This window comes from Paenibacillus sp. Soil724D2, from assembly GCF_001427935.1.
GTDB lineage: Bacteria > Bacillota > Bacilli > Paenibacillales > NBRC-103111 > Paenibacillus_E.
On record NZ_LMRY01000056.1, the window covers coordinates 1 to 115,343 of the forward strand.

The 115,343-nt window shown below is 44.0% G+C and carries 91 protein-coding genes, 2 pseudogenes, 2 riboswitches and 1 other annotated feature (1 of these 96 running past the window's edge); of the genes and pseudogenes, 28 read left to right on the forward strand and 65 right to left on the reverse strand.

The window, feature by feature from the left end; all coding sequences use genetic code 11:
* Window positions 1-505: 505 nt before the first annotated feature.
* Window positions 506-928 (reverse strand): GNAT family N-acetyltransferase, encoded by a 423-nt coding sequence (locus tag ASG85_RS30355; RefSeq protein ID WP_321166615.1) that lies wholly within the window; start codon window positions 926-928, stop codon window positions 506-508.
* A gap of 39 nt (window positions 929-967) precedes the next feature.
* On the reverse strand, window positions 968-1,618 hold the full coding sequence (locus tag ASG85_RS30360) for an HAD family hydrolase (RefSeq protein WP_060648722.1): 651 nt from the start codon (window positions 1,616-1,618) through the stop codon (window positions 968-970).
* A gap of 205 nt (window positions 1,619-1,823) precedes the next feature.
* Window positions 1,824-1,917: riboswitch (cyclic di-GMP riboswitch) on the forward strand.
* A gap of 62 nt (window positions 1,918-1,979) precedes the next feature.
* On the opposite strand from ASG85_RS30360, the gene ASG85_RS30365 reads away from it, so the two are divergent.
* Complete coding sequence (locus ASG85_RS30365) at window positions 1,980-3,761, forward strand: putative bifunctional diguanylate cyclase/phosphodiesterase (protein ID WP_060648724.1); 1,782 nt, start codon at window positions 1,980-1,982, stop codon at window positions 3,759-3,761.
* Between the two features lie 21 nt (window positions 3,762-3,782).
* Here ASG85_RS30365 and ASG85_RS30370 read toward each other — a convergent pair whose 3' ends face one another.
* Window positions 3,783-5,114 carry an MFS transporter gene (locus ASG85_RS30370; protein ID WP_060648951.1) on the reverse strand — a complete coding sequence of 444 codons (1,332 nt, stop codon included), beginning with the start codon at window positions 5,112-5,114 and terminating at the stop codon, window positions 3,783-3,785.
* Between the two features lie 195 nt (window positions 5,115-5,309).
* On the opposite strand from ASG85_RS30370, the gene ASG85_RS30375 reads away from it, so the two are divergent.
* The 4 genes from ASG85_RS30375 (at window position 5,310) to ASG85_RS30390 (ending at window position 9,097) form a co-directional block, all read left to right on the forward strand.
* On the forward strand, window positions 5,310-6,077 hold the full coding sequence (locus tag ASG85_RS30375; RefSeq protein ID WP_057306465.1) for a sulfite exporter TauE/SafE family protein: 768 nt from the start codon (window positions 5,310-5,312) through the stop codon (window positions 6,075-6,077).
* 505 nt (window positions 6,078-6,582) lie between these two features.
* Complete coding sequence (panD, locus tag ASG85_RS30380) at window positions 6,583-6,984, forward strand: aspartate 1-decarboxylase (protein ID WP_060648725.1); 402 nt, start codon at window positions 6,583-6,585, stop codon at window positions 6,982-6,984.
* Window positions 6,977-7,735, forward strand: coding sequence for a YheC/YheD family protein (locus ASG85_RS30385; protein WP_060648728.1), 759 nt, complete (start codon window positions 6,977-6,979; stop codon window positions 7,733-7,735). Before panD ends, ASG85_RS30385 begins: the two co-directional genes overlap by 8 nt.
* A gap of 156 nt (window positions 7,736-7,891) precedes the next feature.
* Window positions 7,892-9,097 carry a threonine synthase gene (locus ASG85_RS30390; protein ID WP_060648730.1) on the forward strand — a complete coding sequence of 402 codons (1,206 nt, stop codon included), beginning with the start codon at window positions 7,892-7,894 and terminating at the stop codon, window positions 9,095-9,097.
* A gap of 446 nt (window positions 9,098-9,543) precedes the next feature.
* Here the strand turns inward: ASG85_RS30390 and ASG85_RS30395 are convergent, their stop codons facing one another.
* From ASG85_RS30395 to ASG85_RS30430, 8 genes are all read right to left on the reverse strand, one after another.
* A complete protein-coding gene (locus tag ASG85_RS30395; protein WP_057306470.1) occupies window positions 9,544-10,173 on the reverse strand; it encodes a hypothetical protein in 630 nt (209 codons plus the stop codon).
* A gap of 176 nt (window positions 10,174-10,349) precedes the next feature.
* On the reverse strand, window positions 10,350-12,236 hold the full coding sequence (locus tag ASG85_RS30400) for an arginine--tRNA ligase (protein WP_060648732.1): 1,887 nt from the start codon (window positions 12,234-12,236) through the stop codon (window positions 10,350-10,352).
* A gap of 79 nt (window positions 12,237-12,315) precedes the next feature.
* Window positions 12,316-12,536 (reverse strand) — a binding site (T-box leader).
* A gap of 48 nt (window positions 12,537-12,584) precedes the next feature.
* The gene (locus tag ASG85_RS30405) at window positions 12,585-13,451 is read right to left on the reverse strand and encodes an EamA family transporter (RefSeq protein ID WP_057306472.1); all 867 of its coding nucleotides are present in this window, start codon (window positions 13,449-13,451) and stop codon (window positions 12,585-12,587) included.
* Between the two features lie 57 nt (window positions 13,452-13,508).
* The gene (locus tag ASG85_RS30410; protein WP_060648734.1) at window positions 13,509-15,746 is read right to left on the reverse strand and encodes a GDYXXLXY domain-containing protein; all 2,238 of its coding nucleotides are present in this window, start codon (window positions 15,744-15,746) and stop codon (window positions 13,509-13,511) included.
* A 168-nt stretch (window positions 15,747-15,914) separates the two neighbouring features.
* Complete coding sequence (locus ASG85_RS30415; protein WP_060648736.1) at window positions 15,915-17,651, reverse strand: methyl-accepting chemotaxis protein; 1,737 nt, start codon at window positions 17,649-17,651, stop codon at window positions 15,915-15,917.
* 5 nt (window positions 17,652-17,656) lie between these two features.
* A complete protein-coding gene (locus ASG85_RS30420; protein ID WP_060648738.1) occupies window positions 17,657-19,327 on the reverse strand; it encodes a pyridoxal phosphate-dependent decarboxylase family protein in 1,671 nt (556 codons plus the stop codon).
* A gap of 93 nt (window positions 19,328-19,420) precedes the next feature.
* A riboswitch (cyclic di-GMP riboswitch) is annotated at window positions 19,421-19,506 on the reverse strand.
* A gap of 973 nt (window positions 19,507-20,479) precedes the next feature.
* Window positions 20,480-22,282, reverse strand: a complete 1,803-nt coding sequence (locus ASG85_RS30425) for an ABC transporter ATP-binding protein (protein ID WP_156390223.1) — start codon at window positions 22,280-22,282, stop codon at window positions 20,480-20,482.
* On the reverse strand, window positions 22,266-24,020 hold the full coding sequence (locus tag ASG85_RS30430) for an ABC transporter ATP-binding protein (protein WP_057307065.1): 1,755 nt from the start codon (window positions 24,018-24,020) through the stop codon (window positions 22,266-22,268). The genes ASG85_RS30425 and ASG85_RS30430 overlap by 17 nt, the downstream gene beginning before the upstream one ends.
* 184 nt (window positions 24,021-24,204) lie before the next feature.
* Here ASG85_RS30430 and ASG85_RS30435 point away from each other — a divergent pair, with 184 nt between their 5' ends.
* Complete coding sequence (locus tag ASG85_RS30435) at window positions 24,205-24,411, forward strand: YrzA family protein (protein ID WP_057306477.1); 207 nt, start codon at window positions 24,205-24,207, stop codon at window positions 24,409-24,411.
* Between the two features lie 814 nt (window positions 24,412-25,225).
* On the opposite strand, the gene ASG85_RS30440 is transcribed toward ASG85_RS30435, so the two are convergent.
* From ASG85_RS30440 to ASG85_RS30465, 6 genes are all read right to left on the reverse strand, one after another.
* Window positions 25,226-25,468: an HPr family phosphocarrier protein gene (locus ASG85_RS30440; RefSeq protein WP_057306478.1), complete on the reverse strand. Its 243-nt coding sequence runs from the start codon at window positions 25,466-25,468 to the stop codon at window positions 25,226-25,228.
* On the reverse strand, window positions 25,465-26,898 hold the full coding sequence (locus ASG85_RS30445; protein WP_060648740.1) for an NAD-dependent malic enzyme: 1,434 nt from the start codon (window positions 26,896-26,898) through the stop codon (window positions 25,465-25,467). The genes ASG85_RS30440 and ASG85_RS30445 overlap by 4 nt, the downstream gene beginning before the upstream one ends.
* 30 nt (window positions 26,899-26,928) lie before the next feature.
* Window positions 26,929-27,852, reverse strand: a complete 924-nt coding sequence (locus ASG85_RS30450; RefSeq protein WP_060648741.1) for an AEC family transporter — start codon at window positions 27,850-27,852, stop codon at window positions 26,929-26,931.
* Between the two features lie 95 nt (window positions 27,853-27,947).
* On the reverse strand, window positions 27,948-29,474 hold the full coding sequence (locus ASG85_RS30455) for a tripartite tricarboxylate transporter permease (RefSeq protein WP_056837769.1): 1,527 nt from the start codon (window positions 29,472-29,474) through the stop codon (window positions 27,948-27,950).
* 55 nt (window positions 29,475-29,529) lie between these two features.
* Window positions 29,530-29,988: a tripartite tricarboxylate transporter TctB family protein gene (locus ASG85_RS30460; protein ID WP_057306481.1), complete on the reverse strand. Its 459-nt coding sequence runs from the start codon at window positions 29,986-29,988 to the stop codon at window positions 29,530-29,532.
* A 75-nt stretch (window positions 29,989-30,063) separates the two neighbouring features.
* The gene (locus ASG85_RS30465) at window positions 30,064-31,131 is read right to left on the reverse strand and encodes a Bug family tripartite tricarboxylate transporter substrate binding protein (RefSeq protein WP_057306482.1); all 1,068 of its coding nucleotides are present in this window, start codon (window positions 31,129-31,131) and stop codon (window positions 30,064-30,066) included.
* 225 nt (window positions 31,132-31,356) lie between these two features.
* Here ASG85_RS30465 and ASG85_RS30470 point away from each other — a divergent pair, with 225 nt between their 5' ends.
* Window positions 31,357-32,988: a sensor histidine kinase gene (locus tag ASG85_RS30470; protein WP_057306483.1), complete on the forward strand. Its 1,632-nt coding sequence runs from the start codon at window positions 31,357-31,359 to the stop codon at window positions 32,986-32,988.
* A complete protein-coding gene (locus ASG85_RS30475) occupies window positions 32,963-33,676 on the forward strand; it encodes a DUF977 family protein (RefSeq protein ID WP_060648743.1) in 714 nt (237 codons plus the stop codon). The genes ASG85_RS30470 and ASG85_RS30475 overlap by 26 nt, the downstream gene beginning before the upstream one ends.
* 749 nt (window positions 33,677-34,425) lie before the next feature.
* On the opposite strand, the gene ASG85_RS30480 is transcribed toward ASG85_RS30475, so the two are convergent.
* Entirely contained in the window at window positions 34,426-37,401 is a 2,976-nt protein-coding gene (locus ASG85_RS30480) for a family 78 glycoside hydrolase catalytic domain (RefSeq protein ID WP_057306485.1), read from the reverse strand.
* A gap of 130 nt (window positions 37,402-37,531) precedes the next feature.
* On the opposite strand from ASG85_RS30480, the gene ASG85_RS30485 reads away from it, so the two are divergent.
* Window positions 37,532-38,410: a helix-turn-helix domain-containing protein gene (locus tag ASG85_RS30485; RefSeq protein WP_057306486.1), complete on the forward strand. Its 879-nt coding sequence runs from the start codon at window positions 37,532-37,534 to the stop codon at window positions 38,408-38,410.
* A gap of 44 nt (window positions 38,411-38,454) precedes the next feature.
* Here ASG85_RS30485 and ASG85_RS30490 read toward each other — a convergent pair whose 3' ends face one another.
* Both ASG85_RS30490 and ASG85_RS30495 read right to left on the reverse strand, forming a co-directional pair.
* Complete coding sequence (locus ASG85_RS30490) at window positions 38,455-39,414, reverse strand: acetylxylan esterase (RefSeq protein WP_057306487.1); 960 nt, start codon at window positions 39,412-39,414, stop codon at window positions 38,455-38,457.
* A gap of 24 nt (window positions 39,415-39,438) precedes the next feature.
* Window positions 39,439-41,100: a hypothetical protein gene (locus tag ASG85_RS30495; protein ID WP_057306488.1), complete on the reverse strand. Its 1,662-nt coding sequence runs from the start codon at window positions 41,098-41,100 to the stop codon at window positions 39,439-39,441.
* 241 nt (window positions 41,101-41,341) lie between these two features.
* On the opposite strand from ASG85_RS30495, the gene ASG85_RS30500 reads away from it, so the two are divergent.
* Genes ASG85_RS30500 through ASG85_RS30510 form a run of 3 tightly spaced genes read left to right on the forward strand, consistent with a single transcriptional unit; the run spans window position 41,342 to window position 43,902 of the window.
* Window positions 41,342-42,367: a methionine ABC transporter ATP-binding protein gene (locus ASG85_RS30500; protein ID WP_057306489.1), complete on the forward strand. Its 1,026-nt coding sequence runs from the start codon at window positions 41,342-41,344 to the stop codon at window positions 42,365-42,367.
* Window positions 42,364-43,026: a methionine ABC transporter permease gene (locus ASG85_RS30505; protein ID WP_414858803.1), complete on the forward strand. Its 663-nt coding sequence runs from the start codon at window positions 42,364-42,366 to the stop codon at window positions 43,024-43,026. The genes ASG85_RS30500 and ASG85_RS30505 overlap by 4 nt, the downstream gene beginning before the upstream one ends.
* 27 nt (window positions 43,027-43,053) lie before the next feature.
* Window positions 43,054-43,902 (forward strand): MetQ/NlpA family ABC transporter substrate-binding protein, encoded by an 849-nt coding sequence (locus ASG85_RS30510; RefSeq protein ID WP_057306490.1) that lies wholly within the window; start codon window positions 43,054-43,056, stop codon window positions 43,900-43,902.
* Window positions 43,903-43,986: 84 nt separating this feature from the next.
* Here the strand turns inward: ASG85_RS30510 and ASG85_RS30515 are convergent, their stop codons facing one another.
* From ASG85_RS30515 to ASG85_RS30530, 4 genes are all read right to left on the reverse strand, one after another.
* Window positions 43,987-44,817, reverse strand: a complete 831-nt coding sequence (locus ASG85_RS30515; protein ID WP_057306491.1) for a carbohydrate ABC transporter permease — start codon at window positions 44,815-44,817, stop codon at window positions 43,987-43,989.
* Window positions 44,817-45,731: a carbohydrate ABC transporter permease gene (locus tag ASG85_RS30520; RefSeq protein WP_063860437.1), complete on the reverse strand. Its 915-nt coding sequence runs from the start codon at window positions 45,729-45,731 to the stop codon at window positions 44,817-44,819. The genes ASG85_RS30515 and ASG85_RS30520 overlap by 1 nt, the downstream gene beginning before the upstream one ends.
* A gap of 119 nt (window positions 45,732-45,850) precedes the next feature.
* Window positions 45,851-47,290 carry an ABC transporter substrate-binding protein gene (locus ASG85_RS30525; protein ID WP_057306492.1) on the reverse strand — a complete coding sequence of 480 codons (1,440 nt, stop codon included), beginning with the start codon at window positions 47,288-47,290 and terminating at the stop codon, window positions 45,851-45,853.
* Window positions 47,291-47,369: 79 nt separating this feature from the next.
* The gene (locus tag ASG85_RS30530) at window positions 47,370-49,340 is read right to left on the reverse strand and encodes a glycoside hydrolase family 127 protein (protein ID WP_060648745.1); all 1,971 of its coding nucleotides are present in this window, start codon (window positions 49,338-49,340) and stop codon (window positions 47,370-47,372) included.
* 142 nt (window positions 49,341-49,482) lie between these two features.
* Here ASG85_RS30530 and ASG85_RS30535 point away from each other — a divergent pair, with 142 nt between their 5' ends.
* A complete protein-coding gene (locus tag ASG85_RS30535) occupies window positions 49,483-50,376 on the forward strand; it encodes an AraC family transcriptional regulator (RefSeq protein ID WP_235550263.1) in 894 nt (297 codons plus the stop codon).
* Here ASG85_RS30535 and ASG85_RS30540 read toward each other — a convergent pair.
* The 9 genes from ASG85_RS30540 to ASG85_RS30580 all read right to left on the reverse strand — a co-directional run bounded on the left by ASG85_RS30540 (window position 50,360) and on the right by ASG85_RS30580 (window position 61,109).
* Window positions 50,360-51,202, reverse strand: a complete 843-nt coding sequence (locus ASG85_RS30540; protein ID WP_060648747.1) for a YitT family protein — start codon at window positions 51,200-51,202, stop codon at window positions 50,360-50,362. The genes ASG85_RS30535 and ASG85_RS30540 overlap by 17 nt on opposite strands.
* Window positions 51,195-52,730 (reverse strand): FAD-dependent oxidoreductase, encoded by a 1,536-nt coding sequence (locus ASG85_RS30545; RefSeq protein ID WP_060648749.1) that lies wholly within the window; start codon window positions 52,728-52,730, stop codon window positions 51,195-51,197. The genes ASG85_RS30540 and ASG85_RS30545 overlap by 8 nt, the downstream gene beginning before the upstream one ends.
* Window positions 52,727-52,999: a hypothetical protein gene (locus tag ASG85_RS30550; protein WP_060648751.1), complete on the reverse strand. Its 273-nt coding sequence runs from the start codon at window positions 52,997-52,999 to the stop codon at window positions 52,727-52,729. Before ASG85_RS30550 ends, ASG85_RS30545 begins: the two co-directional genes overlap by 4 nt.
* Window positions 53,000-53,230: 231 nt before the next feature.
* On the reverse strand, window positions 53,231-54,346 hold the full coding sequence (gene ald / locus ASG85_RS30555; RefSeq protein WP_060648753.1) for an alanine dehydrogenase: 1,116 nt from the start codon (window positions 54,344-54,346) through the stop codon (window positions 53,231-53,233).
* Window positions 54,347-54,468: 122 nt separating this feature from the next.
* Entirely contained in the window at window positions 54,469-56,124 is a 1,656-nt protein-coding gene (locus ASG85_RS30560; RefSeq protein WP_060648754.1) for a PucR family transcriptional regulator, read from the reverse strand.
* Between the two features lie 186 nt (window positions 56,125-56,310).
* Window positions 56,311-57,462 (reverse strand): DUF2264 domain-containing protein, encoded by a 1,152-nt coding sequence (locus tag ASG85_RS30565; protein ID WP_060648756.1) that lies wholly within the window; start codon window positions 57,460-57,462, stop codon window positions 56,311-56,313.
* Entirely contained in the window at window positions 57,455-58,570 is a 1,116-nt protein-coding gene (locus tag ASG85_RS30570) for a glycoside hydrolase family 88 protein (protein WP_057306499.1), read from the reverse strand. The genes ASG85_RS30565 and ASG85_RS30570 overlap by 8 nt, the downstream gene beginning before the upstream one ends.
* Window positions 58,571-58,577: 7 nt before the next feature.
* Window positions 58,578-59,609 (reverse strand): LacI family DNA-binding transcriptional regulator, encoded by a 1,032-nt coding sequence (locus ASG85_RS30575; RefSeq protein WP_057306500.1) that lies wholly within the window; start codon window positions 59,607-59,609, stop codon window positions 58,578-58,580.
* A gap of 153 nt (window positions 59,610-59,762) precedes the next feature.
* Window positions 59,763-61,109, reverse strand: coding sequence for an ABC transporter substrate-binding protein (locus ASG85_RS30580; RefSeq protein WP_057306501.1), 1,347 nt, complete (start codon window positions 61,107-61,109; stop codon window positions 59,763-59,765).
* Window positions 61,110-61,364: 255 nt separating this feature from the next.
* On the opposite strand from ASG85_RS30580, the gene ASG85_RS38335 reads away from it, so the two are divergent.
* Window positions 61,365-61,475, forward strand: coding sequence for a sporulation protein YjcZ (locus ASG85_RS38335; protein WP_156390225.1), 111 nt, complete (start codon window positions 61,365-61,367; stop codon window positions 61,473-61,475).
* Between the two features lie 482 nt (window positions 61,476-61,957).
* On the opposite strand, the gene ASG85_RS30585 is transcribed toward ASG85_RS38335, so the two are convergent.
* From ASG85_RS30585 to ASG85_RS30605, 5 genes are all read right to left on the reverse strand, one after another.
* On the reverse strand, window positions 61,958-62,740 hold the full coding sequence (locus ASG85_RS30585; RefSeq protein WP_057306502.1) for an SDR family NAD(P)-dependent oxidoreductase: 783 nt from the start codon (window positions 62,738-62,740) through the stop codon (window positions 61,958-61,960).
* Window positions 62,741-62,877: 137 nt separating this feature from the next.
* Window positions 62,878-63,963 (reverse strand): Gfo/Idh/MocA family protein, encoded by a 1,086-nt coding sequence (locus ASG85_RS30590; protein WP_057306503.1) that lies wholly within the window; start codon window positions 63,961-63,963, stop codon window positions 62,878-62,880.
* A gap of 32 nt (window positions 63,964-63,995) precedes the next feature.
* Window positions 63,996-65,078 carry a Gfo/Idh/MocA family protein gene (locus ASG85_RS30595; protein WP_060648757.1) on the reverse strand — a complete coding sequence of 361 codons (1,083 nt, stop codon included), beginning with the start codon at window positions 65,076-65,078 and terminating at the stop codon, window positions 63,996-63,998.
* Between the two features lie 153 nt (window positions 65,079-65,231).
* Window positions 65,232-65,906 carry a hypothetical protein gene (locus tag ASG85_RS30600; RefSeq protein WP_060648759.1) on the reverse strand — a complete coding sequence of 225 codons (675 nt, stop codon included), beginning with the start codon at window positions 65,904-65,906 and terminating at the stop codon, window positions 65,232-65,234.
* 97 nt (window positions 65,907-66,003) lie between these two features.
* The gene (locus ASG85_RS30605) at window positions 66,004-66,258 is read right to left on the reverse strand and encodes a biotin/lipoyl-containing protein (protein ID WP_057306506.1); all 255 of its coding nucleotides are present in this window, start codon (window positions 66,256-66,258) and stop codon (window positions 66,004-66,006) included.
* 464 nt (window positions 66,259-66,722) lie between these two features.
* On the opposite strand from ASG85_RS30605, the pseudogene ASG85_RS30610 reads away from it, so the two are divergent.
* Window positions 66,723-66,953, forward strand: a pseudogene (locus ASG85_RS30610) (Putrescine importer PuuP); the annotation flags it as partial.
* Window positions 66,954-67,506: 553 nt separating this feature from the next.
* Here ASG85_RS30610 and ASG85_RS30615 read toward each other — a convergent pair.
* The 9 genes and pseudogenes from ASG85_RS30615 to ASG85_RS30655 all read right to left on the reverse strand — a co-directional run bounded on the left by ASG85_RS30615 (window position 67,507) and on the right by ASG85_RS30655 (window position 77,470).
* Entirely contained in the window at window positions 67,507-68,931 is a 1,425-nt protein-coding gene (locus ASG85_RS30615) for an aldehyde dehydrogenase family protein (RefSeq protein WP_060648760.1), read from the reverse strand.
* 7 nt (window positions 68,932-68,938) lie between these two features.
* Window positions 68,939-70,227: pseudogene (gene gabT, locus ASG85_RS30620) on the reverse strand (4-aminobutyrate--2-oxoglutarate transaminase); the annotation flags it as partial.
* 104 nt (window positions 70,228-70,331) lie between these two features.
* Window positions 70,332-71,642 carry an RNA polymerase factor sigma-54 gene (gene rpoN, locus ASG85_RS30625; RefSeq protein WP_057306509.1) on the reverse strand — a complete coding sequence of 437 codons (1,311 nt, stop codon included), beginning with the start codon at window positions 71,640-71,642 and terminating at the stop codon, window positions 70,332-70,334.
* Window positions 71,643-71,961: 319 nt separating this feature from the next.
* Window positions 71,962-72,927, reverse strand: coding sequence for a class II fructose-bisphosphatase (gene glpX, locus ASG85_RS30630; RefSeq protein WP_060648761.1), 966 nt, complete (start codon window positions 72,925-72,927; stop codon window positions 71,962-71,964).
* Between the two features lie 41 nt (window positions 72,928-72,968).
* The gene (locus ASG85_RS30635) at window positions 72,969-73,769 is read right to left on the reverse strand and encodes a pyruvate, water dikinase regulatory protein (RefSeq protein WP_060648763.1); all 801 of its coding nucleotides are present in this window, start codon (window positions 73,767-73,769) and stop codon (window positions 72,969-72,971) included.
* 15 nt (window positions 73,770-73,784) lie between these two features.
* Entirely contained in the window at window positions 73,785-74,396 is a 612-nt protein-coding gene (locus tag ASG85_RS30640) for a helix-turn-helix transcriptional regulator (protein ID WP_057306512.1), read from the reverse strand.
* A gap of 68 nt (window positions 74,397-74,464) precedes the next feature.
* Window positions 74,465-76,045, reverse strand: a complete 1,581-nt coding sequence (gene pckA / locus ASG85_RS30645; RefSeq protein ID WP_060648764.1) for a phosphoenolpyruvate carboxykinase (ATP) — start codon at window positions 76,043-76,045, stop codon at window positions 74,465-74,467.
* Between the two features lie 222 nt (window positions 76,046-76,267).
* Window positions 76,268-76,810: a chromate transporter gene (locus ASG85_RS30650; protein ID WP_060648766.1), complete on the reverse strand. Its 543-nt coding sequence runs from the start codon at window positions 76,808-76,810 to the stop codon at window positions 76,268-76,270.
* A 15-nt stretch (window positions 76,811-76,825) separates the two neighbouring features.
* Complete coding sequence (locus ASG85_RS30655; protein ID WP_060648768.1) at window positions 76,826-77,470, reverse strand: chromate transporter; 645 nt, start codon at window positions 77,468-77,470, stop codon at window positions 76,826-76,828.
* Between the two features lie 246 nt (window positions 77,471-77,716).
* On the opposite strand from ASG85_RS30655, the gene ASG85_RS30660 reads away from it, so the two are divergent.
* Window positions 77,717-78,088 carry a hypothetical protein gene (locus ASG85_RS30660; RefSeq protein WP_057306516.1) on the forward strand — a complete coding sequence of 124 codons (372 nt, stop codon included), beginning with the start codon at window positions 77,717-77,719 and terminating at the stop codon, window positions 78,086-78,088.
* Window positions 78,089-78,160: 72 nt separating this feature from the next.
* On the opposite strand, the gene ASG85_RS30665 is transcribed toward ASG85_RS30660, so the two are convergent.
* From ASG85_RS30665 to ASG85_RS30675, 3 genes are all read right to left on the reverse strand, one after another.
* Window positions 78,161-78,775 (reverse strand): YitT family protein, encoded by a 615-nt coding sequence (locus ASG85_RS30665; protein ID WP_321166616.1) that lies wholly within the window; start codon window positions 78,773-78,775, stop codon window positions 78,161-78,163.
* A 117-nt stretch (window positions 78,776-78,892) separates the two neighbouring features.
* Entirely contained in the window at window positions 78,893-79,375 is a 483-nt protein-coding gene (locus ASG85_RS30670; protein WP_060648771.1) for a YhcN/YlaJ family sporulation lipoprotein, read from the reverse strand.
* 125 nt (window positions 79,376-79,500) lie between these two features.
* Window positions 79,501-80,430, reverse strand: a complete 930-nt coding sequence (locus ASG85_RS30675; protein ID WP_060648772.1) for a DMT family transporter — start codon at window positions 80,428-80,430, stop codon at window positions 79,501-79,503.
* A gap of 217 nt (window positions 80,431-80,647) precedes the next feature.
* Here ASG85_RS30675 and ASG85_RS30680 point away from each other — a divergent pair, with 217 nt between their 5' ends.
* From ASG85_RS30680 to ASG85_RS30695, 4 genes are all read left to right on the forward strand, one after another.
* Window positions 80,648-82,051: a spore germination protein gene (locus tag ASG85_RS30680; RefSeq protein ID WP_060648774.1), complete on the forward strand. Its 1,404-nt coding sequence runs from the start codon at window positions 80,648-80,650 to the stop codon at window positions 82,049-82,051.
* 11 nt (window positions 82,052-82,062) lie between these two features.
* Window positions 82,063-83,151 carry a GerAB/ArcD/ProY family transporter gene (locus tag ASG85_RS30685; RefSeq protein WP_060648775.1) on the forward strand — a complete coding sequence of 363 codons (1,089 nt, stop codon included), beginning with the start codon at window positions 82,063-82,065 and terminating at the stop codon, window positions 83,149-83,151.
* Window positions 83,144-84,265 (forward strand): Ger(x)C family spore germination protein, encoded by a 1,122-nt coding sequence (locus ASG85_RS30690; protein WP_060648776.1) that lies wholly within the window; start codon window positions 83,144-83,146, stop codon window positions 84,263-84,265. Before ASG85_RS30685 ends, ASG85_RS30690 begins: the two co-directional genes overlap by 8 nt.
* Before the next feature lie 114 nt (window positions 84,266-84,379).
* Window positions 84,380-84,598, forward strand: a complete 219-nt coding sequence (locus ASG85_RS30695; protein ID WP_057306523.1) for a hypothetical protein — start codon at window positions 84,380-84,382, stop codon at window positions 84,596-84,598.
* On the opposite strand, the gene ASG85_RS30700 is transcribed toward ASG85_RS30695, so the two are convergent.
* The 4 genes from ASG85_RS30700 to ASG85_RS30710 all read right to left on the reverse strand — a co-directional run bounded on the left by ASG85_RS30700 (window position 84,595) and on the right by ASG85_RS30710 (window position 88,598).
* On the reverse strand, window positions 84,595-85,089 hold the full coding sequence (locus tag ASG85_RS30700) for a hypothetical protein (protein WP_060648777.1): 495 nt from the start codon (window positions 85,087-85,089) through the stop codon (window positions 84,595-84,597). The two genes, ASG85_RS30695 and ASG85_RS30700, sit on opposite strands and share 4 nt — an antisense overlap.
* A 102-nt stretch (window positions 85,090-85,191) precedes the next feature.
* Window positions 85,192-86,643 (reverse strand): catalase KatA, encoded by a 1,452-nt coding sequence (katA, locus tag ASG85_RS30705; RefSeq protein WP_060648779.1) that lies wholly within the window; start codon window positions 86,641-86,643, stop codon window positions 85,192-85,194.
* Between the two features lie 885 nt (window positions 86,644-87,528).
* The gene (locus ASG85_RS38345; protein ID WP_156396932.1) at window positions 87,529-87,678 is read right to left on the reverse strand and encodes a hypothetical protein; all 150 of its coding nucleotides are present in this window, start codon (window positions 87,676-87,678) and stop codon (window positions 87,529-87,531) included.
* Window positions 87,679-87,716: 38 nt separating this feature from the next.
* On the reverse strand, window positions 87,717-88,598 hold the full coding sequence (locus tag ASG85_RS30710) for an NAD(P)-dependent oxidoreductase (protein WP_060648781.1): 882 nt from the start codon (window positions 88,596-88,598) through the stop codon (window positions 87,717-87,719).
* A gap of 175 nt (window positions 88,599-88,773) precedes the next feature.
* Here ASG85_RS30710 and ASG85_RS30715 point away from each other — a divergent pair, with 175 nt between their 5' ends.
* Genes ASG85_RS30715 through ASG85_RS30725 form a run of 3 tightly spaced genes read left to right on the forward strand, consistent with a single transcriptional unit; the run spans window position 88,774 to window position 91,432 of the window.
* A complete protein-coding gene (locus ASG85_RS30715; RefSeq protein WP_060648954.1) occupies window positions 88,774-89,103 on the forward strand; it encodes a PadR family transcriptional regulator in 330 nt (109 codons plus the stop codon).
* A gap of 16 nt (window positions 89,104-89,119) precedes the next feature.
* Entirely contained in the window at window positions 89,120-89,842 is a 723-nt protein-coding gene (locus ASG85_RS30720) for a pentapeptide repeat-containing protein (protein WP_057306527.1), read from the forward strand.
* A 60-nt stretch (window positions 89,843-89,902) separates the two neighbouring features.
* Window positions 89,903-91,432, forward strand: a complete 1,530-nt coding sequence (locus ASG85_RS30725) for an MDR family MFS transporter (RefSeq protein WP_060648783.1) — start codon at window positions 89,903-89,905, stop codon at window positions 91,430-91,432.
* A gap of 67 nt (window positions 91,433-91,499) precedes the next feature.
* On the opposite strand, the gene ASG85_RS30730 is transcribed toward ASG85_RS30725, so the two are convergent.
* The gene (locus ASG85_RS30730; protein WP_060648784.1) at window positions 91,500-94,643 is read right to left on the reverse strand and encodes a glycoside hydrolase family 2 TIM barrel-domain containing protein; all 3,144 of its coding nucleotides are present in this window, start codon (window positions 94,641-94,643) and stop codon (window positions 91,500-91,502) included.
* A 136-nt stretch (window positions 94,644-94,779) separates the two neighbouring features.
* On the opposite strand from ASG85_RS30730, the gene ASG85_RS30735 reads away from it, so the two are divergent.
* Entirely contained in the window at window positions 94,780-95,640 is an 861-nt protein-coding gene (locus tag ASG85_RS30735) for an AraC family transcriptional regulator (protein ID WP_057306530.1), read from the forward strand.
* 81 nt (window positions 95,641-95,721) lie between these two features.
* Window positions 95,722-97,638, forward strand: coding sequence for a PAS domain S-box protein (locus ASG85_RS30740; protein ID WP_060648785.1), 1,917 nt, complete (start codon window positions 95,722-95,724; stop codon window positions 97,636-97,638).
* Window positions 97,639-98,785: 1,147 nt separating this feature from the next.
* On the opposite strand, the gene ASG85_RS30750 is transcribed toward ASG85_RS30740, so the two are convergent.
* The 5 genes from ASG85_RS30750 to ASG85_RS30770 all read right to left on the reverse strand — a co-directional run bounded on the left by ASG85_RS30750 (window position 98,786) and on the right by ASG85_RS30770 (window position 106,057).
* Window positions 98,786-99,958, reverse strand: coding sequence for an ATP-binding protein (locus ASG85_RS30750; protein WP_057306532.1), 1,173 nt, complete (start codon window positions 99,956-99,958; stop codon window positions 98,786-98,788).
* A 10-nt stretch (window positions 99,959-99,968) separates the two neighbouring features.
* Window positions 99,969-100,562: a chemotaxis protein CheB gene (locus ASG85_RS30755; RefSeq protein ID WP_060648787.1), complete on the reverse strand. Its 594-nt coding sequence runs from the start codon at window positions 100,560-100,562 to the stop codon at window positions 99,969-99,971.
* 27 nt (window positions 100,563-100,589) lie between these two features.
* Entirely contained in the window at window positions 100,590-101,420 is an 831-nt protein-coding gene (locus tag ASG85_RS30760; protein WP_060648788.1) for a CheR family methyltransferase, read from the reverse strand.
* Between the two features lie 2 nt (window positions 101,421-101,422).
* On the reverse strand, window positions 101,423-105,577 hold the full coding sequence (locus ASG85_RS30765; RefSeq protein WP_060648789.1) for a response regulator: 4,155 nt from the start codon (window positions 105,575-105,577) through the stop codon (window positions 101,423-101,425).
* Between the two features lie 186 nt (window positions 105,578-105,763).
* Window positions 105,764-106,057: a hypothetical protein gene (locus tag ASG85_RS30770; protein WP_057306536.1), complete on the reverse strand. Its 294-nt coding sequence runs from the start codon at window positions 106,055-106,057 to the stop codon at window positions 105,764-105,766.
* Window positions 106,058-106,221: 164 nt separating this feature from the next.
* On the opposite strand from ASG85_RS30770, the gene ASG85_RS30775 reads away from it, so the two are divergent.
* Window positions 106,222-106,818: a 50S ribosomal protein L25 gene (locus tag ASG85_RS30775; RefSeq protein ID WP_060648790.1), complete on the forward strand. Its 597-nt coding sequence runs from the start codon at window positions 106,222-106,224 to the stop codon at window positions 106,816-106,818.
* 88 nt (window positions 106,819-106,906) lie between these two features.
* On the opposite strand, the gene ASG85_RS30780 is transcribed toward ASG85_RS30775, so the two are convergent.
* Both ASG85_RS30780 and ASG85_RS30785 read right to left on the reverse strand, forming a co-directional pair.
* Window positions 106,907-108,316: a PAS domain-containing sensor histidine kinase gene (locus ASG85_RS30780; RefSeq protein ID WP_060648791.1), complete on the reverse strand. Its 1,410-nt coding sequence runs from the start codon at window positions 108,314-108,316 to the stop codon at window positions 106,907-106,909.
* A gap of 94 nt (window positions 108,317-108,410) precedes the next feature.
* Window positions 108,411-108,974: a class I SAM-dependent methyltransferase gene (locus ASG85_RS30785; protein WP_060648792.1), complete on the reverse strand. Its 564-nt coding sequence runs from the start codon at window positions 108,972-108,974 to the stop codon at window positions 108,411-108,413.
* Window positions 108,975-109,244: 270 nt separating this feature from the next.
* On the opposite strand from ASG85_RS30785, the gene ASG85_RS30790 reads away from it, so the two are divergent.
* Window positions 109,245-110,123, forward strand: a complete 879-nt coding sequence (locus ASG85_RS30790) for a pentapeptide repeat-containing protein (RefSeq protein WP_060648793.1) — start codon at window positions 109,245-109,247, stop codon at window positions 110,121-110,123.
* A gap of 263 nt (window positions 110,124-110,386) precedes the next feature.
* Window positions 110,387-110,788 (forward strand): NUDIX hydrolase, encoded by a 402-nt coding sequence (locus ASG85_RS30795; RefSeq protein ID WP_060648794.1) that lies wholly within the window; start codon window positions 110,387-110,389, stop codon window positions 110,786-110,788.
* Between the two features lie 155 nt (window positions 110,789-110,943).
* On the opposite strand, the gene ASG85_RS30800 is transcribed toward ASG85_RS30795, so the two are convergent.
* The 3 genes from ASG85_RS30800 to ASG85_RS30810 all read right to left on the reverse strand — a co-directional run.
* Window positions 110,944-111,444: a hypothetical protein gene (locus ASG85_RS30800; protein ID WP_060648795.1), complete on the reverse strand. Its 501-nt coding sequence runs from the start codon at window positions 111,442-111,444 to the stop codon at window positions 110,944-110,946.
* 168 nt (window positions 111,445-111,612) lie between these two features.
* Window positions 111,613-114,234 carry a discoidin domain-containing protein gene (locus ASG85_RS30805; RefSeq protein WP_060648796.1) on the reverse strand — a complete coding sequence of 874 codons (2,622 nt, stop codon included), beginning with the start codon at window positions 114,232-114,234 and terminating at the stop codon, window positions 111,613-111,615.
* Between the two features lie 19 nt (window positions 114,235-114,253).
* Window positions 114,254-115,343, reverse strand: partial view of a glycosyl hydrolase gene (locus ASG85_RS30810; RefSeq protein ID WP_060648797.1) — the 3' portion only. The gene runs 407 nt beyond the window's last position; the window shows 1,090 of its 1,497 coding nt (coding positions 408-1,497); the start codon falls outside the window, past its right edge — the gene reads right to left on this strand; its stop codon occupies window positions 114,254-114,256.

Below are 115,343 nucleotides of genomic sequence, written 5' to 3' on the forward strand. Positions count from 1 at the left end.
TACGGACTCTTATTACGGACTCTTATTTTTACAAAATACGCTGGAAATGAAGAAATAGCAGTCTCTAAAGGCTCTTATTCAACTGCATTTCTCCCGAATCCATACTTGGAAAAATCGGACTTTATTATGAAATTGACTCTTTTAAACAACACCATTCAACCGCGTGTTTGAATTCATTCATCCAACAACCTCAACCCAGCATAATTGACGATTGATCCCGGTTTAAGACCTCAATATTGAGCATGATTAGACGAATGAATCGAATGTCTTCTCCTACAAATTAGAAAACAAAACATCAGGATGGATTTAACTTTACCTCCCCCTAACCCAAAAACATTTAATTCCATATAGATAGAAAAAAAAGGATCTGAGTCGACGACTCAGATCCTTTTTTGAAAGAGATAAATATACTTTGAGGAACAACGCTCCGCGATTTCAATTTCTAACGTCTTTTTCCAAAAATTACGAATCGTAGTTCCGTTTCTTTAACAGTCTCTGCGATCTCTTAATCCTCTTCCGCTTCTTCTACCTCATATGTACATAGAAAACGCTCTACACCCGGATATTTCTCTCCGAGGCTGCGAATGACAAACCCAATATTCCGATAAAATTGGACTGACTCTTCATCCGTTTCTGCCACGATTCGAACGGGGTGCATATCTTCAATAATTTCTAGGATAATCCCTCGTCCAAAGCCTACCCCTCTGCTCTCCGGTTCAACGGCAAGATGAGTGATCGTCATCTCCTGATTATCACTGAGTTCAAAGCCGATAATGCCCACCATGATACCTTCGGATTCATATCCAAACAACCATAGATTAGCATCATTTTCATAACGATCAATGACAGGTTGCAACGCCTCAGGATCGGGGAAAACGCTGTAACTCAGCAGTTCTTGTATATCATTTTCATTTAGTCGGGATTTCACATTTACTAACATCTTTATTCACTACTTTCGTATTGTTATCTACACATAATCTAACAACTTAAGCAAGCTGTCAATATGAGCTACAGGGGAGATTCCCTTCTCCTTCATCAGATGTCCGCTCAGCCCGTAGCTGATAAAGGGAACTCCTGCATCTACGGACGCTCTGCCATCTATCCACGAATCTCCGATTGATATCCATTCGCTCTCAAGAATGTGTGGAAAATGCTGCTTAGCGGCTAAGTATCCAGATGGAGATGGTTTCATCGCTTCCATTTGTTCTCTTCCGATGATCAAATCAAAGTATGGATGAATTCCCGTTGTTTCCAGCGCTTGTACCGCTGCCTTGTATGAATTATTTGTCACAATAACCAGGACATATCCCGTCATTAAAGCTTTCAGGAGCTCGGAAACATGGGATTCCAGTCCTGCGCCTTCCATGCCGATTAGTTCATGTTGAACGACCATATGCATCACTTCTGTATAGGACTCTTCAGACATCCCGTTCGCTTTCACATACTCAATCATGGTTGAAGTGGTATGCTCTTGAATCGGAAAACCAACTGGCAATAAATCATGATCAATAAGGTAGTCCGCCACTTGCTTTTTCATCATTTGGAAATTAATCTTAGACCTCAGCAGTGTATTATCCATATCAAAAATAATGCCTCGAACATGGCTTGATTTATACATTGAACCTCACCTATCCATCTTTAGAACTATAAAAAATCAAGAAATTAGCATTATAAATTATTCTTAGTTGAATTCGACATCGTTCGCTAATTATATGCAAATACCGCTATAGACACGTCATTTTTAACTAATTATAATAGGGCGTATTAACTGGTATTTAAGCTTTACACATCACTGACTAGTGCCTTATGAACTACATAAATAGAATCGTAAAAAGCAAACCATTGGAAACAATGCGACGCAAAGCCATGACCTAAGGCATCCCTAATTGGGATTGCTATGGACGACAGGTTACCGAGTCAAGGAGTTCATCCTTTCATTCGGGATGGGCTTTTTTATTTATACGAAATGAGGTTGATTCATGCACCATACGCTAACAGATAATTATCCAATTTACCTCATGCTGCTAACGTTCATTATTTCAATAACTGCTCTTTACTTATCCTTTAATAACAAAAAAGCACTCCAAGCTTCGCTATTAGAGTCTGCTATCGATTGTATCATGATGTTTAATTCAAGTGGGAGGATCATTGCGTTTAATCCTGCAGCAGAAGCCATTTTGGGTTACGAACGCAAAGAAGCTCTAGGGCTAACGTTAATCGATTTTCTTTTTGAAAAAGATGGCCAGGAGACAACCTTCTTAAATCTGCTATTCACAGCCAAAGATGAATCGATTATCGGTAAGCGAACCGAATTGAAAGCATTTCGATCGGATGGCAGCGTGTTTCCAGCGGAAATAACGATTACGAGCACTCCGTATAAAGGAAGGCATGTTTATACAGCTTATCTCCGTGATCTGACTGAAAAAAAGAAGTCCGAGGAAATGATACAACAGCTAGCCTATTTTGATCTTCTGACAGGCTTGCCGAATCGCAACCAGTTCAATCAGCTTTTCCATGATGTGTTAAACAAAGCCAAACAACATAATCAAAGCTTAGCTCTACTTTTCCTTGATGTAAATCGGTTTAAACTCATTAACGATACCTTAGGCCACCACTTGGGAGATCTGGTGCTGCAAAAGTTCTCCGCACTGCTCTCGGAAAGCTTGTTTGCACAAAGCATTGTTTCCAGGCTAAGTGGCGATGAATTTGTGATTTTGTACCCATTCGGGAATCGGGAGTCAGCAGCTGTGCAAGCGGAGAAAATCATTCGACAACTGGAAGCTCCTTTCCAAATTGATGGTCGAAATGTTTTTGTTTCCACTAGTATCGGTATCTCTTTGTATCCAATCGATGGAGAAGATCCGGAGGTTCTACTGAAAAATGCTGATCAAGCGATGTATTTGGCCAAAGACCTCGGTGGAAACCATTATCATTTTTATGAACAGGAAATGAGTGTCATTTATTCGAGGAGAAGTGCATGTGAGCAATCCCTCCGGTCAGCTATAGAACATAATGAGCTCTACCTCATGTACCAACCCAAATTCCATATTCCTACTGGCAAAATAATCGGGGTAGAAGCTTTACTACGGTGGGATAGCCATGCGTTAGGAAGCGTCTCTCCGAAGGAATTTATTCCTATTGCTGAAGAGTCCGGACAAATTATTGCAATCGGAAAATGGGTTTTACAAACTGCCTGCTTACAAATGAATAAATGGCAAGCTGCGGGCATGGAGCCTGTTCCTATTGCAGTGAATATATCCTCTGTCCAGTTTCATCAAGAAGATTTGGTGACAATGATTCTCGAGATTCTGCATCAAAATAAGCTGGAAGCACAGTATTTAGAACTTGAAATGACCGAAAGCATTTCGATGAATTACGACCTTAGCTGCATGGAAAAGCTTTATGCTTTAAAGCGTGAGGGAGTTAAAATCTCTATCGATCATTTCGGAACTGGTTATTCTTCTTTAAGTTATTTACATAACTCTCCAGTGGATACGTTGAAAATTGATAAATCGATCGTTCATGAGATCTCTACCTATAATTCGGAATCTTCAATCATTGAAGCTATTATGGCTATGTCACATAGTTTAAAAATGAGTGTCATTGCCGTAGGTGTAGAAACTCATGAACAGCTCAATCTTCTAGAAAGATTTGGTTGTGAAAATATACAAGGATACTTATTCTCAGTTCCACTTACAGCTGAGCTATTTGAAAAGAGTTATGTTTTCCATGATACAAATGCTAGTCCAAATGCTTTATGAAAAAAAGCCAGAATGCGGAGGTTACTCCGTCTTCTGGCTTTTCAGATCGGACGCCGAACGAATAGCAAACGGCATGGCCAATGAAAGTAAGCTTGCCAAAAGTCCAAACACGAACATACCGTGAATACCTGTATAAAAGACGCTGGATTTCGTAAGGATTGCACCCATAATGGTTACGCTGACCGCTGTTCCAATATTCCGTGCAAAGAGCTGCAACGAGGTAGAAATCCCCTTCTGGTGCGCTGCTACAAGCTGCTGTGAACCGATTGTAGTAATAGTGAAGATTATCCCATAAGCAAGACCAAGCGTCGTTAGTGCGGTAAACGTGTACCAGAATGGAGTACCCTCATGTATGAAATAAAATAAGGCAGCTGTAATGACGAGTATTATATTACCTATGACTAGAAGCCGTTTATATCCATAGCGAATTACCCATTTCCCACCAGGAACAGCAACAGCCATCCACCCAATGGATGTGCTCAGAAGTGCAATACCGCTAACAAACAACGAGTAGCCTTGATTTTGCAGGAAGAGAGGTATGAAGCTGGAAGTCCCAAAGAGAGCCGCGCAGCTTAGAAAAGAGCTTGCAATCATAATGGCCACTGGACGATTGCGCAGCAGATTTAACGGAACGATTGGCGCAGGATGTTTTCTCTCATATAAAAAGAAAGCAATCATAAATATGCCTCCTAGCGCGCCATACATATAGCTATAACGCTCAACTGCTGTAGTAAGCAGCAATAAGGAAATGCCACAGGCAAACAAAATAGCTCCGCCATAATCGACTACGGCTTTCTTCGGTTGATACACTTCCTTATATGGCTGCAAGGCAAGAAGCGCAACGATACATACCGGTATATTAACGAAAAAAATCCACCGCCAACTCAGGTAGGTCACGAAAAACGTACCCAGTAGAGGTGCTAATATGGCAGATAACCCCCACATCCCTGTGAAATACGCTTGTACTTTACCTCGCTGCTCCACCGGATAAATATCTCCCGCAATAATGGCAGGAAAGGGCATCATCACCCCTGCACCAATTCCTTGAATCGCTCTGAACAAAATCAGCTGCAGCATACTCTGGGATAAACCGCAAAGCACAGATCCGAAAAGAAACAGAAGTATGCCTGCTGCATAGATCCGCTTCCGCCCAAATAGGTCAGATAATCTGCCAGCTAATGGAGCTAATACAGTAGACAGGACCATATAGGAGGTAAATGCCCATGCGTACAGGTCATTGCCACCAATTTCTTTCACAATAATCGGCATTGTGGTATTCGCAATCGTGGTATCGATAGACGACACTAATACCGCCAAAACGATACTCACCATAACCGTAGTTCGATTTCTAATGGATGTCACCTCCTAAATACTACTTTTTTTCACATCCACATATTGTAACTGATTCCAGAATGAATGAATAGCATGTTCAGAGCATTATGAAGTCAAATCAAAAAGAGTTAAAAGTTTTCCTTTACATAATGCTTTTCTATATAATAAAATTAATCCAATATGGTTAGTGGGTAATTGGATTGGGGACATGACAACATGACTTTAACAGTTTTATTTATGGGCGTATTTGTTGGTTTTATGGTCGGATTGACTGGTGTAGGCGGAGCTTCGCTGCTCACCCCCATTTTGATCCTGATTGGAATAAATCCTTCAATTGCCGTGGGAACAGACCTTCTTTATAATTCGATTACAAAGCTTTTTGGCACGATTCAGCATTGGCGGCAGAAAACGATTGATTTCAAGCTGGTTAAAATGTTGGCCATGGGTAGTATTCCAGGTGTAATTGCAGCTATTATTTTTTTAAAATTATTCAATTCGTTCTTTCATAATCAGGAGATCATTATTAAGCATGCTCTTGGTTATGTCTTGATTCTGGTGGCGTTTGCTACTTTGTTTAAAGTTTTCTTCGGCCACAAAATCAAAGAAAATCGCTGGCAGCTCCAATCTTTGGAGGAGAAACGAGGACTAACCATTACAATTGGGGCTGTACTGGGTTTTGTTGTCGGGCTTACGTCCATTGGATCCGGCTCCTTGTACGCTATTGCAATGCTTTACTTTTTCCGTATGAACCCGGCTCAGCTCGTCGGAACTGACATTGCTCACGCTTTCTTCCTTGCAACGGCAGCAGGCATTCTGCATGCCAGTATGGGGAATGTGAATTATACGCTCGTCCTCAACCTACTCATCGGTTCCGTTCCCGGCGTCGTTATCGGCAGCATGCTCTCTGCTAAGGCACCGACCAATGTTTTGCGCATGATTATTGCAAGTCTGGTATTGATTAGCGGCATTAAATTAATTGGCTGAATCAGAGCTGAGACTCCGTTTTTATTTCCATTGAACCGATCATTCATACGAAGAAGCGTCCGAGTAAACTTAATCGGACGCTTCTTGCTATGCTCTTAACTTGTCGTTTTGTGCGGTTCCCCGGGAAATACCTGCCTTTTATTTCAACGTCATTGCCGCTCTTATCGGGATAATGAATTGGCTCGTTGGCTTGATAATATGTAAACCCAGCATGAGTGACATTGCCAACATTTCCGTTACAGCAATTGCAGCAGCTATTCTCCAATATATCCCCTTTAACCCTTCTCCGCGTTTGCCCGATCAATAACCAGAATAGGCTGCAGAACTTTTCACTCCCATCTACCCAAGTTTTACATATATCCGTTTAATTAGTATATCATAGCCCTAATTCAGCGTGGCATTTACCCATTTTTCTTTGGAAATAGGCTATAGCCTACACCAGGAGATCGACCTTAGTCATACTTTGTGATGAATACCCAATGTGATGTTAAAGGAGCTACTGCATATGCTGCGACTAATGTGTAAAGGGAAGATCCATCGTGCGACGGTAACGGAAGCCGATTTGGATTACGTGGGAAGCATTACCATAGACAGTTTATTAATGCGTAAAGCGAATATTTTACCCTATGAACTGGTTCAAGTCACAAGTCTGCGAAACGCCACCCGGTGGAAAACTTACGCGATACCTGCGCCGGAAGGCTGCGGCAAGATCGGTTTGAATGGTCCCCCTGCCCACCTTTTTGCTCCTGGCGACCTCGTTATTATTCTAAGTATGGGACTCATGAATGAAGCCGAAATTAACAACCTCAAACCTCAAGTGGTCTTCGTTGATGAACGCAATCAACTGCTCAGGGTTGAAGAACATGATCTTGTTATTCTCAAGCAAGAAGCGAAATCTAATGACTAAACTAAACACAAGTAAATGGACCAAATATAAGCTGCTGCAGAAATCGTCTGAACTTCGTGTGAATCTTCCAGAAACAGCATGGCTGCGAAAAAGCTCTTTCTGGCGCATGATAAAAAAATACAGTCAGGTCATCATTAAACCAACTGGGAGCTATGGGGGCAATGGTGTCATTCGGATCAAAAAGATGGATTCTTCCACATATGAGGTACAGGATGGCGCTACGAAGAAAAATTTTACAAACCATACCCAATTAAACGCTTATATCAAAAAGAAAGCGAGCAAAAACAACATTATTCAGCAGCGAATTCCGCTTGCTACGGTGAATGACCGGCCCTTTGATCTCAGAGTGATGGTACAGCGACGCCTAAACTCACCTTGGGAAGTGACCGGTAAACTGGCCAAAGTGGCCGGAAAGGGCTTTATCGTAACGAATATTCGCATGAGCAGCGGCAAGGTCGTATCGGTGGAACATGCTCTCAAAAACTCGGCGCTCAAAAAGATGCGGGCTTCTGATCTCCTCTCACAGCTCGATAAAGTTGCCTTGCAAGCCGCTAAGAAATTGGGTCCTTATTATCCTTGGGTGCGGACGATGGGGATTGATATGGCATTCGATAAAGAAGGGAATGTTTGGATAATTGAGGTTAATTTCGCTCCAATGCTTGAGCTATTTTTGAAATTGAAGGATAAGTCGATGTTCTACAAGATAAAGTCATTTCACAAAAAGAAAAACAAAAACAAACCAAATATTTGAATCGCTAAAATAAGTTGGAAAAATAAAAATAAATCAAAAGACACAAGCCGTTTCCATCTTCTCCTCTTGGTAATAGTCTAAATAAGAGTTTGCAATAACAAAACTCTTATTAAAACTATAATAGTTTTCTATTGAAAACTTTGAGGAGGCCCGGAGATGAAGCGATTGGGGCTTTATTGCTCACGATGTTCTGCAAGGCTCCCTTTCCGTTATCAAGAAATGAAATGCGACTGCGGTGGCACTTTATTGGTCGATTACGACTTGGAACACTTAGCTAGAACGTTAACGAAGGAAGCTTTACAAACACGCTACCCATCGATGTGGAGATATAAAGAATTGCTTCCAGTGAGTAACCCTGATTGTATCATCACCTTAGGCGAAGGCTGGACGCCACTTCTGCGTATGCAGGAATGGGAGCAGAGACTGCCTATTAAACGGCTATGGATCAAGAGAGAAGAGCAGAACCCTACGGGGAGTTTTAAGTCGAGGGGCTTCTCCGTCGCTGTTTCCTTGCTCAAAGAAGCGGGAGCGACGAAAGCGGCCGTTCCATCCAATGGAAATGCCGCAGGGGCATTAGCCGCTTATGCAGGACGTGCCGGGATCGAGGCATCCGTCTTTATCCCCATGGATTGCCCGCCATTAATCGTGGACGAATGTCCGTTATATGGAGCAGCCACCTACCTCGTAGATGGCTTCATTCATGATGCAGCAGCAATCATTGAAGCGGGTAAACAAGATCAGGGTTGGGTAAATGTTGGCACATTGAAGGAGCCCGGACGTGTAGAAGGCAAGAAAACAATGGGACTTGAGCTAGCCGAACAGCTTGGCTGGACGTTCCCCGACGTCATCATCTATCCAACCGGCGGCGGCTCCGGTATTATTGGCATGTGGAAAGCTTACCAGGAGCTCAAAGCACTTCGCTGGATTGACGGCCCCATGCCAAGATTCGTCTGCGTGCAGGAAGAAGGATGCCAGCCAATTGTCGATGGCATCGCATGCAGACAAGCTGGAAGTGCCCAAGCTGCCGGAGTAGAAGCTAGTCCGACAGGTATGCGCGTACCGAATCCGCCAGACTTGGCACTCATCCTGTCGATTGTGAAACAAAGCGGCGGCACAGCCATCGCCCTCTCCAAGAGCCAAATTGCCGAGGCTACTCGCGCTTTGGGCTCGCAGGGCATCTCCGCGTCCCCCGAAGGCTCGGCAACTTGGGCAGGTCTGCTCGCACTCTGCGACAGCGGATGGCTGCGTCCGAGCGATACCGTTGTGCTCTTTAATACGTCGCATGCGATGAAATATGTGAAGTTTGGTTCCATCTCTCCACTTCCGATTATTAAAAGCTATGAGGAGTATCTCCGTTTGTAGGAAGTAAATCGAGAGGATGGATTAAATTAGCCATTCTCTACTCCTACCTTCACATTTCTCTCTGACACGCTGCATGACTTCCAAACTATAAAGGAAGCAATGTTGTACGTTGTATAACAAAAATCAAACAAATTAGCATACCTCTTGGAAATTGTTGCAAAAATTGCAACAATTTCTACTTTAAGTAGCCCTTTTGAGCAAAAATCGAGCAAATTGTTGTACGAATTACAACAATTCCTGCTCAGAGAGAAGAAACTAAGAAAATTGTTGTACGTAGTACAACTTCTCATGTAGCAAAACAATGAAAAGGGAAACTACTCCACTTTAAGCTCCCTCAAATCAAATCACATCAAACAAAAATCAAATTAAATCAATCAAAATATAACCAAACCTCAACCAAACCGAACAGCCAGGAGGAAACCCTCCTGGCTGTTCACTTCTCATCCTTATTGGCCTAAATTATTTTCTTCATACAACCGATACATCGCTTGAATTAAAGGCTCTGCCGGGTCACGATTCAATAAATATAACGTCATTAAATATTGCAGCGGAAGTGCACATGTATTATTGCCATCTTCAACAGCTACGAAGCCAGCCTCGAGGACTGGACCATGCTCCTCATGAAGCTCCAAGTCAACATAGATCTTTTGATCAGGGAATTCTTCACGAACTGTAGCCGCGCAATAAGGAACAATATGTTTATCCAGCAGCTCTTTGGCTTCATCTTCCGATTGTGGAGGATTCGGCAGCGGATGATTTTCTGGGCTTCTCAACAAATCTACGAAAAAGGACGATAACCACAGCCCCGCATTCGGATTTGTTTGGAAGTTTCTCATAATTTCATTCAAGAAAAATCCGCATGATGTGGACTTTTCATCATTTTTAAGTGTGAAGGCAAACATTGGACCATAAGTCGGATTATTGCCAATCTGGCCATCTACTTCATATTCGGGAAATTGTTCTTTCATTACTTCTTGAATGTGCTGAAACCAAGTCATAATGATTTGGGCCTGTTCGCGTTCTTGATCTTGTTCGTTATCTACTGGAGCTTGTGTGTCGATATCTTTTTCTGTCATTGTGGTTAAAGCCTCCTGAATCATTCAAATTGGCACGAATATCCCTATTGTACCGCATTTGATCAAGATCAGAAAGCTTATGTTGCATTTTTAAGGACGAATGCGGACAACCCCGACTTCCGAAGCGTTAATCGAAATGGCATTGCCTAATAGAATACATGCAATCGTTTTTTCGGTTACAATCGTTTTGGCGTCGGCATACCCAGCACTTCCAGTACCTGATGCAGCGTCTGTTTATACGTTTGCGTGATCCAAAGGCGATGGGCTATGCTTTCTTCACTGCCTTTTAAAACCGGACAAACACTGTAGAAATGGTTAAAAAGCGAAGCTAGCTCGAAAGCGTAATGGCAGAGTATGCTAGGCGCCAATTGTTTAGTGGCAGCTTCCAGTGTTTCGGGCCAATAGGCGACGTGCCTCAAAAGCTGATATTCCTGTTCTTCCAGAAGAGTCCCATCGAACTTTGCTTCCATCTTATGAAGTCGAGTATCTTTCTTTGCTTTGTCCAAAATACTGTTAGCTCTTGAGTATGCATAAAGCAGGTAGACGCCCGTGTTCCCGGTTATTTCCGTCGCTTGCTCCAAGTCAAAAATAACTTCTGTTTGCAGCTGATATTTCAGCAAATAATAACGAATCGCAGCCGCAGCAATCGATCTGCTGGAAATACCCGCTTTTCTTGAGCGTTTAGCGTCAATGACTCTCTCCATGTGATCGAGTAGGTCCGCGACTTTAATTCCAATCCCTTGGCGCCCAGACATCGCATAGGAGCTTTTGCCAGCCGAAATATCAATACCCAGTCCTGCTGCAGTTTCCGGGCTTAAGGAAACGACCCCATAGCTCACGTGTTTAAGCTGACTCGCCTGCTGCTCATAGCCCAATACTTCTAGAGCTAGCTTAACCATCTCCTGCGGGTATTGCTGACGATAATCAATAACATTAATGACGACATCCGCTTGCCCTATCGATTTCTTTCTGCCCTGGAAAGCTGTGGACCATAGTCCATCCTCCCATTTTTTATATACAAAATCATTCGGCAGCACACCGAATTTCCATAGATGATAGGCTATATCCTTCGCTGTATACGTTAAAATACCATTGGAACGAACAAGCACTTTATCCCCTTGATAATTTGTGCTTTCCCCAGCTGTAACGGCCCCTTCTTCTAGATTCTTCAATACCCAGCAGCCTGCTAATTTCCCATCCGTCACCTTATGAAACATATCAGTTTGGCTCAGCAGCTCAAAGGTTGTGTCCCAGAATCCCGCTCTCACAATGCTGCTTTCCCAAACCAGCACATCGTAATGTATGCCGAACTGCTTCATTTCTTCCAACTGCTCGCGAACGATCCTTTCCGCCACCAAAGCACCCATCCACGCAAGATTGGAATGCCCACTCTCTAGCGCATGAAGAACTGTAGAACGCTGCTCTACAAGCTCTGGCTGCACTTTGTAAGCCTGATTCACCTTAGCGTAGGTTTCCCAACAAAAGTCGCCAAATCGATTAAAAGACTCTTCTGTCTTTGTATGAAGAATGCCCACCACGGTATCCGCTAATTGATTCCCCAGATCATCAATATAGTTATGCACCTCCACCTGATACCCTGCTTGCGAGAGCATGCGAGACAACGAATCACCGATACAAGAATTTCTCAAATGGCCAATATGAGCAGCTTTATTCGGATTGATTGATGTATGTTCGATCAAAATTCTTGTTTTGTTTCTTTGATCAACAAGCTCTTTTGCAGCTCCATATTGACCAGAAGACCACGTGTCCCAACTTATATAAAAGTTCAGAAACCCCGGAGGCACTGCAGCCACTTTGGCAAATAAGCCTTGTACGGAACCGCTCTTTTCTATACGCTGTTGAAGCTCTTGTGCGATTTGCAAAGGAGCTTTACGTACTATTTTTGCTAAAAGCATAGCAACATTCGTGCTGTAATCCCCGTGCTCTGCGTGTGCTGGGTGTTCCGTCAAGATTTTCAGCGTCACAGGTTGTTCTATTCCGTACTCTTGAAATAAAACACCTACATGATACTCGATTTCATTCGTTAAAAGCTGTTGAATCATGGCATATTCCTCCTAATAGGATTGATGCGAAGCCTATAATCTTTTTTCAGAAAAACGCAAAAAAGCCCCCGTCTCTATAATAAGAGACGAGAGCTGTTCATTCCCGCGGTACCACTCTAAGTGTTAAACCACTGGTTTAACCACTCCAACGATAACGGCTTATGCCGGATCTCCCTACACCGTACTTTCAGAAGACCATTTCCCAGACCCGCTTCACTCTTGACATTCGTACCGGTTCCCACCTGCTCCGGCTCGCTGCGACTGTCCGACAAGAATTACTGTCCTGTTCATCAATGTTGATTATGAAATTAAGAATTTACTGAATATTACAGCAATAATAATGTGTTGTCAAGATCCAACTAATTTCATCATCATAATGCCTATGAATGCTAAAGCTAAGCCGGATTGCTCCATTTTTGAGAATTTGTCCTTCAAAACAAACCGTGTATACAATAAGACTATCAATACATTAAGTGCAACGACGGCGGAAACTAATCCCGTTTTCCCCTGATCGAATGCATGGATAATGAAGATCATGCCTATGACATTTGTAATCCCGACGACCATTCCAATCAGGAAGGTTCTACGTTCTGTCCAACTGGCTGGCGCGACTTCTTTTCCTTTATCCTTTGCCCTGTCCTTCAACCACCATAATCCGAAACAGCATGTCCCTGTTGCAAACATAAAAAATAGCGTTGGAAACAATGGCGCAGAAACGATGGTTGTCCATTTGCTAGACAAATCATTTCCGGCAAAAAGAAACAAAGCAAGCACTCCCCATCCGGCTCCTTGCAGGTTCTTAAGGGTGATATCATTCGAGTAACGAACGAATAAAATACCTACTACGATCACAAGGAAGGCAAAGAATTGCCATAAATTAAGTCGCTCATCCCAAAGTAGAAATGCGACGAAAACCACAACGACCGATGGTAAACCGGTGAGGATGGCAACTAAAGAGGCTTTGCCTACCGCAAAGCCTTTGAACATACTGGCATTGGCTCCAAAAGAGAACAATCCCATTTGAACACCAATCAGAGCTGATACCGTCCACTCTTGCTGTGAAATAAGGGCGCAGCCAATACTGACGAGCGCCCCCATAAAAAATGTGCCGCAGAGCAGCACATTCCGATTCAGCGATTGCTGGCTGGTCCAATGATATAGAATGCCTCGCAGCCCGAAACTGGCAGCCGCAAGCACTGAAAATATAAGCCACATGAGAAGAGTTACCCCTTTCTTTTAAGCAAAGATCGGGTAATTTTACCACATTAATCTTTATTGGACAACACTTGGTTGTAACAATAAACGCACAAGGATCGCATCGCCGCCAGCAGAAACTTTCACTTCAGCAAACTTGGCATCCCGTTCAAATACACGGCCTGTTCCTTCCGGAATGAAATAAGTCTCGATCCCATATTCAATACCCTCATAACCGACCTTGTTTCCATTCATGCGAACCTCTCCCGGAGCTAATGCTTCCCCTTTGGTATATAAGCGGCGATATTCATAAACACCTGTCGCCTGGTTCGGAGAGAGAACGATTGTAATTTTCCCCTTAGAACTTGCCTCATCATTTTTATCTGCAAATAGAGGCGGCTCAGATATAGTATAGCGCAAACGCACATAGTCACCTTGAATTAGTGAACGTGGATCAAGCGGTTTAAGCTCCAGCTTAATCAGCTGTCCGTGAGCGAGCAGCCACTCACTTTTACCAATTTGTAAGGACATTGCCATGACTTGAAGCAGAACTAGCAGAGCAATAATCCAGCGGTTCATAGCATAATTAGAATTAGCCTCAACGGGTTCAATCGCTTCAGAACGATGTCTTTTTTCATACCAAACCGTAAAGGCAAGAACCAAAATCCCGATAGCCGCGAAGCTAATCGATTTGTGCAGAAGCTTCCAGGCCAGATCATAATATTTATATACCAGGAAAGCAATCCAGAAGCCCATTGACCAAGCATAAATCCATTTGATTTGCAGTTGTCTACTAATGACCAAAGCGAGAACAACGACGATAAAGAATAGCACATTGGCTATATAATACCAAGATGACTCCGCCATAAAAGTTAAGGCAAATAAAGTTATCAGAAATGAAGGAAAACTGCTGTAAAGTATGGGTTGTCTGACTCCCGTATTTGCAATGACCTGACCACTGGCAAACATAATGAATAATAAGCCGGTAAGTACGGTAAGAACAATAGTACCGCTATCAATCCAATTGAAAAGTACGAAAGAAGCAATAATGACAGCAGCCAGTAAGAAGAATATACGATGTACCAACCCACCAATGTAGATAAAAGCTGCAATCGTAAGCGCCAGGAAAACCAAGAGAATAGGAACATTCTCCGTAAATACAGCCGCTCCTGCTCCAAGCAGCAATCCACTAATGAGTATCGTGTATCGCACTAATGAATTTAGTTTTTTTGCTATGATCATCGCAATGACAGTGACACACCCAAAGCCTATTAGTATATTCTCCGGTTCATTAAATCCTAGTACAACAGTGATAATCCCAATGATCGTCAAGCTTCCCAGAAGCGAGCCAATAATGATGACCGAAACGGTGAGGACACGGACGACCCATTTGGTAAAATCTCCTTCCGGCTTTGCTTGATCCGTAGCTTCTTGATCCGAGCGATTTTCCGGTTGCAACTGCTTGGAAGAGGGATTCCAAGAACGAATAAAGTTCATGAACTTCACATTCGCAAAGATGAACAAGATAATAAACAACAAGCTGGCTATGAAAAAAAACTCGTTATAATACTGGATGATAAGCTCGATATATTTGACTGTCACCGTGATCGATACCCACAGACCGGCAAACAATAGATAAGCTTTGTTCCTCGTCTTGTGTGTATAGTACACGGCTGCCGCAAGTACTAGGATGAGTGGCAAGTTCATAAAGATACCGTACTTTTCGTACGCATGTGAATTTGAAGCCACGACTAAAACCGCCATCCCAATTTGAAAAGAGATCCATTTCAGAAATGGCGAGTACAAACGCTCCTTCTCGCTCAGAACATACAAGATGCCATTTGCAATGGCGATTCCGAGCCAGATGGTGATTTGAATGATTTCCGCATCTGAATTTACTCCCCAACGCCCAAAGAAATATATTCCGTAAGCGAGATGGCCTAAAATATAGGCCAGTACATAGTAGGGCTGCCATCTGGTTAATAAGGCAAGCAAAAATGCCGGAATGAACCATACGGCGAACAAGCTGTAACTGTCCGCATGAGAATTGTAGGTTTGCCCAATGAGTCCAACACCTACACCGAAGGATATACAGCTTGCGAACAAGCTAAGTTTACTTAGAAACTGCCTGCCATTTTGGCGCGAAAGCCATACAGATAAGCCGTAAAAGCCCAATATGAGCACAAAGACAGGAATGAATTTCTCCCAGCGGTTCAATTTCTCCCAATTCGTAGCAAAAAAATATACAATGGCGGTTAGTAGAGCACTTGCTCCCAATACATAGCCTAGCCCAATCATAACAAATTTGGATTTCATGATGAATATTCCTCCTCTCGCTTACTTCTAATTGTACTAGAGATATGCAGTTTGAGAAGTACTATCTATTCCTAGTACCAGATCATTAGCCTATGGATGATTAATGGCTTTCAAATAAAAAAGCCAGCACTGGGCTGGCAAGTAATCAAATGAAGGAAGTCATTGCATTCAATCTGTGATCTTAAAATTTTGAACAGAACTTTGCAGGACAACAGCCATATCAGATAGTTGGCGAATGGCTGAAGTAATTTCCTGAATGGAAGCACTTTGCTCTTGAGCTGCCGCCGCCACTTCCTCATAGCCTGCGGATTGTTCCTCTGTAATCCCTGAGATTTTCTGCATGGCATTCGAAATGATCTCAAAGGATCTTTCTGCTCGCTCCAAAGTATGGATCAAATGGTCTGTCCGATTGGAGAAAACAGAAATACCGTTAAAAATAACTTTAAAATTTTCATACGTATCATTAATCCAGCTTTGACCTTGTTCAACGGCTTGATTTCCCTGGACAATGCTCTCCATGACAAGAAGGCTGTCATTTTGGGTACTGGAAACGAGCTCTGTGATTGAGCTTGCGGCTTTCGTGGATTGCTCCGCCAACTTCTTCACTTCACCAGCTACAACGGCAAAGCCTTTCCCCTGTTCTCCAACACGTGCCGCTTCAATGGACGCATTCAGTGCCAGTAGGTTCGTCTGCTGTGCAATTTCGGTGATAATATGGATAATTTCCCCAATTTCCTTCGAGCGGTTTCCCAACTGCTGCGCGGCTTCTTGTGAATGCTTCATCTCTTTTTGAATCACATTCATCTGATGTAATGTCTTCTCAACAAGCTGCTGACCGTCTGCAGATTGTGCACCTACCTTGTGGGCCATTTCCTGCATCTCTTTGACTTCAGATGTTACTTCTGATAATTCCGTATTGATCTCAACGATGGATGAAGTACTCTCTGTAATGGAAGAAACAACTTCAGCAACCCCTTCGTTCATGCTGTTCATGGAAACGGCAACCTGCGCGCTGCTAGAGCTGGATTCGTCCGCAGACTGATACAATTGCGCGCTGGTATTGGTAATAAGGTTGGATGAAGAAAATATTTGGCGGATCAGGGAATCTAAATTCTGACGCATCTCGTTAAAAGCATTTGCCAATTTACCGATCTCATCTACTCGCTGGATTGCGACTTGTGCAGATAAATCTCCGGCAGCAACCTTTTCTGTTACACGCATCAGCTGAATGACCGGTCTCGTCACACTTCGACTTATGAAGAAGGCTATCAGACCGCCTACGACTATAACGATTAAGGTAATCGTAAAGGTTGTCCATAACAATTCTTGCTTCGTTTTGGGAACGACTGAGGCATCTAAATCAATCCCGAGAATTCCGACGTTTTCGCCTTTAACATTTTTGAGGGGAACAAAGACAGATTTATGTATACCAAATTCGTCCTTGTAAATCTCACTGATCGTTAATTTATTTTCTTTGATCGCGCTGTTCATTTCAGGCGTAAAGGGATACTCGGTGCCGAAATCTTCATCAACTCCGGTTAAAATGACGATTTGATCTTTATTCTGAACTTTCTGCAAGACATAAACATTCTCAAGAGAGTCTTGCTTTTTAAATTGTTCAAATTGCTGTTTTATTTTGGTATAAGCCGGTTGATCTTTGCCTGTAATTTCATCTGCATGTTCGGGAATAGAAGTCATATATTTTGAAACATTTTCAATGTTTGTCGTTAATCTTAGAACAAATTGATCCTCAAGCTTCGTTGTTAAACTTTTGCTGGCCAAATAGGAAGAGACGGAGAAGGCTGCGCATACGAATAACAGCAGCAGTAAGATACTGCTCGTCATCTTCACCGCGATTTGTCCTCTGAACCAGTTTATTATTTTATTTGGAGCATGCTTTGCCACTTCAATTACCTCCTGCTTAATAGCGATGTTTCGGAATATTTCTCGTAGACTTGCGCTACAGTTTCCTTCAAATATTGAATAATTTCATGTACATGTTTGGTCTCCGTATAAGGGGAGATGACAAAAATCTTTGTCGCGTAAAGAGCAACAGAACAATCATCCTTCGTTTGAACAAGCAGATGCTTTTTGGTATCGCCAAAAAATATACGATCGCGATGATTCCCAAGCATTTCGAATAAACGCTCGTTAAATTTATTATTCCGTTCAATTTCCTTAAGCGTGCACTTGCCTGAAACTTCTTCTTGAAAATGCGGACTGCCTTCCGGATATATACGAAATAGTGTAATGATGCCAGGGTTGTCGTTATTAACGATTTCAGCATGAGGGATTTCTTGGCGAAGCGCTTCCCGGAAAGCAAGATTAACCTCAACGAACTGAGCCAGCAATTGCTGATACCCTTGAACGCCGAATGCAAGCAGAGCACTGTAAATGCTGATGGAGCTAGCCATGCGCGAGCACTCCAACGTATAACCGGTGTGATACTGTCCGTATCCCCGATGTCCGACATAGGGCGTTTCATCCGGATGCAGATCCATGAGCCTTAAATCGGCGGCATCCTTGACCAGAAATAAGCTTGTCAGGTAAGGGGTTTGCCCCAGCTTTTGAAAATCGAAGCAAAGCGAGTCGGCCAAATGCAAATGCCTCATCTTGCTTTGGATAGAAATTAAAGCCTGAGCGACATCTTTCTTTAATTCGAGTGGATTGGAGATGAAATCATAGTCATTAAAGAAAGCAAAGAACGCACCTAAAGCAGAGTCTGCATGAATATGAGGTCTAAGCAACCCATGATGAACGGCTGCCTTGTCAGACACAGCATAAATTTGCTCCAAATCGTCAATCCCCATGGCATCCGTCGTTCCTGTCGTAGCTACAATGTAAATCGGAATTCCGCCTCGTGCGATCACTTCTTCCATTTTAACTCTCAGATCATTCACATCCATGGAGCTGTCAGCATTCGTGCGAACTCTAATCAATCTATCGCTCCCTATGCCTGATGCCTCCATAGATTTAAACAAGCTGTAGTGAGCGGCTTCGGAACAAAAAGCATACAAGTTGTCGGGAACACCTTTTTGCAATGCGTCCGGAACGAATTTAGCGATCGCTATCCGGAGACCTGAGAATACAGCTCCTTGTCCGCCCCATGTCGTATACCCGCCGCTTTTCAGCGCATCATAGCCTATTAATTTGGACATCATGCTGATGACTCTTACTTCAGCTTCAGCTCCGGCTGGGCCGTATACATCCCATAAATTGTTGCCATTAACCAAAAATGCCGCGATCATGCCCATAATCCCCGGGATGCTTGCCATCGGTAAAATATTCGTTAAAAAATATTTCGTATGATAAGGATGATCATGCAGCAATTTCAATAGCTCTGTATTAACTTCCTCTAGGGGGACGCTGCCATTAGGAATGGAGCTTTCTCGAATTAGATTGTTATAGAAAGTCCCTGTTCGGTTTTTCTCGCCCTTGAGATTGACGCCATCCGGGTTTTTGAGACCATCCACTCCTGTTACTAGTTGTTCAATGAGCCGCAAAACCATTTGTCGCGTTTGTCGGTTTCCATCCTCACTGGGGAATAATTGCTGTACATTTGTTAATCTTTTCTCTCTCATTCATTTCTCTCCTATCGATAGAATTGCTTGACGAAAATGTTCACAAAAAAAAGGAGAAACATAGGCATAAATGCCCTATTCCACCAATTGCTACAATGCAACTGGCTGACATATCCTTGTCGGATGTAGTCCCTCTAGCTTTGCGTCCCTATTTTTCAATAGGTTTGCCGTTATAAAGTTGTAGGTGAAAATTCCCATCTTCGACAATAATCGACAACAAAACTTTACAATTTTATACATTAGTATAGTATAGTAATATAAATAAAACAACACAATTTTCCAGTATTGTTTGTAAAGATATTATATTGTAACTATATTGCTTTTTTAACATTTTCCCTTGGATCGTGGTAAAATAGGTTCGATTGTCTCTTTTCGAGACAGTTATTCCAGTAATAAAAGAAATCTTGTCATGACACGCAAATACGAGGATACAGGGCTTATTTATATCGATAAAGCTAATCCAACTTATGGACGGTGATAACACCGTTCTGGTTAAATGAAGTGGAGAATCTAGGAATCTAGATAAAAAAAAGGGCCTAATGGTTGACGCGCAACATATGATTGCGCCCAAGGCATATGTGTAACCATGCACACTTACTCAATCGTGAATTGTTGTAGATTATACAACAATTTGCAAGCAAATCCACGTTTTCCTCACGAATGTTGCAGAAAATACAACAATTCCTGCCAAAGCAGCCCAAATGCCTATAAATAGGCTGAATTGTTGTACAACATACAACATCTTCAGCCTTCACAGAACAAATCAAGGATAAATGTTGTACGTTATGCAACTTACCCTCCTATTTCCCCGGTTCTCCCATATATCAGCACACAAAACACCCCTTCTTATTACTGGGGTAATCAGGGCGGAAGCTTCACTTACTCCAAAACAAAACAATAATAAAAAAGGGGTAAGCTTCGCTCACCCCAAACCCAAAACATATAAAATCTTATCAGTTGAGAAAACCACTATTGAGACCATTCAAAGGTGAGCGAGTGCGTATAGATGTAGCTTTTATCGCCGATAAGAAAGGGGCCATCGTTACCCTATAACTTATTCTTACTTATGCGGTAAAATGAGCTTCGTCACGACTTCCTAACAAGGAGTCCGACAAAGCTTATTTTCACAACCTCAGTTGCGGCGCATTCATGTTATGAAATAGTTTGTGCAGCATCCATATTCCCCTGTGAATGGAGATATAATTGCTCGTAATAGCCACGAAGCGCAAGTAATTGTGCATGGTTCCCTTCTTCAACAATTTTCCCCTGACTCATCACAATGATGCGGTTAGCATGCATAATGGTCGAGATGCGATGTGCGATAACAAGTGTCGTTCTTCCCTCGGCTACGACCTGCAGCGCGGATTGAATCAACTGCTCCGTTTGGGAGTCCAAATTCGCTGTAGCTTCGTCAAGAATCAGTACTTTCGGCTTGAATACGATAATTCGCGCGAATGAGATCAGTTGTCTCTCTCCTGCGGAAAGCCCGCTTCCTCTCTCTGATATGCGTGTCTCATAACCATCTTTCATTCGTGAAATGAGATTGTCTGCCCCAACCATTCGGCATGCCTCAATAACTTCCTCACGCGTTATAGTTTCATCAAACATCCGAACATTGTCCAAAATACTGCCTGCGTATAAGTACGGTTCCTGCTGTACAAGTCCAACCATTCGGTGTAAATCAGCCTGCGGGATATCCCGCAGATCCGTGCCGTCAATGCGGATACTCCCTTCCTGCACATCATAAAAGCGGCAAAGCAAACTAATCAACGAGCTTTTCCCAGCGCCCGTCGTCCCCACAATACCGATCATTTCACCGGGCTCAATATGAAGCTCTAAATCCTCAATGACAGCTGTATCCTTCAAATAACCAAAATGCACATGGTTGAAATGAATGTCCCCCTTCACGTCGGACAACGAGGGTGACAACATGCCTTCCTTATCCTTTACTTCCGGTTGAATGGCGAATATATTCCAAATTCGATTGACAGACACCGTTGTAGATTGAAGGGTATTCCATTGCTGTGTAATGTTATTAATCGGTTGAAAAAACTGCCGTATATACGTAATGAAAGCATACAAAACTCCGAATTCAATCGTTTTATCGAACACAGCAATACCGCCAATCCAGGTGATAAAAGCTACCGATAAATTCCCTAAAATATCAAAGGAACGATTGAACAAAACATTGGTACGAATTTCTCTCAAATTTGCACGGAAATATCCTAGATTCCGATCAGTGAAGCGATTCATCTGTTCCTTTTCTTGATGAAAAGCTTGAATGAGATGCATCCCGGATAAATTCTCAGCGGCAAAAGCAACCATTTGAGACAGCTGCGTCCTGGAAAGCTGATAGGTTTTGCGCATATATCTGCGAAAGCTTATAGCTATGAGCACAATGATGGGAATCACTATCATGCTGTAAAGCGTTAGCTGCGGGTCCAGATGATACATCAGGACGATGATGAATACGAGTGTCATGCCATCGCGAACCAGACTAAGAAGAACCTGCGTAAAAAACTGATTCAACGTTTCCGTATCACTGGAAACATGCGTAATTAGGCTGCCGCTTGGCGTACGGTCATAGTAAGACATCGACTGCTTAAAGATGTGCTCGAACAAATCCTTGCGTATTTTGGCAACAATGCTTTGGCCGGCAAACTGCAATAAATTATTCTGCAGATAACTGAAGAATAAACTGCTGATCGATAGACCTGCATAAAACAAACAGATGAGCAGCAGTGAGCGATAGTCACTTTTCCCAATCATCAAATTATCATCAATCGCGATCTTAACTAGATACGGCTGAAACAAATCTGCAGCTATCCCTAGTAACGCGCAAAATAAAACAGCTGCAAAGGTGAACCTATGCGGTTTGGCATAAGCGGATAAAGAACGAAAGGAAGATCGCGTCTTCTGCCGCTCCTCATTGCTTTTGTTATTCCGTTTGGGCATCGTCGCTACCTCCCTCTTGTATCGCATGAAGCTCGGCATACAAGCCTTCCTGCGCAATTAGCTCTTCGTGCGTGCCGCGCTGCACAATCCTGCCTTCATGAAGAACGATAATTTCATCCGTATGCTTCAACGCGGAGATTCGATGAGCGATCCAAATGGTCGTTTTGTTCAATCGCTCCTTGCGGATCGTATCGATGATGTGCTTCTCCGTCACCGAGTCAACAGCGCTTACACTATCATCTAGAATCATCAAAGGAGAATCCTTAATGATCCCTCTGGCTAAGCTTGTTCGTTGACGCTGCCCACCCGATAAGGTGACACCGCGCTCGCCTAGCTTCGTCTCAAACTTTTCAGGAAATGACGTAATACTTGAGAGGATTTGTGCTTTCTTGGCAGCACGCTCAACCTGTTCTAAGGGTGATTCTCTTTTATAAAAGGCGATGTTATCCCGGATGGTCGTGCTAAACAAGAATCCCTCTTGTGGAACGTAAGCGATTTGATTTCGCAGGCTTTCTAATGTCACATCGCGAATATCCGTATCCCCGATCCATACCGTCCCCTCCGGCGGGTCGTATATCCTAAGCATTAGCTTCACCAAGGTCGATTTGCCGCTGCCTGTTTTCCCGATAATGCCAATGGATTTGCCAGGTTCAATCGTCAGTGTTATGTCATGAAGCACCTCGTCCTCATCATCAGGATAAGCGAAAGACAAATGTTCAATCCGAATCCCCTCGTGATCGAGGTCGGATATTTGCGCAAGCTCGTTTTGCACAATTTCCGATTTCAAATCGAGCAGCTCATTCATTCGTTCAAGCGAAGCTCGAGAGCGCTGCATGGCATTAATGACGCGGCCAATTTGCTGTAAAGGGTTTACCATCATCCGTATGTATAGCGTTAATTCAACAAAATTGCCAATCGTAATCCGCTGTTGAATGGTCAAATAGCCCCCAAAAGCAATCGCGATGATCAGCGATATTGCGCCCAGAAACGGAATAAGTGCTTCAAATAAGGAAGATAGCCGAACCAATCTCAATTGGTTGTCGCGAATCCGATCTACCGTTTCGCTGAACCTACGAACCATAATCGGTTCCACCGCGAATTTCTTGGCTACCCGTATGCCTCCGAATTGCTCCTCGGCCGACTCCGTCATTTTGCCTAATGCTTCTTGTACCTGTAAGGAATGCTTTTTAATAATTGGCTGAAATCGAACGGTCAGAACAGGAATAAGCAACAAGGGCAATATACAGACGAGAATTAAATAGAGAGGGATCGAACTGAATATCATCATGAGAATGGCAGCTGTGATCAAAATCGCCGAGTTTACAATGTGGTTAATCCCCATGGATATCGATTCCCGAATGACAGTTACGTCATTCATCACATAGCTTAGCAGCTTACCAACGCCGTTCTTTGAGTAAAATGTTGCGCCTAGCTGTGTGAAATGGTTAAACAAGCGGTTTCTTGAAACAAACTCGAAGCGTCTTCCGTTTCGCATGATCATATACTGACCAATGGCTGTTAAAACACCGAATGTGACGCCGATCATCAGCAGCTTTAGACTGTAATCAATTATAAGAGTTTTACTCAAAAGTCCTTGCTGCAGCTGATCAGTAAAAATGCCTAGCAGTTTGGGGTAATACGAATGAACAATGTTGCCTAAAGAAATGGACAATGCGGCTACAACATACAACGGCCATTTCTCTTTGAAGAAATCAACCAATAATCGTGTAGACTTCAAAACGACATCACTTCCTACTACAAGTTTGTCTAGCAAATGAGGTATTCCCGATCCATCAGAACATGCGATCATGTATCCCCTTACAGTATACGCCTATTCATATGTACTTCCTATATCAGATATTGACGTTATAATAAGAGAAGTTGTCTAAACTTTACAACTTAGCTTAGGGAGGAGTAAGATCATGGACTTTCTTTTGGACCGCATAGATAATAAAATCGAGTTTTTTCAAGCTTATGATATGAAGACGTTGGAACGTCAAATCAACGAGCAAATCGATAACAACAAAGCTTTATTGCTCGACGTGTTCGCAATTCAGCATCACATCGTGTTCGACCCGAATGCGGGTAAAATGCTGTACAGCGCGGTTGTGCATTTTAAGGTGAAATAAATTAGATAACCGAAGCAACGGCCTCAGGTCCATCGTGTTGAATATACTTCATGCGCAGGGCCGAATTTGATTATATTTCCTTTTCAACCAATCAGAAGCTTCATGAAAGGGAACGTCGATGCGTTATTGCGAGAGAAAGCCGCTATTAGGCTATCGAAACGGAACGTCAATCACTTATTTCCGCTTTGAATGCCGTATTTCAGTCCTAAATGGCAAAATAACGCATCCATATTCCCTTTACGCTCAAAAAGGTGGTTTTTTCGATAAATAACGCATCGTAGTTCCTTTTGAAACTTGTGAAGTTGTATTTCTTACAACATTAGGTAAGTGAATCCACTATATTCCTAGCGATTGTTGCAAAAAATACACCAATTTCTGCCCAAACTAGCTCAATAGCAGGAATGAAGGCTAAATTGTTGCACAACATACAACATCATCCGTATTTCAAGAAGAAATCAAGGAAATTGTTGTACGTTGTACAACTAGTGACCCTCTCCCCCTACTGTGTACAGTAATATTGAGATAAAAAAACCTTCAACACCACTTTAAAAGTGGTGCTGAAGGCTTTTTGGTTCAACGTTTGGGATTGCACGTTTGGGTTGCTTTTGGTGTTGCTCTTGGCGTTGTCTCTTCGCGTTGCTCTTGGCGTTGCTCTTGGTGTTGCTTCTGGTGTTGCTCTTGTTGTTGCTCCTAGTGTTGCTCCTTGTGTTATTACTTGGTGTCGTCTATTGGTATAGCAATCGGTGTTGCCCTTGGTGTTGCCTCTTCGTGTTTCACTTGGTGTTACCCTTTCGTAACAACCCTTCATTCACGATCAAACTCCGCTTAGCGGAAGTCCATGTTTGATAAATAGCTCCTCCATGGCATGCTTAGCCTCAACTTCGTCGGGACCATGAATTTCTAAGTGATACACCTCGTTGCTGAAAAGCGTAATGCTTAGACCGAGAATGCTTTTGACATCGATGAAACGTTTGCCCACTTTGATAACAATGCTCGATTTAAATTGATTAGCTACTTGGTTAATTTCTACAATCGCTCTTGTTCCCAAACCACTCATATGGATCCCCCCGACCTGAATTCGCGCGGCATTCTCCGAGCCACTCCGGTTCTTATTGCTGCTTCAATGACCCCTGTCCGAATGCGTCTAACGACCTCTTGATTGAAAACACTCGGAATAATGTACAGTTTATTCAATTCTTCCGGGGCTACGACAGAGGCGATAGCCGCGGAAGCAGTTAGCTTCATTTCCTCATTAATTGTAGTAGCCTGGCAATCTAAAGCGGCTCGAAATATCCCTGGAAAGCATAAGACATTATTAATCTGATTCGGGAAATCAGACCTTCCAGTCGCTATTACGGCTGCAATGTCTTCAATTTCGTCTGGATGAATCTCCGGTGTAGGATTCGCCATCACGAATACAATGGGATGCGGCGCCATCCGTTCAACATCGCCCCGCTTCAGTACACCACCGGAGGATAATCCGATAAATACATCCGCCCCTTCGATAACTTCGTGCAAGGAGCCTGTTAATTGATTCGGGTTGGTTCGCTCTGCATACCCGTTCCACATGGGATTACTATACGAAGTACTGCTCACCAAAGCCCCTTCTCGATCAACTCCGATCAATTCCTTAACACCTGCTGCAAGTAGTATGTTTGAGCAAGCTATGCCAGCCGCCCCAATGCCACAGATGACAACCTTTGCTTCGTTAATCGATTTCCCAACGACTTTCAGTGCATTGATAAGCCCCGCATACAGAACAACGGCCGTCCCGTGCTGATCGTCATGGAATACAGGAATATCAAGCTCCTCACGCAGCCTTTCCTCAATTTCAAAACAACGCGGCGAAGAGATATCCTCTAAATTGATCCCGCCAAAAGCAGGCGCTAGATTCTTAATCGTAGTGATGATTTCTTCCGTGTTTTGCGTGTCTAAGCAGATTGGAAAGGCATCGACATCTGCGAGCTGCTTGAACAGCATCGCCTTACCTTCCATGACCGGCATAGCCGCGTAGGGTCCGATATTACCCAAACCAAGCACCGCACTGCCATCCGAAACTACAGCAACTGTATTTCGCTTAATCGTAAGCTTGTACGCATTCTCCTGCTTCTCATGAATCGCCATACAAACGCGCGCAACATCGGGTGTATACACGCGAGACAGATCGTCCCGATTCTGAATCGGCACCTTAGGCTTCATCTCGATCTTGCCGCCTAGGTGAAGCAGGAAGGTGCGATCTGATACATGAACAAGCTTTACACCTTGAAGCAACTTGATTGCGCTGGTGACAGCTTCCAGTTGAATCTGTTCTGATGCTGTTACAGTAATATCACGAACCGTCCAATTTGGACCTGTTTGGATAACGTCGATGGCAATAACATCCCCGCCATTTTCCGTAATGACGGTAATTAATTGTCCAAAATGAACGGCTTCCGTTTGCAGCTCCACACGCAGAATAATGCTTTTGCCACCAATCGTGTCTTTCAAAATGAACTCCTCGTTTTTAGGGCATCATGCCTAAAATAATAGTTTCGATACATACACGACTACGGTAACAGTCAAGCTGCTGAATAAAGTAGAGAGCAGAACCACTTGGGCAGCGTATTCCGGGTGATTCCCGTATTCTAATGCAAATACCGCGCTGTTCCTTGACGTGGGAAACGAGCTTGCGATAAACAATGCTTGTGCGGTTGTACCTTCCAAATGGAGCAGTAAAATCAAGATTAGTGCGAGAATCGGTGAGACAACAAGTCTTCCGAAAAGGCTGAAAATAAGTACGCTGCTAATATGCTTAAACTGCAAGTAAGCACTCTGTGCACCTAGCGTAACTAGTGCAATCGCAAGGAAGGCGTTTGATACATTCTGGATCGGATGCCATATGAAAGCCGGAATTGGAATCGCCAGAATATGCATCAGCAACCCCAGTACAAATGCATGGATCATGGGATTTTTCAAAAGCTTCCGCAGCATCTTTTGCCCTTGGTTTTGTGCAGAAACCGCATTAACCAAGCCAAAGGTATTCGTTAGAAGGTTTTGATAAATGGTGACAATAACTTGAACAGCTAAACCAACCGGGTTCCCCTGAAACACAAGCTGTGACACCGGCAAACCGAAATTACCCGAATTGCTAAGTACCACACTATTTGAGAAGCTGGAAGACAAGCCTTTATCAAATTTAGCCAGCTTTGCTGTTCCTTTGCTCACCGCGATAAGAGCGATACTTTGCAGAAGCAAAAAACTAATGATTTGCAGCAGCGTACTCCATTCCAGCTTACTTTGATAAATATTCGTAAAAGAAACCGCTGGAAGTAAGAAATACGCATTGAGCTTAGACAGTGTATGCATATCGAAATGAAATACACGATGCATAAAAGCGCCTGCTCCAATTAATAAAAATACAGGTACAATAACATTGAGCACGATAAGAAAAAGTACGTCCATTTGAATTTCACTCCATGAATTGAAACCCCTATTCTACCGATAGAGGCTGATTGGTATCAGAGCTCCACACAGCTTCATAGGGGTTTTCGTCCAGCTTATGCCTCTTCGTTTACGAGAACATTTTTGCCTCTCATCTTCAGGATTAAAGGGATCGTCAACCATAAGAAGCCAATGATCAAGAAAGCGAGGGAAACAGGTTTTTGAAGGAAAATCATGAAATCTCCATTCGAAATGGTCAACGCTCTGCGCATGTTATTTTCCAGCATCGGTCCAAGAATAAGACCAAGTACCAGCGGCGCTAACGGGTAATCGTTTTTCGATAAGAAGTACCCGACAAGACCACAGCCCATAATCAAGAGCAAATCAAACGTTGAATATTGAACCGCGTAGACACCGAAAACGGAAAACACGATAATTAATGGAATCAAATATTTCGTTGGTGTTTCAATGACTTTGGCAAACACTTTAACGAGCGGCATATTCAGAATAAGCAGCATCAGATTGCCCACGAACATACTGGCAATAACGCCCCATGCGAGCTGCGGGTGATCTTGGAATAACAAAGGACCCGGCTGAACATTGTACATAATGAAAGCGCCCATCAGAATAGCGGTTGTACCGGATGAAGGAATGCCTAGTGTCAAAAGTGGAATCATGGCGCCGCCTGACGCCGCATTATTCGCAGCTTCCGGAGAAGCTACACCCTCAATGGCACCCTTCCCGAATTTCTCGGGATGTTTACTGATTTTCTTTTCTACAATGTAAGCGAAAAAGGAAGCAAGAATGGCACCGGCACCAGGCAGAAGCCCGATGAAAAATCCAAGCACTGAGCCTCGAGCGATAGGCGCCGCGCTATCTTTCAAATCCTGCTTAGTCGGTAGGATTCGATTGATTTTAGCCAATTCGCCATCGTTTCCTTCTCGCTGCAGAATGGTCTTGAACACTTCGCCGACAGCGAAAGTACCAACAGCCACGGTAAGGAATTCCAGACCCTGATAAAGCTCCGGAATATTAAATGTAAATCGTTCAACACCGGATACATTATCAATTCCAATCGTTGCGAGCAGAAGTCCGAAAGCTGTCATCATTAAAGCTTTGACCATGGATTTGCCTGCTAAACCGCTGATTGCAAGTAAGCCGAGAACCATGAGAGAGAAATATTCAGCAGGACCAAACTTGATGGCAACTGCCGACAAGGGCCTAGCAAGGAAAATAAGTCCTATTAAGGAAATAATGCCGGCCGCAAAGGAACCGATCGCCGAAATCGCAAGCGCTGCCCCGGCTCTACCTTGTTTAGCCATTTGATAACCATCTAGGGTCGTTACTACGGAAGAAGATTCTCCCGGTGTATTCAGCAGGATGGAAGTCGTCGATCCTCCGTACATCGCTCCATAATAGACGCCAGCGAGCAGAATAATGGAGCTCGTCGCGGCTTCCTCAGGACCTAATCCTGCGGTCATTGTCGCTGTTATCGGGATTAACAGAGCTACACCGCTCATGGGTCCAATCCCGGGTAGGACACCTACCACTGTACCAATTAATACGCCTAGAAAAACAAACACGACATTGTGCCACTGCATTGCAGTACCCAAGCCATGAAGCACATAATCAATCGTGCCCATTTCAATAACCTCCTTAGAGCTTGCTTTTTAGCAAACCCACTGCGTAAGCGATATCTTAGAAGCCTAACCAAGTTGGAAATCCAGGAAGTGAACCATCCAAACCATTCACATACAGCGTATACACCCCAAAGGAGAATGCAGCTGAGATCAAAAGCGAAACCCAAATTCTACCTCTTTGCATCGTTTGGAACCCAATCATTAAAAAGAGAAACGTGGAGATGACGAATCCGACATCTTCGAGAAATAACGCATATAGGACTGCTGAAACGAAAATGATACCAAATCTTTTGTAATCCAAATTTTCTTTATGTTTTTTCGTTTGCTGCTTGCGGAACGTATCATAGATGAGACGAAGGCTCATTAGTGCTAAGAAAGCCCCCAGCATCATTGGGAATATATTCGCGCCTACATTACTACCGTAAGCACTTGTTGAAATGCTTCTGCTGCCGATTACAAATGTGGTGCCAATAGCGAAAAAAACGATACCTGCATAACGGTCAAACATGGTATTCATCTGCCTACTCAACCTCCTGCCCTTCGTGCATGGGAAGAAGTCAAACTCGCTTCTCCCCAGCATCCCAAGGCTCTCTTATTTCTGCATACCCAAAGCTGTCAACATATCTTTCAATTGTGTTTCTTGCTGAGCTAAGAAAGTTTTGAAATCATCCGCTTTTTTATAGTCTGTTTCCCAATTGTTCGCAGTCATTTCTTTTTTCCATGTATCGGATTCAACCATTTTCTTGATCGTATCTTCCCAGAACTTTTTCGCACCAGCATCCATATTCTTAGGTCCGAAGAAGCCGCGCCAGATTAAGAATTCAGCGTCAACACCTTGTTCTTTCATCGTTGGAACATCTTTCATGCTGCCACCGAGTCGCCCTGGTGATGCCACCGCCAGTATTCTGATCTTGCCAGCTTTCACATACTGATCCAAGGAGGATGCATCAGTTCCGAGCACATCCGCATTACCGCCGAGCAAAGCTGTTACGGCTTCCCCGCCGCCATCATAGGATACGTACTTCACCTTTTTCGGGTCGATACCGTATTTAAAGGCAGGAAGAATGGAAACCAGATGATCCATGGAGCCAGGTGCAGAACCGCCTGCGACCGTCAGTTTCGTAGGATCCGCTTTCATATCATCCAATAGTGATTTCAAATCTTTATATTTCGAGTTTGCCGCGACCGCAACCGCGCCATAATCCTTCGTCAATTGAGCAAGCGGTGTTGTATCGGCATAACCGTAAGGCGTGTTACCTTCTTTTTTCAGATGGTTAATGAGAATCGGCGGTGAGCTAACGAACAATTTGTAGTTGTCCTTCACATCTTTCGTCGCATATTCCGCCATGAAGACAGCGCCGCCTCCACCCGGTTTATTTTCAACCGAAATCGGCTTATCCATCGCTTTCGTTTCCGTCAATACTTTGGCAATTGTACGAGCCGTCATATCCCAACCGCCGCCTGCACCGGATGGAGCGATGATGCTAAGCGCTTTTTCTGGATATTTGGATGCCGCTTGTGCTGGTGCTGTCGTTTCTTTGGCCTTGTCACCTGTTGCGTCTGTTGGTTTAGCTGCCCCATTACCGCATGCTGCCAAGGAGATTGCTAATAAACTGATCGATGTTACTTTCCAAGATGCTGCCAATACATTTTTTATCAAATGAAACCCCTCCAACTTTTTGGTTTTATACGTGTATCCGCTTTCTTTGAAGCGCTTTCAGAATATCACCTGAATAGAAAATTGAGAAGTTTAACAAGATTAATTATAATAACGTCGTTTTGGGCATTTTGTTCATATTGTTCACGACGGCACCAACGCGTTTTCCCTCATAATGAGAGCGCTTTATGATACAATACTAGCAAAAACGGGGGGCTTTAACTCGGAATGAGGCTGCAAACCAAGCTAATCTTGATTATTTGTTCACTGCTTGTCTTCATCATCCTAAGTCTAGGCGGCATTTTCTATTATCTGATGACTTCCGCTCTTGAGGATCAGATTGGTACACGCGCCTTGAAGGTAGCTGAAACAGTGGCTAGTATGCCTGAAATAAGGCACGCCTTTCAATTAAATGACCCCTCAGCTGTCATTCAACCCATTGCGGAGACGGTACGCGAGAAAATAGATGCGGAATACATCGTTGTTGGGAACCGCGAAGGTATCCGTTATTCGCATCCCCTGCCTGAGCGAATAGGCAAAGAAATGGTTGGGGGAGATAATGGCCCTGTACTTGATGGAAAATCCATTATTTCTAAGGCTATTGGGTCTCTGGGCCCCTCGCTCCGTGGCAAAGCTCCAGTATTTAGCGACAATGGTCAAGTAATTGGTATCGTATCTGTTGGGTTCTTGACAGAGGACATTGCACTAATTACCACTGTGTATCAAACACGAATCGAAATGATCTCTTTGATCGTTCTCGTCATCGGACTTGTCGGCTCTGTCCTCATCGCCCATAACGTCCGGCGTTCCATTCATGGCTTGGAGCCAAAGGAAATCGGCGCATTATATACCGAAAAAAAGGCGATTCTAGAATCCATACGAGAAGGTATTATCGCGGTTAATCGTGAGGGAGTTATTACGATGGCGAACCGCTATGCGCTTCAGCTGCTGCAGCTGCCTGTCACGGCAAAAATTACTGGAAGACAAATTGAAGACGTTATACCGAATACGAGATTGTATGAAGTCGTTCGTTCGGGGAAAGCCGAATTTGACCATGAAATGCTCATCGGCGACCATGAAGTGATAGTGAATCGGGTCCCGATTATTGAGCGGAAATTAGGCGTAACCGGTGCAGTTTCGAGCTTTCGCAGTAAATCCGAGCTGTATCGGTTGGCTGAAGAACTGTCTCAGGTCAAACGCTTTGCAGAAGCGCTACGCGCACAAACGCATGAATTTTCGAACAAGCTGTACGTCATCTCGGGGCTAATCCAACTCGAATCGTATCAAGAAGCTGTTGAACTTATCTCCCGGGAGGCCGATGTACATCAGAATTGGGTACAGTTCATTATGCGAGAAATCCCAGATCCTATGATTGGCGGACTGCTCATTGGCAAATTTAATCATGCGCAGGAACTAAAGATAACGTTCGAAATTGATCACGAAAGCACATTCAGCGACATCCCTGCTCAGATTGATCGAAATATGCTTGTCACCATCATTGGTAACCTCGTTGACAATGCCATGGAAGCAGTACTTGCTGGTGGCGATCAGACGGAGCCGTATGTGAAATTATTTCTAACCGACCTTGGTGAGGATCTTATTATCGAATGTGAGGATCGAGGCGTAGGAATTCCTGAGGAGACGAGTATGGCTGTATTTGAAAAAGGCTTTTCGACCAAAGAGGGGGAACACCGCGGCATTGGACTTGCTCTGGTCCAACATGCTGTCGGCAAGTTGAGTGGGTACATTACCTTTCATAAAAACCCCGCAGGCGGCACAATTTTCACCGTAGCGATTCCCAAGATCCCTGATCTCAAAGAAAGGAGTCTGCCCCATGGAACACCAGAATCAATCCGTTGAAGTATTAATCGTAGAAGATGATGTGAAAATTGCTGAGATTAACAGACGATTCATAGAAAAAGTAGAAGGATTCCACGTCGTCGGTATAGCCACAGATGTGGGTCAAGCCAAGGAACAGTTGGAAATTCTGACTCCGCATCTCGTCCTACTCGATGTCTACTTACCGGGCGCCAGCGGCTTAGAGATGCTTTCCTTTATTCGGCAGCATTACCGGGAAACAGACGTCATTATGATTACCGCTGCCAAAGAAATTGACGCCATTCGTGATGCTATACGCAGCGGTGCGTTTGATTATATCATTAAACCGCTCGTCTTTAATCGGCTTCAAGAAACGCTAGTGCGCTATCTGAATTTCCATCGTGAATTGAGTCGCATGAACGAAAGCGGCATGATCAATCAGAGCGATGTGGATCGCCTTATGTCTGGAACTTCCAAGAAGGAAACCAACTTAGACACCTCTTTCCTGCCCAAAGGAATTGATAAGCTCACGTTGGTAAAAATCGTGCAAGCGATTTCGAACGCATCCGGCGGCTTGACCGCTGATCAAATCGCCAAAGAAATTGGTGTCAGCCGCTCCACCGGCCGCCGCTACCTCGAGCACTTAGTCAGCTCAGGCGATTTATACGCCGACCTGTCTTACGGTGTGGTCGGCCGACCTGAGCGGGTTTACCGGCGGAAAAAGGATTGATGGCAGGTTGGCTGTAACGACGCAAAACAGCGTTAGCAACAAATTGCTGGCTATAGAAACAACTCGTATCGGAACGATCAAAGTCGTTTTTGGTCTTCTCAGCTGGAACTGACTTCTTCTTCACTTATGAGAGGACTTTTTTAGTCCTTTCAGCTCAATTTCCAGTCCAATACACTTCTCACTTTATCTGAAAAGTCCTTTTCGGACTTCGCCCCTGCCGTATGCTACTAGTCATTCGCTTACTTATCCGGAATTGTTGTACGTTGTACAACAATACGCAAGTTAATCAACGATATCCTCTCAAATGTTGTAAAAAATGCAACAATTCCAGTCTAAAATAGCTCTATTGCAGGAAAGAAGGCTAAATTGTTGCACAGCATACAACATCTTCAGCTTTTCCTGAAGAAATGAAAGAAATTGTTGTACGTAGTGCAACTTACCTTCTTAAAGGAACTACTTTTCCATACTCCAGAAGACAAAAACCTGGAAAACTTAATAACATACAACTTCCTACTTCACTATTTCTCCAACGAACTAGAAGTCATAACCTAGACAACATCCAACTTCCTACTCGGGCAGAGTCTGTTACTATCTACGCTAAATAGCTGGTTAACTTCTTTTTCTCATACCAAAACCCAAAGCATCTAAGAAAGCCTAATAGTCTTGGAAAGCAAATGAGTGCCCTAAGTTGCTATGGATATCAGAATGCAAAACAAAGACGCCGGCCACACCAGCCGGCGCCTCTAGCGTCACACCTCGTGACGCTCCACAATCCCGTCCATGCCGTCCGGGATGCGGATCTCCACATCCACGCTGCGCGGCGCCCAAACCTGCAGCCGCATCACGCGTCCGTCCTCCTCGAGTCGCCACGCGACATCGATTCGTCCCTCCTGCGGCAGCGGAACAGTGCCCCTCGCCCACTGCAAATCTGCAGGCTGCGGGGCGACAACGACCTTCCGCCAGCCTTTGTCGGCGAGAGTGACACCAAGCACATGCGCACCTAAGAAATAGCCCGGCGCTGCCGACCACGCATGACAGTGACTGCGTGTAAGCATGTCAGGGTTCGCTCTATTTTCCGCGAAATTCGGGTACATTTCCCAGCAGGTCGTGGCGTCATATTCAATCATTTGCCCAAAATGCTGACGCATATCTGTGATCATACGATCAATACCGATGCGGCCCATTTTCGCGAGAGCCTCATAATAAAAGAAGGACATAAAAGGACTGCCGATTTGAACAAAATCTGTCGGCGGAGCAAACAAATATGTCTTCATCTGCTCTGCGCGCTCACCCTCAGCGACACCACACAAGTACGCAATAACCTGCGTCTGCATACTAAAAACAGTCGAGGCCTGGCCATTCGCATGGATACAATCTAAGTATGCTCTGCGATCCTCACTCCATAAATGTTTATTAATTGTTTGACTCAGACGAAGCGCTTTCCCCTCATATTCATCTGCTTCTCCCACATCTCCAACGGCTTTCGCCAACTCTGCCGCGCTTCGCAGCGTTTTGACCAGAATCATATTCTGGTGGGTGACTACCCCATTATTCGGCTGATCAATTGGTGCCCAATCCAGCAAGTTCCAGCCTTTTATGAACAACAATCCACGCTCATCAAGCTTTTGTTCATAATGCTCAAGGGTATAACGAATATGCGGCCATAAGTCTCTCGCAAAAACCTCATCGCCAGTATGCTCATAATATTCACAGCTGGCCAGCGCCCAAAAAAACGTCCAGTTCGGAATAACGCTGCTCCAAGCACTAGGAACCTGATCCACATATAACGGTGTTTGGGTTCTGGAACCAGGTACTAACCGCAAACAACGCTCGACAATCTCCGTAGCTCCGAATACGTAATAATTGACTAAAGCCTCGTTACGGCTGTCCCCGACCCAGAAAACCTGCTCATACGCCGGACAATCAACGAACGTATCTTCCATACAAAGTCGGGTTGTGTGCTTACTAATTTGCCATATATCGTTCAAAAGCGCATCAGAGCTTTGGAACTTGCCTATCTCTGCTATTGGATAATTACTTTGCTGTACCTGTACACCGTAGATTTTAACTGCTCTTGCCGCATTCCTTGCCGTAACCATTAAATAGCGAAATCCTCTCCGCACATAAGAGGTATACGATTGACGCCCTTCCGAACACGTATAACGCAGCGTATTATCTAAATCGAACGTGTCTTGACGCCACCCATCGCGCATGTATTCATAGCCATAGAAATCAAGTATGGTTCCTTCAGCAGCATCTACTTCAAATTGTATAAAGCCAGAAAACTCACGGCCAAAATCAAGAATGATTTCCGTATCCGCACCTTCATATCTCGGCAATACGGCAGGATTCACACTTGGGATAACTGCCTGCTGCAAAGGGTAAGGCACAACTTGCGCCAGCGCTTCTTTTTTCCAGACACTGAGTGCAAAGATAGAGTCCCTGCTGACCAATTCCAGTGGGAAAGGGTGAATCCAATCCGTATAACGACTCAGGTCCAAAGCAGAAGATATACTGCGAATCTCTACATACGTTTTAAAAGCGGAAAACGCACCCGCATCTAAATCATCTTTCCGTTCATCGCACGCTGAAGAAGACCCATAGCCTTCATATGGGTGCAAAGAATCACTGCTTTCCTGGTGATCAATGTATTCAAAAGATGCAAAAGGACCAATTGAAATAAATGGTGACGTAACGTTGCCTGCTTCCGCTAAAGGAGATACGACCTCAAAATAAGCATCGCAATCAATGCCCAACTGCAGCGTTCGGCCATGATCAACGCCAGTAGTTTCCAACAAGATGAGATTGTCTCCTGCCTTCAGATCTATCTCAGCATACCTTTCTGGTAATACACCCGTATAACGCTCCGCATCCAGCCACTCTCCATTCACACTGCAGCCTTTCACAGTGCTCGGCTGTACGAGTCCTAACACAGCTTTTACGGCCTTCTCGGTTCTTACTACCGTTGCCATATACCCAGCAAATCCCACTGGATTCGCATGATTCACACTCTCTGGCACCATTTGATTGCGGACATCAATCGAGGCAGTCCATGCAACGGGTTTTACCTGGTGGAGGGATTCGATACGGACCGGCCACACGAGTTCCTCGGTAAGGAATGGAATATCTCTAGGCACAAGACTGCTCCAAGGCTCTACACCAACAGCGCCAACGATAGAAGCTTGACCCCATGCAGAATCATCGTAATCTGGCAAATACCAATCCGCGCTCCAAGCGCTCGCATCCATCCGTTCAGCAAAGCCTTGCTGACACGACATCCGCCCAGAGCGGCTATCATATCCAAGATGCAGCGAGGTTTTCCAGCTTTCATCCGTCACTAACTCTACGAGAGAATGACCTTCATGCTCACTCTCCACTTGCACTAACAAACCGCCGCGTCCGCGCAAATAGTAGAAATTGGACACACCGAAATGGAGCACCATGACCCCAATCACATTAGGTCGTCCCTTGTGCAGCAAGTGTCCAATTTCGTATGTATCATAAGACTGCTCGAATGGCCATGAGCGAACAGGACCTCGTCCCACTTTCGTTCCATTCACATATAAAGCGTATCGCGAATCAGCAGTTATGGATATTGTTGCTGCTCCCCAGCCTTCAGAGCCCACATCGAATGTCTTTCTGAAACACCGCCACTCATTTCGTGGACTTGCTTCACCAATACCCCAAACCCATTGTGCTTGCCAATCGATTTCTAATTGTCTCATTTCAGCTGCCTCCACGAAAAATAATGATTGTTACTTCGATAGCTTTATTTTATGATGAGAGCGTACTCATTTTTAGGGTTAATTCCGACATTCATTAGGGTCTTAATTGACATAAGAGGAGTAAAACGAAGTGACCATTAAACGAAGCATTATCGAAACACCCGGCGATCAATTTTTCCTTCCGGAACTTCCGCTTTACGTCAACCGCGTTCACGAATCATTTGAAATGCTGCAGCATACGCACGATTTTATTGAAATTAGCTATGTTGCTGAGGGCAGCGGTGCACATTACATTGACAATACCTCATTACCCGTTTCCAAAGGAGATCTCTTCTTCATTCCGGTTGGCGTCTCCCATGTGTTCCGCCCATCATCTATGGCACAGAAAAAAAACCTTGTAGTTTACAATTGCATTTTCACTCAGGAATGGTTGAACCTATTATTTCACTCGCAATTGAATGGAAGTAAAGATGAATTCAATGTCCTATTCTCGCAGGCAACTGAACAATCTACTTGGCTTTCTTTTAAAGAACGCAATGGGGAATTCGAGCCTCTTTTTGAACGTTTGCACTTCGAATACAACGCCCATCGAAGCGGTTTTATGACGATTTTACAAACTTGTGTGGCACAGCTTCTTGTTTACATGCATCGCTCCAAAATGGATTTCACACCGGAAGTGTCCAAAGCGAGCCTTCAGGACTTAGATAGTCTACTCGCCCATATTCGCGGGAATTGCAGCAGCCCAATCTCGCTCACAGAAGCTGCCGCCAGATTGTCCATCAGCGAGCGTCAGCTGCATCGCCAGCTTAAAAAGCATACGGGAATGTCCTTCATGGAGTACGTGCAGCACGCACGAATTGAAGCCTGTTGTCAGCAATTACGAGCGAACGATCACAAGATCAGCGATGTCGCTGCAAGTATCGGCTATCAGGATATGAAATTTTTTAACCAGCTTTTTAAAAAGATAACCGGTGTCACTCCCAGCCAGTACCGGCAGCTGCATAGATAAACAAAAATGCCCCTCCATCACGAAGATGTGAGAGGCATTTCATTTTAAAGGCCCAACATAAATTGCAAGGTTTTATCACTGAAGCCAGGTAAACCTTCATGACCATAATCCGGGTACAACTCAAACTGCTTTTTCGACTTGATTTTGTTATAAGCAGCGAACTGCGTAGAAGGCGGGCATACGGTGTCGCTAAGACCAACGGCCATAAGAACTTCACCTTGGATGCGATTTGCCAGATTCTGAATGTCAATATAGCCCAGCTTCGTGAATATTTCATCTTCGCGTTTGTGCTGTGGATCGTGACGGCGGAAGAAGTCCTTCAGTTCCTGATAAGCATCCTTCGCCAAATCCATTTCCCAAACGCGCTTATAATCGCTAAGGAATGGATAAACTGGCGCTAACCGCTTAATGCGAGGCTCCAGTGCAGCACAAGCTATCGTCAAGGCGCCTCCTTGAGAGCCACCCAACGCGCCTACACGCTCGGGATCAACCTCTGGCATATTCATCGCAATGCCGGCGAGCTGAGCCGTATCTAAGAAAATATCCCGATACAACAATTGATCCGGGTGATCATCTAAGCCGCGAACGATATGCCCGCGAAGTGTCGTCCCCTTTACACCACCTGCATCTTCCGATAAACCGCCTTGACCACGGCAATCCATGGAAAAGAACGAGTAGCCTAGAGCGGCATACGCTAATTTACCTGACCAATCGCCGGAGCTTCCAGAGTAACCATGGAATTCAACGATAGCTGGATGCGGCTTATCTGCGTGTTTAGGACGAACATATTTGGCATAAATACGAGCCCCTTTGACACCTGTAAAATAGAGATCAAAACATTCAGCGTAAGGCACTTGAAATTCACTCGGGCGAAGTTCGATTTGAGGATCGACTGCCTTCATTTCAGCAATGGCCCGCTCCCAATAAGAATCGAAATCTTCAGGCCGGGGATTACGTCCTTCATAAGTAACTAGCTTGTCTAATGGAAAATCAAATAATGGCATGTCATATCCTCTTTTCTATAATTTTCAAGCGACCGTATAGCTAGAGAAATCAACAGCTTCGCCATTCACAAGTCTGATAATCTTCCCTTCACTATGTAAGCCACTGCTTAAAACCATCATTTCATCCTTCAGAGTCGTATAGGTGATTTTCAAATCGTCTTCGCCAGACAGGGTATAAACGGGTTGCTTCTGCTTCATCACTTTTGCAAATTGCTGTATATCCCTTATCTGAAGGGATTCTGCTGTTTGCTGGTCGATACACTCGACAACTACGGAATTCGTTCTCCCTTTGCTTGTGACAACGGATCGATCTTCGCGTACTTCCCTTTCAAATGACTGCTGCACATAAACAGCTATGTAAACATGACCACATAATCCAAACAATCCAATCGGTTCCTCTATCCATTCTCCTACAGGCAGACATCCCTTAATGAATTCAGGCTGATCATCTGGAATTTGATAGGAAACGATCAATGCATTTTGATGAAAAAGCACTTCTGAAAATTCACTTTGATGACGTAAATCTCCTTCTGTATAGCCTTGGCCTGGGTGAAAAAAATACAAATGATTTACACCTTGGACCGCATCTAGCGGAAGAGCTACATCCCAGCGATGTTGTTCATTATCAAACTCTTGTACGCGTTCCCACAAACCGCCTAACGCAAAGCTTTCTGTGATATATACATAACTATGCAGCACATCGTTCTTGCCAACAGCTAGAGCTGCTTGTTTGGGAACTCTGCGAGTAATTTCTACCGGATCCGCTCGATGTAAGGCTGTACGCTGAACTTCTGATGAAGCTTCATAGGCAATAAAACCTGCATATTCAGTTCGAGGCATGTGATCCGGTAATGTGAAATCACCAAACTGAACATAATCGTGCAGCACGTTGGTGTCCTTAGGCATATCATGCGGCCATATCCGCGAATGCGGGCCCACCCATGCCCCTCCCAGATAATACGCCGAGCGAACCTCCCAGAGGTAGTCCAATAAACGAGCTAATTCAGCTTTGATCTCCGTATCCGTCATAAGCTCCCAAGCGCACGTAAAAGCCTGCATCCAGTGCCAGAACCAAGGTAACCCTCCATACTCCGACATGCCTAACGAAGTGACCCGATTCAGTGTACTGCGCAAGCTTTGGCAGCCATCGTCCAGCAAAGCCGTATCCTCATAAAGCTGTCCGAAAATAAGCTTAGCTGCTGTGTATTTTGCTTCATGATGGTTATAATGCTCAGATGGTTTACGATAGAAGTTACTTCTATAAATATGAAGCAGTGCTAGAGCAAATAAGTTACGCAAGGATTCACTCAAATTATCTGAATAGCGTTGGTAGAAAAAAACCATTAGACTCCCCATCAGTTCAACAGGAAGTGCATTTTTTGGTGCTTCTTGAGGAGTAGGTCTCAAATGTAAGGGCCAATGACCATAGGTTCCACTTTCTTCGTTCTTATCCTGAAGCTCCAAAACTTGAACCAGGATGCCCTCGGCCTTGATCTTAGCCTGTAGGCGATCTCCGTCGAATGGGATAGCTTCCTCCTGCGAAGCTGCAAATAAATAAGAAGCGTAGTAGAAATTATCTCGGATATCATGATGAAATAATAAACCGCTGTTTAAAATAGGTTGCTTGAACGCCGCTTCAGCAATTCTGGACTTGATCTCATTTTGGCGTTGTTGCAAATTTGTCAATTTTGTCACCTCCTTAGCAAAAACTTAAAAATTACCGATTTTCGCGTAATTTAAGCGCTATCCTTCATAATTGAAACGGTTAACCTCAGTTTACTTGCAAATAAATGGAGCGTCAATGCAAAGTGGCCCTTCATTTTCCATATTTTAGACGTTGCATCCTCTTGCAATTTCTTATAAAATGATCTACCGTTGGTCAAAATATATCATCACCAATATTTGCATGGAATAGGAGGTATTCATCCTGATTCATATCGAAAATTTACAAAAAGTATATGAGGATATTCCGGGACGTGTACCGGCCATCCAGCAGATCCATTTACATATCGATCGCGGAGAAATATTCGGCATCATCGGACACTCCGGTGCAGGAAAGAGTACTTTACTGCGTTGTGTAAATCTACTGGAGCGACCATCCTCTGGCAGCATTCACATTGATGGTGAAGAAATGACAAAGTTGGATTCTCGCCAGTTGCAAACAAAACGCCGCAAAATCGGGATGATTTTCCAACATTTCAATCTCCTCTCTTCATCGACCGTTGCCGAAAACATTGCCTTTCCTCTGAAATTGGCTGGGATGGGGCAAGTGGCGATTCAGTCCCGAATTAAGGAGCTGCTTGATTTAGTCGGTTTGCAGGAACACGCGCATAAGTATCCAAGCCAGCTCTCAGGCGGACAGAAGCAGCGCGTCGGTATTGCAAGAGCTTTGGCCAATCATCCGGATATCCTACTCTGCGACGAAGCGACTTCAGCACTCGATCCTCAGACAACGAATGCCATTCTTGCACTGCTGCTCGATATTAATCGAAAGCTTGGTATTACGATCCTGCTCATCACACATGAGATGCAGGTCATTCGTGCGATCTGCGACCGTGTTGCTGTCATGGAGAAAGGCTTGATCGTTGAAACTGGCAAAGTGCTTGATGTATTCCTGAAGCCCCAGCATGCGGTTACGAAGGAGTTCGTTGGACAAGTCTCTGATTTCGCACAAAGTTCAGCTCAGGATCCGATGGTGAAACAGGGAGAAAAGCACGGAACGGTGATCCGAATTACCTATATCGGTGCCAAAACATATGAACCGATCTTGTTCGAAACCGTCAAGTCGACGAATGTGTCCTTTGCCATCCTTCAGGGTACAATTTCTTCCATGAAAAGTGTTCCTTACGGTCAATTGGTTGTGGAATTAACAGGCGGACACCAAGAAGAAATCGATTCTGTGATTGCCAAGCTTGAGCAAGAAGGAATCGACGTGGAGGTGCTCAACCAATGAATATGACCTGGGACATTAACTGGTCCGAAATTACGAAAGCAACTGGCGATACACTCGTCATGTTGGGCTGGTCGCTATTATTCACTGTCATCATCGGCATGGCACTGGGCATCATTTTATTTCTTACTTCCAAAGGGCAGCTGCTGCAAAATCTGCCGCTTTACGGAGTGCTGTCGCTGATCGTGAACATCCTGCGCTCTGTGCCTTTCGTGATTCTAATGATCTCGGTTTTTCCGATCACGAAAGCAATCGTGCATACAACCATCGGCGTCCAGGGCGCGATCCCGCCTCTCGTTATCGCAGCCGCGCCGTTTCTCGCGCGGCTTGTTGAAACCGCGCTACGCGAGATCGATGGCGGCGTCATTGAAGCCGCGCAATCAATGGGCGCTACGCCGTGGCAAATCGTCTGGCGCGTCCTGATGCCGGAAGCGCGCCCGGGTCTGATTTCAGCCGTTACCGTGACGGCTGTTGCCCTGCTCTCCTACTCCGCCATGTCAGGTGTAGTTGGCGGCGGCGGGCTTGGTGATCTATCGCTTCGCTACGGCTACATGCGATTCCGTACCGATATCATGATCGTGACCGTCGTCATTCTCGTTCTATTCGTTCAGCTCTTACAAATGCTAGGAGACCGTTTGGTCGCCAAATTTAACCGCAAATAAAACACATATATTGGAGGAAATCTCATCATGAAGAAACTTACTCTATCTTTAATGACTATTTTCGTTGTGCTTGCTCTTGCAGCATGCGGACAGAAAGCCGCTGAAACACCTGCAAGCTCGGCACCTGCTGCTTCTGCTACTCCAGCTGCCGCAAAAGAAGTTACGCTTAAAGTCGGTGCATCTTCAGTCCCTCATGCTGAAATTTTGAATAGCCTTAAAGACAAAATGAAAGCACAAGGCGTGAAACTTGAAGTTATTGAATTCAACGATTATGTTCAACCGAACGTGCAGGTATTTGAAAAACAATTGGACGCTAACTTTTTCCAACATCAGCCTTACCTGGATCAATATAACTTAGATAAAAAGCAAAACCTCGTAAAAGTAGTTGGTGTGCACATTGAACCATTCGGCGCTTATTCCCAAAAGGTGAAAGCCGCTGCAGAATTGAAAGATGGCGCTTCCGTCGCTATTCCTAACGATCCTTCAAATGCCGGCCGTGCGCTTGCGCTGATGGAGAAAAACGGTTTGATTAAATTGAAAGACGGCGTTGGCATCAAAGGTACAGTTCAAGATATCATCGAAAACAAAAAGAAACTTCAAATCAAAGAATTAGACCCTGCTATGCTGCCACGTACGATCGGTGAGTTTGATTTGGCTCTGATCAATACGAACTACGCACTTCAAGCGAATCTAAATCCTACGAAAGACGCTTTGTTCATCGAGGACAAAAATTCACCTTACGTGAACATCGTCGTTTCCCGTCCGGACAACAAGGATTCCGAAGCGATGCAAAAGCTTGCTAAGGAACTGAACTCCGCTGACACGAAAAAGTTCATTGAAGATAAATATAAAGGTGCAATCGTGCCTGCGTTCTAAGCAACCTTTCGATCCAAACAAAAAGCTGTTCCTTTAGGTCTTAACTGACCTAAGGAACAGCTTTTTTATTTGGCTATGCTTAGATTATCCTTTAATGCCTGTTGTTGCTATTCCCTCAATGAAATACCGCTGTCCAAACAAGAAGACAATTACGGCTGGTATGACCATGATCGCTGTTCCCGCCATAAGCAGATTCATCGGTGTATTATTGGCTCCGCGAAGTGTAGATAATCCCAGTGACACCGTATATTTATTGGCATCATTCAGATATACAAGCTGACCCAGAAAATCATTCCATACGCCAACGAATGTGAATAAGAGAACTACGACAATCGCAGGCTTAATGAGAGGAAGAATAATTTTACGGTAAATGGTAAAGTATCCGGCACCATCGATAACGGCTGATTCATCAAGCTCTTTGGGAATCGTCATTAGAAATTGTCGCAGTAAGAAGATATTAAAAGCGCCGCCGCCGAAAAAAGCAGGAATGATTAACGGCCAATAGGTATTCGTTAATTGCAATTTGGACCAACCAATGTAGGTGGGGACTAAAGTGACAATGCTAGGAAGTAAAATCGTCATGATGATGAGAGAGAACCAGAGGTTTTTGAGCGGAAATTCAAGTCGTGCAAATCCAAAAGCCGTTAAGCTTGCTGTCAGACCCACACCAACTAACACCGGTATGATGACTATGAACGTATTTACAAAATACTTGCCGAAATCAACACGTTCCATGACCTCGGTGTAATTATCAATGCGGAACGCATTTGGAAACCAGATCGGCGGAAACTCCAAAATTTCTTGCAGGTTGAGTAACGACGAACGAACAATCCAATACATGGGGAAAAACACGATGAGAGAAAGCAGGAAAAGTACAGTATACGTAACGATTTTCCCTCTGAAACGATAGGTCATTATTTATTTCCTCCTTCATAATGTACCCACCCAGCTGAAGAACGGAATAACAAGTACGTGAAGAATGCAACAATGATGAATAGTACCCAAGCGAGTGCACAGGCGTAGCCCATATTTTGACGTTGGAATGCTTCTCGATAAATGTAAAAGGCGTAAAATAAAGTGGAGTTACCCGGACCACCTTGCGTCATGGCATAAGCTTGTGTAAAAGCCGTAATCGAATTCACAAATCCGAGAATGACGTTATAGAAAATGATGGGCGACATGAGTGGAATGGTTACGGAACGTAATTTATGCCACCAGCCTCCACCATCGATTTCCACAGCTTCGAGTAAATGCGCAGGCACATCTTGCAGGCCTGCAAGAAAGATCACAATAACGTTGCCGGATCCCCATACCGCAATGATAATCATCGAAAGTACAGACGTGTCCGGACTGTTCACCCACATAAGCTTATCAATACCAATAAAGCTTAAGAGATGATTAATGATGCCGAAATCGGGATTATAGAGCCATAACCAAATGATACTGCTCGCTAGTACCGGAATAATCGATGGTAAGTAGAATATCGCACGAAAAGCGGCTCGGCCTCTTATCTTCTGATTAAGAAATAAAGCAACGATAAAGCAAAACAGGATCGAGGCTGCAACGGATCCAACGGAATAGTAGGCTGTAGCTTTGAGAGAGTCGAAGAAAAAGAGGTCCTGTGTGAAAATTTGGCGGTAGTTATCGAACCCAACCCATTGTTTCGGTTTCAGAATGGTCCAATCCGTAAAGCTTAAATATAAGCTATAGAGCAAAGGACCGAGCGTAAAGATGAATAATCCCAGAATAGCTGGCAGTATGCACAAGTATCCGACAATCACCTGCTGCCGTTTGAGGCTTCTGTAACTGGACTGCTGACCTGTGGACATGAACCTGTACCTCCTATGTGTTGCAAACTTACATCGTAGCACGTCAGGAACAAGTACTTTGAATTCACCTTATTCCTGCGTGCTGTTTACCTATCTGTTAACTCCTATGCGGGTGATCTTTAATTGGCCTTACCACTTTCAAAGATTGGCTTAATTTTCGGCATCATTTCTGTGATGGCGTCCTTAGCTGATTTCGTTCCTAACCAAACCTGATCCAATCCTGGATTTAATACATCGCCAATCCGGCTGTAAGTAGGGAGGAAAAACCAAGGTGTAGGATAGGTTGCTTTTAAAGCGTAATCAATAACAGCCGTTTTATACTCTGGCGGGTGAACGGGAGATTGCGTCCATCTTTTGATTTTCTCAGGATCTGTGTACCAGCTCATCTCCGTCGGCATCCAAACCCCACTGTCAATGTTAGCTATGTTTTTCTCTGTATCCATGAGCCATTTATACAGCTCAATCGTTTCATTTGGATGTTTCGTGCTCTTATATACGACCATTGGCGTTCCTGTATTGGTTGTTGCAGGCTTTTTGAAGATGGGGAGCACGCCAATTCCGTTTTTCAACCCATTTTTTAGCTGCGGATTAATATTGACTAATTCCCATTGTCCGGAAGTAACCATCGCCACTTTTTTGGAAAGAAGCAATTGACCAACATCGCCTGGCAGGCCGGAAGATTGGGCAGCCGTCGGTGACACGTGCTCAACATTAGAGAGATCCGCAATTTTCTGAATCGCTTCTATTGTTTCTGGTTTATCGAGCAAAAGCTGCTTACCATCCTGGCTCACTTCCCCACCGCCATTGGAAATCGCAAAAGGTGTCCAGAAGAAGTCTTGACCATGCGACACGTTGATTCCGTATTGCACAATGTTTTTGGCATCAAATCCTGCTTCACCAGGATGTTTACCGCCCTTATCTTTCGTTAGTTTTTTTGCGACGTCCAGCATTTGATCCCAAGTCCAAGCTTTTTCCGTTTCGGCCGGCGGATAAGGAAGCTTCGCCTCGTCGAACATAGCTTTGTTATAATGAAGAAGGATAATTTCGTTAGCAACACTGTATCCTAGCAATTTACCGTCAGGGGTGACGAACTTGTTGCTTTCTAGCTTCGGTGTGACCGAGCCATCTTTGTAGTACGAAGATAAATCCATCAGGATGTCTGATTCAGCATATTTGAGCGCTTGTGCTTCCAGCATCGTACTGATATCCGGAAGTGTTTTGGAGGCGGCCATGGCGCTAAGCTTTGCACCGAATTCTGCGAGTGCTACGTTCTGATAATCCACTTTAATGTTAGGATGTGCTTTCTCGAAGGCGTCCAAGCTAACTCGTGTAGACTTCGCTTCTTCATTGTTCGCCCAATCCGTGAATCGAATGGTCACTTTCTCCCCACCGTCCGGCGCTTTCGTTGCTGCCGCAGCTGTCGAACTAGCCGGAGTGTTTGCTGCCTGTGAATTGGTACTGGTGGAAGTTGGGGTACTCGTTGAACTACAGCCGACCATTACACTTAACGCTAACGTTGTAACCGTGCTCACTTTTAATCCTTTTCTCAAAGACTTCATATTAACCCCTCCAAATGATCATTTATCATTTTCGCTTTTACCTATATATACCATAAACCTTTGCAGGTTAAAGCCATTTTTACTTTTCTTTGACCCAAACCGACATTTCACCCTGCCCGCGATTCGCCCATGCATAATAGGGAATGAAGGTTGCGTTTATCGTCTCCCATTCATGAGAAGCGTTGGCGATATACAAATGTTCACCCCACTTTTGTTCCCAATCTTCGGACCTTAGCCGTTTTGCCGGAACCGAGATCGTCTGTATCCCGCCCAACAACTCATGGTCGAAATCCTTCCGATGCTCATCTTGGGGTTCCAGCACAATCTGGTGCAAGCCTGCTCCATTATCTATTTCCTCTAAACAATAAACCAGCGGACCACATTGTATGGCGACCTTACCTATCGTTTCACGAACATGTGGATGGCCTTTCATTCGGCTAACTTGCATGGGTAAGATCAACTCCACGCTATCATTGGATTGCCATTCTCTGGTGATATAGACATATCCATCTCGGACCTGTTCATCAAGTTGGACAGGGATTCCTTGTACAGTTAGCTTAGGCTCTGTGCACCATTTTGGAATTCGCAGAGCTAACGTGAACGTTGTTTTTTCAGTCACTTGGATAATGAATCGCACATTCCCGTCCCATGGGAACTCGGAATGTTGATCAATGCTTACTTGTTTTCCCTCGATATCCAGCGTAATCTGACTGCCAATGTATAAGTTGGTGTAAACAGTGTTCCCTTGCGATGTATAAATATATTGTCCTAAAGAAGCAAGCAGGCGAGCGATGTTAGGAGGACAGCAAGCACACCCGAACCATCCTTGTCTAACAGGCTTTACATGGCTCATATGATGGTTTTTGAGTATCGCATCCGGCCATACTTCAAGTGGATTCACATAAAAGAAGCGTTTACCATCCTGAGACATTCCACTGATGACGGTATTATAAAGCGCCTGCTCCATGATATCTGCATACTCACTTTTGGCGTCCATTTGCAGCATTCGCTGTGCGAAAAAGATTAATCCAATGGACGCGCAGGTTTCGGCATAGGCTGTATCATTAGGTAAATCGTAGTCCAGCGTGAAGGATTCCCCATGTGCCATGGAACCAATGGCTCCTGTGATGTACATCCTTTTGCTTACAATATTCGTCCACAGCCTTCGACACGCTTCAAGCAGCTCCTGATCTCCGGTCTCTGCGGCGACATCCGCCATTCCGGAACACATGTACACGACGCGAACGGCGTGCCCTTCAGCTGTTTGCTGCTGCCTTACTGGTAAATGGGCTTGATTATAGGTTCGGTCATGGACCATATCCAAATTGGGAAAATGAACCTGACCATTCCGGCGATGAAGCTCCTGTTCAAAGAAGCTGGGTTCCTTCCCTCGCTCATCCAGAAAATACAGACTTAATTGAAGATAGCTGTCATTGTTCGTGGTTTGATATAGTTTTACAAGCGCTAGCTCGATTTCTTGATGACCATCATAACCATGAATTTGTCCCTCACCGGGTCCGAACACTTCATTAATGCAATCCGCCAATCGACAAGCTACATCCAGGATTACCCTCTTGCCTGTCGCCTTATAATAAGCAACGGCAGCTTCAATCAAATGACCCGCGCAATATAATTCATGACATTCGGCCAAATTCGTCCATCTGCCATTCGGTTCCTTCAGAGTAAAATAAGTATTCAGATACCCATCCTTATGCTGTGCTTTTGCTATAATCGTGATAACCTCGTCAGCCAATTTCTCCAATTCCGGATCGTGACCAGTTTCCAGCAAATAACTTACTGCTTCTAACCATTTCGCTACATCACTGTCTTGAAATACCATTCCGTAAAACTCACCTTGCTCCAATCCAGCGGAAATTTTAAAATTTTTCATCGCATGGCTGGGTTCTGCTCCTTCAATTCGATCGTTTAACGCTTCCCACTGATAAGGAACGACAACATTCCGAACCAATCGAATATAAGCAGACCAAAAATCATCCGTGATGCGTACATTCTTCAATGGGAATGGTCTGGAGATTGATAAATTCGCCATGTAGGGGTCCCCTTTATTTTATAAATATGATCTTTTTCGTAAGCGCTTTAATAAATATACTACATGGTGTACCATGGTATTTATATAGCATTTTCCAACCACATTTTTAAAAATATCAACCTTTTGATTGGAGTAAAAAACGATGATGAACTCACCGATTTTACACTTTATCTCCCCTCCCATCCCTTATTTTATTGATTGTGGGCGTTTTCAATATCGGGAAGGAGAACAGCATGTTAGCAGAAGTCAGATCGGTGCATTTGACCTGATGGTCGTGACAAAAGGAACCTTGCACGTAGGTGAAGGAACATCGGAGTGGGCGATTCAGAAAGGCGAAGCCCTCATATTAAGACCGGATGCGAGTCATTATGGGACCATTCCATGTGCGAGTGAGACGGAGATTATTTGGATTCATTTTCAAACATTTGGCGCGTGGGATGAGTGCAGCAGTATGAGCGATTGCTTGGATAACCAAGCCTCGCTAATTGCTAATCATAAGCAAATGGCCTACTTGAATCACAGTGAAGTGTGTTCTGTATTTATCCCTAAGTTTATGAAGTTGTCCCAAAAGGCACTAGATATTTTGGAGCAATTTTTCCAATTGGATGAGGAGCCGAGGTCGCTGCGCAATTGGAAACGGCAAAGCGTGTTCCAACAATTCATGCAATTAGTCGATCGCGACCTCGCGGCAACCTCCGATGTGACGGCATTCCATCTCGCGGAAAAAGTGGAGCTATTCATCCGGCAAAACTATACGCAAAGAGTGACGAATTCACTACTACAACAGGAACTTAATTACCACCCTAACTATTTGGCCAAATGTATGCTTAAAGTGTATGGGGTTACGCCGATGGATTACTTGTTTCAATACCGAATTGAACAAGCAAAAAAGCTTCTCATCCAAACCAGATGGTCGATGACCCGAATCGCTGAAGAGGTTGGCTTTCAGCATGGCTCGTACTTCTCATTCTGTTTCTCCAACAAGGAAGGCATTTCTCCCATGAACTTCCGTCGAAAGTTTATTGGTCATGCGTAGCGAATCCATTCCCGACCACTTCCCTCACATCACTGAAAGTAACAAAAGCGGAAGGATCCACGCGATGTACCAGTGTTTTCAGCTTGATGACTTCTTTGCGGCTTACGATACAATAAATCACTTCTCTGTGTTTACCTGTATAGCCGCCTCTTCCTTCAAGAAAAGTAATCCCTCTATTTAATTCCGTCATAATCATATTGGCTATCTGATCCGGTTTGAGCGTTATAATAAAAGCCGCGCGCGCGCCGGAGGCACCCTCTAGCACAAAATCAATAACTCTAGCACCAACGATAATCGCAACTAGCGTATACATCGCACGCGTGAGATCCAAATAAATCAAAGATAACAGCAGGATGACGAAATCTATTGCTAGTATAGTCTTCGCGATCCCTATCCCATAATGCTTCTGCATCAGACGTGCAATGATATCTGTCCCCTCTGTCATCCCTTCGAAACGGAACACAATGCCAAAACCTAGTCCAACAACCCCTCCCGCGTATAACGATGCTAACAGAGGGTCAGGCATTGGCAACGAAAAGCTCTCGAACAACCACAAAAACAGCGAAACCGATAACATTCCTACAACTGTGTAAATGAAACTAATGCGTCCGAGCATCTTCCAGCCAAAAAGAATAAGCGGAATATTAATGAGCAGATTCGTCCATGCCGGATTCCAACCGAGCACGTATTTGAGCAAAAGAGCAAGGCCGGTTATTCCCCCTTCTGCCAGCCCATTGGCAAGATTGAAATAATTGATACCAAAAGCAATAATGGCAGAACCTACAATTATGGCAGCTATATTGATCCATTTGATTCTATTAAACATGAACCTTCCCCAGCGACATTTTGGCCGGTCCTTCGATCACTTCACCCTCATAAGAATACCGGGACCCGTGGCAAGGGCAGTCCCACGTTCTTTCGGCTTCGTTCCAGTCTACTTCACAGCCCATATGGGTGCAGGTTGTATCCACCAAGTGCAGGGCTCCCTCAGGATCTCGGTAAGCACCTGCTCTTTTTCCGTTAACCTTGACAACTGCCCCTTCATCTTTTTGTAAATCATCCACTTCTTTATGTACCATTTCAAATTTACCGGCGATTAGATGTTTAGCCACATTGGCATTTTGCATGATAAATGTCTTTAAGCTCGGATCTGCTTTGAATCTTGATGGGGAGAAAAGCTCCTGATAGGGACTTGGTTCTCCCAAAATCAGCTTCGAATTTAACATAGCTGCCACAACACTCGAAGTCATTCCCCATTTGCGAAAACCAGTTGCAACAAAAATATTAGGTTCATCCTTAAGCTCCTGACCAATATAGGGCATATTATCGAGCGTGTACAAATCCTGCGCAGACCATCGATAGGCAATTTCCTTCAATCCGAAAGTCTCTTCACCAAACGATTTCAACGCATCATAATATTGGAATGTACAAAGGGCTTGTCCCGTTTTATGGCCTTCTCCGCCGACAAGAAGCATCGACTCTCCGTTGATTTGAACGGACCGAAGGGAACGTTTTGGGCTTTCAGCACTTATAAACATCCCATTTGGGATGTCTTTGCTTATTTTTCCTACTATTGCATAGGAACGTTCTGCATGCAGCTTGCTAAAATAGAAACCATTTCGATCATTAAATGGAAAATGGGAGGAGGATACGACGTAATCTGTTGTAATTCGATGACCATCATTCGTTGTTACAACCGCAGGCTTTCCCTTTTCAACCCCATTGACCGTAGTGTGCTCATAAATTTGACCGCCCTTACGAATGAATTGCTCCACTAAATAGGTTAAAAAAGGGATTGGATTAAACTGAGCTTGATTCTCCATAATAATAGCCGCTTTAGTCGCAAACGGAAGCGGAGCTTGGTCCACATATCTGCTAGTAATCCCCAATTCCTGGTAAACCTTATATTCGGAAGCTATTTTCTCTACATAATCGTCTGAAGTGGTATAGATGTAGGCATCTTCGTCTGATAATTGGCATTGAATTTGATTGGTCTTAACCGTCTGTTTAATAAATTGAAGGGCCTCTAGATTAGCATCATAGTAAAGCTTCGTCTTCTCTCGACCAAAATGCGCGAGATATTCTTGATAAATAAGATCATGCTGCGCAGTTATTTTCGCTGTCGTGTGCCCTGTCGTTCCGTTCATGATTTGTCCAGTATTTACAAGGACGACTTTAAGTCCTTGATTGACAAGCAGATAGGCCGTTGTAATTCCTGTAATTCCGGCCCCAACGACGGTCACATCGACCTTCAAATCTGAGTGAAGTTTAGAAAATGAAGGAAGTTCAGACGAGGCTAACCAGTAGGATTCCGGAAATTGTGGAAATGTTTCAAAAGATGATTCAATTGTCATTTATGTCCCTCCTGAATGTACCTTTTAAAGATAAAATATCCAACTCCCTCCAAAATTACACCTATTTCAAACGGCAAGTAATCATACGTCTTCCATTCTCCATTTACTTCATTCCGCCCATCGTCACCAGCATATGATTTGATGAATCTCTCTGCCTCGTCCATAAATTCTTTCAGCATTTTTCGATGCAACAAAAAGACAATCCACTGTCCTTCATCACTGGTAAACACAACAATATTGGGGATCCCCACAGCAAACTGCAACTTCAAGTTGCGAAATAGCCTTTGGGCGTGTGAATTGTTGTAGGAAATACAACATTCGTAACCACTTAGCCACTTTGCCCTAACGAAAGCTGAATGACTCTATAATCGAACTTTGGAGTTTTGAATACCAGTTGTGAGGAGGGATAATGAATCAATCGTAAGTCTCCAGGTCATCCCAAAACTTGTATAAAATAAGACTTCCGCCAAAGTTGCGGAAGCCTCATCCCTAAATATCGTTTATTGCAAAAGTGAATAAATATCGGTATACGTGTAGCCATGTGCCTCGGCAACAGCTTGGTAAGTAACATGACCTGCAACCACGTTGATGCCCTTTGCAATTGCTTTGTTATCCAAAGCTGCACGCGCATAGCCCTTGCTTGCTATTTGCACGCCGTACGGTGTTGTCACATTCGTCAACGCCAGCGTGGACGTACGAGCGACAGCTCCAGGCATGTTAGCCACCGCGTAATGAATGACCCCATGCTTCACATAAGTTGGTTGATCATGCGTGGTAATGCGGTCGATCGTCTCGATGGACCCGCCTTGGTCAATCGCTACGTCAACGATAACGCTGCCAGGGCTCATCATTTTGACCATGTCTTCAGTCACGAGACGCGGTGCTCGAGCTCCTGGAATAAGGACAGCCCCAATGACCAAATCAGCGCGACGAACAACCTCGGCGATATTGTAGGGATTGGACATAATTGTCTTCACGCGACCTTGGAACTGGTCGTCCAATTGACGGAGGCGATCCGGGTTCAAATCAACGATGCTGACATCGGCACCAAGCCCGATGGCCATTTTCGCCGCATTCGCACCAACAATCCCCCCGCCGATGACAGCTACCTTACCCGGCTCAACTCCCGGTACACCGCCTAGCAGAATCCCTTTGCCGCCATGCGCTTTCTCTAGAAAGTGAGCGCCGATCTGAACGGACATGCGTCCAGCCACTTCACTCATTGGCGTCAGCAGCGGAAGGCTGCCATTGTCCAATTGAATGGTCTCATAGGCGATTGCTGTCACTTTATTGTGAGCTAAGGCATGCGTCAATTCAGCCTCAGGTGCAAGATGTAAATACGTGTATAAAATCAAGCCCTCGTGAAAATAAATGTACTCTTCAGGAAGTGGTTCTTTCACTTTAACGACCATATCTGCCGACCATACTTCTGCTGCTGTGGCAACGATTGTTGCGCCTGCCTCTGTGTAATCTTCATCCGAGAATCCAATGCTTTGACCTGCTAAGGTTTCGACGATAATGTCATGCCCTGCTTTTTTGTAAGATAGCACAGAGCTAGGCGTCATGCCAACACGAAACTCATTATTTTTTATTTCCTTAGGAACCCCAATCATCATTTTGCATCAGCCTCTCTTGACGATCCCATAAAAAATGGATCAATCTCTACTCGTCTCCAAGTATAAGACCGATCCATGGACGTTCCATTAGACAAATTGTAAAAAAAGTTAACAAATTCTTTTCACATTTTTATTTCGGGATTCAACAGCTGGTAAGCTCGTATCCCCACCTGCAGCGCCAAACGTTTTTCCGGCAGCATGTAGTCGGCTCCAAGGAGCTCCTCTATTTTTTCCAAGCGGTAATAGAGCGATTGTCGGACAATAAAAAGCTGCTGAGCAGCGATTTGCTTAGAACCATCCGTGTCGAGGTACACCTTGAGTGTTCGCAGCAGCTCGCTGCTTTTCAATTGATCATGATCGATGATCGGTCCCAGATACGTACGTACGAAGGATTGTAAAATATGTTTATCTGGGATATGAAATAACAATTGAAATACACCAAGCTCATCATAAAACTGTACCTTCCCTTGCAGTGTTGGAGAGAGCGAAATCGCTTGAAGCGCCTCCTGGTAGCTTAGGTGAGCTTGCATAAAGCTTCGATAACTTTGTCCAACGCCAATGGTTAACCTGATCTCATCCTCGGCCTTCAGGTATTGAATAGATTGGAAAACCTGCTGAAGACGATCTTTAGACGATCGTTTTTTCGTTGCTTTATCGAAGGCTACAACGACGAGTCTATTATTTTTCAACGTAATCAATGGATGAAAGGAATGCTGCTCAAAAACAGATCTTACGGCAAGTGAAAGATGAATACCCGAAGACTCCACACCCTCCTCTCCCGTGTTATCCCCCTCCGCTTGTTCATAGTCAAATTCGATCAAGATGACATGATAAGGAAGCTCGTTAAGCCGCTTAAATTCAGATCCAATCAATACTTTTATTTGCTCTTCGTCACGTATTCGCAGATGCAGCAGATCATCTACCCAAAGTGTCTGTGAATACAATTTACGCTCCTCGATATAGCGTTTGCGAAGCAAATCCTGTGCGATAGACAATGAAGCGGAGTCCAGAATTAAATACTCATATTCCTGCGGCTTTCGACTAAACACCAGGATGATATGCGCCCATGTTTTACCCATAGCCCCAACGGGTTGTACGATAACGGTTTGACCCTCATCTTCCATCACGGAAGGAGCCGCTATATTTCCGTTGTTCGGACTTTCGACGAGTCGACTTTCCAGAAAATCTAGCCACTGTCCAGACTCCCGGCTTCCTAAATGCGGGATAAACTTCGGCTGTCCATTCAGTGGTACATAAATAACTTGGGCTTTGGTACTGCTTTGCAGCAGCCCCAGTACATGGGAGACGCCTTGTGAAGATAGGGTCATTCGATGGAATTCACGCGATATTTTCTCCAAATCCTGAAGTGCTTTATGGTGTTGATTGATAATATGCGCATGAATATCCTGCGTAATGTCAATGAACCGCACAGCTTGCGGAAAAATAATAAGCGGGAACTGATAGGATTCCGCCGCATGTATCCATTCTTGTGGAACTGAACTCAAGTAGTGTCCCATTTCAATGCAGAGGCATGACACGTTTTTATTGATCAACTGCTCCAGATATGTCATGAACAATTCCGTATCGCTCTTGAAGGCAGCCCCTGTCGTTAGGATCATTTCACCACCCTGCAGCAATTGTTCAAACTGTATCACTTCAATGATATGAACCCAGCGGACTAGACGCTGTAATCCTTGTTTACCTGCCGCAATATAAGCTTTCTCGAAAGTGGGTCGTCCCAGCACTTCCTGTAACGTTAATTGATAATCTTGATTCAAAGGAGTCACTCCACTTTCTTTCCACTCATATCTGAAAGTTATCCACAACTGTCTTATTAGGCTGCTTGTGGATAATTATAAACCAACTGCTGCATGTCATCCGATCAAGCTAGTTTCCCTTCTAAGTTTACACGAAAAAAGCGCCTGTTTCATTAAGAAACAGTACGCTTTTTATTAAGCAATTTATTATAACGCTTTATCAATGGCAACGGTTTGCCCTGACCATACCTTTTGAGACGTCCAAGGGGTTTCTGCCCCCTGCCAAAATTCGTCATCTGCTGGCAATCCTAGCGGGAGGAAAACAGCATTACATAAGTATAGACTGCCCGTAGAGATATATGTTTCGCCAAGCTCAGGCTGATGTCCGCAAAGTCCAATCTTCAGCCAGCCAGCCTCATCGAAAGTGCCTGGGGCTTCAATCAGCCTGCGGATGACCGCGCTTAGCGCGGATCTTACTTGAGCTGGCGCAACACCTTCCGGCAATTCACGCCGTAGTGCAATGTGCGCTAGCGATTGAAATGCGCCAAAACGGTAGGCAAGCGACCGACCCGTGACAGGAAACGTTCCCTCCGGTGAAATCGATCGTTCTTGCAAGGCAGCATAGCGCTGTGCTCTAATCAAAATATTCTCGCGCATACCCGCCCAATCAACATCATGCCCATGTACATGCTCAATGATATCAACTAACATGGGTTGAATCACGAAGCTGTTGTAATAATCGGCATGATAGTGGACCCCATCACCGTACATCCCATCACCAAGGTACCACTGCTCATGCTGTTTGAGGGCAAAGTCAACGCGCATTTTATCCCAATCTTCGCCCATTACACCTAAAGCCGTTTCGGTCATAGCTGCAAATAAGAGCCAGTTGTTGAAAGCCGGTTTGCGCGTTCTTGTTGCCTTCATAGCTTTCACCAGATTGCCCTTAACGCGGCTGTCCAAACGATGCCACAGTGTGTTAGGGGCTCTTAGAATCGCATTAGCCAGAAATGCCGTATCTACAATCGGCTGTTGGCCATGGGAAAAGTTCAAAAAATCAGGAGACTCCGGATCTGTCGCCGCGTCAAGACCTGCTCGGACCAGCTCGCCATAGTGAACGCGAAGCTTCTCTTCCTCAGCGTCCTGAGCTGGATTTTCTAACCACGGTGCCATGCCTACCAGTGTCCGCGCTAATGCTTCTAGATGCGAGTACTGGAGCTGCTCTTCTTTCTTATTCTCTACTGGCATTGTTGCGCACAGCTTTCTGGATGCCAATGCTTTAATCATAGGGTCAGCTATACGAAGCATCGTAGCCAACCAATATGCACGGTCATTGCCGGCTGCAGCGCGATTATTCATACCAGTAGCCTCTGATTCCTTTTTCCAATCTAACCAAGGCCTCTAAATAGTAGTAATCGCCCCAAATCACGAAATCATCAGGTGCTGCTCCGCCGCGAACGCTATAAGAACCGCGCTCGATGAAGCCTTGTGCATCCGGCTTGCTTGCGTAAGTTTTCACTAAGCCAGCCATGGAGCGCTGTATCGCATTTTCCAAATAACCGCGATCTGCATCATCTGCCGGTAAATGCTCTAATATTTCCAAAGCTCCTGCAGAAGCAATGGCTGAAGCTGAGCTGTCCCGCTTCGTTTCTACGTTCACAGGCGCATTGAAATCCCAGTAAACAACATCATCCTGAGGCAAGCGGTCAAAGAAATAACGTGCCAAGCGTTTGGCTGTTTCTAGATAAAGCGGGTTCTTGGTGTAGTGGTAAGAAAGTGCGAATCCATAAATCCCCCAGGCTTGGCCTCGTGTCCACGTAGAACCATCGCTATAACCCTGCGCAGTCCCGCCATGAAGAGGTTCACCATTCTCTTGATCAAAGTAGAACGTATGATAGGAAGAATCATCGCCACGAACCAAATAGCGGCGGCTCAAATCCGCATGAATCATGGCAACATCCTTGTATTTGGCATCGCCTGTTTGCTCGTAAGCCCAGTACAGCAAGGGTAAATTCATCAAACAATCAATGATGATACGGCCCCCATTTTCTTTATCACCTTCAGGACCCCAAGCTTGAATGTATTGACCCTTCGGTCTCCAGCGCTTCATCAGCACATCAGCAGCTTGCAGCGTAAGTTGTTTCGCAGCTTCATCTTTCTCAATGATCCATTGCGCTTTAGAAGATAAAGAATATAAGAACCCAATATCGTGATGGTCTAGTGCTACATTGTTTTCAAGTCTTTGCTTAAAGTTTGCAACTGTCTTCTGAGCGGCTTGCTGGAACGCTTTGTCACCGCTATATTCGTAGCCTAACCACAAAATACCCGACCAAAAGCCGTCTGTCCAATCTGTATTCGGATTCAAATGATACACATCATTCTCGCTTACGTGAGGAAATAAGTCCCCAAAACGTTCAATATTCAATCTCGTTTTTTGCAAAGCATCTTCAATGGCTTGTTTCCACATGATCGATTCACTCCGTTTTCAATAATTTGGTTGATTCTCGTTCTATGAATGTAAGCGGGACCTCAATCTCTCGTTCCTCACCAGACTCAGCCTTATTTCCAAATTTATGTAGCAGCTTGTTAATGGCCGTTTGAGCTTGATAGCTATAAGGAATGTCCCAGCTAGATATACCCGGATAACTGTTTTTAGCTATATAATCGTTATTAATTCCAATAATCTGTAGCTGGTTTGGAATCTCAATTCGCAGCTTATTGGCTGCCGATAAGATTCGTAAGGCTACATGGTCATCAAAAGCAACGATGCCTACGGGTGCCACATGGCGCTGCAGCAAGCTTGTAAGAAAAGCTTCAATATCCAAATCCTTGGTAGTGTCAACGATCTCATGAATGACATCGCTTGCATATTGCTGGATCCCGGCATTGAAACCCATGCGGCGCTGTTCGTCGATGACTTTTGAACCTTTACTGCCTACGTAGCAAAGCGCTCTACAGTCACGTTCCACCAACAATTTAGTGGATTGTTTGCAAGCCTCAGCAAAGCCTAAATTCACTGCACCTAACGCAATATCCTCCGGCCAGTTCCAACCATTGATAAGAACTAACGGCGTACCGCTGTTTACGATTGACCTTGTAGATTCGAAGCCCATTGCTAAACCATGACATATCAATCCGTCTACCCTACGCTGCAGCAAAACTTCCAGATTTCTCCGCTCAATATCCGGATCGAATCCCCCTGATGAAAATACAGATAAATGATACCCCGCATTATGTGCCTCAATCTGCAAATGTTCGGCGAGCTGTCCATAGTAATTCGTTAACCCTGGTAAGATGAGACCGATCTCATACGTTTTACTGCGACTTAACCCCGCTGCCATCGTATTCCGCCGATAACCTAATTGCTCAGCTGCCAATTCGACCTTGCGAATCGTCTCTTTGGACGAACGAATACCACCTCGATTCAGCACATTGGAGACTGTGGCAATGGATACTCCTGCTGCTGCTGCCACTTCTACAATTGTGACTTGTTTGGGCTTGTTCATACTTGTTTCAACTCCGTTTTATGTTAAACGTTTAACATCCTCTATTAGCTTAAATTGAAACGTTTAACATGTCAAGAGAAAATGCAGCGCTTTTTCCAAAAAAAAAGACCGAACACCCTCCTTCGAAGGTAGTTCGATCTTTCAGTTATCGCCTTATTTTTTGTTTTTCTCCAAAATGGCATTCGCATCCTTGCGGAATTTGGCTGCCGCTTCTTCAACCGTTGTTTTCTTATACAGGATCTGCTCGCTCGTCGCTTTTAACAGCTTCTCAATTTCGATAGATCCTACTGGATTTGGTGGATCCATTTGACTGCTGTTTTGTTCAGCCCACGCCACATAGTCAAAGATTTTGACTTCATTCGGTGATAAGAGCGGCTTCAGCGCATCCTTCACTTTGGAGGATACTGGAACACCGCGGTCACCTTTAATCAATTTGTTCGCTTCGATATCATTCACGAAAAAGCTGATAAACTTCGCTGCTTCTTCTTTTTGCTTGGAGTTATTTGTAACTGAGAAATACATGCTAGGCTTCAAAAACAAACCTTTATTACCGTTACGGCCAGGAAGCGGGAATAATTCAAGCGGACGATCTTTGATCAAATTGGCTACTGCCAAAAATTGGTTAGACCAGCCATTACCGGTAATTGCATTACCTAGTAAGATTTCATCTTCTTCCGCTACGCCTTTCTTCTGTGACTCTTTGTCGAGTGAAAGGATATAGCCGGCATCGTACCATTTTTGATAACGCTTGAAGTAGTCAATTAGTGGCTTGTCATCAGAAAAACCAAGTGCCGTTCCATCTGCATTGTACATTTTTTGATCGATCGTTCTGAGATAATACGGGAAAAACACTTCATGACGGACACCGAAACCACCTATTTGTTTGCCGGCTGCTTTGGCTTTGGCTGCAATTGCGTCGTAATCTTCCCAAGTCCAATCTTTTCCTGGGATAGTGATTCCTAGGCTTTTGAACGTATTCACATCTAATGTCGTATTTAACGCATTAACCCCCAAGTTCATAGCCACAAGTTTCCCTCCGACTTCACCGCCGGATAACGCATTAGGGCTGATTGAAGAGACATCGAGAAGGCCATTTTTCGTATAAGGTGTAAGATCAGCTAACTGATTTTTCCCACCATACTGTGAAAGGTAAGAGATATCCATCTGGATAACATCAGGCAATTGGTTTGCTGAAGCCTGAGGAGCAAGCTTTTTCCAATAGTCGTCAAATGGTGCGTATTCCGCTTCAATTTTTACATTTGGGTGCTGTTTCTCATAAAGCTCGATAACTTTCAATGTGTAATCATGACGCGCTTGCCCTCCCCACCAAGCAACACGAAGCTTAACAGGATCTTTACTTGGTGCGGTGCTCGGTGCTGTCGTCGCTGTTTTGGACGGTTCGCTGCTAGCTGCTGGTGTTAACGTTTTAGTGCCTGTGGAGCAAGCTACTGCCGTGAACATCATAGAAAGCGACAGAGCTAAGGTGAAAACTTTTTTCATCTCTATTCCTCCCCTACATGAGTCGATCGAATTTGGGTAACGCTTACATGTTTATTATCCAACTTTCGGAAGGAAAGATTAATGCAGAAAATAGTGGTGTTTGTTCAAAAAACAGTGATCATTTATTCCAATCTAAAAAAAGACTTCTATACCTGACATTCGTCCATACATTTCAAATGCCATTGTAATACAATAGTCTATTAATGCAGAAGGGAACGAAGGAGCCTTCAATTACGATGAAAGGGGTGACTGAATATGGGATATCCAGCAGAAGTAGCAACAGCGGGCTACGGCGGGTCTAGTGCAGCAGCAATATTGGTTCTATTTGTTCTATTGGTTATTATTACAATGACTTTTGTATGGTAATAGGGCGTATTCTGTAACAATAAAATTCAGATCCACAGCACTCGCTGTGGATCTTTTTTCAGTGATCATTTACATAAAAAAAAAAATAAAACCTATTGCACTTTTCTTACGTAATACTGTTTATGCATGACATTCTTTCAGGGTTAGGGAGGTTTCTTGCCTATGACAACGACACTCTATTTTCACCAAACCGCTTCGATCCGGGACGCTATCTCCATGTTGGTCTGGTATCTGCGAAAGAAGCGAAGAGCGTAACATGACTCGTATCCCTACGAAAAAAATACATCCGGATGAACACCTATGACGTCCAGCAGGACGCTAACGTTTATCTGGGTTGAGTGGAAAAAGGCTGCTCCTCTGAAGAATTTCTTCTAGAGATGCAGCCTTTTTACTGTTTGTAAGGAATTAGTAGCTCTAACCTGAAAAAAGCAAACAAAAAACCGCCCATGCTTGGACGGTCTACCTTCGTATAGCTTTTCAACTTAAAGCGCTGCACTCTTACCGCCATCAATATTGACGGATGTGCCCGTAACATAGGACGCTGCATCCGAGGATAAGAAGGTGATTACATTAGCCGCTTCTTCCGCATTCCCAATCCGGCCGAGCGGAATGTCATGCTTTGGATCCGATGCATACTCCTCCCAAGTCTGTTCTGGCGCCTCCCGCTTCCAGCCTCTCTCAATCTGACTGCTGCGAATTTTCCCAATACAGACAGTGTTCACACGAATCTGGGCGGATGCCAGGTCTTTGCTCATCGCATTCGTTAATGCAAGACCTGCGGCACGGCTGACTGAAGTAGGCAGCGAAGAAGCAGGCGGTGTTTTGGCTGCTGAAGTCGTTATATTGACGATAGAGCCCCCTCCTGCTTGACGCATGTAAGGGATTGCATAACGAGAGCAATGAATGGCTCCAAATAATTTCAACTCAAGATCTTGCCGCCATAACTCCGTGCCTACCTGTTCAAATGGCTGGGCTGCAGATGTACCTGCATTGTTCACTAGAATATGTAAACTTCCAAATCGCTGAACGGTTTGTTCCACGGCGCGTTGACAGTCGGCCTCCGAGGTCACATCCGCTTGAATTGCAAGCACCTCACCCTCTGTCAAATTGGCTATTTGGACAGCAGCTTCTTGAAGCTGCTCCTCATTCCGCGCGAGTATCGCTACTTTGGCTCCCTCTCGCGATAAGGAAATCGCTGTAGCCAATCCAATTCCTTTACTTCCCCCAGTAATTAAGGCTACCTTACCCTGTAATCCCAAATGCATCGCTTCACTCTTCCTTTCCTTCAATCCTTAGTTGGTATTTCAATAATTCTAGCATACTCCTATTCCACTTCTTTTTTCAAATTTCAATGAATTAAAAAAAAGAGGAGCCTTGGCTCCTCCAGATAAATCTTGACGTATTATTGATTCAAATAAACAGCTTTCCCTGTGCGTGCAGACTCATAAATCGCTTCTAGAATTTGTGAAACGACATAAGCTTGCTCAGGTGTCACTACTGGATCAACATCATTTTCAATAGCTTTAATCCATGTACGCATTTCCAGATCCGCATCGCTTTCCTTAGCGCCGTCATAGAAAGCTACACCGCCTGCTTTCAGATCCACCTCTGTTGTAAATAAGCGGCTATGTTTCTCACCGTTGATGCGAAGCCCGCCTTTCATGTCAGCTCCGCCTTCAGTACCGCTTAATGAGCATTTGGCTTCATCGACCTCAAGCGTATTCAGTGCCCAGCTGGATTCCAGCATAATCGTAGCTCCGTTTTCCATGACGATCATACCGAAAGCAGAATCCTCTACCGTGAATTTACTCGGATCCCAAGGCCCCCAAGCATTGGCGGCATTTTCTTTCTGGGATAATTCGTGGTAAGACGTTCCCAGCACAACTTTCGGCTTGTAGTTATTCATCATCCAAAGCGTTAGATCCAAAGCATGTGTACCGATATCAATAAGCGGTCCTCCGCCTTGCTTCTCTTCATCCAGGAATACGCCCCATGTTGGAACTGCGCGACGACGAATGGCGTGCGCTTTCGCGAAATAAATCTCGCCAAGCTCCCCTTCCTCACAAACGCGTTTCAAATGCTGACTATCAGGTCGGAAACGGTTGTTGTATCCGATCGTTAGCTTCTTGCCTGTACGCTTCGCTGTTTCAACCATGCGCTTAGCATCTGCTGCTGTCTTCGCCATTGGCTTCTCACACATCACATGCTTGCCAGCTTCTAGCGCAGCAATGGCAATTTCAGCATGTGAATCATTCGGTGTTAACACATGAACGATATCAATAGTAGCATCCTGCAAAAGCTCTTTGTAATCCTCATATACTTTAGCGGTTTTGGAGCCATATTTCTCAGCGGCAGTTTCAGCCTTCTCTTGCACGATGTCACAGAATGCGACCAATTCAACATTCGAAAGCTTTTTCAAACTTGGCAAATGCTTGCCGTTTGCAATGCCTCCACAACCAATAATACCAATACGGAAAATACGTGACATGTGAATACCTCCAGAGTAATATTTAGTTTGAGTTAATTAGAAAGTTCGATTGCGACTTCGCGTTTAATGAGCGATGACCGAATGATGCCATCAATGATTGCTTGATTGCGAACGATCTGTTCGCCAGGTATCGGGGCTGGTTTGCCATCCCGGACAGCCTCTACGAAATCGCGGACTTTCTCGTTAAACAAATTTAGCTTATGATCAATCAGCGGAATTTGGCTTTCTGTGTGATGACCACGAACGTCATGGAAATAGGCAATGGAACCCACATTTCCATCGAACACTCCGCTCCATGGGCCTTTTCCAGCTGGCGTTACTTTGAGTCCACCATCGGTGCCAAGGAATAAGGTTGGTCCTAATGTATCCATATGCATCGCCCATGAAATTTTGAAATTCAACACGAGATCGTCTTCAAAACGGATCATCGCAATACCGAAATCTTCCACATCGAATCGACTAGCTTCGTTATGATATAACGGATTTGTTCCAAAATAGTTACTGCTGTAAGCGGATACGGTAAGCGGTTTCGGATAACCCATCGCATTCAGAGCCATATCAAGTGAGTAACAACCGATATCTGCCATTGCTCCGGCTCCGGCGATTTCCTTACTAATAAATGTACCGCCAGGCATACCTCTGCGGCGTCCTCCGCCTGTTTCTACATAATAAACCTTACCAAGTTGACCGGACTGTACCACGTCTTGAATAATCTTCATATTAGGATCATATCTCGGCTGGAAACCAACATTGAGCATGAAGCCCGTTTTCTTAGCCGTTTGCGCCATCTCGACGGCTTCTTCTAGTGTGACGGACATCGGCTTTTCCAGCATAACGTTTTTCCCTGCCAGTAAAGAATCTACTGTTGTCCGATGGTGAGCCACATTGGGTGTGCAAATGCTTACCCCATCAAGGTCTAATTCCAGCAGCTGCCGATAATCATCAAAGGCTTGTGCCGAAGGAATTTGCCAAAAATCAATGAATTGTGCCGCTTTGCCTGGTACCGCATCAGCTACCGCTACAATCTCTACGTCAGCTAGCTCACGATATGCTTTTACATGAGCGCCAGCAATACCGCCGCCTCCAATAATGCCGATCTTCAATGTTTTGTTCATTGAGATTACCTCATCGCTATATGATATTAAGACATCTGACATAAATGTAGCATAGGAATAACGATATTTTTAGTCTAACTTTAGGACAATCAGGTTAAGAAATTACGACACAAAATAACCAGGCGGGTGTTAACCACCTGGTTTATCATGTTTCTACGATGAAATGCTTCCTCCTGCTTTCCTTTGTGCTTCCTCCAGATAACTTCTGTAGACTTGCTCACCCGGATGATCACGTGCTAAATCCTCATAGTAGCGAGTGACCTTCTGAAAATAATACGAATACACATCTTGTATGGGGACAAGTCTGTAAGGATCCCATCGATAGGTTTCCACATTGTAAGCCTGATCCTGCTCATGCACCCATAGCGCTATTTCGCAAAGGCCGTCTCTTCCGTCGCGGCCAGGCATATCTTCAATTTCCAGATGGTTGTAGAAAGTTCCCGGAGGAATCAAACGCTGGAAACCAGTTGTTGTCCACTGCACGATATCGAGCTCGGAGGAGGATTCGCGCTCATTTTGCCAGCCAATAACCAGGTCCCAGCCTTCTCTTCGTGACACTGGGGCAGCTGCGAAATCCGTGAGTTCTTGCATTCTCCCCGTTGCAGCAGAGGCGATTGGAAACCAATTACCGGAATAGTTTTTCAACGAAAACAGGTACTGATTGTCTAAATATCTATACAAGGCTGTGATTTCAGGGTGACCATCGCCATCTACATCCGCATAAATAATAGCCGCAGGGCTCCCCTCCCTCTTCAATACGACAACCTCGGCTTCCTGAGGTATACAGCTTCGGACGACAGAATGGAAATCAATTGGGGTCAAACTCATCGTTATCCCTCTTTTCGCATCATTCTCAACTAAAGTATATGCGATAAAGAACTTGGCCCATGTGTGACAGTCAACATCCTATCGAATCTCTTCCCAACTAATCACTCCCCATTAAAATCGTATGCATGCTCTCTCCCATATGGGCCAGTATCATTCCCGGCATGATTTCATCACCTGGTTGTACATGAAGTCCTGTTACAACTCCGTTGTATTCCGCTGAAATATGAACTAACCTCTCCGCTGTTCTTATTACAAATAAGGACTCCCCCTCATACACATAGGAGGATTCTTGGCTAAGCACACTCTCAACCATTCCACGGAAAGGGCTGATCACTTCATACTTGATAAACATACAATCTCAACCCCTTTTTTTCTTATTGATTTATTCTGAAAATAATCTAGCAATAAACATTCCAACTTCTAGATTAATAATTCTCACCAGCAGGGAAACACTTGAAATCATTCGTTTACTCACTGATTTTCATTTTTCGGATTCGATCTTGTTGAGGTGTTTCCTCCGTATGATTCAACCCAACACCACTTATGCATATTTGGGTTAGTTATGAAGAAATGCATACTCCTATTCACCTTAATTCCATTGCGAACCCATTTTTTATACAGACTTTCCCAGTATAGATATAGATAATGTTTTGATAGGATAATTAAATAGAAGAAAAAAGCTGCTAGTCTGAATGAAAAGACAAGATAACAACGAAATTGCCATTTAAATAAAAAATTGGGCACCATTATTGCTTATACTAATGCGAAAGCGGTTTCAAGATAGAACAACCTTCAATTCATGAGGAGGAATGGTTAATGGAAAAAACGGTAACATTAAAACGTTCACTTGGACTTTGGCCGATTGTGATGCTCGGTATTGGGTACATGACGCCTATGTCTGTATTTGATACGTTCGGAATTACAGCTGAGGCGACAAATGGACATGTTCCGACTGCTTATGTCATAGCTCTAATTGCCTTGTTATTTACAGCTTTCAGTTATGGTAAAATGGTCCGTGCTTTTCCAAGTGCGGGATCAGCGTATACGTAGGGGACCCGTTTTAACACGGATCGATACGGAAAATAGGGCAACTGATGTTTCTTATTTGTTCAAATAGCTCCTGTTATGGATGCTTAAGCAAGCTTCGTTTGCTTATTGTTCCCTATTGCTCCCAGAATGTAGCGTTATGTAGAACATTAGCACGATCTGTTGTCTTATCTCACAAGATACCTCCTTAGTTAGAAGGAATTAGCACACCTAGCTTGCTTATTCATTCCATAGCTCAAAGTAGATATTTTAAATGACCTAGCCAAAAGCTAGGTTTGTACGCAAAATAGAAATGGATATGTATGACATGTCAAATCAGCAATAAAGAGCCTCCATTTCCCACTGTGTTAGTGGAATTGGACATATAAATTACATGTTAAACAAAGGATCTGAGGCTCGCCTCAGGTCCTTGTTTAATGTATACATTTGGTGGATAAAGAGAATACGGAACGCTATCGCTTTCCCTCCCATTCCCATCCCAGTCATCCTCGCGAGCAGCAGTAGCGCTAGCTGTGGCCTCTCACGTCCGTAACTCGCGTCAGTTTCTATATGATTACAACTTCAGACTGATTAGCTTCAGCTCAGTCATTTCCTCCACCGCATATTTCACACCCTCACGGCCAACTCCACTATCTTTGAGCCCTCCATAGGGCATGTTGTCGACGCGGAAGGTAGGAATGTCGTTGATCATCACGCCGCCTACCTCTAAATCTTCAGCAGCTCTTAACGCTGCGTTGATATCGTTCGTGTAGATTCCTGCTTGCAGGCCAAACCGGGAGTTATTGACGGCTAAGACCGCATCATCCAGCGTGGTAAAGGGAGTCAGTGTCACAACGGGTCCGAAGACCTCTTGGCACGAGACCTTTGCTGTTTCAGCAACATTTGTCAGTATCGTTGGCGGAAATAGGCTCGATGACAGCGCTTTGCCTCCGGACAGAGCAATCGCTCCACCTGCTATTGCAGCGGATACCCAGCTCGCGATGCGGTCAACCTCTTTCGTGGAGATTAATGCCGACATATCAGTAGCTTCCTCAAGCGGATCACCAATGACCAATCTCTCTACCGCGGTTTTGAACATAGCTGCAAACACTTCGTATTGGCGTTCATGAACATAAATACGTTGAATGGAGATGCACACTTGACCGCTGAACGAGAATGCTCCCAGCACACAACGATCCACTAGCTGTTGCGTTATTTCCACATTGCTGTCTATGATTACGGCTGAATTGGATCCTAACTCAAGGGTGACTCGTTTAAGACCTGCTTTATTCCTCATCGCAATGCCCACTTCAGGACTGCCTGTAAACGTAATAGCCGCAATTCTTCGATCACGTACCAGCATCTCACCAATGACTGATCCTTTGCCCGGAATGACGTTAAGTGCCCCTGCAGGTAAACCAGCTTCAAGCATGATCTCAGCTAGCGCAAGTGAGCTTAACGGTGTTTGACCTGCTGGTTTCAATACAACCGTATTGCCGGCAGCAATCGCTGGCCCCACTTTATGGGCAACAAGGTTGAATGGGAAATTAAATGGTGTTATGGCTCCCACAATGCCAAGCGGTTTACGAACGGTGAACGCTAGACGCCCCTCGCCACCCGGTGCTGCATCTAGCGGTACAGTCTCACCGTGAATGCGTTTAGCTTCTTCTGCGGCAAATTTATAAGTATGAATCGTTCGAGAAATTTCTGTTCTGCCTGTTCTTATCGGTTTGGCCGCTTCCATCGCCAGCAGACGGGCTAATTCCTCTTTGCGCTCTTCCATCAGAAGCGCAGTTTTCTCCAAAATTGCTGCGCGTTCGTGTGCAGGCATTTTCTTCATAATCGTACTTGCAGCCTCGGCTGCCTGGATCGCGTCTTCTGCATCCTCATCATCTGCTTGAGCTACCTGAGCTATAAGTTCCCCCGAATAAGGTGAAAATAAATCGGTATAAACGGCTGCTTCTTTCCATTTTCCATTAATAAATAAATGTTTTTTCATACGAACATCATACCCCCATCGTTAATTTGGCCAGAACTAACTTCCTCAGAACATCGCCGATAATATCCAGTCCTTCTTGAAGCTGCTCACCTGTAATGACCAGCGGCGTGAGGAATCGCAGAACGTTACCTTGAACTCCTGCGCTTAGAACGATTACGCCCGCTTCATAGCAGGCTTTTACGCAGCTAGCTACCAGTTCTTTGGAGGGTTTACCCGTCACGGGATCCACAAACTCAATACCGCACATCGCTCCAAGTCCTCTTACATCAGCAATATGTGGAACATCTTCTTGCAATGCTATAAAGAAACTGCGAATTTTATCGCCAATGATTTTGGATTTCCCTGGAAGGTCGTCTCGTTCCATCATTTCAATAACAGCCAAAGCAGCAACGCAGCCTAACGGGCTCCCACCGTAGGTGCCCCCGATTTCACCAGGTCCAGGTGCATCCATAATTCCCGCTCTGCCTACCACTGCGCTAATGGGAAGTCCCGCCGCAATTGATTTAGATAACGTCATTAAATCCGGCTCAATACCGAATTGACTGGAGGCAAAAATCGTACCTGTCCGTCCAAAACCCGTCTGAATCTCATCCGCGATAAAAAGAATGTCATTCTGCTTACAGATTTTATACACACCTTGCACAAAAGATTTAGGAGGCACTATAAAGCCGCCCTCTCCCTGTACAGGCTCCATAATAACTGCGGCAATCTCTTCTGGGGCACTTCCGTAAATAGGAAGTCTTCAAACTGCTTCAGGCAAAAGTCGGCATATTCTTCCTCCGTCATCGATGCAGGACGGTTGAAGGGATACGGGAACGGAGCTTTATAGGTCGCAGGGGCAAAGGGTCCCATATTAAATTTATATGGCTTTACTTTACTAGTCAGTGACATACCAAGTAATGTACGTCCATGAAACCCGCGAGTAAACGAGACGATACCTGTTTTCCCTGTGTATTTCCGAGCGATCTTCACCGCATTTTCTACTGCTTCCGCGCCACTGTTAAGAAAAATCGTCTTTTTCTCGAAGTTACCTGGCGTAATTTCATCTAATTTCTTGGCAAGCTGCACGTAAGGTTCGTACATCGCAATATGGAAGCAAGTATGCAGATATAATTCTGCTTGTTTTTGAATGGCCTGTACTACTTCCGGCGGGCAGTGCCCTGCATTTAATGAACCAATCGCACCAACAAAATCTAAAAATACATTGCCATCTACGTCGTGCAATAAAGCCCCTTCTGCTTTTTCAACAAAAATAGGCGAATTATTGCTAACCCCTTTAGGTACATATCTTTTTCTCGGCGGTCCATCAAATAGGGAATGTCCAGCCCATTTTCGTCGTAAATTGCACCCAAGGCATAAGAAAAACCCGCCGAGAGGAATTGCCTCTGGCGGGTTTATGCTTACAAAATATTCTTTCGCAGTGCAGAAGATAAAATATGCAGCTCTTCACGATATTTGGTCACCGTTCTGCGTGAAATGCGAATGCCCTCTTCCGATAAAATTTCTACAACTTTTTGATCAGAATAAGGCTGTTTCTTATGTTCCTGTGAAATGAGTTCTTTGATTCTTATCTTGATTGTTTTGATAGACGTTAGTTCACCTACATCTGATTGCAGCCCCGAAGAAAAGAAATATTTAAGCTCAAGCACGCCATAGGGTGTACGAATGTACTTGTTTTGTACCGTCCTACTAATCGTAGATTCATGGAGGTCAAGTTTCTCGGAAATCATTTTTAAAGTTAAGGGCTTCATGCCACGTTCGCCGATCTCTAAAAACGTCAGCTGTTCTTCAAAAATAGCCCGAATGACCCGGTACAGGGTCATCTTCCGCTGCTCCAGGCTGCGCACAATCCAATCGGCTGTTTTCCATTTTTCTTTCAGAAAGGACACCGATTCTTTACAACCTGCATGCTGGATATGATTATAATAGTTCGTATTAACTGAGGTCTTTGGGACTGCGCCCGCATTCATTTGGATCACGATGTTCCCATGTTCTTTATAAATAGTAGCATCGGGAATGATATAAGATTCTTCGATCCAGCTGAAGGCCATACCAGGTCGTGGATTCAAACTACGAATATAGGTGACGATCTCCTTCACTTGCATGAGTGTTACACCTAATTGCACCGCAATCTTATCCAGCTTCATTTGAGCAAGCTGCTGCATACATTGGCTGACCACTTCAAAAGTGCCATGCGGTGCGGCATGATCCTTAGAAATCTGCAGCAATAAGCATTCCTGCAAGTCTCTTGCTCCTACGCCCGGCGGATCCAGGGACTGTATGCAAGCTAGTGCTTCTTCGACAACTTCTTTAGGCTTATTCAAAAACGAGCTTACTTCCGTAATAGAAAGGGGTAAATAACCTCTATCATCTAAATTTCCTGCCAGATAGGCTGCCGTCTGATATAAGGTTTCGGAAACCCCTGCTATCCGCAGTTGGCTAAGAAGCCACTGCTCCAATGTTTCCTCCCTCGCCTTCGCCTTCCATAGCGGATCTGTGATTGACCCCGCCATTTGTGAAGATTTACCCGATTTCAAATGAGAACTTGTGAATGATTCGATGTCCAGTATGGGATTTTCCAAGGCTTGCTCTTGGAGGTACTGCGATAACTCATAGCTTGATAATTGCAATATATGAATGGACTGTTGCAGTTCAGGAGTCATCGTTAGCTTTTGGTTCTGCACTTGTGTTAGACTATAGCCTGTTCTCATACCTGGTTCCTCCTTGAGTTTTGCCATGGCAATACTTTTCGTGTTGAGCATAAGTCCCTTTTATTGAAAACGCTTACGATTATTATAAATCAATTATAGCTCTATTTAAACCCATTTTGCTTATGGTAACATCCTACAGCTCGCCTGCTTATCATCTCCAGACGTATGATGACGCTTCCCCTTCTTTTTATCAAGCAATAATCGTGCCAAGGGATTACAATATCACATAAAGTTGTTCTATTTTTAAACACAAAGAAATCTCTCCTTATACCAAAGAGAGATTTCTTTGCATGCGTTTATGTAGTCCCTTAATGTCTGCTCAGGCGCTCCCGAGGTGGTACTCATGCATCTGATGCACGCATTGGATGAAACGGACCGTCTGTGTTTGCGCCCTCATAACGACAGAATGTGTTTCTGCGCGACCGCCAAATAGAAATTTAACTCCGCTCAGGAAGTCGCCCGAGGTCACACCGGTTGCAGCGAAATAAATGTCAGATTCGCCTACTAACTCGCGCATTCCAAGCACTTTGGATGGATCAGCAATCCCCATTTTCTTGCATCGTTGTATTTCTTCTTCGTTATCAGGAAGAAGCCGTCCTTGAAATTCGCCTCCCATACAACGTAGTGCAGCCGCGGCGAGTACCCCTTCCGGTGCGCCTCCGGATCCCACGTGCAGATCAATGCCCGTTTCAGGGAAAGCCGCAGCCATAGCACCCGCCACATCGCCATCATTCAGTAAATGAATTTTTACACCTAACGTCCGTAAAACAAGGATTTTTTCAGCATGTCTTTTGCGATCCAAGATGGAGACAGTCAGCTCTGTTATCTCTTTTTGTAACTCAAGAGCGGCCTTTCTAATCGTTAGTTCTAAGGGGTCATCCAAATTCAATTTGCCAACCAACCGCGGTCCTACTGCCAGCTTCTCCATATACATATCCGGTGCATGCAGCAGGTTCCCTTTCTCAGCTATGGCTACCACGGAAAGGGCATTACTCCTGCCGCTAGCTACAATATCGGTACCTTCGAGCGGATCAACAGCCACATCATATTCGGGACCCAACCCATTTCCTAAAGACTCACCGATGAACAGCATCGGGGCTTCATCCATCTCACCTTCACCAATGACAACCGTTCCTCGAAAAGGAATGGAGCTAAAAATAGAACGCATAGCAGAAGTTGCTGCCTCGTCAGCGCTGTGTTTATTCCCTTTTCCCGTCCAACGTGCGGACGCCAAAGCTGCAGATTCTGTTACTCGCACAATTTCCAGAGACAAATCTCTTTGCATACATCATTCACCCTTTCTATTAGGAAATGTTGGCTTCCTGGCTATCTGTCTGCTAGAATCAGGCCAGCCGTTTCTTCAATGGCCTTCTCACTTACATCGATAATCTTACAACCAAGCTCACGATATAATTTCATTGCGAATGCCAACTCTTCTTCGACTCGCTCCCCTGTCGCATATTTAGCGCCAAAAGGAAGTCCGACCGCTTTCAGACGTTCCGTACGAATACGTACCAGATGCTCGGGACTCATCGTCAAACCAATCAATTTACTCGGGTCTAGCTCATATATAATTGCAGGCGGCTTTACCTCAGGAACAAGCGGGTAATTCGCCACCTTATAGCCTTTGTGCGCCAAATAAATGCTCAGTGGCGTTTTAGAAGTTCGGGAAGGTCCAATTAAAATAATCTGTGCTTGTTTCATAGCGCTTGGGTCCTTGCCATCGTCACTGTTTACCGTGAACTCGACCGCTTCTACCCGTTGGTAATATTGTTCATCCAGCTGATAAAGCAGACCGACTTTCCGCTTCGGAGAACCCTTAAAGGTATCTATGAAAGCCTGCATCATGGGTCCCATGATATCAATGGCATTTACACTTAAACGTATGGCTTCCTGCCGCATCATCTCTCTAAGCTCAGGTAGTACTAGCGTATAAGCAATGAACCCATCCACTTTCGCTGCCTCTTCTACTAAAGCGCGTACTTCATCTTCCGTTCGGATCGATCCGAAACGTCTGACTTGCACTTGGCTTGCATTAAATTGGCGGATCGTTGCTTGTACGACAGTATTCGCCGTTTCCCCCACTGAATCCGAACAAACGAAAATCGTATGGATCTTCTCTCCCACTTACACTCCCCCTGATTAAGTCCCCAGCGCCACATCAAGCAGCAATTTGGTCATTGTTGTTTTCGTAATTCGGCCAACCACTTCACCTGGCTCTTGATCAGCCTCACTCTTAACCACAGGCAGCCCATCCACTTGATGATGAATCATTTTCCGCGCTGCTTCTAATACACTGTCTTCCGGGTTTACCGTCACAACATTCGGATGCCTAGTCATGACTAGTGAAACGGGCATCGTATTTGCTGTCGCCTGCCCAAGCGTAACCTTTAGCAAGTCCTTCCGTGTAACAATACCAGCTAAAGTCCCTTGCATATTCACGATAATCAAGCTTCCTACATTTTCGAGAAAAAGAGTGACTACAGCATCGCTTACGGTGACAGTTTCCCTTAGAACAATAGGGATTCCCATTACATCCTTTACTCTTACTGCTTCTATATGTTTGAATGGTGAATCTACTTCCAGAGCAGCCGTTCCTAGGAAATATCCAACTTTTGGTTTGGCGTCAATATAGCGAAGCATAACCAAAACAGCAAGGTCGGAACGAATGGTTGGACGGCTAATTCCAAGCAATTCAGCTATTCGTTCCCCTGTAATAGGTGCATGCTTTTTGACGAGATCGATCATTTCCATCTGTCGGGATGTAAGCTCTATGATATTTCCCTCCCTTCATCATTCATGTCTTACCTATTCTAACCCATCTAAACTTCGTTTGAAATCTTAGGTCCAGCTGCGATGATACGTTCATCGACACCCGCGAATTTTTGGAAGTTATGGATAAAACGCTGCGCTAATTCCTTCGCCTTGACGTCATATTGACTTTGATCTTGCCAAGTGTTCCTTGGCAGCAAGAGCTCGCTTGGAACCCCTGGAACAGCATCAGGACATAACAGACCGAAGAAGGGAGCTTCCGTGAACGTCGTCTGCTCCAAGCTGCCGTTTAGAGCAGCTGTAACCATTGCTCTTGTATAACCTAAATTCATACGTTTGCCTTCGCCATAGGAACCGCCGACCCAACCTGTGTTAATGAGGTACACGTTGGCCTTATGTTCTTCGATCTTACGCCCCAGCATCTGTGCATAAACGTTAGGACGAAGCGGCAGGAAAGGCGCCCCAAAACATGTAGAGAAGGTGGCTTCCGGTTCCGTAACTCCACGTTCCGTACCAGCAAGCTTTGACGTGTAGCCAGACAAGAAGTGGTACATCGCTTGTTCTTTTGTCAGCTTGGATATAGGAGGCAGAACTCCGGAAGCATCTGCCGTCAGGAACATGATGACATCAGGGTGACCGCCGGTTCCCGGAATCTTCACTCCAGGGATATATTCCAAAGGATAGGCTGCACGTGTATTCTCCGTAATCTGCGTATTGCCGTATTCGGCAATGCCGCTGGAAGGATCAAGCACCACATTCTCCAAAACAGTGCCGAATCGGATCGCCTGCCAAATCTGCGGCTCCTTCTCTTCGGTAAGGCCAGCGCATTTTGCGTAGCAGCCTCCCTCGAAATTAAACACACCCGTCTCCGACCAGCCGTGCTCATCATCGCCAATGAGACGACGATTCGGATCTGCGGAAAGAGTCGTTTTCCCCGTGCCAGATAACCCGAAGAACAAAGCTACATTTCCTTCTTCACTGACATTGGCCGAGCAATGCATAGGTAGAACTTCTTGCCCAGGCAAGATATAATTCAAAACGCTAAAAATGGATTTCTTCATTTCACCAGCGTACTCCGTACCCCCAATCAGTACGATCTTTTTCTCAAAGGAGAGGCAGATGAACGTTTCTGATCTGGTACCGTCGGTGAGAGGATCGGCTTTTAAGCCGGGCAGAGCAATGACTGTGAACTCCGGTTTATGTGCCATCAGTTCAATCTTAGTAGGACGGATAAACAGTTGCTTTGCGAACAAATTGTGCCAAGCATACTCATTGACAACTCGAATCGGCAGCCTGTACGCCAAATCTGCTCCTGCGAACCCATCAAAGATGAACAATTCTTTCTTTGCCATGTAGTCTTGCGCTTTTTGATACAGCCGCTCGAACTGCTGCTCCGACATCGGCTGATTCACAGCTCCCCAATCGATATGATCAGTTACAGAAGCTTCATTTACAATGTATTTGTCCTTGGGAGAACGCCCTGTATACTTACCAGTGTTCACTTGAAGCGCTCCAGAGGACGCGAAAGTTCCTTCTTTACGCTCGATGCTCATTCTCATTAGCTCTGACACTGACAAATTGTAGTGGGTGGCACCTGCTCTTAGCTGTTCAACCTTTAGTTCTATGCTCATTCTCCCATTCCTCTCATCAATAAAGCATTTTTTATATAGTGTGTTCTATTTGTTATATAGTGTACATTATATAACGAAATAAGTGAATATAATATTGTTTATAGCACATAAAATATTTTTTATCACTATTCGACACAAATAATACACAATAATACGAAAAACTCTCCTTTCACCCCATCTGAAGGAATGAAAAGAGAGCCCTGTTAGAAGACGCTTTATAATTCACTGAAAAAAAACAATGCCCAAAATACCAGCAAATACGATGACCATAAAAGGATGAAGCTTATATTTAATAATTGCCAAGAAGGCACCTACCGCGATAAGCACCGTCGCAATTTGGTCCCAAGTTATTTGGTACTTCACTGGACCTAACCCTGACCACCCGAAGTGTATCGCTGCAAAGATGATAAAGCCCGTTACTACCGGTTTCAAACCGTAGAAAGAAGATTTAAACCATTTATTCGCGTGCCATTTATATAAGAAAGCAGCTAATACAATGATAAGTATAAGTGATGGCAAAACCATCCCTAGCGTAGCTGCAATAGCGCCGGGCACACCGGCTGTATGGAAACCGATTAATGTGGCACTATTCGTTGCAATCGGTCCAGGTCCTGTACCTGCTAAGGATATGACGTTATTAAAATCATCTGAATTGAGCCATTGATGCCTCTCTACCTCACGTTGGATAACAGGCATCATGGCGTAACCGCCACCGAATGAGATCATGCCAATTTTAAAGAAAGTAATAAACAAACTTAAAAGCATAGTTCACCTCATTCCTCAAATCCCGTCTGCGATGAAATAGTCGGCAGCACGATTGCTTTTGTTCCCTGACATTGTGTCCTCTTGCCTCTTGATCGGATTCTTCATTCCCCAGCGTTGTTTCAAGAAAACAACGGCAATCCCGACCAGTACGCCGAATATAATCATTAAAATGGGGGATATCGGTATGAAGATCAGCAGAAGAACGGTACTAACTGCAGCTATTAGCGTCATTTTATCTATAATAGATGATTTCGCCATTTTGTAAGCAGCGGCAGCAATCAATCCTACGATAGCGGCATGGATTCCTTCCATAATGGCTTGCATCTTGGGATAACTTTGAAGGAAAGTGTAAATGATACTAAGCAGTATCACGATAAAAAAAGTAGGAAGCGTAATGCCGATGACGGCTGCTACAGCTCCTCTTATTCCTGCTAAATGATACCCTACTAAAGCTGATACATTAACACCTACACCACCCGGAGCGGCACCTGAAATAGCAAGCAGTTCCGACATCTCATCGTCGGTCATCCACTTGTTCGTAACGACCACTTCTCTATGGATGGCTGGCAGCATGGCATAACCACCACCGAATGTGAGTGGACTTATACGAAGAAACGTCCAAAAAATACGTAATAAATGACGAAAGTTATTCATCGGCATGTTGGTTGACCTCCCCTGCACTTAATTCTATTTTGAACTAAAGACAATGAATTGTCCAATCAAAAGATTTAATCCCTTCTCTCAATATCGCTTATAATGCAGGATTAACGTCTAATTCAATCCCGATCATCCCGATTATTACACTAAGTTTAATTTATTTTGGTTGAAAGGTAGGCTTCTTCCACTCACAGGGTAAGTTTCAATAAGAACAACCTTACCATCACCTTTTATAAGGAGTGATTCTTCATGAGCCGAATGATTCAAGCCTATTTTCACACTGAAAATCAAGCTGAGCATGCGAGGATTCTACTGCTGAAGTACAGTCCGGACATGCTCGAAGTTGGCAGATTGCCAGACGGCTACAATGGCACCGGACGCGTACTGCTGCCTTTTGTAGACGGAGTTGGAACTGGCGGAGAAACGAATCTGAACAGTGGTGTCGGAATTGTAGGTGTTATGCCAACAGTCGAAACACATTCTTCGGATGCATATTGGGATAAGAATGAGGATGAAGATGCTCTTCATTATGTACTTTCAGCCAAAGTCAGCGATGTTGATTATCCGGCTGCTGTTGATCTTCTTCGCCGCAATCATGCACATATGGAGAAAATCGATTAAGACAAAAAACCGCGTTCTCTACGATTGTAGGGAACGCAGTTTTTTGCATATTCCACATAAATATTTCGTTGGTTATTTCATTGTACAAAGACTCGTCGCTATCCCGCCTGCGGTAATTGTAAGGATGGAAAGCAGGAATGTTTCAGCCGAAAGCAGTAGTCCGCCAAGGCAGATAATCATACCATCGATTATAAAAACAATTAATCCCACATTTATAGGAACCCATTTGGAAAAATATTGAGCCAGCAAGTCCGTCCCTCCGGTGCTCGTTTCATAACGCAGCATGATTCCAATTCCAGTACCTACAAAAAATCCGCCGATCAAGGAACTGCTAAATGGTGTTAAATCCACATAATATAAGAAAAGATCGCGGTATTGTCCAAAGAAATCGATAACGAATGAAGAAAAAAATAATCCATACATGCTATTGTAAAACATATCACTGAAATGGAACCACACCAAAATAAAAATAGGAATGCTGCACAAAAACATAACCAGTCCCACTTTGAGTCCAAATAAATAATTGATAATAAGAGCAATTCCAATGAGCCCGCCATCTAGTACCTTAAAAGGCATAAGAAAAAAATTGATACCCATTGAGATTAGTAAACTCCCCAAAATGATTGCTACATTTTTTTGTAACGAAAGCAAACAAACCAGCTCCTGTAAAAGGCTTGTCTGATTCATATGCTGTTACCTGAAATAAAAGAATCTAATCTTTTGAAAATGAAAGTTAAACGCAGCAGGCAGCCACTAAAAATGCCGGCTGCCTGCTCATTAATGATTTCCATCCCTCATAAGAAATTATTTGGCGGTCGGGAAAACTCTAGCTACGATCTCTTTAAACTGATCAACAAAACCGGCTACTGGTCTTCCCTGTTGAACATCAAGCACATAAGTATTGAATCGGTCCGCCATTTCCGGACTTGTTGAAACGTAAACATTCTGAATATTCGGATCCGTTGCTCTGACTTTATTGGCAATTTGGTCTTCTATTTCACGTGTTAATTGTTGGTCGTTTTTTAGTAAAGCTGCAACATAGGCTTTTCTTTTGGTAACAAGAACATTTGCTTGTTTTACGCTGTCTAGCTCTGTGATTTTAGCTGCCGCTTCCTTCGCTATTTGGATGCGATTATCCTCATTACCTGGTTGTTGAACTTGTTGCTGCTTAATTGATGTATTTTGCTGGCTTTGTTTATTTGGTTTAGCTGCACATCCCGAAAGTAGTATCGACATGGTCGCTGCGGTCAAAATCAAAACTTTATGAGAGCCTTTGGTTACAAACATCTTACACCCCTTATCTGTTTTATTCTTAATGTGTTTGTGTTTAGTATGCTTTACCAATCATTTTCATATTCATCTACATCATTCAAAGAAAATCGATTCAATGAAAAAAACCTAGCGAAGCCCCGCTAGGTTTTTGCTATCTCTATTCTTGCGCCCTTCATTTGCTGCTTCTTAATTTCATAATTCGTGATATACACCCCAACCACGATCCAAATAGCCCCTAAAAGATGATACATCCTTAACGATTCCCCCGTAAAAGCAGTTGCAAAAACGGCGCTGAACATCGGAATCAAATTCAGAAAACCCGCACAACGCTGAGGTCCAGCAAGCTCAATGGCACGATTCCAGCTCAAGAAAGCAACAATCGAAGCAAACAAACCAATATAAATAAGTCCTGTTACAAGAGGTGGACTCCAGTCAACATGCGGCGACTTCAGCGCCCATTCCACTGCCGAAAGCGGAAGCAGCAGCACTAAAGCCACAGTCATTTGAATCAGTAAAAAAGGACTGGATGGGAATCGTCCTGACATCTTTTTCATACCCACCGAATATAGAGCCCAACACAAAACGGCCACTAGCATGAACAGGTCGCCTTTGTTAAAGGAAAGACTCAACAGCGCCGACACACTCCCTCGACTAATAATCCAGCTCACACCAGCCATGGAGACCACAATTCCAGGTAAAGCCGACCAAGCGAAGCGCTCTTTCATAACTAGCCAGGTTAAAAGCACAACTATGATGGGTGTAGCCGAATTCATTAACGATGCATTAATCGAACCTGTATATTGGACAGCTACATAGGTTAACGTATTGAATCCGGCAACACCGGTTGCCGACAGAAAAAGAATCATTTTCCAGCTGCGGAGAAACTCAGATCTTAGCTGCCAAGCCTGCCTACCAAAGAAAGGAAGAAGACAAATAAAAGCAATACTCCAACGTAATGCAGCTAGCGTAATCGGCGGAATGTGAAGGACAAGCGCCTTGCCAGCAACAAAATTGCCTCCCCATATACATGTGGCGAGAACTAACAGAATGTAGGGAGAATGTTTGATCATATAGATTCGAGCTCCTTTTTTGTAAAACTGTTGGATCAATCACTTATTCATTCATCATGATACCATATGATTCAACCCACAAGGCGATGTATGGAAAATAAGACTCCTGATTGGGATCGTTTCCGTGAAGTCGAATAGCGAATTCGAAAAAGAAACATAATAAAGGATGGAAATATTGGGCAGTCCTGAATCACAGCGAGGAAGGAGATCGATAAGCATGAACGGAGACTTGAAGAGTGCTCCTAGTCTGTTAGAGCAAACGTTGCAATTGCTCAGCGATTGCTCGGATTTATCTCATTTGCACCTCCCGCTTCCGCAAATCGATATCATTTATTTTGGTCACCTTGTCAGCTCAGAGACTTTAAGAAAAGATGCCATAGAGCTTTTCAATAGGAAAGACGCTGATATGGTCGCTATTCTGAGCCAGTCTTCGTATATAACTAAGCTGCAAGCAAGCGAGTTAGTTACTGGCATTTTGGGTGGAAACATCGCTATTTTCTATAAAAATAGAGGGTACTTACACGAAGCTTACGCGCCTGAATCTCGATCCATTCAAAATTCAGAGACAGAAAGCGTCATTAATGGTCCCATGGACTCTTTCACTGAGTCGCTCAGTACGAATTTGTCTTTGATACGGAGGCGTATCAAGGACCCTGCTTTAAAAGCAATCACCTACACAATCGGTACAAGAACAGGAACGACGATGGTTCTCCTCTATATAGAGGAACTTGCAGAACCAGCGCATTTGCAGCAATTAAATGAAATGATTGAAAAGCTTGATATCCAAACCATCTATGATACGAATACACTTGTGCAACATTTAACACCCAGCAAACTAGCGATTTTCCCTCTATTCCTAACAAGCGTTCGACCTGATCATATGGCAGACAAGTTGACAAGCGGCAAAATAGTGGGGTTGCTTGACGGGAGTCCAGTCGCATTCAGCGCACCAACCTCGTTTATTGAATTTTTCTCATCACCTGACGATTATTATCAGCCATGGGCCGTTGCTTCTGCGGTTCGCATTTTACGGTTCATTGCCTTATTCATCACACTTTGCTTCACTGCATTTTATGTATCTATAGTCACTTATCATTATGAAATGATTCCATCGTCCCTGCTGTTAAACTTAATGGAATCCCGTAATAAAGTGCCGTTCTCCCCTCTTATAGAAGCCATCGTTATGGAAATGACGATTGAGCTGCTTCGCGAAGCAGGTGCGCGTTTACCTACCAAAATCGGTCAGACCATTGGTACCGTCGGCGGGATCGTCATCGGACAAGCGGCCGTTCAGGCTGGCATTACAAGCAATATCCTCATTATATCGATAGCTATTTCGGCTATCGCTTCCTTCGTCGTTCCAAGCTATATCATGAGTTCTTCAATTCGCTTGCTGCGATTTGCGATCATTATAATGGCCGGTCTCCTCGGAAATTTCGGCCTGGTGTTTGGACTCAGCTTTATTATGATTCAGCTTTCTGGGTTTAACATGTTCGGCATCTCTTATTTATACCCAATTGCACCTTCGAAACCAATTCGATGGTTAGAACTCATTATCCGAGCACCCATTCAGATTTTGACCAAACTCAAAAAGCCTACCACTAATAATCCGAACGAATGAAGGAGACACTCATGCGTGCTAAGCTTCCATTTTATCAGACCACCATTATGGCAAACTTCGCTCAAACCGGAGTCGTCATAATCAGCCTTCCTCGGCTAATTTCTGAGAATATCGGTACAAATGGGTGGGCAGCTTTACTTATCTGTTCGTCCGTTGCCGCTCTCAATCTTCTGCTCATTTCATTCGTTTATAAATTTGGTAGAGGGAGATCTATTTTCGAAATTTCACAATCTGCTTTACCGAAATTCATTTTAGTTCCTTTTTTCGGAGTTATAGCTGGATTATGGGCAATGCTAGGCAGCTTGGTTGGTAAAGAATATATATTAATTTTAAAATCGTTATCGTTCCCCTCACTCCATCCCGCGTATTTGTATATTTTGTTTGAGATTCTTGTTTTCTTGCTTTTAACTAAGGGCATTATGAGTATCTCCAGAACAGCAGTCCTTTCATTTTATATCATTATTTGGAATTTTTTGCTTATTTTTTATACCTTTGAAGATTTTGATCTATCACGTATGACTACCTTCTGGTTTAGAGATGCCACTCACTCCATCAAAGGGTGGATTGAGGTTTACATAGCCTTTCTGGGTTATGAACTTTGCCTTTTGCTTTTTCCATATTCCAATGAAAAAACGCATTTAATCCGTGCTTTTCAACTTGCAAATCTGATCACCACATTTTCTTATACGTTAACTGTGTTTGTTGCCTTTGGCTTTTTCAGCCTTCATCAACTTCAGCATTTGAAGTATCCTGTACTCAATTTGCTCTCGTATGTGGAACTCCCCTTTGTAAAACGAATCGATGATTTCGTGTTTAATATTACTTTGTTTCGAGTTCTCATGACGAGTGTCCTATACAGTTGGGCAGCACTTGAAACGATAAAATGGCTCCTGCCAACTTCAAACAAGCAATGGATGCCCTATGTTATTTTAGTGATTTTCCCATTAGCTGCCATGTTCGTCATACCCTCAGCGCTTGAAAAGACAGAACAGTGGTTAAGTCTGTTTGGAATTTCTGAAGCAGGGGTTGCTTTCTTGCTGCCGATCTTCCTATTGGTCATCCTTTTAATTAACAAATATCGAGGGCGGAATTATGCGTAATTGGGTATTGGTTGTCTTCCTATTGAGTCTCACCGGTTGTGTTGAACAAAATCGCATTGAGAAATTAGGCATGTCGGATACTGCTGCTGTGGACTCCGTGTTTGAAGAGAATGGAAAACCTTCTGAAACGGACATGTCTATAGCTATCGCCATCCCAAAAGCCGGAACTGTAGACAATCCTCAATCAGACATTTTGCAAACCATAGCTGAATCCCCTAAAGATGGGCGGACCAAATTGTCCCGCAAAATTAACAAAGTCCTTGTGTCAGGGCAATTGAGAAGTATTCTGTTCGGGAAAGACTTGGCTAAACAGGGGATTTGGAACGAACTTGACTCCTATCGCCGCGATTATACCGTTGGTGAAAAACTGAAAATTGTCATCGTTAACGGCAGTGCTGTAGACATGTTGACCCATAAATATGCACAAATACGATCCGTCGGGAATCATATTGATCAGTTATTAACCCAAGAGGCCAAAATCCATGAGGTTCCTGATGTATCTCTCTACAGTTTCGTACGCGACTATTATGACGATGGTAGGGATCCAATCGCTCCTATGCTAGTTGTAAAAGGTGATAATATTGAAATCGATGGGATTGCCCTTTTCAAAAATGATCGCTACATTGGCAAAATTAGTGCCGAACAAACCGTACTATTTGCTATTCTCAATAAAAGCTTCAAAATGGGTGAAATCGATATTACATTCATGAATCGTTCATCTGGGCGAAAAGAAAGTGCGATGATTAGTTCAATCGCCAGCAAAAGAGAAGTCATCGTTAACAAGCAGGGGAGTGAAAGCAAGATCCCTCAAGTCGTTATCCGTATTCGCTTAAGCGGAAATATATTGGAATATACAGGAAAATCGACATTCAAAAAACCGGAAGAACAAAAAAATTTAGATCAGGATTTGTCCGAAGCCATTCGCGAAAAATTACAAGCGATAGTTAGCCATGTGCAGCGCAGCGGCGGGGATAACTTGGGTATCGGAACTTACGTCCGCAATAGTATGAGCTATGAAAATTGGAACAATTTGAATTGGAAATCCATTTACCCCCGTGCCGATATCCGAGTAGAAGTTGATACCACAATTCGTGATTATGGTATGATTCGATAGCTTTTTAACTTGAAAGCTGCTTGAACTGTTTCTGGCTCTTTTAACGTTAATGTTCCTGTGCTAGAATCAGAGGAATGGCTTAACGAGACAAGGAGCACGGAGGTGAAAAGCCCAATGAACAAGACACTGTCAACGGATATGGAATTATTCGCGGCTGCGCTATCGCAAGTTACTGTAGTTGTCATTCAACATACAGCGGATGATATTCCAGTATTCATTGCTTCAGGCGTGGTAGAAAAGTATACGACTCATTCCGTAAAGATTGGCGCAACGAGTTATTTACGGGATGAAAGCGAGTTCCGCATTGATGAACGTTCAAGCCGTCAGCCTTAATAAAAGGTCACTTCACAATAGGAGCCTAAGGGAATCAATTCTTGCAAATAGTCATACATGGCCTTTTTTTCTTTATCATGGAGTAATCGAATTGCGTGGAAATCAAAATGAATGATACTATCCGCTGCTTGATATCTGTTAAACTTTAAACGACCAAAAGGAAATAACCGGTTTATCGCCTCTATGATGCCATATTGATTCAAATCTCTCCGCATCGCTGTTTGGATGATTGCTGTCGGTATTTCTTGCAGTTGTGGAACTCTATCGGGTTGAACCGCGCTGTATGCCTTGACTTGAAAGTTGACATAAGGATATAAGTAACCGCTTGCAAAATGCTGTAGGCTTTGAGCATCCTTCTCGGGTAAATACAAATCTCCAGTCCAAGCGTAGATCGTCGCTTTATGCTTTTCAGGTGTATGAATTCTAATATATCTTAGATGCGGAAAACGATTCCTTACAAGTTTCTCGGACAATAAACGAGTTCCCACCATGATCACCTCTTCGGATTATGCCTTGCTCCCTTTAGCATATGCCATAAAAAAAAGACAGCTATCCTTTTGTGGCGAAAAGGTAGCTGCCTCTCACTATTCACTTCATTCTGGTATGGATAACCCAAGACCCTCTGCCACGCGGATCCCATATTCGGGATCTGCCTTATAGAAATGACCAATCTGTCTGAGCTTAATTTCATCCGACTCCACAGGTTTCATTGCACCAACAATCGTTTGAACAAGACGAGTACGTTCCGCTTCACTTAACAAGCGGTATAAATCACCAGGTTGCGTGTAATGATCATGATGATCATAGGCAACACTGTCCGCCGACCCAGACACTTCGTAGGGTGCCGGTTTGTCCGCAGGCGTCTCCTTTGGTCCGCCAAGGCTGTTCGGCTCGTAGTATACGGAACCCCCACCATTGCTATCCGCACGCATTTGACCGTCACGCTGATAGTTATTCACTTCACTCCGCGGGCGATTTATTGGCAATGCCTGATGATTAGCCCCCACCCGGTACCGATGTGCATCTCCATAAGCAAACAATCGTCCTTGCAGCATTTTATCAGGTGATACATCGATTCCTGGTACGAGTGTCCCTGGCGAGAATGTAGCTTGCTCTACCTCAGCAAAATAATTTTCCGGGTTGCGATCCAGCACCATGCGCCCAACTTCAATTAAAGGATAGTCTTTCTGCGACCAAATTTTCGTGACATCAAAAGGATCAAAACGATACGTATTCGCATCCTCAAGAGGCATGATCTGTACACACAGCTTCCAGGCTGGGAAATCTCCTTTATCAATCGCATTAAACAAGTCCTCGGTATGATAATCCGGATTGTCGGCCGCGAGCTGTGCAGCTACATCTGGAGCTAAGTTCTGGACGCCTTGTTCGGTTTTAAAATGATATTTCACCCACACACCTTCACCCTCAGCATTGACCCATTTGAACGTATGACTGCCAAATCCATGCATATGCCTCAGCGTTGCGGGAATACCCCGATCCGACATTAGTATTGTCACTTGATGCAAAGATTCAGGAGATAATGACCAGAAATCCCAGACGGCATTTGGATTTTTCAAATGAGTTTGGGGGTGTCTTTTCTGTGTATGAATAAAGTCAGGGAATTTAATCGCGTCGCGAATAAAAAACACAGGCGTATTATTGCCGACCAAATCATAATTCCCTTCATCGGTATAAAATTTCACTGCGAATCCGCGCGGGTCCCGAACCGTGTCCGAAGAACCATTCTCACCAGCCACGGTCGAAAATCGAACGAACAGCGGTGTACGCTTGCCTACCTCTGAGAACAAGCTCGCTTTCGTATACTTCGTCAAATCTTGCGTGACTTCAAAATAACCGTGCGCTCCCGCACCTTTGGCATGAACCACTCGCTCAGGTACGCGTTCTCGGTTAAAGTGTGCCAGCTTTTCTAACAGGTGGACATCTTGTATCAACGTCGGCCCCCGTGCCCCCGCCGTTATCGAGTTTTGGTTGTCCCCAACCGGAGCTCCCCAGCTGGTCGTAAGCTTGTTTTTTTCTGTACTCATTTTCGAATCACCTCTTCAGTAAAATGTTGAAACTCAGCATTAAGCGCTCTCATCGCTTACAGGATTATGTATGTGACAACCTTCCATTTCCCTTATTCATATGTATTCGAGAACCTGTCATGATATGATGCTGCGTCCATGCAAGCTCGGTTTTCGTACTATTAGCTCTTGCAGCATTACGAAAGCGCGTTTTTCGCGTTTTCGGCTAAATTCCCCTCCGACCGCGTCTTCGTAAGTACCTTTTTCGCACTTTCAGCTCTTGCTGCTTCCCCGAAAGCGCGTATTCCGCACGACAGCCACGGCAGTGACATCTGTAACGATGTAAAACATCGTTACAAGCCACACGCAGCCCGATGTCAGCGCTGTTTTCATCTGCAACGATGAAAAYMATCGTTSCAGMGCGCGACAGCCACGRCTGAGACAWCTGTAACGATGTAAAACATCGTTACAAGCCACACGCAGCCCCGATGTCAGCGCTGTTTTCATCTGCAACGATGAAAACGACAGCCACGACTGAGACAACTGTAACGATGTAAAACATCGTTACAAGCCACACGCAGCGCCGATGTCAGTGCTGTTTTCATCTGCAACGATGAAAATCATCGTTGCAGTGCGCGATAGCCACGGCAGTGACATCTGTAACGATGTTAAACATCGTTACAAGCCATACACAGCGCCGATGTCAACACTGTTTTCATCTGCAACGATGAAAATCATCGTTCCAGCGCGCGACAGCAACGGCTGAGACATCTGTAACGATGTAAAACATCGTTACAAGCCACACGCAGCACGGATGTCAGCACTGTTTTCATCTGCAACGATGAAAATCATCGTTGCAGCGCACGACAGCCACGGCTGAGACATCTGTAACGATGTAAAACATCGTTACAAGCCACACGCAGCCCCGATGTCAGCGCTGTTTTCATCTGCAACGATGAAAAGTTCCAGCACAGATATCAGGCCTTTTACCACCTGTAATAAGTGAAACCTCTCGGTCACCCAAAAGATATAAATACAAAAAAAAGCATCCTTCACGGGATGCTTGCTCTCCTTCAATAGCTCACTATCTCGAGCTACTTATTTATAATCTTAAACAGCGCTTGAGTACCGCTGTCTTCTTCGCCGCTCGCAGCTAGCTGCTCATAAAGAGATTTCGCCAGTGTTAGTCCAGGCAGCTCCACTTTCATTTCCTCAGCAGATTGAAGCGCGATCTTCATATCTTTGATGAAGTGCTTCACATAAAAGCCTGGAGCAAAATTCCCAGCGATGATGCGTGGAGCCAGGTTGCTTAAGGACCAACTGCCCGCCGCACCCGATTCAATGCTTTTGAGCACAGTCGAAGGGTCGAGTCCTGATTTCTTCGCATATACGAGCGCTTCAACAACGCCCATCATATTACTTGCGATTGCGATTTGGTTGCACATTTTCGTATGCTGGCCTGCACCGGCTTCTCCTTGGTAGACGATATTGGTGCCAATCTTCTCAAAAAGCGGCAGCATGGTATCAAAAGCTTCACGCGAGCCCCCAACCATAATCGATAATCTCGCTTCCTTAGCTCCAATATCACCGCCCGAAACAGGAGCATCTAATGAAAACACTTGTCGCGTGAGTGCTTTTTCATAAATCTGTTTGGCCAGCATCGGACTAGATGTTGTCATATCAATTACATAGCTGCCCGGCTTAGTGTTAGAAAGAATGCCATTTTCGCCTAAATAAATCTCTTCTACGTCCTTAGGGAAACCTACCATTGTAATAATTACATCACATTGCTGCGCTAAAAGTCCAGGTGAATCCTGCCAGTGAGCCCCCTGATCCAACAGCTCCTGTGCCTTGGATTTCGTTCGATTATATATATGTACCTCGTAGCCTGCTTGAATAAAATGGCCTGCCATACTTTTGCCCATGACACCTGTTCCTACTAAGCCTACAATCGTTTGTGCCGGATTGATTACCACGATGAATGCCACCTTTCATTTTAACAGCAACTGATTTCGAATATGTTTCATTCTTAAGTTATCATCGTCTGTGCATCTGGTCAAACTGAGCTCATACCTAAATGTGTAACGAAAATAAAATTACTTTGACAGACATAGTATTCTCGTGTATATTTTAATCTAGGAGGTGAGGATTATCGTTGACTTGAAAATAACGTCCGATCTCATTCGAGGACACACCGACACTATTATTCTCAAGTTTTTAATTTCCGGAGATAAATATGGCTATGAAATTTCAAAGCTCGTGCAAGTTACTTCAGGCGGGGAATATGAACTGAAAGAAGCAACGATGTACTCCAGTCTCAAGCGACTAGAACAGGAAGAAAGCATAACCTCTTACTGGGGGGATGAAACGCAAGGCGGCCGTAGAAAGTACTATCGCATTACCGATAAGGGCAAAGAAGCTTTTAAGATCAACAAGTTAAATTGGGAACATGCGAAGACCATTCTCAATTTGCTCATTTAGAAAGGCGGTATGATGGATGAAACCAAACCCGAGGCTCATTGCTTATTTGAATGATGTTTTTTCACATTATGAAGATTTGAGACCCATCCAAGAATTAAAAGAAGAGCTTTTAACTGATTTGCAGGAAAGACTCCAAGATCTGCAAAAAGATGGCTTCGATGAAGAAGCTGCCTTTCAAAGGACGATCGCTTCCATCGGCGAAATATCTGAATTGATCGAAAGCATTCATGCAAACACCACGAAGCTCCAACAAATCATTGGCATTGATTTCTCTATGCAGAATTTGCAAAAATCCGACCTAAAGTCTATCCAAGTGCATGATGGCAAGTTCAATTACAGCAACCTGCAAGATTCCGATTTCAGCCATTCAGACTTAACCAATGCTTCCTTTAAGTGCAGCAATTTAGATCGGGTTAAGTTCGACGGTGCGAATTTGACGGGAACGAAGTTTTCTAAATCCAATCTTAGAGGTGTCAGCTTCAAGAATTGTATGTTAGACCTTATAGAGTTCCGTTCTTGCGATTTAACTGGAGTATGTATGGATAACCTACTCTTTACAGGAACTACTTTTCATCATTCCAATCTAAAAGGAACCACGTTCCGAAATGCCACACTTCAAAGCTGTTCCTTCAAATCTGACATTAAGAAAACAATCTTCGATGGTGCCAAGATGGATAAAGTAACCTATGCTTTGTTAAAAGGGTTTAAAGCCAACTTAAGTCATGTTACTATCATTTAGTAACCCACCCCATAGATAAAAATTAAATCGGATTCAGAGAAAGTGAGGACAACAATCATTATGGTAGCGCAAAACAAAAACAAAGGCTTAGGCATTGTCATCGCCGGGTTATTGCTGGGTATCCTAATGGCTGCCATGGATAATACCATTGTAGCTACAGCCATGGGCACCATCATCGGTGAATTAGGCGGATTGGATAAATTCGTTTGGGTCACTTCAGCTTATATGGTGGCGGAAATGGCCGGCATGCCAATTTTCGGCAAACTTTCCGATATGTATGGACGCAAAAAGTTTTTCATCTTTGGTGTTATCGTGTTCATGCTTGGATCTATTCTTTGCGGAACAGCAAGTTCGATCATAGAGCTCAGCATCTATCGCGCAATTCAAGGTATCGGCGGCGGCGCCATGTTACCGGTTGCTTTCACGATTATGTTCGATGCCGTACCCGCAGAAAGCCGCGGTAAACTAGGTGGACTGTTCGGCGCCGTGTTCGGCATGTCCAGCATTTTCGGGCCACTTCTTGGCGCTTATATCACAGATTATGTGAACTGGAAATGGGTATTTTACATTAATCTCCCTCTTGGTTTAATCTCACTTATTTTTGTAGCTTTCTTCTATCGTGAATCCGTTGAGCATTCTAAGCAAAGAATCGATTGGTGGGGCGCTTTGACACTCGTTGGCGCCATCGTCTCCCTCATGTTCGCTCTGGAATTGGGAGGCAAGGAATACGCATGGGATTCAGCATTTATCCTTGGTTTATTCGCCTTGTTTGCGGTATTGACAATCATCTTCGTCTTCGTAGAACGTCGAGCTGCCGAACCTATTATCTCTTTTGCGATGTTCAAAAATCGTTTGTATGCATCAAGCAATGCCGTTGCCATTTTTAGCGGCGCAGCTTTTATCACAGCATCTGTCTATATCCCAATTTTCATTCAAGGTGTATTAGGCGGGACCGCTACCAATTCGGGTTTAGTTCTTCTTCCTATGATGTTAGGCTCCGTTGTAACGGCAACAGGCGGCGGTTTCTTAATGAATAAAATGAGTTATCGAGCGATAATGATTCCAACGACCTTCCTCCTTATTGTCGGAACAGCTCTCTTGACTACGTTATCGCCAGAATCCCCTCGTTGGCTTGTCACGATCTACATGATCATTATCGGACTTGGCATTGGGGCTTCCTTCTCCGTATTAAGTAATGCTGCCATTCATCTATTCGAGCCACGGCAGCGTGGTTCAGCCTCATCAACACTGAACTTCCTACGCTCCTTGGGGATGACGCTGGGTATCACCGTATTCGGAATTGTTCAGAGTCATGCATTAACGCGAAAATTGACGGATGTATTTGCAGGTCAAGGTCAAACGGGAGCTGCCATACCAACCGGGGACTCGCATACACTGCTTGATCCCGCAAAACGAATGGAGATTCCTGCTCCTGTTCTTGAGAAAATCACAACCGCATTATCGTCTTCCATCGTTCTCACCTTTGCTTGGACTATACTTCCTGCTGTTCTTGCCTTCGTTTGTGCCATCGCAATGAGTAAAGAGAAGCTGGATCCAGCCCAAGAAACCGAAGCAGCGATGTCACATTAAGTTAAAAAAAGTGCCGCTCCAACTACAGCAATCTGTAGATGGAGCGGCACTTTTCATTTCCAATTCTTTAAATTCCTTTAAACGTGAATGAGTACGAATAAGTACGGTTAGCATACAGCGTGAACTCAGGGTGTGTTCTTGCTCCCCAGCTGTCGTCCCCGCCGACGCCCATTTGCTTATAGTTCACTCGCAGCACGACTTTGTCGCTAGCTGGCAGCTTATACGTATGGTCATGAGCTTCCAACTCGGAAGGTAAATATGGCAGTGCATTCAGTTCAACGGTAGGCAGTCCCGTAATGCGAAGACCACGACCGTTCGCATCTGTCAACGTTGCCCAGCGCACATCCGTTTTATTACCGCATTCCTGCGGGCGTAAATAGGGCACGAACTGTTCTTCAACGGTACCGCTATGTAAAGCTAGTTTGGCTCCGGCAGCTCGGTCCCAATAGTTCTCGTGTGGTCCGCGTCCGTACCAGCTCAATTGCTGAAAGGAGCGGTCTAATTGGAAGAGTACGCCAATCTCCGGAATTTCAGGTAAGTGAGTTCCAGGTACGAGCTCCATACGTACTTCTACTTCGCCGTTTGGCGATACTGTGTAAACCAATTGCACCTCGGAAGTTGGCTTCGTTGCTAATTCAAAGTGAATGTGCACCTCGGCACGGCCATCGCCAATCGATTTAGCTGTCAAAGATTGCAGCGTTCTTCCGCTGCCTGCCTCTTGCCATGGCGCACAGCGAATGTGATGCTGGTTGCCGCGATCATTATCGGTATAAGCACGCCAGAAATTAGGGATAGGACCTGTCAGGAACAGCTCTCTTCTCTCGTACATGTAGGAAGTGATATCACCGGTTGCAGCATTGAATTGAAGAGAGAAGTTGCCTCCCTTAAGGCTTATTGTTTCCTTTGTTGATGTAATTTGTACAGCTTCTAGAGTGGACAAGGTCGCCGCAGATTCTTGGACAGCCTTTTCAGAATAAGACCAAGCCGCTTTACGAACTGGAAGTAAGAACTGCTCCCAAGCGATTTCATGTCCTTTCTGCGCCCAATTCGTATCTGCTTTCAGCTGTAGACTGATCGTCAGTACGAACTCATCTTTCGGCAAAATGGTTTCCATTTGATCTAGAGCCAACTCAATAACAGCTGTTTCTCCTGGCTTTACAGTGAATTGTCCACGTTTGGCTTCACCAACAGGCTCACCATTACGTGCAATCGTCCATGTCCAATCAAACTCACTGAGATCCGTAAATAAATATTGATTCGTCACCTTCACTTGGCCACTAGCAAGATCGAGCGCTTCAAACTTCACATTCTGGTAGCATTTCTTCACTTCATAGATCTTCGGTGATGGTGTACGATCAGCGAAGATTAATCCGTTACCGCAGAAGTTGCCATCATTCGGTTTATCCCCGAAATCGCCGCCATAGGCTTGATAGGTAACACCCTCAGGTGTTGTTGTCCGGATCGATTGATCAATCCAATCCCAAATAAAGCCGCCTTGAAGCACCGGATATTTGTCAAACAACTCCCAGTACTTAAATAGATTGCCGCATGAATTCCCCATTGCATGGCTGTATTCACACAGAATAAACGGTTTCTTCGGGTTACTCATCGCGTATTCTTCGATTTTCTCAATTTTGCTGTACATCTGACTTTCAATGTCCGATGCCGCTTCTGATGCGCGGAAGTGGAAAACTCCTTCATAATGTACAACTCTTGATGGATCGGCTTCACGCAAGAAGTCATGCATTTTAATAAAGTTATCGCCACCGAATGCCTCATTGCCTAACGACCAAATGACAATCGATGGATGGTTCTTATCTCTTTGCATCATCGAATTCGCACGATCCAGCACAGCTCCTGTCCATTCCGGCTTACTTCCCGGAACGGCGTCTGCTTCAACGTCCGATCCATAACTCCATGAGCCATGTGTCTCGAGATTCGTTTCATCAATTACATACAGCCCATATTGGTCACATAGTTCATACCAGTGCGGGTTGTTTGGATAGTGTGATGTCCGTACTGCATTAATATTATGTTGTTTCATGAGCAAAATATCAGCAAGCATGCTTGCTTTATCCACAGAACGGCCGCGATCCGTATCGAATTCATGACGATTAACCCCTTTGAACACAATACGCTCACCATTGATCTTCATCAAACCGTCTTGGATTTCGAATTTACGGAATCCAACCTTGCAGCTTTCCGTTTCCAGAAGTGAGCCATCCTCATCTTTTAAGCTCAAAACAAGTGTATATAGAGTAGGCTTCTCCGTGCTCCATTTTGCAGGCGAATCCACCTGGATGGAGAGCTCTACTTCTTGTTTAGCTAGGCCACCTACATTTATTTCTACGGAAAGAGGCTCCTTCCACAGCGGCTTCAACTCACTATCATAAAGAGAAGCTTCCACACGGCGTGTACCGCTGCTAAGTCCATCGTAATTTGTGACTTTTGCTTGAATAGACAGCTCCGCATTTTCGAAGGAATCGTCCAGATTCGTTAGCACCTTGAAATCTGAAATATGCGTCGGTGGCGTGCTATACATATATACATCGCGGAAAATACCGCTTAACCGCCAGAAATCTTGATCCTCCAACCAGCTCGCATCACTCCAACGGTAAACCTCCACGGCAAGCTTATTCTCACCCTCCACCAAGTAGGGTGTAATATCAAAATCCGCAGGTGTAAACGAATCCTGACTAAAGCCCACCAAATCGCCGTTTACCCACACATAAAAAGCCGATTCAACACCCTGAAAGCTCAGATATACAGGTTGATCTGCCCATGCTGCCGGGACCGTAAAGCTGCGGGAATATGAACCCACAGGGTTATACTTTACAGGAGCAAATGGTGACTTCAAGTCTTCATGGCCAACCCAAGGATAGATGATATTCGTATACTGTGGGAAGTCGAAGCCTTGCAGCTGCCAATGGGAAGGTACGGCGATGTCCGCCCAACTGCTGCAATCATAGTCGATCTTGTGAAACTCTTGCGGACGGCCTTGCGCATTCTCAGCAAAATGAAACTTCCAAGTTCCATTCAAGGATTGGTAAGAATTGGACGCTTCACGAACCCCAGCAAGTGCCTCTTCTTCGGACTTGTAAGGCATTAAAGTGGCATGAGCTTCCATGCGGTTCAATTGAAAAATCTGAGGATTATTATTCCATTCCGGGTATCCGTTTGCAGGCGGTGTATATTCGAATTTTTTAGCCATCTCTTGAATTCCTCGCTTCTATAAGGTTGTATAAATTTCTTCAACTATCTTCTTATTGTACAAGACAATAATTTCTTTTAAAATATAAGATAATACGCATCACATATTAAAAAATGAAAGAGTTGACCCTCTAGCGATGGCTATCGATTACAGGAAATTTTTCGTCATTACAGAAACGGATCGGAAGCTTCCTCTCATCCTGGAAACAGTCGGTTACGAAAATGAACAGCAGTTCTACAAGCGAGAAGAAGGTTATCCCTGCTTCCATTGGCTCCAAACGATTGAAGGCAGCGGAGAGATTATCCTCGAAAGCGGATCCGTCAAGCTGAGTGAGAATCAAGGCATGCTCCTGCCTGCTGGCGTCCCGCATGAATATAACATCACAGCCGCCAAGTGGTCGACATGGTATTTAACCTTCGATGGCGCACTCGCTGCCTCCATTGTATATGCCTTAGAGATACCTTTATCCACATCAATTAGCTGGGGCATGGAAACTCCACTCGCTAGTATTCATGAATACTATTATGAAAAGTACCGCTACAGCCATGACTTCACAGGCATGAATGGTTCACTTGAAATCTATCAATTCCTGACACTGCTCAAAAAACACGGCAACGTAAATAAAAGCGCATCCTTTTCCCAAAGTCACGAGCGTTTACTGCCTCTTTTGTTGGAGCTTGAGATTAGCTACGCTGCTTCCGACGTAGGGCTCAGGTGGATGGCTCAGCTGCTTGGCATAAGCTCACAACACGTCAATACATTGTTCCGCAAAGCATTTGGACTCTCTCCTTACCAATACTTACTGCAGCTGCGCCTACAGAAATCCAAGGAAATGCTTATCGCTCAGCCTAATCAAACCGTGAAACAGATCGCTGACGCGACCGGCTTCCTCGACGCTTCGCATTTCATCTCGACATTTCGCAAATCCGTCGGTTTGACGCCCGAAGTTTTCAGAAATCAATACAACAAAAAGAACCAATCGGAAGAATTCCGTTAGTTCGACTGCTACTTGAATTCGTTTTCGTTTCAAAAAAAGCTTATGATGGTTATATATGGGTAAAATGATTGGGGGCTAATGATGAGCAGCTTACAACTTGATAAACATCGTTTCTTCGAGCAGATGGTTCAATTCTCTCCTCATGGGATCGCATGTTTATCCTTAGACGGGTCCCTACTGAGAGTGAATCCAGCATATTGCTCGATTCTGGGGTATTCGGAAGATGAGCTCGAGAAGCTTAACATTCGTGAACTCACCTTTCCTGATGATTGGCTCCATTACTCTGATCAAGTTCAAAGCTTAATAGCTCGTTTGACTTCTTCTTTTACCATGGATATACGATACATGCACAAGAATGGTGGCATCATCTGGACATCTGTCCAGCTCACATTCGTTTGCGATACTCAAACCGGGTCCCCTCTGTATGGAATCGTTCATATGACGGATATTTCACAGCTCAAGTTCATCGAACAAAAGCTGCAAGAGTCCATCGATCGATATACACCGCTGAAAATGCATACACATGATGCCGTCATTTCACTTGATTTGGACGGAATTATTATCAATGGTAATGCGCGGGCACAGGAACTATTAGGCCTCTACAACAATGATTTCGTAGGAATGCCTTTTTCCAGATTTGTAGGTAAAAATAATGTGAAACAAATCCTAACGGATTCCCTATTAGATGCTTCCATGGAGAAGAAGATTGACCATATTCGTCAAATCAATGGTCATATTGTTGAAGTACTGACAACGATTGCTCCCATCATCATGAACGAAATGAATGTTGGGTTCTATATCATTGCCAAGGACATGACAGAACAGAAGAAATTAATGATTGAGAAGGAAACAGCTGAGAATACGAATAAAGCGAAGAGTGAATTTCTGGCGATAATGAGCCATGAAATTCGGACGCCGATGAATGGTGTTATCGGAATGACAGACCTTTTGCTTCAAGCAACTACATTAGACGATGAACAGAAAGAGTACGTCGAGATTATTCATAAGAGCGGTGAAACGCTGCTTCGTATCATTAATGACATTTTAGACTTCTCCAAAATCGAATCCGGTAAAACGGAATTACTTGAAATCCCATTTAATATCCGAGATGCCATTTCAGAAACGTTTAACATATTATCGACCAAAGCGGATGAAAAACAGTTATCCACGACATTTACAGTAGATCCCATCGTCCCGCACTCTTTGGTGGGTGATTCAGAACGGTTGAAGCAGGTACTTATTAATCTGGTTGGCAATGCCATCAAGTTTACGCCATTCGGTGGAATCTCCGTACATGTCAATAAACGCATACAAGAAGATCACATCATACAACTGGAATTTATCGTAAAAGATAGCGGAATCGGCATTCCAGCGGATAAAAGAAGCTATATCTTCGAGCCTTTCAATCAAGTCGATCATGTGATGACACGCAAATATGAGGGTACAGGGCTTGGCTTAGCGATATCGAAAAAGCTGGTCCGACTCATGGGTGGCGATATTTGGGTAGAGCCTACTGACGATCCGGGCACTACGATTATGTTTACCATATGTCTCAAAGAAGATCATTATTCAGATGAATATCAGACATATTCGAATGAAGGTATAACGCAGGCTTCCCTACACATACTCATCGCCGAAGACAATGCCATTAACCAATTTGTTTTAATAAAAATGTTAGAGAAGCAGGGACATATCATTGCAGTTGCTGCTAATGGGGAAGAAGTTGTGAAGACCGCATTAAGGGACCGTTTTGATATAATATTTATGGATCTCCAAATGCCGATCATTAACGGATTAGATGCAACCGCAATGATTAAACAAACACTCCCGCCAGAACGATGTCCCATGATCGTCGCCGTAACTGCGAACGCCTTAAAAGAAGATCGCGATAAATGCCTCGCTGCGGGCATGGATGATTATTTGAGCAAACCGATCAAAAATAAATCTCTTCTGGCTATTATCGAGAGCTATATGGAGAACAAACGCTTTACGGGCTAGACCGAAATGGGCGAATCTAGAAATTTCTAGATGAGATAAACCTGGCCATTAGCTAGCTCCTTCGATTAACAGCCCCTGCCAGCTACTTGGACATCTGTAACGATGTAAAACATCGTTACAAGCCACACGCAGCGCGGATGTCAGTGCTTTTTTCATCTGCAACGATGAAAATCATCGTTCCAGCGCGCGACAGTCACGGCTGAGACATCTGTAACGATGTAAAACATCGTTACAAGTCGCACGCAGCGCGGATGTCTGCACTGTTTTCACTGCAACGATGAAAATCATCGTTCCAGCGCGCGACAGTCACGGCTGAGACATCTGTAACGATGTAAAACATCGTTACAAGTACCACGCAGCGCGGATGTCTGCACTGTTTTCATCTGCAACGATGAAAATCATCGTTCCAGCGCGCGACAGTCACGGCTGAGACATCTGTAACGATGTAAAATATCGTTACAAGTCGCACGCAGCGCGGATGTCAGGCCTTATACCACCTGTAATAAAGGGAAACTTCTCGGTCACCCAAAAGATATAAATTATCTTATAAGATAAACCTCTATCGAGGTCTTTCGAAGATGAGCGACCGCGCTTAGCGAGGAGAGACTTTGGTCTACGACCAAAGATCCCTATATTAGCTTTATTCGCCAAAAAGAATTTCGTCTCCGATTAAATCGGAAACTTATAAATTCTTATGTGGTGAAAAAAAGCCTTTCGCTCTCTTTGGAGGAGATTGTTTGTAAAGGTTGACGCGAAGCGTGTTACGCTGCCAACATACCTTACTACCCGCAGCATTGTTGTACGTTGTACAACATTTTGCAAGCAAATCCACGTTTTTCACGCGATTATTGCAGAAAATACAACAATTTCAGCCAAAAGCGGCCTAATTGCCTATAAAAGAGCTGAATTGTTGTACTGCATACAACATCTCTCAGCTTTGCTTGCTCAAAACAAGGAAATTGTTGTACGTTGTACAACTTCCTTTCCGAATTACCCACTTCTCCCACTAAATCAGGACAATAAATAACCATGCTAAATACGGAGGGAATCCGGGGGAATCTTCACTTACCCCAAACCCAAATAAAGACAAAAAAACCGCCGCGGCGGTTTGAAGTTTCCCCTCATAAAAATATTGGAAAAACTTATGTTAAACCAAATCTTTCACAGGGTTCGTAACATTTTTGTTTTGAAAACCTTGAGATATAGGCAGATGCACACGAAAAATGGATCCTCCACCGAGAACACTATCCACTTCCATGAGGCCGTCGTGTCTCTCAATGATTTTTTGCACCGTAGCAAGGCCTAAACCGGTACCCTCGTAGGCCTTGGCATTATCCAGCCGTTTGAAGGGAGTGAAAATAGACGGGATGTCCTCTTTTTTCATGCCAATGCCATTATCTTGGATTTGAATGACAAAGGTATCCGGTTCATTTCCTTCCAATAAGGAAATCTGAATAATCGGCGATTGTTCCTTCCTACGATACTTCAGCCCGTTTGCGATAATATTTTGAAACAGCTGATACAATTGCGTAGCATCCGCTTGAATAATTGGAAGCCTGTCTTGGATGAGGATTTGTCCTTCATTTTGTTCGATCGTGCTGCTTAGGTCCGAGATCACATTCATCACAACTTCATTCAAATCGACATTTCCAAAAGTAACCGATTTCGCGTTTAACTGGGCATACGAGAGCAAATCGGTGATCAAGTGGTTCATCCTCTCAGCGGTCGCTGAAATTTGGTTCATATATTCTTTACCTTTTGGCGTCATATCCGCACTATGTCTAGCTATAAGAAGCTCGCTCAACCCTGTAATCACATTCAGCGGATTCTTCAAATCATGCGAAACGACCTGTGCAAACTCCCTTAAGCTCTCGTTACTGCGCTCAAGCTCCGATTGAATCGCCTCAAGCTCTTTATTTCTGCGATTGAGTTCTAGAAATATTTTCACTTTGCTGAGCAGAATATCGGCATTGACAGGCTTGAACAAGTAGTCCACAGCACCGCTCTCATAGCCTTTAAATACGCTCTGATCTTCTTTATTACTGGCTGTTACAAAAATGAGCGGAATATGCTTCGTTTCCTCATTGCTTCGCAGCAGCTCCGCAAGCTCAAAGCCATCCATTTCCGGCATATTCACATCAAGTAAAATAAGCGCAAAGTCATGGCGCAAGGTATAAGATAAGGCTTCATTGCCTGATTGGACGACATACAGATCACAATGGAGCACTTGCAGAATTTTCTGCATAGCGAATAAGTTTTCTTTCCGATCATCAACGACTAAAATTTTTGGCGCCTGATGCCTATTTTTCTGAGTATCCATATAGGCCCTCCTAATTCTTAGAATGATGGATTCGTTCGAGATTATGTAATTGTCTCAGAAACTTTCCGATGTCATCTAAGGACAAAATATAATCAACCTTTACAGTGTCTATAGCTGCTTGTGGCATTATAGGGAACTCCGCCGTTTCAGGGTCCTGCACAATCGTTATGCCGCCACTCTCCTTGATCGTCCGGAGTCCAGAGCTTCCATCTCGGTTTGCCCCTGTTAAGACAACGCCTACACACCCATCTTGGAAGGCAAACGCTGCACTATCAAACAAAACGTCAATCGAAGGCCGAGAATAATTGACTTTAGGATCAATGGATAGGCTGAACGAACGATCATCTTCAATGAGCAAATGATAACCAGGTGGAGCGAGATAAACGTGATGAGGTTGAATGGCCTCTTTATCTATCGCTTCTTTGACGTGTATAGCAACTTGCGTATTTAAATATTCAGCTAAATAGCTGTCGCTGCTCTCCAAAATATGCTGTACGATGATAATCGGTAAGCTGTAGTCAGACGGGAGATAGGATAACAGACGCGAGAGTGCCTTAAGCCCGCCTGCCGATACCCCCACAACAACGGCTTCCAATGGGCGCATGGGCTCACTCCCTCTCTATAACCTTGCTTACACTGGCAGCTGCTTCCTAAAAATTCTCCACTTAGAAGAGAGTGCTTCATACTGAGAATGAATCTCTGAAAACTCGATAGATTCCTTACTCCCGAGGCATAAGAAGCCGCGTGGAACGAGACTTTGGTTGAATAGCTGATAGACCTGATTTTGCAATTGCTTATCAAAGTAAATGAGCACATTCCGGCAAATAATGAGATGCATTTCACCAAAGGCGTTGTCCGTTGCCAAATTATGCTGCGAGAACACGATGTTTCTTTTTAAAGCTTCCTTCATTTTGCCCATCTGATATTTAGCATGGTAGTAATCCGAAAAGGAGGATTTGCCTCCGCTTTTTTGATAATTTTTAGTGAAATTTCGGATACTTTCTAACGGGTAAATGCCTTCTTCTGCAGTAGTTAGTGACTCTTGATTCATGTCTGTCGCGTAAATCTGAACACGATCATAGAAGCCTTCTTCTTCCAGCAAAATTGCCATTGAATAAACTTCTTCCCCTGTCGCACATCCGGCATGCCATATTTTCACAAAAGGATACGTCTTGAGCAAGGGAATCACGAGACTGCGCAGCTCAACAAAAAACTCAGGGTCACGAAACATTTCGGTGACGGTCACCGAGATATCCAGCAATAATTGATTGGCAAACGCATCATCATAGAGAACCAACGGAATCATATCAGACAGTCGAGCAAATCTTGACTTCTGCCTAACATAGTGCAATCTTCTCATTAAAGATGAACGGGCATAGTTACGGAAATCATATCCATGCCGCTGATATATAGCTTCCAGTACTAGATCTACTTCAATCTTTTCTACGAGTTTTTCTGGCATTTTTATCGTAAGAGCCACACCCTGATTAATGATAACAATTTATCGGTATCAACCGGTTTCGTCATATAATCATTGGCTCCCCTCTCTATACATTTTTCACGGTCACCCGTCATGGCCTTTGCGGTCAAAGCGATAATCGGGAGGGACTGGAACTTCGGCATGGTGCGAATATGACCTATGGCTTCATAACCGTCCATCACCGGCATCATAATATCCATAATGACCAGCTCGATCCCTGTTTCACTTTCCAGTTTATCCAAAGCCAGCTTCCCATTATCCGCCATCACAACATCCAAGCCGTGTTTTCTTAATATTTTGGATAAGGCAAACGTGTTGCGAAGGTCATCATCCACCAGCAAAATTTTGCGTCCCTTTAAGGTTTCATCGGAATCACGCACCATACGAATCATTTCTTTCTGCGCTTGCGGAAGAGATTTATGCACGCTGTGAAGGAATAGAGAAACTTCATCCAGCAAGCGATCCGGTGAATTCGCGCCTTTAATCACAATGCTGTCCGTAAACTGGTTTAGTTCCTTATACTCTTCTTGTGTGAGCTCTTTTCCAGTATTAATAATGATCGGCGGTATTGAACCCTCTGAATCAACAACTAACTGCTGCAGCAGTTCAAAGCCTGTCATATCGGGTAATGTTAAATCCAGAATCACACAATCAAAAGGTTGTGATCGCATAAATAGCAGAGCTTCTTTACCCGTTGTGACGCTGAGGATGTCAACCTTCTTATGCTTGAGCAGTTCATGAATAGCTTTTTGATTATTCAAATCATCCTCAACAACTAAAACCTGTTGGATGCGCTCTTGCAGCTTATGTTCAATTTTGTTAAAAACAGCTTCAATGTCTTCCGCTTGAATCGGTTTCGACAAATAGCCGATGGCCCCGCGCTGTAAGGAGTCTGAGCTTTTATCCCTGCCTGAAATGATGTGCACAGGAATATGTCGTGTTTCATTGTGATATTTCAAATGATCAAGAACCTTCAGGCCGTCCATATCTGGAAGCCCCAAATCCAAAAGAATCGCGCTTGGAATATACTGCTTGGCTAATTGAAGGGCACTGAAGCCATCTCCTGCCGCAAGGCACTTGAATCCCTTTTTGTAAGACATGTCCATAAGAATCTTGGCGAACGCCAGATCGTCTTCCACGATCAAAATAACTTTGTCTTGTACGCTATTCTTAAGGTGTTCGCGGTCGTCAGGCAAGAACGTTTTCGCTGGCTGAGCCGTTAACAGATGATCTTCATTAGTGCTTGCAATCAACAATTCACTTGAAATCTGTAAGGAATCGACTGCTGCAGCAACCTCAGCTTTAAACGACGCTATCTTTGGCTCTGACACTTCGACATTAACGACTCCTCCGAGCGGGAGATAAAGTGTAAAGCTGCTGCCTCTCCCCTCGGTACTATTCATGTGAATTTCGCCGCCCAATAGCTTAGCCAACTCTCTAGAAATAGTTAAACCAAGACCCGTTCCGCCATATTTCCGACTCGTCGTGCCATCTGCCTGCTGAAAGGCTTCAAATATAGCTTGTTGTTTACTAGCAGGAATACCTATCCCCGTATCGGTTACAGTTAACGCTAGAGCCCCGTTTTCTTCCAGATGGTTATTTTGGAAAGCCGTTCCTTTTCCAGCCCTTGCGATCTCAACCGTAACGCTTCCTGAAGCCGTAAATTTAAATGCATTGGATAAAAGATTCTTCAGAATTTGCTCGGTACGCTGACCGTCTGTTGTCACGATTTCCGGGATATGATCGTCAAGTTTTAAAATGAACGAAAGGCCCTTTTCTTTGGCAACTGGATTAAATTGGTAACGGAGTGATTGAAGGAGATCGTCCAGTCTCACTTCTTCCATTTGGATGTCCAATTTGCCCGCTTCCACTTTGGATAGATCCAAAATGTCGTTAATTAAAGACAATAAATCCAAGCCGCCGCTATGAATAATCTTAGCAGACTCGATTTGATCTTCCGTTAAATTACCATCTTCATTTGATGATAATGATTTGGATAATATCAGCAAGCTGTTAAGCGGCGTCCGAAGTTCATGCGACATATTGGCCAAAAACTCCGATTTGTACTGACTCGCTTGTTCCAACTCTTTCGCTTTTTCTTCTAAGTCCTGCTTCGATAATTGAATAAAGGCATTTTGCTTTTCGATGTCGGCTTTTTGTACTTCCAAATAGTTGGTTTTTTCTTCTAGCTCTTCATTAATTGCCTGAAGTTCCTCACTTTGGATTCGCATCTTTTCTTCGGATTGCTTCAGCATCAGCGTCTGCTCTTCCAATTCTTCATTGGCCGTGCGCAATTCTTCCTGCTGAGTTTGAAGCTCTTCCGTTAATAGTTGTGATTCACGCAATAACACTTCCGTTTTCTGTCGGCTGTTAGCGGCTTGTATGACAACGCCTAGTGTATCGGATAATTGCTCCAATAGATCGTGCTCTATGCCTGTAAATGGTTTAAAAGCGGCAAGCTCTATAACGGCCAGCACTTCCTCCTCGAAGAGGATAGGAAGAACGACGATTTGGGAAGGTTTCGCTTCCCCGAGACCCGATTGTATGTGTATATAATCGCCCGGCACATTCGATAACAAGATAGGCTTTTTCTCAAGAATGCATTGACCCACTAGGCCTTCCCCAGGTCGAACCCGATTCGCAACGTTCTTTCTTTCTTTAAAAGCATAGCTGCCAAGTAAGACAAATTCATTGGACTGATATTCACTTGACTGTGTCTCTTTCAAATACATAATGCCTTGACCTGCTCCGACAAGACGCGAAATTTCAGATATAAGCATGCCTACTAACTGCTGTATACTTGCAACGCCTTGTGCAAGCCCCGTCAGACGAGCTAACTGGGTTTTCAACCAAAATTGCCGCTCATTTTCAGCTGTTGTTTCTTTTAAAGAGGTCAGCATTCGAATTAATGCCACGCTCAGTTGATCTTGATCAGATCGGGGAACAATCGTCTGCTCATATTCACCTAATGAGATGCGATCCGCCTGAGTAATGACCTCCTTAAAACTAGCTACCATCTGATTGAAGGCTTCCATCAGCTCACCAAATTCATCCTTCGATTGAACGTCCAGATGAATATCTGTGGCTCCTGTCAGAATGAGTTCCGTAGATTTCTTAAGCAGCCGGATTTGAGATAAAAGCATTCTAGATATCAAAACGATGACCAAAAAGGAGAGGATTAGAATAATGACGTTAAATATGGCCACACCAATCAACGATTGCGTGGTATTCTTTTCGATTGTTTCCATACTTTGAATTAATTCTGACGAAAGCCCATCCTCAACCTCTTTAAGAAGATCTACTTCTTGTGTCGCCACGTTGTGCCATTCCTGTGAGTCCACCCCGAGAGTTTTCCCTGGTTCCGCTTTTAGGACTAGTTGAACGAGACGATCGACCTCGTTAACAGCTTGTCCTTTCACCGTTTTCTGATAGAGTTGCCCAGCAGTCACTGTTGCGAGTAAGTTGGATTCCTTATAATAAAGCAATTGTTCGTTCTCTAACACACCGATCTGTTCAATCTCATTTAAATCCGCACGATCCGAGGAAAAAACATGAAATAATAATGCGCGCTCCCTACTCACTGCAAATTTGCTTTTGGAAAAGAGAATATAGGAATTAAGCATGTTTGAAATTTGCTGATTCGAGCTTATTTCGTTCGTGTTTTGCATCATATCAAAGAGACTATTTATCGTATCAAAATAAAAAGAAAGTGTTTCATCCTCATTGGCTTTCCCTTGATCAATTTGCGTCCTCTGAATCACAATTTGGTCCAGCTTGCTTACCGCATTATTTGCATTTTTTTTAAACTTATCACCCAAAACAGATGTGTTCAATGACTTTAATTGCTCCCGAAATGCACTTGTCTTCGCATCAGTAAACTTACGTTGATCCGTTAGTTGGCGCGTAACCGTTTCATCTTCAAAGTAACCTGATAATAGGCTCCGCTCTTTCTGAAGCTCATGAACCAGATCATTGATGTAGATTTCCGTTGTAACAAGGGTCTGCAGCCTGCTTAATTCAGACAGCTCTTTCACTTTTCCATAAATGGCATTGGTGGAGAAATATAACAACCCCAACATAGGTAGTACAATCATAATAATCAGCTTGTAATTTATTTTAGCGTTCCGAATCCATTGCATGTGGCAAGCCCTCTCTTTGGTTGAGACTGTGTATCACGTTTAGGAGTATATATTCTACAAATTACGACAAACCCCCTCTATTTTGAGCTCAAAAGGAACAAAAATCTGCTTGCAAAAAAGCATATACAAAAAGGACAGAACGATTGGGATCGTCTGTCCTTGGTAGATTCAACTAAAACCGAAAAACTAGTGGTTCGGAATAAATTCACTATGAACTTCGATCAGCTTTTGGACGAATATCTCAAAATCATTTTTACTAGAAGAAAATTTGAAATCGGTTACACCCGTGTTGAAATCAATAACTGTTAAAGCCACACGATTGAGTGGATATTCGGGAATAGGCTCAGAGGCAAGAGAAATATTTTTGAAAGGGTAAATGGATGTTTCACCGTAGAAACGAAGCACAGTTAAATGATCATCTCTTAACTCCAAGGATATTTGTTGATCTGAATCAGTGAAACTCTTCAGTGTACTCATCATTTATCAATCCTCCTCTTGTCCTCTATTTTACTATCAAATGAGGAGATAAAGAAGCCCAAAACGAAAAATTTTCCTGCCGCTTACCTGTTTCAATGCACAATAAATCGGGTAAATGAGTAATAGGGCTGAAAGCCGCTTTTACAAATGCTACGGAGGTGCAACAAATGACTACAACGATTTTACTATCCGAAAGATCAGGTCCTGTAAAGAAGCTGCGAGCTGAGGGGCATATTCCTGCTGTGGTGTATAGCTCACGTATGGATTCCGAACATGTCACTGTCCCGGAAAAAGAAATCCGCGCATCACTGAAACGCAATCCACGTGCTATCCTGAATGTTACCCTGCCATCCAAAACCAAACAGCCGGTAATCGTCCATGAAGTCCAGAAGGATAGCCTGACGGGTCAATTGCTGCATATTGATTTTCTTCAAATTAATATGAAAGAACAGCTCGACACATCGATTGCCGTCCATTTCACCGGAGAAGCTAAGGGCACCAAGGAAGGCGGTATTCTCCAAATAGAAACTCATGAGGTCATGATCCGCTGTATGCCGAACAAGCTGCCAGAACATCTCGCCATTGATATTAGTATGCTAGGTATCGGCGAACATATAACCATTGCTGATCTTAAAGTTCCCAAGCATGTTGAAGTGTTAAGTGATCCAGAAACCATTCTGGCCACCATACTTGGCATGCAGAAGCTTGACGCAGCGGTTGAACCAGCTGCAGAACAGGCGGAGGAAACTGCCGAGTCTGTCTGATGCTTAAAGTGATTGCCTCGCTGACACAGGAATAATAAAACCGGCTCTTTTCGCAGCAAATGCGGAAGAGTCGGTTTTTAGTTTTACACTATTTTCTAATAGGCAATTCAATTTCCACCGTGGTACCCTGATTAATTTTGCTTTGAATTAACAATTTACCTCCATGTCCTTCGATGATCCGTTTGCACACCATAAGCCCTAAACCAGTGCCATTCACTTTGGTCGTATAAAACGGCTCACCTAACTGGGATAACCTCTCTCCAGAAATGCCTACACCCTGATCTTCGATGCGGATCACCACACCTTGATGGATTGGATTTCGGATAGCGATTTGTATGATTCCCCCATTAGGCATAGACTCGATTGCATTTTTTAAAATATTAATTAACACCTGTTTGATTTGATCTGGGTTACAATAAATGGCTGGTATGTCTGGATCCATGTCGATATGTATTTGAACGTTATAAAGATGAGCATGAGGCTGCAGAAAACCAACCACACTTTTGACAAGACCAAGGGATGTACTCTCCATATAACAATTTAGATGTGGTTTAGCAAGAGTCATGAATTCATTGACAACATAGTTGATATGTTCTAATTCTTCCAACATGACATCAACGTAGTCGGCATTTTTAGCCTTTAATAATTTCACAAAACCTTTCAAGGAGGTTAAAGGATTCCGTATATCATGTGCGATCCCAGCTGCCAATTGACCGATGAGCGACAGTTTTTCGGCTCTAATAATGGCTTCTTCAGACTTTTTGCGCTCAGTGAGATCACGTATCACGGTCTGTACGACAGGAAACCCCATGTTTTTGTCGACATAAATGGATGAAATTTCAGCATCAAAAATAGTTCCATCTAACTTTTGCAACTTTATCTCCATAAACTCCGTATAAGAGTCAGACTGCATCACATACTGAAGCCGCTCCAGGATGAAATCCTTATCACTTAAACAGAAAAAATCATATATTCGTTTTCCCTTAAATTCATCTGAAGAAACACCGCCAAACAGTGTACAGCAGGCATCATTCACAAAGTGAATAGTACCATCGTTATGCAAAGCAATGGGTTCTGGATTAAGTTTAATCAACCTTCTAAATTGTTTTTCTCTTTCTAAAAGCTCCTCATCGGCTCTTTTCTTCTCACTAATGTCCCTTTCCACACCAATGAACCCAATAATAACTCCTTCGTTATCTTTCATAGGTGAGACCGTAACATTCGCATAAAAGGTAGAACCATCTTTTCTTAGTTTTAACGCTTCGAAATCCGAACTTTTCTCCCCATCTATTAAAGACTGATATAGCCGAAGAGCATCTTCCTTATATTTATCTGGAGTCATCGGCAATACTTTCCCGATCACTTCATCTCTTGTCCAGCCATGTAATTCTTCAAACTTCTTATTCACCTCTAACACTTTTCCATTAACATCAACGACGACAATTCCGTCTGAGGTTAAATTCATAAAGGAATCGATTAGATGTTCTTTCAATTTCAAGAGTAAACATCCCCTTATCTCAAGCAAGTGATTGTAGCTTATTCGTCTTTAATGGAAAAAAACCTTTATTATAATTGGGATTTTCAAAAAATTATTAATAATATGAATCACTTTTTCTAGCTTCAACGGTTACAAAAATGTCCCCTAAATGTTTCTTTATTTCAATTATTTCTATATCTTCTTGTTTTAGTAGGTGAATTGTATCTCTATTCAAATGGCAACCATCACAAGCTCTCTTCCATATCGGTGATAGGAGATCTTGTAGCTTGCCTATTACGCTATTTTCATGACGAACATGCTCGAATAATAAAATTGTTCCAGTAGGCTTACAAACTCTACTAATTTCTCTAATAGCTTCTACTGGGTTTGGTATTGTACATAAAACTAGTGTCCCAACCACAGTATCAAATGAATGATCTGCAAATGACAATCGCTCAGCATTACCTTCAATTACACGGATAGAAGTTTTAGCTTCGGAAGCTCGCTCATACGAGGTCTTCCTTAGAACTGGATTTGGTTCAATTGCTGTTACAGATACGTCCTTATAGAAGCTGAAATTAATTCCTGTTCCGCATCCGATTTCCAAAACTTCGCCCTTGGCTTTGCTTATTAACTCGGAGCGAATATCTATAAATCTTTTGGTCTCCAAGGGTTTCATTAATCTATCATAATTATTAACGAACCAATTGCTGCAGATAGATATCTACTCCTTTCTTGTTCGACCCTACACCCTAGGAGGACTCCTCTATCTCCAACTAGGTCCTAAACACAGACAAGGATTGACAGAAAAAATATTCAGTAATACTATAATAGAATTGAAGAAATCACTCATTTTTCATACATAAAAATAACATTCTATAACCAACCCATAGCCTAGGCAATTAACTAGACAAGTATGAGAATATGGTGTAACGGAAGGAGGCCAACATTGTCTGAGAATCACGAATATGCAGAAACTTTAAACGGCAGGAATCCCCTCAGTCTGCAATCTGACTGTGAGAATTGCTTCGGCTTGTGCTGCGTCGCGCTGCCCTACGCAGCATCGTCAGACTTCGCGATCGACAAAGACGCCGGCCAGCCCTGCCCCAACCTGCAATCGGACTTCCGCTGCGGTGTTCACACTAACCTCAGACAGCTGGGCTTTCGAGGCTGTACGGTTTATGACTGCTTCGGCGCAGGGCAAAAGGTTTCCCATGTCACCTTCGGCGGACACGACTGGCGTCAAGTCCCAGGGTCTGCGAAGCAAATGTTCGAGGTGTTCCCGATCATGCGTCAACTCCATGAACTGCTCTGGTATTTGACCGAAGCGCTGACGCTGCAACCTGCCCGTCCTATCCACGGTGAACTCAGCATTGCGCTCGACGAAACAGAACGCCTCACGCACCTTAGTAGCGACTCTCTCATGGAACTGGACGTGGCAGCACATCGAGCCAATGTCAATGTTCTGCTTTTACGGACGAGCGAGCTCGTCCGAGCCGAAGCCCAGCGCAAGCAGAAAAAAACCGCGGGGCGTCAGAAAACCTACGGTCGAGGAGCCGACCTTATCGGGGCCAATCTCAAAGGTGCCGATCTCAGAGGCGCTAATTTGAGAGGGGCCTACCTTATTGCTGCTAACCTCAGAGGTGCCGACCTGAGAGTGGCTGACCTCATCGGGGCCGATTTCCGGGACGCTGATCTTAGCGGCGCCAACCTCACCGATAGTATCTTTCTCACCCAAGCCCAACTCAACGCGGCGAAGGGCGATATTAACACCAAGTTACCACCGTCGCTCACTCGCCCAGCTCACTGGTCTACTTTCAAAGCATAGAGTATTAGATTATGAGGTCAGCCAGTTTTTACTGGTTGACCTTTTTTGATTTAGTCATAAAGTATGGCAATCGATTGCCCATTTCCTTGCCCGTCTTACAGTATGTTCTATTTCGGTATAATCTGCTGAAATTCCTTTTTCAAAACCAATTCCCGCTACTTCAACTATACTCAACAGTCCGCCGCAGCTATCTGATCAATAAGTACACTCTTGTATTCCGTTATGCTATAATTTCAGAAAAATAGGCCAAGGGAGAGAACTAGATGGCTACAATAATTGATAAGATTGCATGGATATACGTTGTTGATGGTCAAATATTAGGCGCTCGTTCCAAAGGAAAAGATACTTCTTATTTACCTGGAGGAAAAAGGGAGCCCGATGAAGCCGATATCGATACCCTTGTTCGAGAAATAGAAGAGGAATTATCCGTTCGAATAAAGCCAGAAACTGTCTCGCATTTTGGAACGTTCGAAGCTCAAGCCCATGGTAAATCGGAAGGTACGCAAGTAAAAATGACATGTTATACAGCGGATTTCGAAGGAAATCTGAGTCCGGCTTCTGAGATAGATGAATTGGTCTGGTTAACCTATCATGACCGGGATCGTGTATCTCCTGTTTGCCAAATTATTTTTGATAAATTGAACGAGTTGAAGATGCTTTCATAATTCATGAAGGAATAACAGGATTCCTCCTCCTATTGGATAAATCAATAAACAATATTGACACTTGTCCACAAAAAAGTAAGGAGCTGCCCGCGGCAGCTCCTTACTCGTTTATATTGTATTTTAATCAACTAATTTCCCTGATTTGCTTTTTCTCATCAGTGCACAATCTTTTTTAATAAATCTTCTACTTTTGCTTGCATGGATTGTATGGTTGTTTTCCTATATTGAATACCAAGCCGGAGTACCTTCAACTGCTGTCTTCGAGAAAGCTTTCGAAATCGGGGCTCCCTTTTCAGAAAAGTCCGAATGATAGACCAGCTGTTGACTGCAATCCGATCCGGTGAGATGTAAGGAACATCATAAGGTAGTTGTCGTTTCCTGAACCGATTAATAAGCGTCCCAACACTAGCAGAAATCTTCCCTTCATCTACAAGACACACAGCAGAACTTTTTTTTGTTTGCTTTTTGAGGAAATCGAAATGATGATGCCCGCCTTGGATGACGTAACCACCTTCTTTTCTGTTTTTACGCACAATCAACAGATGCATTAAATCTTGTGCAACTTTTTTGAATTCCTTATTTCTTAATGAGGTTTTAGCGGCGATACTTTCCGGTTTAATCTTACTTAGAGGTATATATTGCACTGTATATCTCAACTGTACCCCTCCTCGTCACACCGTTGTTTACTGTAATCTATTCTAAGTGTATTCTGTTAGTGCTGCGGTGTGAACTCCCTCTCATAAATGTCGCTAACTTTGCACAAAAAAACAGCTCTCCTTCGGAGTAGCTGCCTTTCTTTCACTTCTATTCGTGATAAGCTTCTGTCAATCCGTTTTGTGACCGTAAATTTGCAGATCATGAATAGACCAATAATTCCCTGCTTTCGCTGTCTGGACAATCTTTACGTATCGCGCATTTTGTGGACTGATATTGATTTCTAATACGTTTGTGCCAACACCCGATGCGATTGAAGATCCCCAATTGAAGCCGTCAGAAGATACATATACCTCATACTTCCTTGGATAATCATTCGGCGAGTTCTCACTTCTTAGCACAATCTTATTGATTGTGAATGAGTTCTTCAAATCAATTTGATAAAATTGCCCGGGTGCTTGAGCTGTCCCTGTATCCCAGCGTGTATAAGGACTGCCATCAATCGCACCTTGTGGTTTGCCAGAACTGCTGGTTACTTCCCATTCTTCCCGCTCTAGCGCAACTTCATCGGCAGCCGTCGCCGTTGCCGCTTGCGAAAACTCCTTTGAACCTGAAACTCTGATCTGATACATGTATTTGTTTCCTACCAACGTATCCGCATCGACAAACTCTGTATCTGACACTTGTTCAGCAATCACCTCGTAGCTGCCCTCAGCCGTGCCTATTTTTCGCAAAACATCGTAACTGTGTGCTCCTTCAGATTCTCCCCAACTAAGCTCAATCGCATGATTCTCTATAGGCTTTGCCTGAATCCACGCAGGTGCAACCGGTTTTACCCTATCTGTCCGAGTCAGGATATACTGCACAGCTTCACCAGGAAGCAGCGTTTCCTTGAATTCAAGCTCAGGTGCTGCTTGCAATCCTGTCAAATACGTACGAGCGGATTCATAGGTATCACCCGCCCCGAATCTTTCTCCTTCGTACAAAGCAGCTTCGGGCATGGTTACTTTGGCTTGTATCGTTTGCGTACTCGTCCCAAAATTTACGAAGTTAAGCAGAATTTTGTCCGACTTCGCTCCTGATCCTGGCAATGCAGGCAAAGTCGATGTATCCACGCCCCGAAAATAAACAAGCTTATCAGCCAACTCAGACTTGTTCGTTAGTTCGTAAACAAGCGGCTTCCCATGCGTGGCATAGGCTAGATTCAACCTGCGCATAATCCCAACACGTGTATCATTATCCGTTAAGCTCTTATAAATCTTCATTTGCGCTGGGTTTTGATTATTCAAATCATTCCCCGACTCAAACAAGGAATATTGCGGATAAAACGCTGCATGCTGCATAAACATATCAGCATAACCGATATGAGCCCTCATAATGCGATCGAAGACCGCCGAATGTGGCTGCGTAGCACCAAATTCTTTGGGATCCGTATGACTATCTGAAGTTCCATACTCCGTATTCAACATTAGCTTCTTGAGGCCATCCTCTGAACCTTCGAAGGTTTGCAGATTTTCTAGGAAGCTTCCGTCCTTATTATCGGAATACGAATTTCCGTAAGCATGCCCATTCGTTAAATCTGTCAACTCTTCTAGCTCCATTCGCTGCGCCGAATCGTCTTCCCATCCGTCGGGATCTCCACATTTAAACATACCAGTTGGAGTTTGATTCCTACATGTTCTAATGTTGTACTTAGGTGCATATGCCCAGCCGGGAGCCACAGTTTTCACATGTGGAGCAAGCTCAGGAAGATGGGTTTTTAACCACTTCGCAATGGCTAGATTCACTCCTTTGGAGCGATTGAATAAGCCTGGTTCATTATCGATCTCATAGTATTGAAACATGGACCCATACTGCTTCACATAATCCAGTAATTTATTCTCTGCATCTGCTGGCAGTGTGCCATCCTCTTTCAGCTTAATATTCCCTGTATGCAGATGTAGCGCTACCGCCTCAGTGTTGTAATCACGCAGGGTTTCGTAATAAGACTTGATGGACGAACAACCCTGCTTCACATCTGTCGCACAATCTACCCTCATTACATTGCCGCTGTAGGCGATTCCTAACCATTTCAATACATAAGGAAGGTGCCTTACTGCTCCCTGGTCATAGTAGAATGACAGATTGCTTACTTTCGTACCGGATTCCACATATCTCCCATGAATCGGTTCTTCGGCAGGTGAAGACAGCGCGTCTAGTGCGAGGTAATCCCATTTCCACCAGAGAAATTTATTCTCATCTGCCGTACAATACAAACAGCCTACGGCTGACAGCTTCAATTCGTTATTTCCCAGCTGCAGCTGCTCCTTAGGAATATAAAGCTCATATAATTTCTTATATGGGTAGGTGCTTGTTGTCCCCCCGACTCCAGCAATCTGAATGATGCCAGAAAGCATCTTGTTGGAGAAAACCGCCATCTGTGGAATGGCTTTGTGAGCATCCAGAATTCGAACACGGAAATGAACACCATATTCGGGTATTTCAGTGAGCGGGAAGTTGATCGAAAAGGTAGGATTCAAGGATTTATTAAGACCTTGAGGCACCGTGTCCCAAGCATCCGTCTGCTTCAAGTCGGGCGTTACGTTATAGCTGCTCTGTCCTGCGCTTTCTTTTCCAAATTCCAAATCGGAATCGTCCTGATTGCCCAACATCCATATTTGATTACCAATCTGATTGGAAACTGTCATCACTTTTGTAAAATCTGTTTTTGCCGATGCACCGTAGTTATTCGAAGCCGAGGTCAGGATCAGTAAGATCAACAAGGCCGTTGGTACAATCACATATCTCATCATGGTAGATACCTCTCAACCTTCAAGGAAGTAATAGGGCACTCGCAGGAATAATTTCTTTCACTTGGGACGGACTCGTCCACATGACTTTGGCAACAGCACCATTCATATTATCATAATATTCGACTTTCAAATCAACAGGCACGCCAGCGGTTAGTGCAATGGTTCCGGATCGTTCCACCCAGCTTTGATTAAACCAACTATCAATAACCAACACGCCATTCACCCAAACCCGGATGCCATCGTCACTTAAAGTAGAAATCTTGTAGGTTTCCGTATATTTGGGCTTGAGTTTACCCGTCCATCTCACGGAAAACGTATCTGCTTGCATGGAAGGAAAGGGAGCCGAGGTAGACCAATTGAAATCAATCTTGGCATCTTCCTTCGTTTCCTTCAGCGCGGTCAAATCCTTATTATCGAAATATTCCGCTCGCAACCCATATCTCTCATCCTGTAAGACAGGTTGTATAACAGGTGCTTTAATAGGCTGGAGAGACTCTCTTGTCAATAATTTGGAATTTGTATAAAAGGTTTCAATTTCTTGAAGGTTATTATTTTCGGCCAGCATTTTGCCCCATGTCATCAGGTAGGCCCATTTGGGCTGCTCATTCAAAATAGTGTCGCTAGGCAGCTCGCCATTTTCCCCGACGGCCACAGGCTTACCATTCGCTAATTCAACAATTTTCGCGTAATAATCCGGATGGTAATCATTGTCATAGATATCAACGGCGAGAACATCCACCTTATTTTCTCCAGGATAAGTGGCTGTATACGAGTCAGAACTTGCATTCGGTGCATTCGGGCTCCAAACCCAAAGCAAATTGTTCAGCTTATGCACGTTAACGAAGCGGTCGTACATGATATTCCATAATGCAGGGAAGTTACTCTTCTTGCCCCACCAGAACCAATTTCCATTCATTTCATGATACGGTCGCCATAAGACAGGCACACCTGCATCTCTAAGTTTCCCTAAGTACACGGCCGCTTTATCGAGATCTGCAAGCAATTGCGTATACTGGGGAGTACCTGGCGTAACGTACTTATCAAAATCGGCTTGACTCATTTCCTTCTTTACATTCGACCAGCAGAGGCACGCTCCCGGAATACTTTCG

Bases quoted from the DNA above. Each gene is read 5' to 3' on its own strand.
- ASG85_RS30360 (WP_060648722.1), bottom strand. From the start codon at position 1,618: ATGTATAAATCAAGCCATGTTCGAGGCATTATTTTTGATATGGATAAT.
- ASG85_RS30365 (WP_060648724.1), top strand. From the start codon at position 1,980: ATGCACCATACGCTAACAGATAATTATCCAATTTACCTCATGCTGCTA.
- ASG85_RS30375 (WP_057306465.1), top strand. From the start codon at position 5,310: ATGACTTTAACAGTTTTATTTATGGGCGTATTTGTTGGTTTTATGGTC.
- panD (WP_060648725.1), top strand. From the start codon at position 6,583: ATGCTGCGACTAATGTGTAAAGGGAAGATCCATCGTGCGACGGTAACG.
- ASG85_RS30385 (WP_060648728.1), top strand. From the start codon at position 6,977: ATGACTAAACTAAACACAAGTAAATGGACCAAATATAAGCTGCTGCAG.
- ASG85_RS30390 (WP_060648730.1), top strand. From the start codon at position 7,892: ATGAAGCGATTGGGGCTTTATTGCTCACGATGTTCTGCAAGGCTCCCT.
- ASG85_RS30395 (WP_057306470.1), bottom strand. From the start codon at position 10,173: ATGACAGAAAAAGATATCGACACACAAGCTCCAGTAGATAACGAACAA.
- ASG85_RS30400 (WP_060648732.1), bottom strand. From the start codon at position 12,236: ATGATTCAACAGCTTTTAACGAATGAAATCGAGTATCATGTAGGTGTT.
- ASG85_RS30405 (WP_057306472.1), bottom strand. From the start codon at position 13,451: ATGTGGCTTATATTTTCAGTGCTTGCGGCTGCCAGTTTCGGGCTGCGA.
- ASG85_RS30410 (WP_060648734.1), bottom strand. From the start codon at position 15,746: ATGAAATCCAAATTTGTTATGATTGGGCTAGGCTATGTATTGGGAGCA.
- ASG85_RS30420 (WP_060648738.1), bottom strand. From the start codon at position 19,327: ATGAGAGAGAAAAGATTAACAAATGTACAGCAATTATTCCCCAGTGAG.
- ASG85_RS30425 (WP_156390223.1), bottom strand. From the start codon at position 22,282: ATGCCCAAACGGAATAACAAAAGCAATGAGGAGCGGCAGAAGACGCGA.
- ASG85_RS30435 (WP_057306477.1), top strand. From the start codon at position 24,205: ATGGACTTTCTTTTGGACCGCATAGATAATAAAATCGAGTTTTTTCAA.
- ASG85_RS30440 (WP_057306478.1), bottom strand. From the start codon at position 25,468: ATGAGTGGTTTGGGAACAAGAGCGATTGTAGAAATTAACCAAGTAGCT.
- ASG85_RS30450 (WP_060648741.1), bottom strand. From the start codon at position 27,852: ATGGACGTACTTTTTCTTATCGTGCTCAATGTTATTGTACCTGTATTT.
- ASG85_RS30455 (WP_056837769.1), bottom strand. From the start codon at position 29,474: ATGGGCACGATTGATTATGTGCTTCATGGCTTGGGTACTGCAATGCAG.
- ASG85_RS30460 (WP_057306481.1), bottom strand. From the start codon at position 29,988: ATGAATACCATGTTTGACCGTTATGCAGGTATCGTTTTTTTCGCTATT.
- ASG85_RS30470 (WP_057306483.1), top strand. From the start codon at position 31,357: ATGAGGCTGCAAACCAAGCTAATCTTGATTATTTGTTCACTGCTTGTC.
- ASG85_RS30475 (WP_060648743.1), top strand. From the start codon at position 32,963: ATGGAACACCAGAATCAATCCGTTGAAGTATTAATCGTAGAAGATGAT.
- ASG85_RS30480 (WP_057306485.1), bottom strand. From the start codon at position 37,401: ATGAGACAATTAGAAATCGATTGGCAAGCACAATGGGTTTGGGGTATT.
- ASG85_RS30490 (WP_057306487.1), bottom strand. From the start codon at position 39,414: ATGCCATTATTTGATTTTCCATTAGACAAGCTAGTTACTTATGAAGGA.
- ASG85_RS30505 (WP_414858803.1), top strand. From the start codon at position 42,364: ATGAATATGACCTGGGACATTAACTGGTCCGAAATTACGAAAGCAACT.
- ASG85_RS30510 (WP_057306490.1), top strand. From the start codon at position 43,054: ATGAAGAAACTTACTCTATCTTTAATGACTATTTTCGTTGTGCTTGCT.
- ASG85_RS30515 (WP_057306491.1), bottom strand. From the start codon at position 44,817: ATGACCTATCGTTTCAGAGGGAAAATCGTTACGTATACTGTACTTTTC.
- ASG85_RS30520 (WP_063860437.1), bottom strand. From the start codon at position 45,731: ATGTCCACAGGTCAGCAGTCCAGTTACAGAAGCCTCAAACGGCAGCAG.
- ASG85_RS30525 (WP_057306492.1), bottom strand. From the start codon at position 47,290: ATGAAGTCTTTGAGAAAAGGATTAAAAGTGAGCACGGTTACAACGTTA.
- ASG85_RS30530 (WP_060648745.1), bottom strand. From the start codon at position 49,340: ATGGCGAATTTATCAATCTCCAGACCATTCCCATTGAAGAATGTACGC.
- ASG85_RS30535 (WP_235550263.1), top strand. From the start codon at position 49,483: ATGATGAACTCACCGATTTTACACTTTATCTCCCCTCCCATCCCTTAT.
- ASG85_RS30540 (WP_060648747.1), bottom strand. From the start codon at position 51,202: ATGTTTAATAGAATCAAATGGATCAATATAGCTGCCATAATTGTAGGT.
- ASG85_RS30545 (WP_060648749.1), bottom strand. From the start codon at position 52,730: ATGACAATTGAATCATCTTTTGAAACATTTCCACAATTTCCGGAATCC.
- ald (WP_060648753.1), bottom strand. From the start codon at position 54,346: ATGATGATTGGGGTTCCTAAGGAAATAAAAAATAATGAGTTTCGTGTT.
- ASG85_RS30565 (WP_060648756.1), bottom strand. From the start codon at position 57,462: ATGAATAATCGCGCTGCAGCCGGCAATGACCGTGCATATTGGTTGGCT.
- ASG85_RS30570 (WP_057306499.1), bottom strand. From the start codon at position 58,570: ATGTGGAAACAAGCCATTGAAGATGCTTTGCAAAAAACGAGATTGAAT.
- ASG85_RS30575 (WP_057306500.1), bottom strand. From the start codon at position 59,609: ATGAACAAGCCCAAACAAGTCACAATTGTAGAAGTGGCAGCAGCAGCA.
- ASG85_RS30580 (WP_057306501.1), bottom strand. From the start codon at position 61,109: ATGAAAAAAGTTTTCACCTTAGCTCTGTCGCTTTCTATGATGTTCACG.
- ASG85_RS38335 (WP_156390225.1), top strand. From the start codon at position 61,365: ATGGGATATCCAGCAGAAGTAGCAACAGCGGGCTACGGCGGGTCTAGT.
- ASG85_RS30585 (WP_057306502.1), bottom strand. From the start codon at position 62,740: ATGCATTTGGGATTACAGGGTAAGGTAGCCTTAATTACTGGGGGAAGT.
- ASG85_RS30590 (WP_057306503.1), bottom strand. From the start codon at position 63,963: ATGTCACGTATTTTCCGTATTGGTATTATTGGTTGTGGAGGCATTGCA.
- ASG85_RS30595 (WP_060648757.1), bottom strand. From the start codon at position 65,078: ATGAACAAAACATTGAAGATCGGCATTATTGGAGGCGGCGGTATTGCT.
- ASG85_RS30600 (WP_060648759.1), bottom strand. From the start codon at position 65,906: ATGAGTTTGACCCCAATTGATTTCCATTCTGTCGTCCGAAGCTGTATA.
- ASG85_RS30605 (WP_057306506.1), bottom strand. From the start codon at position 66,258: ATGTTTATCAAGTATGAAGTGATCAGCCCTTTCCGTGGAATGGTTGAG.
- ASG85_RS30615 (WP_060648760.1), bottom strand. From the start codon at position 68,931: ATGAAAAAACATTTATTTATTAATGGAAAATGGAAAGAAGCAGCCGTT.
- rpoN (WP_057306509.1), bottom strand. From the start codon at position 71,642: ATGAGAACAGGCTATAGTCTAACACAAGTGCAGAACCAAAAGCTAACG.
- glpX (WP_060648761.1), bottom strand. From the start codon at position 72,927: ATGCAAAGAGATTTGTCTCTGGAAATTGTGCGAGTAACAGAATCTGCA.
- ASG85_RS30640 (WP_057306512.1), bottom strand. From the start codon at position 74,396: ATGGAAATGATCGATCTCGTCAAAAAGCATGCACCTATTACAGGGGAA.
- pckA (WP_060648764.1), bottom strand. From the start codon at position 76,045: ATGAGCATAGAACTAAAGGTTGAACAGCTAAGAGCAGGTGCCACCCAC.
- ASG85_RS30650 (WP_060648766.1), bottom strand. From the start codon at position 76,810: ATGCTTTTAAGTTTGTTTATTACTTTCTTTAAAATTGGCATGATCTCA.
- ASG85_RS30655 (WP_060648768.1), bottom strand. From the start codon at position 77,470: ATGCCGATGAATAACTTTCGTCATTTATTACGTATTTTTTGGACGTTT.
- ASG85_RS30660 (WP_057306516.1), top strand. From the start codon at position 77,717: ATGAGCCGAATGATTCAAGCCTATTTTCACACTGAAAATCAAGCTGAG.
- ASG85_RS30665 (WP_321166616.1), bottom strand. From the start codon at position 78,775: ATGAATCAGACAAGCCTTTTACAGGAGCTGGTTTGTTTGCTTTCGTTA.
- ASG85_RS30670 (WP_060648771.1), bottom strand. From the start codon at position 79,375: ATGTTTGTAACCAAAGGCTCTCATAAAGTTTTGATTTTGACCGCAGCG.
- ASG85_RS30675 (WP_060648772.1), bottom strand. From the start codon at position 80,430: ATGATCAAACATTCTCCCTACATTCTGTTAGTTCTCGCCACATGTATA.
- ASG85_RS30680 (WP_060648774.1), top strand. From the start codon at position 80,648: ATGAACGGAGACTTGAAGAGTGCTCCTAGTCTGTTAGAGCAAACGTTG.
- ASG85_RS30685 (WP_060648775.1), top strand. From the start codon at position 82,063: ATGCGTGCTAAGCTTCCATTTTATCAGACCACCATTATGGCAAACTTC.
- ASG85_RS30690 (WP_060648776.1), top strand. From the start codon at position 83,144: ATGCGTAATTGGGTATTGGTTGTCTTCCTATTGAGTCTCACCGGTTGT.
- ASG85_RS30695 (WP_057306523.1), top strand. From the start codon at position 84,380: ATGAACAAGACACTGTCAACGGATATGGAATTATTCGCGGCTGCGCTA.
- ASG85_RS30700 (WP_060648777.1), bottom strand. From the start codon at position 85,089: ATGGTGGGAACTCGTTTATTGTCCGAGAAACTTGTAAGGAATCGTTTT.
- katA (WP_060648779.1), bottom strand. From the start codon at position 86,643: ATGAGTACAGAAAAAAACAAGCTTACGACCAGCTGGGGAGCTCCGGTT.
- ASG85_RS30720 (WP_057306527.1), top strand. From the start codon at position 89,120: ATGAAACCAAACCCGAGGCTCATTGCTTATTTGAATGATGTTTTTTCA.
- ASG85_RS30725 (WP_060648783.1), top strand. From the start codon at position 89,903: ATGGTAGCGCAAAACAAAAACAAAGGCTTAGGCATTGTCATCGCCGGG.
- ASG85_RS30730 (WP_060648784.1), bottom strand. From the start codon at position 94,643: ATGGCTAAAAAATTCGAATATACACCGCCTGCAAACGGATACCCGGAA.
- ASG85_RS30735 (WP_057306530.1), top strand. From the start codon at position 94,780: ATGGCTATCGATTACAGGAAATTTTTCGTCATTACAGAAACGGATCGG.
- ASG85_RS30740 (WP_060648785.1), top strand. From the start codon at position 95,722: ATGAGCAGCTTACAACTTGATAAACATCGTTTCTTCGAGCAGATGGTT.
- ASG85_RS30750 (WP_057306532.1), bottom strand. From the start codon at position 99,958: ATGGATACTCAGAAAAATAGGCATCAGGCGCCAAAAATTTTAGTCGTT.
- ASG85_RS30755 (WP_060648787.1), bottom strand. From the start codon at position 100,562: ATGCGCCCATTGGAAGCCGTTGTTGTGGGGGTATCGGCAGGCGGGCTT.
- ASG85_RS30760 (WP_060648788.1), bottom strand. From the start codon at position 101,420: ATGCCAGAAAAACTCGTAGAAAAGATTGAAGTAGATCTAGTACTGGAA.
- ASG85_RS30765 (WP_060648789.1), bottom strand. From the start codon at position 105,577: ATGCAATGGATTCGGAACGCTAAAATAAATTACAAGCTGATTATTATG.
- ASG85_RS30770 (WP_057306536.1), bottom strand. From the start codon at position 106,057: ATGATGAGTACACTGAAGAGTTTCACTGATTCAGATCAACAAATATCC.
- ASG85_RS30775 (WP_060648790.1), top strand. From the start codon at position 106,222: ATGACTACAACGATTTTACTATCCGAAAGATCAGGTCCTGTAAAGAAG.
- ASG85_RS30785 (WP_060648792.1), bottom strand. From the start codon at position 108,974: ATGAAACCCTTGGAGACCAAAAGATTTATAGATATTCGCTCCGAGTTA.
- ASG85_RS30795 (WP_060648794.1), top strand. From the start codon at position 110,387: ATGGCTACAATAATTGATAAGATTGCATGGATATACGTTGTTGATGGT.
- ASG85_RS30805 (WP_060648796.1), bottom strand. From the start codon at position 114,234: ATGATGAGATATGTGATTGTACCAACGGCCTTGTTGATCTTACTGATC.